Below are 112820 nucleotides of genomic sequence, written 5' to 3' on the forward strand. Positions count from 1 at the left end.
TCGCCACCAACACCTCGTCGCTGAGCGTCACCGAGATCTCGGTGGCCACCAGCCGACCCAACCAGGTGATCGGCATCCACTTCTTCAACCCGGCCCCGGTGATGAAGCTGGTCGAGGTGGTCCGCACGGTCGTCACCGCACCCGAGGTGGTCGCCGACGTGGAGGCGCTCTGCGCGCGGCTCGGCAAGGTCGACGTCACCATCAACGACCGGGCCGGCTTCATCGCCAACGCGCTGCTCTTCGGCTACCTCAACCACGCCGTCGGCATGTTCGAGTCGCACTACGCGACCCGGGAGGACATCGACGCCGCGATGAAGCTCGGCTGCGGCCTGCCGATGGGCCCGCTGGCGCTGATGGACCTGATCGGCCTGGACACCGCGTACGAGATCCTGGACACCATGTACCGGCGCGGCGGACGGGACCGCCGGCACGCCCCGGTGCCGCTGCTCAAGCAGATGGTGACGGCGGGGCTGCTCGGCCGGAAGTCCGGACGGGGCTTCTACACCTACGAGCGACCCGGCTCCCCGAAGGTCGTACCGGACGAGGCGACGCCGCTGGCCACGGACGGCGCGGTCGCCGACGGCGCGCGGGCCATCGCGAAGGTGGGCGTCGTGGGTTCCGGGACGATGGCCACCGGGATCATCGAGGTGTTCGCAAAGGCCGGCTACGAGGTCGTCTCGGTGACCCGCGGCGCGGAGAAGTCCGCGAAGGTCTGCGAGGCGGTGAAGACCTCGCTGAACAAGGGCGTGGTGCGCGGCAAGCTCGCCGAGGCCGACCGGGACGCCGCCCTCGGCCGGATCAGCTGGTCCGCCACGCTCGACCACCTCGCCGACGTCGACCTGGTGGTCGAGGCGGTGGTCGAGGAGTTGAGCGTCAAGAAGGCCCTCTTCGCCAGCCTCGACGAGATCTGCAAGCCGGGCGTCGTTCTGGCCACCACCACCTCGTCGCTGCCGGTGATCGACGTGGCGATGGCCACCCAGCGACCGGCCGACGTGGTCGGGCTTCACTTCTTCAACCCGGCGCCGGTCATGCCGTTGGTCGAGGTCGTCCGCACCATCCGCACCTCCCCGGAGGCCACCGCCACCGCCCGCGCCGTCTGCGCCGCCCTCGGCAAGACCGGTGTGGTCTGCGGCGACCGGTCCGGGTTCATCGTCAACGCGCTGCTCTTCCCGTACCTGAACGACGCGGTGAAGATGCTGGAGGCCAGCTACTCCACGGCCGACGACATCGACCACGCCATGAAGCTGGGCTGCGGCTACCCGATGGGCCCGTTCGAGCTGCTCGACGTGGTCGGGCTGGACGTCTCCCTGGCCATCCAACGCGAGCTGTACCTGGAGCTGCGCGAGCCGGGCTTCGCGCCCGCGCCACTGCTGGAGCACCTGGTCACCGCCGGCTACCTGGGCCGCAAGACCCGCCGCGGCTTCCGCGACCACTCGCACCGCTAACGGTTGTCAACGCCCGTGGGCGCTGACCGCGTCTGCAGAGTGTGACCTTCGAGGAGTACGTCAGCAGTCGCGGGCCGGCGCTCGTCCGACTCGCCCGGCTGCTGACCGGTGACGAGCACCGGGCCGAGGACCTCACCCAGGACGTGCTGTCCCGGGCGTACGTGCAGTGGCGCAGGATCGCCCGCGCCGACCGGCCCGACGTGTACGTGCGCCGGATGCTCGTCAACGCCAACATTTCCTGGTGGCGTCGCCGGTCCAGCCGCGAACTGGTCGTCGACACCTTCGCCGAGCGGGCACACCGGAGCGACCTGGGCGGCGAAGCGGCCGACCGGGACGAGATGTGGCGGCTGATCCTCGGCCTGCCCGACCGTCAGCGGGCGGTCCTGGTGCTGCGCTACTACGAGGACCTCGACGACGCGACGATCGCCCAGATCCTGAACTGCTCGCCGGTCACCGTCCGCACCCACGCGATGCGGGCGCTCGCCAACCTCCGGGAGCGCTGCGGTGCCCCGGCCACCAACGGGAGCCGACCGTGACAGACCTCGACGAGCGGATCATCTTGACCCTGCGGGAGCGCGCCGAGGGTCAGGTCGACATCGGCCAACTGACCAGCGGGGCGGTTGCCCGGGGCCGGGCCCGGCGGGCCCGCCGGCGGGTCGCTGTGGGCGGGACGGCGCTCGGCGTGGCGACGGTCCTCGGCCTCGGGGTGGCGGGCGGTGGGCTGCCCGTGGACGTGCCCTGGACGGGGGCGAAACCGGCAACCCAGGCGGCCACGCCGGCGACGGCGCCGGGGGTACCGGGCGCACTCGCCCGACCTGATCTGGTCGGAAAGGACCCTGGTCTGCTGCACTTCGGCGTCGACCCGGCCCGCGCCCGTTACCTGAGCTGGCGATCGGCCGACGGCCTGGAGAGCGCCCAGCTTGATCTCGGTGGCGCCGCGCCGGTCAGTTTCTCCCTCGCTCGCAGCGACGGCGTGGCCGAGGAGCTTTACCTGGAGGGCGACAGGTACGTCCCGGCAGTGACGGTGCCGCCCTACGACGGTCAGTTGGTTCGGTTCGACCTGGACGTGGACGGCAGTGATCCGGTCTGGGTGCTGCGGTGGCAGCCGCTGCCCGGCCTCTTCGCCCGCCTGCGTACGGAGGCGCCCACCGACGCGGCGCTGCAGGCGGCCAGGAGCGCCCTCCGACTCGATGAGGCGCACCGGTGCACCGCCCCGATGCGGCTCACCGCGATGCCCGCCGGGGCGTGGAATGCCGGATGCGAGGTCACCGTGACCAACTTCCCGGCCGCGTTGGACGTCTCGCTGATCGTCGACGGGCGGGGGGCTCGCTCGATGGAGGTGCGGCTCCAGTACCCGCTCAGCAGCGTCGGTGACCGTCCGGAACCCAACGCGACGGCGGGCGGGCGGGCGGCCTACGTCCACCCGCAGGGCGAGAAGATGGAGCTACTCGACATACCGAAGGCCCACGTCACCGCGGGCTGGGGCCTGCCACACAGGGGTTTCACCGAGGAGGACGCGGCAACGGTGCTGGGTGGGGTGCAGATCGCCGAGCACCTGGACCGGCCCTCGACCTGGTGACCGCCCCGGGCGGTCGCACCAGCCGGACGTACGCTTGGTGACTGTGAGCCCCCGTCGCAATCGCCCTCGCCGGGACGAGAACGCCAACCTGGACGCCGACCGGGTCCGGCAGGGCGTCGCCTCGGTGCAGCAATGGACCGACGGCGCGTGGCAGGTGCGCGGCATCGGCGCGGGCGCGTCGGTCAAGACGTACCGCTGCCCGGGTTGTAACCAGGAGATCCGGCCCGGAGTGGCGCACCTGGTGGCCTGGCCGGCGGACGGCCTGGGCGACCTGACCGACCGGCGGCACTGGCACAGCGGCTGCTGGCGGGCCCGGGACCGGCGCGGCCCAGCGGTGCAGCGCGGCCGGGGCACCCCGCGCTACTGACCGAGCGACCTTTCCGGGGCGCGCGCCCCGGCTTAGCGACCTTTCCGGGGCGCGCGCCCCGGCTTTAGCGACCTGAGTCACCCTGTTCGTGCCTGAACGGGCGGCGGCGGCGACTTCGCGACAGACTTGGGCGGTGAGCACAGCGATCCGCGCGTCGTCAATCCTGCCCGGCCGCCGGGAGGACATCGAGCTGCACACCGCCGACGGTCTGCGGCTGGTCGGTGAGCTGGCCCTGCCGGCCGACCGGCCGCCGGTGGCCACCCTGGTCTGTCTGCACCCGCTGCCCACCCACGGCGGAATGATGGACAGCCACGTGTTCCGCAAGGCGGCCTGGCGGCTGCCCGCGCTCGCCGACCTGGCGGTGCTGCGGTTCAACACCCGGGGCACCAGCAGCGTGCGCGGCACCAGCGAGGGAGCCTTCGACGGCGCGGTGGGCGAGCGGTACGACGTGGCCGCCGCCATCGAGTACGCGGAGTTCGCCGAGCTGCCCAACATCTGGCTCGTCGGCTGGTCGTTCGGCACCGACCTGGCGCTGAAGTACGGCTGCGACCCGGCGATCGCCGGGGCGATCCTGCTCTCCCCGCCGCTGCGCTTCTCCGCCCCGGAAGACCTGGGCACCTGGGCCAACTCGGGCCGGCCACTGGTGGCGCTGGTGCCGGAGTTCGACGACTACCTGCGCCCCACCGAGGCGCGGGAGCGGTTCGCCGCCGTGCCGCAGGTCGAGGTGGTCGGCGTGCCCGGTGCCAAGCACCTCTGGGTGGGCGACGCGGAGACGGTCCTCGACGAGATCGTCCGACGGGTCAACCCGGCCGTCGAGGTGCCGCTGCCGACGACCTGGGACGGCCCGATGGAGGCCGGCGACGTCAGCGCGTACGCCGACCGGACGGTCGCCGCCTTCGCCGACACCCCCGTTCCCGGCCCGGCAGCCACCAAGGCGGACTGACCCGCTCGTTCCGGCCTCGGCCACCGGCCTCGGCCACCGGCCTCGGCCACCGGCCTCGGCCACCGGCCTCGGCCACCGGCCTCGGCCACCGGCCTCGGCCACCGGCCTCGGCCACCGGCCTCGGCCACCGGCCCCGGCCACCGGTCAGGCTGGCCACCGGGCCGGTCGGCTGGCGGTCAGCGGCGTTCCTGGCGGGGCAGCACCACCTCGCGCAGGATCAGTTGCAGCGCGGCCACCGTGGGGATCGCGATCAGCGCGCCCACCACGCCCAGCAGCGCCACCCCGAGCAGCGCGGCCAGCAGGGCGGCCACCTCGTTGACCTCCACCGAGCGCCGCATCACCTTCGGGTAGATGAGGTAGTTCTCCACCTGCTGGTAGATGAGGAAGAAGACCGCGCAGGCGATGCCGGTGGGCAGGTCGGCGGCGAAACCGACCAGGCTCACGATCACCGCGCCCAGGGTGGCGCCGATCTGCGGGATCAGATCGGTCACCGCGACGACCACGGCCAGCGCGAACGGGTACGGCAGGTCGACGATCAGCGCGAAGACGAAGGTGGTCGCGCCGGCCAGCACCGCGATGCTCAGCGCGCCGACCATGTACGAGCCGACCTTGGCCAGGATCTCGTCGCCGATCAGCTGCACCCGCTCCCGCCGGGACCGGGGCACCAACGAGTAGCCCAGCGAGCGCAGCCGGTCGAAGTAGGCCAGGAAGTAGATCGTCAGCACCAGCACGGTCAGCGTCCGGAACACCGTGCCGAAGATCAGTTGGGCGCCACCCAGCACCCCACCGAGCGCCCGCCCGACCGTCTGCGCGTTGGCCGCGCTCTGCACCCGCTCCACCACGTCGTACCGCTCCACCAGGTCATTGACCGTCGGGTTGCGGCGAAGCTCGTCGAGCAGGCTCGGGATCTGGTCGATGAACTGCCCTGACTGGGTGACGATCGGCGGGACCAGCGCCACCACGCCGCCGCAGAGCAGCAACACCACAGTCAACGTCACCGCGGCCACCGCCAGGCCGTGCGGCACACCCCAGCGGCCCAGCCGGACCACCGCCGGGTTGAGACCGACCGCGAGGAAGAGCGCGATCACCACCAGCACGAGGATGCCGCCGGCATTGCGAATCCCCAGATAGAGGGTGTACGCCAGCAGCACGCCCAACGCGCCGGTGAAGCCGACCAGGAAACTGCTGCGGCGCAGTGGCCGCCCCGGCGTACCGAACTTTCCGGACGGGACCGCAGGCGGCTCATCCGGGTCGATCCCCGGGGCGGGAACCGGCACCGGCGGTGGCGTCTCCGCCGCCGTTGGTGTTTCCGCCGGCGTTGGCGTCTCCGCCGGCGTTGGCGTTTCCGCCGGTGGTGGCGTTTCCGCCGCCGTTGGTGTTTCTGTTGGCGTTGGTGTTTCCGCCGGTGGTGATGTCTGCGTCGGTTGTGGTGTCTTCGCCGGCCACCGGTCGGCGGTCACGTCCGGCTCATCACCGGATGGGTCGTGCTGTGGCACCAGGGCCTCCCGGCTCAGGCGGTCTGACGACTGGCGACGGCCCCGAACGCCCACCACGCGGCAGGCGCGAACACCAACGGGCCGCTCCGATCCGTGCTGTCCCGCACCCCCACCACGCCGGGCAGGGTGTCCGCCACCTCGACGCACTCTCCGTTGCCGCTACGGCTGGACGTGCGCCCGAGCGCGCCGGTCAGGTCCATGACGTCACAACTTCCTTCATCAGCTTGATCGACTGGTGGCGGGAAGACACACCGTTTTTGATCATTTCCCAGCGCGCCAGCAGCGTAGCCACCTCATGGTCGCCATCGACCACGAGACCGTCAACCTGGTGCTCCATGTGTCCCACCCAACCACCGTCACCGCCTCGGGCCAGATTGAACGGTCCGGAAGGGCCGACGGCCCACCCCGGATGTCGACGAGACCCGCAGATCTTGGACAGTTTCCGTCACGCCCTGACGGTCACGCCCTGACGGTAAGTGTCCAAGATCTGGTGGTGTGGCGGCTTCCCTGCGGTGAAAGCTGTTCGGATGCTGCCCGCCGATGACGCTGACGCACTCGACTGGCTCGCCTTCGAGCAGGCGGGCGTACTGACCACCGCGCAGGTCGCCGGGCTGCTCAGCGAGGGGGCGGTGCGGGGCCGGATCCGCACCGGCCGGTGGCGGTCGATCTGCCGGGGAATCCTGCTGACCGGCAACGGCCGCCTGACCCGTGACCAGCAGCTCTGGGTCGCGGTGCTGGCAGCCGGAGCGGGGGCGATGCTGGCCGGGGTGACCGCCGCCGCCGAAGCAGGGGTACGAGGGCTGCGCCGCGAGCCGTTGCACGTGCTGGTGCCGGCAGACCGCCGTGCGGCGCGGACCACCCTGCGTCGACTGCCGATCGACATGCCCGCGGTCCTGGTGCACCGTACGACGGTGCTACCCGAATCACACCGCCAACTCGCCCGCCCACCGCGCACCACGACGGCGCGGGCGCTGGTGGACGCGGCGGGCTGGGCGGCCGGCGTGGACGAGGCGCAGGCGTTGCTGGCCGCCGGTTGCCAGCAACGCCGGGTACTGCCCGAGGAGTTGCGGGCGGTGCTCGACGTGCTGCCCCGGGCGCCGCGCCGGCACCTGATCGGGCAGACCATCGGCGACATCGCGGGCGGCGCGCAGGCGCTCTCCGAGATCGACTTTCTGCGGCTGTGCCGCCGGCACCGGCTGCCCGCCCCCGACCTCCAGGAACACCGGGTCGACTCAGCGGGCCGCAGCCGGTGGCTGGACGCGTACTGGCGACAGTGGCGGGTGCAGGTGGAGATCGACGGCGCGCACCACATGGACGTCAAGCAGTGGGCGGCGGACATGCGTCGGCAGAACGACGTTTGGACCAGCGGCGACCGGATTCTGCGGTTTCCGGCCTGGCTGGTGCGCGCCCGCCCGGACGAGGTCGCCGACACCGTCCGCCGCGCCCTCATGGCAGCCGGCTGGACCCCCACCTCACCCCTGCGCCACCCCGCGCAGAAGTGAATCTTGGACACTTTCCGTCAGCGCCTGACGGAAAGTGTCCAAGATCTCGAAGCTTGGGTGGGTGGCGGTCAGTCCTTGTCGAGGGTGACCTTGCTGGGCTTGGCGCTGCGCTCGTCGGTGGTCGGCTTACTGGGTCGCTTGCCGTTCTCACCGGTGCTAGTGATCTTGGTGGGCTTGGCGCCCCGGCCACCCTCGCCCGGAACGGCGGCCACGGTCGGCTCCCCGTCCACCCCGGCGCTCGCCGTCCCACCATCCACGGTGGTCACCGGCTCGGCCACCGGCCGTGTCGAGGACTGCCCGGACTCCTCCGCACCCGCGTTCACCGGCTGCCTGGTGTCGGCGGGCTCGGCCTTCAGCCCGGTGCCCGTGCCGGTGCCCGATTCGCCCGCACCCGAACCGGCGGCCGTGCCGGCGGAAACGCTCACGTCGTCGTCCCCACCACCGGACCCGCTGCTCGCGCCAGACCCATCGCTCGCGCCGGCCCCGCTACCGGACCCGCCGCTTGCGCCGGCCCCGCTACCGGACCCGTTGCTCGCGCCGGCCCCGCTACCGGACCCGTTGCTCGCGCCGGCCGGCGCGGTCGGGCCGTCGATCGGACCGGCGACGCTCTGCAACCGCAGCTCGGACATCTGACGCTGGAGCTCGTCGGACTCCTGTCGGGCCTTCCAGGTCTCCTGCCGCAGATCCGCGAGCTGCTGCTGGGCCTGGGCGATCTCCAGCATCACCTGAGCCAACTGCTGCCGGCCCGCCGCCGACTCCTGCTGAGTCGCGGCCAGGTGCTGCTGGGTGGTGGCCAGGTGCTGCTGGGTGGTGGCCGCGTACTCCTCGAACTGCCGCCGGGACGCCGCAACATGCTCGTCGGCCTTGCGGCGCTTGTCGCCAGCTTCGGTCTCGGCCCGACTCAGCAGCTCGGCGGCCTCCGCCTCGGACCGCTGGCGCAGCGCCGCCGCGTCCTGCTCGGCTGCCTGACGGATGCCGGCCGCGCCCTGCTCGATCTCGTTCTTACGAGCGGCGTACTCGGTCTCCAGCTCGTTCTTCCGGGTGGAGTATTCCGTCTCCAGCTCGTCGCGGCGGGTGGTGAAGCCGGTCTCCAGCTCCTGCTGGCGGCTGGTGAACCCGGTCTCCAGCTCCTGCTGACGCGACGCGTGCTGCTTGTCCAGCTCGTCGCGGCGCTTGGCGAACTCCTGCTCGGCCGTGGACCGTCGCTGCGCCAGCTCCCGGTCGGCGGCCTCCCGACGGGAGTTGACCTCCTGCTCCACCCCGGCCCGCCAGGCGCCCAGCTCCTGCTGGGTCTGCGCCCGGGTGTGCTGCACGTACGCCTCGGTCTCGGTGCGCATCCGCTGCACGTACGCCTCGGTCTCGGCGCGGCTGCGCTTCGCGGACTCGGTGGCCTGCGTCGTCAGCCGCTCGGCCTCCTGCTGCGCCTTGGCGCGGGTGGCCCGGCCCGCCATCGACGCGTCGTCGATGATCTGCTTGGCCTCCTGCTGTGCCTTGGCGTGGGTGGCCCGCCCGGCCTCGGTCGCGGTGTCGGTGAGCCGCTTGGCCTCCTGGAGAGCCTTGGCGTGCACCTCCTTGGCGGCATCGCGCAGGTCGCTGGCCTCCTGCCGGGCGTTGGTCAGCGTCTCGCGGGCCGTCTCGCGCAGCTTGGTGGCCTCCTGCTGGGCCCGGGTGTGGATCTCCTTGGCGGAATCCCGCAGCTGGGTGGCCTCGTGCTGGGCCTTCGCCAGCGCGTCCTGCGCCGCCCTGCGCAACTGCGCCGACTCATCCTTGGCCGACCGCAGGGTCGTCTCCGCCTCGGCCCGGCGGGCGGCGCTGTGCCGCTCCTCCTCCGCGCGTCGGGCGGCGAGGGCGATCTCGAAGTCCTTCAGTGCCCGCGCGGCCTGCTCGCGGGCCTCCTCGATGATGTGCTCGGCCGCGGCGCGACGGGCCTCGATCTCCCCGTTGGCGTCGACGAGGATCTGCTCGGCCTGCTCCTCGGCGAGAGTGAGGATCGACTCGACCCGCGGGCCGAGATGGCGGAACGATGCCCGGTCGACCACGTTCATCTGCTTGCGCACCTGGGTCAGGTCACGCTGGAGAACCTCGACCTGGCCGGCGAGCTTGTGGATCTGTGTGTACGCCTGTTCCCGTTCGGAAGCGAGGGTCGCAATCTCGTGCTCAGCACGTGCGACATAACGGTCGACCTGTTTCTTCTCGTACCCCCGCAGAGCGGACTCGAAGCTGGGCTCCGTCGTCACGTCCCCGCCAAGGGCGAACAGTTCCTCGCCGTGCGACATGCCCCCATCCTCACACGCAACGGGCCCTGCTGGGGCGATACGGACGGCCCTTGTGGGAGCTAGTTCACTCCGTTGCTGCTGGCGGACACCACCGGCGGGGAAACGCACACGGCGCGAGGTGGCACCGGTTACCCAGTGTCACCTCGCGCCGTCGATGCCCCGACCTGACGCCTCGCGTCAGCCGGCGGTCTCCGCGGGCACCCGCTCCTGACCGCCGTCGTTCTTCTTGGCGTCCGGCTTGGCAGCCGGAGCGGCCTGCGCCGGCATCCCCGGGACGATGCCGGCGAGCCCGGAGAGCATCTGACCCAGCTGCGAGGTGACCGCATCCTTCTGCCGGGTGAGGTCCTCGACCTCGCGGCGGGCGGCCTGCGTGGTCAGCTCGGCCTCGGTGCGAGCCTCGGTGAGCAGACGCTGCGACTCGGCCTTCGCCTCGTTGAGGGTCTTCTCCGAGTGGGCCTTGGCCTTGTCGACAGTTTCGGCGGCGTTGCGCTCCGACTCGACCCGCCGCGCCTCGGCGCGCTGCTCGATCTCCTTGGCCCGCTCCTGCGCGGCGCGGGCACGCTGCTCGGCCTCGCTGACCATCTTCTGGGTCTGTGCGACCTGGGCGGCGTGGCGCTCGGACTCCTCGCGCTCGGCCTTCTCCCGCCGCTCGGCAAGCTGGAGCTCCAGGGCCTGCAGGTCCTTGTCGCGCTTGTCGCGCGCATCGGTGAGCAGCTTGGTCGCCTCGGCGCGCTTCTCCTCAGCCTCGCGGGCTGCCTTCGCCCGCTGCTGGGTGATCTCCCGCTCCGCGGTGGCCCGGAGGGTGGCGACCTCCCGCTCGACTGTCGACTTCAGCTCGGCCACCTCGTGCGCGGTGACCGTACGCAGCTGCTTGGTCTCACGGTCGGCGTCGGCGCGCAGCGTGTCGGCCTCGCGGCGGGCCTGCACCCGGACCTCGGCGGCCTCGCGCTCGGCGGCCGTACGCAGGTTGCCCGCCTCGCGCTCGGCGCTCGCCTTCATGGCGGCGGCTTCGGCGCGGGCCTTGTCGGTGATCTCACGGGCCTCGAGGCGGGCGGCGGAGAGGATGCCCTCCGACTCGCGCTTGGCCTCGTTGCGGTGGTCGTTGGCCTGCTCCTCGGCGAGCCGGAGGATCTGCTCGACGCGGGTGCCAAGCCCGGAGAGGGTGGGTCGGCTGTTCTCTTCGAGCTGCTTGTTCGTGTCGGTGAGCTTCTGCTCCAGCGCGCTCATGCGCTGCTCGGCCTGGCGGAGCCGACGCTGGGCGTCGTTCATCCGCTGCTCGGCCTCGGCACGGGCCTGCTCGGACTGGGTCAGCGCGGCGGTCATCCGGCCGAGGAAGTCGTCGACCTGATGGGTGTTGTATCCGCGCAGGCCAACGGTGAAATCTGGCTGCGAGTTCGCGTTATCGAAGAACGCGAGAGGGGAGGACTGCTGCTGGGGCATTGGGACATACTGGCAGACGCCCCAGGGTGCTTCGCAAGAGCGGTGCGAAGCTTTCATGCCCTCTTTACATGGTCAACTCCTACGATCGACGGGGTTGGACCAAGCGGCGATCTTGGCAGGTCCCGGCGGGTTGGGCACCACGCAGCGTGACGCGGAAAAGGGCCCCGGGGTTACCCCGAGGCCCTTTGTTCGATCCGGGCGGGTTATCCGCGAATGGGGGCGGAAGAACAATGAGCGATCATCGCAATGGTCATCCAGCGTTCCACCGTCCGGCCGGGGCCCCGCAACCGGTCGTGCCGGTCAGAGGCCGCGCCGGGCCGGTCGTGCCCCGTCAGTGACCCCGGAACCGGTTGATCGCGTCCTCGTGCTGGGCCCGCAACTCCCCGTCGCGTACGCCCAGCCCGTCGGTGGGCGCCAGGCAGCGCACGCCGACCTTGCCCTGGTGGGCGTTGCGGTGCACCTCGTACGCGGCCTGACCGGTCTGCTCCAACGGGTAGGTGCGGGAGACCGTCGGGTGCACCTTGCCCAGCGCGACCAGGCGGTTGGCCTGCCACGCCTCGTGGTAGTTGGCGAAGTGGCTGCCGACGATCCGTTTGAGGTGCATCCACAGGTAACGGTTGTCGTACTGGTGCTGGAAGCCGCTGGTGGAGGCGCAGGTGACGATGGTCCCGCCGCGCCGGGCCACGTAGACGCTGGCGCCGAACGTCTCCCGGCCCGGGTGCTCGAACACGATGTCCGGGTCCTCGCCGCTGGTCAGTTCGCGGATCCGCTCGCCGAGGCGCCGCCACTCGTCCGGGTCCTGGGTCTCCTCGTCCTTCCAGAAGCGGAAGCCCTCGGCGGCCCGGTCGATGACCAGCTCCGCGCCCATCCTGCGGCACAGCTCGGCCTTCTCCGGTGAGGACACCACGCAGACCGGGATGGCGCCGCCGTTGAGCGCCATCTGGGTGGCGTACCCACCGAGGCCGCCGGAGGCGCCCCAGATCAGCACCACGTCGCCCTGTTTCATGTTGGCGCCGTGGTGCGAGACGAGCTGCCGGTACGCGGTGGAGTTGACCAGCCCGGGGCTGGCCGCCTCCTCCCAGCTCAGGTGCCGTGGCTTGGGCATCAGCTGGTTGGCCTTGACCACGGCCAGCTCGGCCAGCCCGCCGAAGTTGGTCTCGAAGCCCCAGATCCGCTGCTGCGGGTCGAGCATCGTGTCGTCGTGCCCGGCCGCGTCCTCCAACTCGACGGAGAGGCAGTGCGCGACCACCTCGTCGCCGGGCGCCCAGCGGGTCACCCCGGGGCCGGTGCGCAGCACCACGCCCGCCGCGTCCGAGCCGACCACGTGGTACGGCAGGTCGTGTCGGCGGGTCAGCTCGGAGACCCGGCCGTAGCGTTCCAGGAACTTGAAGGTGGACACCGGCTCGAAGAGGCTGGTCCACACCGTGTTGTAGTTGATCGCACTGGCCATCACCGCGACCAGCGCCTCGCCCGGCGCCAGCTCCGGCGTCGGCACTTCCTGCACGTGCAGCGCCTTGCGCGGGTCCTTGTCCCGGGTGGCCATGCCGTCGAACATCCGGGCCTCCTCGGCGCGGACGACCACACCCCGGTAGCTATCCGGTACGGGCAGCCCGGCGACGCCGGCGAGTTCGCGGTCCGGATCGTTCGATTCCTCCGCCGCCATGATCGCTTCGAGGATGTCCTGCACGGTGACCTCCGGTTCATCCGCACCCGCGCGGGCCCGGGTGCTGCCATCGTCGGCGCCGGTGGGGCACGACCGCCATGTCGGCATTCGACACATCCGGCACCGGTCGCGCTCCTGTGGGGCCGGACGTTACTGAACGGTAGCTAGAGCGGGAAGTCCTCTGTGAAAAACTGCATCCGCCGATGCGTGAAGGTGTCCAGCGACCCCGCCAACCGCGCACTGACGTGCGCGCCCACCCCTGCCGCCCCTGTTGATCAAGAGCTTTCGGTCACCTACGAGGCGCAGGATGACGCAAACTTCTTGATCAACAGGGGGAGGGCGGTGGGGCGCAGGGGGCGGTGGGGATCAGTGGGCGGTGGGGGCGGGTTGGACCAGTTCTACGAGGACGCCACCGGCGTCCTTGGGGTGGACGAAGTTGATCCGGCTGTCCGCGGTGCCGCGCCTCGGGGCGTCGTAGAGCAGGCGCATGCCGCGCTCACGCAGCGCCGCGCACGCCGCGTCGATGTCCACCACGGTGTACGCGACCTGCTGCACGCCCGGCCCGTTGCGGTCCAGGAACTTCGCGATCGTCGACTCGGGGGTGAGCGGGGCGAGCAACTGCACGCAGCCGCCCTCGGTCGTCGGCCCGACTGCCAGCATCGCTTCCCGTACGCCCTGCTCGACGTTGGTCTCCACGTGTACGCAGCGCATCCCGAACGTCCGCTGGTAGAAGTCGATCGCGGCGTCGAGGTCGGCCACGGCTATCCCGACGTGGTCAATCTTGCGAAGGCCGATGTCTGTGATGTAGTCCGCACCGGGCTCGACGGGGGAGTTCTCTGCCATGGCGCTAGTCTGGCCGAACAATCGTTAAGGCGTACAGTTCGGCACCCCCTCGGAGGCAGGCATGGCTTCGGTGATCGTCAGCGGCGCGCGGACCCCGATGGGCCGGCTGCTGGGCAACCTCAAGGACCTTCCGGCCACCAAGCTCGGCGGGATCGCCATCAAGGCGGCGCTGGAGCGGGCCGGTGTCAGCCCGGACCAGGTCCAGTACGTGATCATGGGGCAGGTGTTGCAGGCCGGCGCCGGTCAGATCCCGGCTCGGCAGGCGGCGGTCGAGGCCGGTGTGCCGATGTCCGTGCCGGCGCTGACCATCAACAAGGTCTGCCTCTCCGGCCTGGACGCGATCGCCCTGGCCGACCAGCTGATCCGCGCCGGTGAGTTCGACATCGTGGTGGCCGGCGGCATGGAGTCGATGACCAACGCCCCGCACCTGCTGATGGGCCAGCGCACCGGCTACAAGTACGGCGATGTGGTGGTCAAGGACCACATGGCACACGACGGGCTCAGCGACGCCTGGGACTGCTGCTCGATGGGCGAGTCGACCGAGCGGCTCGGTGCCAAGCACGGCATCACGCGTGCGGAGCAGGACGCCTTCGCCGCCGCCAGCCACCAGCGGGCCGCCGCGGCGCAGAAGAACGGTCACTTCGCCGACGAGATCGCTCCCGTGGTCATTCCGCAGCGCAAGGGTGACCCGCTGGTGATCAGCGAGGACGAGGGCATCCGCCCGGACACCACCGTCGAGTCGCTGGCGAAGCTGCGCCCCGCCTTCGCCAAGGACGGCACCATCACCGCCGGCAGTTCGTCGCCGATCTCCGACGGCGCCGCCGCGGTCCTCGTGATGAGCAAGGCCAAGGCGAAGGAGCTGGGGCTGACCTGGCTGGCCGAGGTCGGCGCGCACGGCAACGTGGCGGGCCCGGACAACTCCCTGCACTCGCAGCCGTCCAACGCGATCAACCACGCCCTGAAGAAGGGTGGCCTGAGCGTGGCGGACCTGGACCTCATCGAGATCAACGAGGCGTTCGCTCAGGTGGGTGTCCAGTCCACCCGGGACCTGGGGATCAGCCCGGACAAGGTCAACGTCAACGGCGGCGCGATCGCGCTGGGCCACCCGATCGGTATGTCCGGCGCGCGTCTCGTCCTCACCCTCGCCCTGGAGCTGAAGCGGCGCGGCGGTGGCACCGGCGCGGCGGCGCTCTGTGGCGGCGGTGGCCAGGGCGACGCGCTGATCATCCACGTGCCGGGAGAAGCCGCGGCCGGCAAGTGAGCGCGAGGAGTGAGCCGGTTTTGCGAGCCCCGCAGTCGCGAACAAAGATGATGCAGTGAGCGAAGCTGAGCAGGTTCCGGCGGCGGGCATCACCTCGGTGCGCCGCAGCCGGGACGTACCGCTGCTGGTCGAGCGGGCCCGCGCGGGTGACCCCCGGGCGGTGGCCCGCCTGATCACGTTGGTGGAGAACGGTGACGCGCTGTTGCCGGCGATCGCCGCGGCGCTGGCGCCGTACGCCGGGCAGGCCCAGGTGGTCGGGCTGACCGGTTCGCCCGGGGTGGGCAAGTCGACCACCACGAACGAGCTGGTCCGGGCACTGCGGGCGCAAGGGCACCGGGTCGGTGTGCTGGCGGTCGACCCGTCCAGCCCGTTCACCGGTGGGGCGATCCTCGGTGACCGGGTGCGGATGCAGGACCACGCCACCGATCCGGGCGTCTACATCCGGTCGATGTCCAGCCGGGGGCACCTCGGTGGGTTGGCCGCGGCGACGCCGCAGGCGGTCCGGGTGCTGGAGGGCGCCGGCTGTGACGTGGTGCTGGTGGAGACTGTCGGCGTCGGGCAGGCCGAGGTGGAGGTCGCCTCGCTGGCCGACACGACGCTGGTGCTGCTCGCGCCCGGGATGGGTGACGCGATCCAGGCGGTGAAGGCCGGCATCCTGGAGATCGCCGACGTGTTCGTGGTCAACAAGGCCGACCGGGACGGCGTCGATGCCACCGTCCGGGACATCCAGGGCATGATCGCTCTCGGTGAGCGCGGGCCGGGGCAGTGGCGGCCGCAGGTGGTCCGGTCGGTCGCCGCGCGCGGCGAGGGCATCGACGACATCGCCGCCGCCATCGACAAGCACCGGGGCTGGCTGGTCGAGCACGGCGAGCTGCGCCGCCGCCAGGAGGCTCGGGCCGCCGCCGAGGTCGAGGCGATCGCGCTCGGCATCCTCCGCGCCCGGATCGGCTCCCTTCGCGACGGTACGCAGTTGTCCACTCTCGCCGCACAGGTGGCTGAGGGTGCGACCGACCCGTACACGGCGGCGGACGAGTTGCTCGCCCAGCTCGCCCGCTGACTCGGGACTTCGGCGCGGCCGCCGCCGACGGCCGCGCTTCAGCTGGGTCCACTTGCAGTGGTTCCAGCGGCTGATCCACACGGTGCCCCGGCCGAACCCGCCAAACTGGACACTTCCGGCGGCCTCTCCCGGCACCGGCCGCGCGCCGCGTGCCCGGAAGCGAAGGTCGCTCCGCTTTTAGTAGGCTCGCGGCGCGTGGCCGGGAGCGAGGCTGGCCCGCGGCGGGCTGACGAGACGGTCGGTCCACAATGTGCCGGACCAGGGGAGATGTGATCATGACGGATGCGGTGGAGAACGCCGGTACGGTGCCGCCCGCGACGGCCGACGCTCGGGGTGGCACGTTGGTCTCCGACGAGGTCGTGGAGAAGATCGCCGGTGCCGCCGCTCGTTCGGTGCCCGGCGTCGCCGATCTCGGCGGTGACGTGGCCCGATTCTTCAACAGCATCCTGGACAAGGTCGGTCTGGACGAGGCGGGCGACGCCCGTCGAGGCATCTCGGCCGACGTGAAGGGCACCTCGGCGGTCATCAACGTCGTTCTGGTGATCGACGCCGGTCAGGTCGTGTCCGACGTGACCGAGGCGGTGCGGGTTGCGGTGATCGAGGCCGTGGAGAAGTACGGCCTGACGGTCACCCAGGTCAACATCACGGTGGACGACATCGAACTGAACCAGCCCGGTGCAGCCGGAGCCTGAGGCGTAGGCGCGGTGACGCGAGCAGTAGGGGAGCGGCTGTGGACCACGAGGTGACGCAGGAGCTGGCCGCGGCGTCGGTGCCGGCCGGCGGAACGACGAAGGTCGCCGACGAGGTGGTCGAGAAGATCGCCGTCGCGGCGGCCAAGGCGGTGCCCGGGGTGGTCGAGCTGGGCGGGGACGTCGCCCGGTTCTTCAACGCGGTGCTCGACCGGGTCGGGCTGGACCAGCTGGGCGACGCCCGGCGGGGCTGTTCGGCCTATGTGACCGGGGACGCCGTAGTGATCAACCTGGTGCTGGTGATCGAGGCCGGTCGCCCGGTGCCGGAGATCACCGGCGAGGTGCGCGCCCAGGTGACGGAGGCGGTCGAGGCGTACGGGTTGCGGGTCGACGAGGTCAACATCCGGGTCGACGACGTGACGATCGGTGGGCCCGGCAGCACGACGCCGGCCTGAGAGGTTCATGATCGACCCGGTGTTGATCGTTACCCGCCGGTAGGCAGTGACTTAGCGATCGTTCAGGTGAGGGCTCTACACTCGACGTGCAGTCGAGGACCCGAGGAGGAGCCCTGCTCATGGACGCCGACGAGATCGACGCCGGACGGGCGCGCTGGCAGGCCCGGTACGACGCCGCGCGCAAGCGGGACGCGGACTTCACCACGCTCTCCGGGATGCCGGTGGAGCCGGTGTACGGGCCGCCGGAGGGCGCCACCTATCCGGGCTTCGAACGGATCGGCTGGCCGGGCGAGTACCCGTACACCCGGGGTTTGTATCCGACCGGCTACCGCGGGCGGACCTGGACGATCCGGCAGTTCGCCGGCTTCGGCAACGCCCAGCAGACCAACGAGCGTTACAAGATGATCCTCGGCGCGGGTGGCGGCGGCCTCTCGGTCGCGTTCGACATGCCGACGCTGATGGGCCGCGACTCGGACGACCCGCAGGCGCTCGGCGAGGTCGGCCACTGCGGCGTGGCCATCGACACCGCCACCGACATGCAGACGCTCTTCGACGGCATCGACCTGGCCGGCGTCACCACCTCGATGACCATCTCCGGCCCAGCCGTGCCGGTGTTCTGCATGTACCTGGTCGCCGCCGAGCGGCAGGGCGCCGACCTGTCCAAGCTGGACGGCACCCTGCAGACCGACATCTTCAAGGAGTACATCGCGCAGAAGGAGTGGCTCTTCGACCCGGAGCCGCACCTGCGCCTGATCGGCGACCTGATGGAGTACTGCGCCCGGGAGATCCCGCGTTACAAGCCGCTGTCGGTCTCCGGCTACCACATCCGCGAGGCCGGCTCGACGGCCGCGCAGGAGCTGGCGTACACCCTGGCGGACGGCTTCGGCTACGTCGAGCTGGGCCTCTCGCGTGGGCTGGACGTGAACGTCTTCGCACCGGGGCTGAGCTTCTTCTTCGACTCGCACCTCGACTTCTTCGAGGAGATCGCCAAGTTCCGGGCCGCCCGCCGGATCTGGGCCCGCTGGCTGCGCGACGTCTACGGCGCGACCAGCGAGAAGGCCCTCTGGCTGCGGTTCCACACGCAGACCGCGGGGGTGTCGCTGACCGCGCAGCAGCCGGTCAACAACGTGGTACGCACCGCCGTCGAGGCTCTCGCGGCGGTGCTCGGCGGCACGAACTCGCTGCACACCAACGCGCTTGACGAGACCCTGGCGCTGCCCACCGACGAGTCCGCCGAGATCGCCCTGCGTACCCAGCAGGTGCTGATGGAGGAGACCGGTGTGGTCAACGTGGCCGACCCGCTCGGCGGCTCCTGGTACGTCGAGGCGCTGACCGACAAGATCGAGGCCGAGGCGGAGGAGATCTTCGCCCGGATCCGGCAGCTCGGCGGGGACGGGCCGCACCAGATCGGCCCGATGACCTCGGGCATCCTGCGCGGTATCGAGGACGGCTGGTTCACCGGGCACATCGCCGAGTCGGCCTTCGTCTACCAGCAGGCCCTCGAAAAGGGCGACAAGAAGATCGTCGGGGTCAACTGCCACACCGGCACGGTCGCCAAGGAGCTGGAGATCCTTCGCATCTCGCACGAGGTGGAGCTGGAGCAGCGCCGGGTGCTCGCTGAGCGCAAGAGCGCGCGGAACGAGTCAGCGGTGCGCGCGGCGGTGACCCGGATGATCGAGGCCAGCCGTACCGACGAGAACATGATCCCCGCCATGCTGGATGCGGTCCGCGCCGAGGCGACCCTGGGCGAGATCTGCGACGCCCTGCGTGCCGAATGGGGCACCTACCGAGAACCAGCCCGCTTCTGACCCCCACCCACCCCACCCCCACCCCCCACCCCGTCGATCTTGCAGTTTCTGCGCCGACATAAGGCATAAATGCGGCGTACCGGCGACAGAATGTGCAAGATCGCGGGGGTGGGGGCGGTGGCGTGAGAGTTGCAACGTCGGGGTTGCGGGTGAGCTGAGATCGGGGGCTCACGTGCGAGACTAGGTAACCATGAGCGACCCACGGATCACCTCGTCGATCTTCACCCGCGGCGCGGTCGACCTCAGCACGCTGCGTGGCCCCGCACCAGCAAGTTCCCGCCCCGGCACGCCCCCGCAGGGCGGCCCGTCCAACGGCGCACCCACCGCGTCGACCGCCGGTGGTGACACCGCCATCGTGGACGTCACCGAGGCGACCATCCAGTCCGACGTGCTCGAACGCTCGATGGCCATGCCCGTCGTCGTGTTCTTCGGCGCGGCCGGCTTCCCGGAGAGCGACGAGTTCGCCCCGGTCCTGGAGCGGCTGAACGCCGAGGGGGGCGGCACCTGGGTGTTGGCCCGGGTCGACGTGCAGGAAAATCCCCGCATCGCCCAGATGTTCCGGGTGCAGGGCATTCCCATGGTCTACGCGGTCGTCGGTGGCCAGCCGGTCGACGCCTTCTCCGGAGTGGTGCCCGAGCCGCAGCTGCGGCAGTGGCTCCAAGCAGTCCTCAAGGCCGGCGGCGTGACCGTCGCCGAGCCGGAGGACCCCCGCCTCGACGAGGCCGACGACGCACTGATGAGCGGCGATCTGGATGCCGCCGAGCAGGCGTACCGCAAGATCCTTGCCGACGCCCCGGCGGACGCCGCGGCCACGGCGGGGCTGGCCCAGGTCGGGGTGGCCCGCCGGGTGGCCGGCGCCGACCCGTCCGCCGCGCTGGCCGCCGCCGAGAGCGCCCCCGACGACGTCGCCGCCCAACTGCTGGCCGCTGACATCGAGGTGCTCAGCGGCCTGGCCGAGCAGGCGTACGCACGGCTCGTCGGTCTGGTCCGGCGCACCGCCGGGGAGGATCGTGAGACGGTTCGCCAGCACCTGGTCTCGCTCTTCTCCATCGCCGGCCCGGACGATCCGGCAGTCGCCTCGGCGCGTCGGGCCCTGGCCAGCGCCCTGTTCTGAGTTCGTAGCACGCCAGCGCGGGCCGGCGTTCCGGCCGGCCCGCCCGACCACCGAGGACGGGAGCTCATGATGCGCCGGATCGCCGTCCTCGACGCGCCGACAAATCTCGGTTTACGGCCGCCGACGCCCACGTCGGTCCCGGGCTGCGCCAAGGCGCCCGGGGCGTTGCGCGACCACGACCTGCTGGCCCGGCTCCGTGCCCGCGACGCCGGTTGCGTCACCCCCGCCCGGTACGACCCGGGGGACTGGCGGCCCGGCGACGGGGTGTGTCACGCCCGAGAGATCGCCGACTACTCCCTGGCCCTCGCCGAACGCATCGGCTCGATCATCGACCGGGGCGAGTTCCCGGTGGTGCTGGGCGGCGACTGCTCCGTGCTGCTCGGCTCGGCCCTGGCCATGCACCGCCTCGGCGAGGCCGTCGGCGGGCGGATCGGGCTGGTCTTCGTCGACGGGCACTCCGACTTCCGGCACCCCGGCAACGCGTCCTACGTCGGCGCCGCCGCCGGTGAGGATCTGGCCCTGGTCACCGGGCGAGGGCAGGCGGACCTGGCCGCGCTGGAGGGCCGCCGTCCCTACTTCCGCGACATCGACGTGGTGGTGCTCGGCATCCGCGCTCAGGACGAATACCGCCTCGACCTCCAGGCCGCCGGGATCACCACCCGACCGGTGCCGGCGCTGCGTGCCGAAGGCGCCGCCCGGACGGCCCAGTGGGCGCACGAGCAACTCGCCGACTGCGCGGGCTACTGGGTGCACATCGACGTGGACGTGCTCGACCCGGCGGTGATGCCTGCCGTGGACGCCCCCGACCCGGGTGGCATCGCCTTCGCCGAGTTGGAGATCCTGCTCGCCGGGCTGGTCGACACCCCGCACTGCCTCGGCGTGGAGTTGACCGTCTTCGACCCCGACTACGACCCGGACGGCTCGTACGCGGCCGAGATCGTCAACACCGTCGTCGCCGGTCTGGCACCGGTGACGGCCCCGGAAGCCGTGCCGCCCCGACTGCTGTCGGCCCGGCCGACGCCCTCCCCCCGGCGGGGCAACGGCCGTGCCGCGACCGCCACCGAACGTCCAGAGCGGCTCGCTGGGCTTGACGGGCTGGCCGGGCTCGACCGCGCTGAGCGGGCTGCAGGGCTCGACCGCGCTGAGCGGGTTGCGGGGCTTGACGGCACTGCTGACGTCGACTCCGACGGTGTCGGGCCTGCTGCTCTCGGGTCTGCCGGTGTCGAGCCTGCTGGCGTCGGTTCGCCTGGCGTTGGTACGCCTGGCGTCGGGACGCTTGCCGTCGGTTCGTCGGTAAGCGCGATGCCGCACGACGTCGCGGCCCGACCGGTCCTGCCCGAGCCACCGACCAGCGCCGGGACGGCGGCCGAGGCGGAGTCACCCGGCGCGGGCGGGCGGGCCCACTCCGAGCCATCGGGCGTCGCGCCTCTGGTCGACCGCGAACCGGTCGGCCCGCCGGCGTCGGCCGGTCCAGGTCTGCTCCGACGCACGTCGCCGCCCGCACAGAACCAGCCCGAGAGGCACAAAGCCGACACCGCCTGACGTGGCCCTCGGTCACCCGGCTCCTTGGCGGCCCGTCCCTCGGCCACGGCGCGGCCCCCGGCCCCCGGCCACGGCGCGGACCCCGGACCCCGGACCCCGGACCCCGGACCCCGGCCACCCGGCCCTCGGCACCCGGCCCTCGGCCACCCGGCCCTCGGCCACCCGGCCCCCGCCCTGCCTTGATCGACTCGGTATCAAGGAATCCGGGGCATCCGGGTGGCGTGGATACCGCGTTTTCCGCAAAACCGAGTGGATCAAGGCCGAGCGGCGGCCGAGCGGAGGCCGGGCGGCGGCCGGGGGCGGTGGAGGTCAGGTGGTTGGAAGGGCGCGGAGGAAGCGCTCGGCGATCGGGACGGCCGAGGCGGTGCTGGCCCCGCCCCTCTCCACGAAGACGGCGAACGCCACGTCGCCCCGCCAACCGACGAACCAGGCGTGGGTGTGGGCCGGGTTGTCGTCGTACTCGGCGGTGCCGGTCTTGCCGTACACCTCGCCCGGAACATCCTTGAGCGCGCTGCCGGTGCCGGTGGTGACCACCTCGCGCATCATCGTGCGCAGCGCCTCGACGGACTCCGGCTTGAGTTGTTCGCCCGCCGGGGCCGGCTTTGCCGGTGCCGGGTCGATCAGCAGCTTCGGCTGCTCGAAGCGGCCGCGGGCGACTGCGGCGGTGGCGCCGGCCATGGCGAGCGGGCTGACCAGCGTGGTGCCCTGCCCGAACGACGCCGCAGCCTGCTCGGCCGGGCTGCCACCCGTCGAGACCTTGCCGGTGAAGGCGTCCGTGCCGACGTCCCACTGACCCTCCAGGCCCAGCGAACGGCCGGCGGCGGCCAGCCCGTCGCCGCCGAGCTTCGGTGCCAGCGCGGCGAACGCGGTGTTGCAGGACTTGGCGAAGTCGGTGCGGAACGGCACCGAGCCGAGCTCGAAGTTGTCCGAGTTCTTGAAGGACCGGCCGTCCACGGTGAAGGTCTTCGGGCAGTCCACCGGCCCGTCCAGACTGACCGCGCCCCGGTCCAGCAGGCCCAGCGCGCTGACCATCTTGAACGTGGAACCGGGGGGCACCTGGGCGTTGAAGGCCAGATTTTCCCCGGCCGGGCCGGGGCCGTTCGCCGCGGCGAGCACGGCGCCGTCGCTGATCCGGAGCGCCACCAGGGCGGATCGGCGCGACTCGGCGCGCAGAGCCCCGTCGGCCGCGTTCTGGACGGCGACGTCCAGCGTGGTCTTCAGCGGCTGCCCGGGCTGCGGCTCCCGGCGGAACAGTTCGGTGCCGGTGGGTTCGAGTTTGCCGTCCTCGGCCGGACGCTCGACCACCACGGTCAGCCCGGTGCCGCCGCGCAGTCGTTCGTCGTAGCGGCCCTGCAGCCCGCCGTGCCCCACCAGGTCGCCGACGACGTACCGGTCGGGGTGTGCGGCCAGGTCGTCGGCCTGCGCCGGGTCGACAGTGCCGAGCAGCGCACGGGCGAACTCGCGGGTGGGCGCCAGGTCGATCTTGTCGGAGATGAACTTGGTGCCGGGCAGGTCGTAGATCCGGGGCTTGATCTGCCGGTACGCCTCCTCGCGGAGCGACACCACCTCGACGAAGGCACCCGGCTCTGCCTCGGCCACCCGCTCGGGCAGGTCGGCCAGGTCGACGCCGGGGACCAGCGCCGGGCGGATGGCCTTGAACGCCGCGTCGAGGTCCTTGACGAGCTTCTTGAGGTCGGCGACCCCGTTGGGCTGGACACCCACCCGGACCACCGGGCGCGGGGTCACGAGCGGCTTCCCGGCACTGTCCAGCACTGCGGCGCGGGCACCGGCGTCACGGCGCAGCGCCAACCGGTCACCCTTGGTGAGCTGCTCGTGCACCACCTTCGGCTCCCAGATCACCTGCCACTGGTCGTCGTCGCCGTGGGCGAGGCGCAGCTCCCGGTCGTACGCCCAGCGGGTCTGACCGGGCAGGGTCCACTCCACCCGCACTGTCGTGGTCGCGATGTCCTTCGTGATCTTCGGCTCACCGCGTCGCGTCAGGGTGGGCGGGGTGGCCGCCAACTCACCGGAGAGGTCCTTGATCTCGCGAACCACGTCGGCCGACGGCAGTTTCGAGCCCAGCGGGTCGATCAGACCGACGGGCTGGAGGTCGCCGCTGCGCCAGCCGGCGAGGAAGGCGTCCACGGTGCGCTGCGGCCCGTCGTCGGCCGAGCAACCGACCAGGACGCTCGCCGCGAGCAGCGCCGTGGTGACGGCGGCGGCCAGGCGGCGGGCTTGGTTCGGCCGGTGGGGCTGGGGGTACGACAAGGCCATGAAGCTGGTCCTTCCGATCTCGGACTGCCCTCGCACGGTAGTACGCGAACGGCGTCCCCAACGTCCCCCAGGTGCTCGGCCACGCTCAAAGACGGGCCGCACCCGTGTGATGAACATCGCGTGGCGGGGTATCCCGCAGCCGGCCAACCTCGGACCCGCAACGGGTGAAAGGACAAAGTCCCGATCCGGACGTCTGGCTAGTGGTCCGCCGACGAAGGCGCAGAACGGCAGGGCCTAGGCTGGGCGGCAGAGTGACCCACAACGCGGTGGGTCGAGGGGAGTGGCACCGATGGACCGGCGTCCGGCGATCAAACCGGAACCCGACCTCCGGCCGGAGGACTCCGGCCGGGACGATGACAGCTTCGATTCGGCGACCGACGGGGACGGCTACGGCCGGCTCGACACGGGAGTCACCGGGCTGACCGGGTCGAGCATCGACACCATCTACGATCTGGGCCTGCCGACCGAGGCGTTGGCCGACGACGTGGAGGATGCCGAGCTCGACGAACCGGTTCCCAATGCCGAGCGCCTGGTGGCCCAGGCCGTCGCGCTCGCGGGGGACGACCACGACGCGGCGACACTTGTCGGCCGTTTCTGGCGGTTCGCTCCGGACGAGGAGCTGGTCGGCTTCACGGCAGAGGAAATGCTCGACGCGGCCCGGGCGCACCGGGACCTCGCCCAGCAACGGGTGCCTGGCGAATTGAAGCTGCGGATCCACGAACCGCACGCGGACCAGCACCACACGGTCGTCGAGATCGTCACGGACGACATGCCGTTCCTGGTCGACTCGGTGACGGCGCTGCTCAACTCGTACCACCTCGACGTGCACCTGCTGGTGCACCCGCTGGTGGTGGTACGGCGTGAGCCGCTCGGCCGGCTGACCGAGGTTTCCGCGGATGTGGAGCCGGACGACGCGATCGCCGGCGACATCATCGAGAGCTGGATGCGGATCGAGATCGACCCGGTCCGGGACGCGGCCGAGCGGGACCGGTTGCGTCGCGAGTTGCAGCGGGTGCTCACCGATGTGCGGGAGGCGGTGGAGGACTGGCCGAAGATGCGCCAGCGGGCGCTCGCGCTCGCCGACGAGCTCGCCTCGACCCGCACCTCGGACAACCGCCCACCGGTGCCGGAGAAGGACATCACCGACTCGGTGGAGCTGCTGCGGTGGCTCGCCCAGGACCACTTCACCTTCCTCGGTTACCGCGAGTACCGGTTGGTGGACGCCGACGGCGGCGACGGCGGCGGCCCGGTCGACGGCAAGGCGTTGGAGGCGGTGCTCGGCACCGGTCTGGGCATCCTGCGCTCCGATTCGCCGGAGGCGCGGTCGCTGTCCTCGATGACGCCCGAGGCGCACGAGAAGGTGCTGGAGAAGCGCCTGCTCATCATCACCAAGGCCAACTCCCGCGCCACCGTGCACCGGTCGGCTTACCTGGACTACATCGGCTTCAAGATCTTCAACTCCGCCGGTGAGGTGATCGGTGAGCGGCGCTTCCTGGGCCTGTTCTCGACTGCCGCGTACCGGACCAGCGTCCGCGAGCTGCCGGTGGTCCGCCGCAAGGTGGCCGAGGTGCTGGACCGCTCCGGTCTCAGCCAGCGCAGTCACTCGGGCAAGGATCTGATCCAGATCCTGGAGACGTACCCGCGCGACGAGCTGTTCCAGATCAAGACCGACGATCTGTACCACGCGGTGGTCGGCGTGCTGCGGATGGCCGGCCGCCGGCAGCTGCGGGTGTTCCTGCGTCGAGACGCGTACGGGCGGTTCATCTCCTGCCTGATCTACCTGCCCCGGGACCGGTTCACGACGCAGAACCGCCTGCGTATGCAGGACATCCTGCTGCGCGAGCTGAACGGTGTCGGGGTGGATTACACCACCCGGGTCACCGAGTCGATGCTGGCCCGGGTGCACTTCATCGTCCGTACCGACCCGACCCGGCCGCCCGGCGACATCGACGCCGACCTGCTGGCCGAGGAGTTGGCCGACGCCACCCGGCTCTGGGACGACGACTACCGGTTGGTGCTGGAGCGCAAGCTCGGCGACGAGCAGGCCAAACACCTGTTCACCCGGTACGCCGACGCGTTCCCGGAGGGCTACAAGGACGGGCACACGCCGTACGAGGCGATGAAGGACCTGGCGAAGCTGGAGCTGCTGGAGGAGCCCGGCCAGCTGGAGATGCACCTGTTCCGCAAGCAGTTGGCGCCCCGGCCGGGCACCCGGGTGCCGGGAGCCGACCTGGCCGAGGCGATGGACGTCCGGTTCAAGGTCTACCGGTACGGCGAGCCGATGATGCTCTCCGCCGTGCTGCCGGTGCTGCACTCGCTCGGCGTGCGGGTGGTCGACGAGCACCCGTACGAGGTGGACCGGATCGACGGTCGGGTCTACCTGTACGACTTCGGCCTCATGCTGCCCGAGGGGCATCAGGAACTGGCCGAGGTGCGCCCGCACGTGGAGAACGCCTTCGCGGCGGCCTGGCGTGGCGAAGCCGAGGTGGACCGGTTCAACGAGCTGGTGCTGCGCGGCGGGCTGACCTGGCGGCAGGTGGTGGTGCTGCGGGCGTACGCGAAGTACCTGCGGCAGGCCGGCACGGTCTTCTCGCAGGACTACATGGAGCAGACCTTCATCGCGTACCCGAAGCTCGCCGCGTTGCTGGTGGAGCTCTTCGAGACCCGGTTCGCGCCGGGCGAGTTGAGCACCGAGCAGCGGCAGCAGCGCAGCGGTGAGCTGGTGGAGACGATCCGGGGCGCGCTGGACGACGTGGCGAGCCTCGACCAGGATCGGATCCTGCGCTCGTATCTGACGTTGATCGAGGCGACCCTGCGGACCAGCTTCTACCAGAAGCGCGCCGACGGGCGGCCGAAGGCGTACGTGGCGTTCAAGCTCGACCCGCAGGCCATTCCGGACCTGCCCGCGCCGCGACCGAAGTTCGAGATCTTCGTCTACTCGCCGCGGTTCGAGGGTGTGCACCTGCGGTTCGGGCCGGTGGCCCGGGGCGGGTTGCGGTGGTCCGACCGTCGGGAGGACTTCCGTACCGAGGTGCTGGGCCTGGTCAAGGCGCAGATGGTGAAGAACACCGTGATCGTGCCGGTCGGCGCCAAGGGCGGCTTCGTGTTGAAGCAGAAGCCGGGTGACCGGGACGAGGCGGTCGCCTGCTACCAGGAGTTCGTCGGCGCGATGCTGGACGTCACCGACAACATCGTCAGCGGGCAGATCGTGCCGCCCGAGGACGTGGTCCGGCACGACGGCGACGACCCGTACCTGGTGGTGGCGGCCGACAAGGGCACCGCGACGTTCTCGGACATCGCCAACGAGATCTCCAAGGCCCACAACTTCTGGATGGGCGACGCGTTCGCGTCCGGTGGATCGGCCGGCTACGACCACAAGAAGATGGGCATCACCGCCCGGGGCGCCTGGGAGTCGGTCAAGCGGCACTTCCGGGAGCTGGGCCTGGACACCCAGACCCAGGACTTCACTGTGGTCGGCGTCGGCGACATGTCCGGCGACGTGTTCGGCAACGGGATGCTGCTCTCCGAGCACATCCGGCTGGTGGCCGCCTTCGACCACCGGCACATCTTCCTCGACCCGGAGCCGGACGCCGCCACCTCGTACGCGGAGCGTCGGCGGCTGTTCGACCTGCCCCGTTCCTCCTGGGAGGACTACAATCCGGAGCTGATTTCGGCAGGTGGGGGCATCTTCTCGCGTACCGCGAAGTCCATTCCGATCACGCCGGAGGTCCGGGCGGCGATCGGCCTGGACGACGACGTCACGCAGATGTCGCCGCAGGAGCTGATGAAGGCGATCGTCACCGCCCCGGTGGACCTGTTCTGGAACGGCGGTATCGGCACCTACGTCAAGGCCTCCAGCCAGACCAACGCCGAGGTGGGCGACAAGTCCAACGACGCGATCCGGGTGGACGGGCGCAGCCTGCGCTGCCGGGTGGCGGGCGAGGGCGGCAACCTGGGTTGGACCCAGCTCGGCCGGATCGAGTACGCGTTGACCGGTGGCCGGATCTACACGGACTTCATCGACAACGCGGCCGGGGTGGACACCTCCGACCACGAGGTGAACATCAAGATCCTGCTCAACACGGCGGTGGCCGATGGGGAGCTGACCACGGCCGAGCGCGACGAGCTGCTGGCCGGGATGACCGACGAGGTCGCGGATCTGGTGCTGCGGGACAACTACGACCAGGCCCGGGCGATCAACAACGCCCAGGCCCAGGCCGCTTCGCTGCTCCCGGTGCACCGCCGGATGATCAACGAGCTGGAGCGTTCTGGCGGGTTGGACCGGGCCCTGGAGGCGCTGCCGCCGGACGAGGAGTTGGCGGTCCGCAGCGAGTCCGGGCTGACCGCGCCGGAGTTCGCGGTGCTGCTCGCCTACGTGAAGATCGTCCTGGAGCGGGAGATCCTCACCGAGGGGTTGGCCGACGAGGAGTGGACGACCGACGTCCTGGTCAACTACTTCCCGACACCGATGCGCGAGCGGTTCGCCGACCGGATGGGCCGGCACCGGCTGCGCCGGGACATCGTCACCACCGTGCTGGTCAACGAGGCGATCAACCGGGGTGGCATCTCGTTCATCTTCCGGGTGGTCGAGGAGACGGCGGCCAGCGCGGCAGACGTGATCCGGGCGTACGTGGTGGTCAGCGAGGTGTTCGGCCTGCGCGACCTGTGGGACGCGGTCGAGGCGCTGGACAACAAGGTGGCGCCGGAGTTGCAGACCAGCGTCTACCTGGACACCCGCCGGCTGCTCGACCGGGCGGTGCGGTGGTTGGTCTCCAACCGGCGCTCGCCGATCGACGTGCCGGCCGAGATCGCCCGGCTGCGCGACGGGGTCCACCGGCTGCTGCCGGGGCTTGAGGAGTTGTTCTACGGCAACGAGCGCCAGGGCATCGTCGCGCACATGGACTCGATGACCGAGCGTGGGCTGCCCCGCGAGTTGGCGGAGCGGGCGACCCGGCTGATGTACAGCTTCGGCCTGATGGACGTGGTGGAGACCGCGAACGCCAGCGGGCGGGACGTCAGCGAGGTGGCCTCGGTCTACTTCGTGCTGTCCGACCTGTTCCGGGTGGACTCGCTGCTGTCGAAGATCTCCCTGCTGCCGCGGGAGGATCGCTGGCAGACGCTGGCCCGGATGGCGCTGCGGTACGACCTGTACGCCGCGCTGGCCGCGCTCACCGCGGAGGTGCTCGACTCCACCCCGGGCGACCTGCCACCGCACGAGCGGGTGCAGCAGTGGGAGCAGTCGAACGCCACCTCGATCCACCGCGCCCGGCGGGCGATGGGGGAGTTCGACGAGTCGCGGGCGGATCTCGCCGCGCTGTCGGTGCTGCTGCGCCAGATCCGCACCCTGGTGCGGACCTCCGCAGCCGCCTGAGTCAGGTACGCCGGACGCGGTCCGGCCGGTCGGGGTGCCCCGACCGGCCGGACCGCGTTTCGTTGGTCGCGGCTCACGCCGCCAGGGTGGCGAAGACGACGATGTTGTCCGGGTAGCTCTTCGCGGCCTCGTCGAACTGACCGCCGCAGGTGACCACCCGCAGGCTGGGCCGATCGCTTGGTCCGTAGACGAGTTCCGTGGGGAAGGCCGTCTTCGGGTAGGACTTCACCGAGTCCACAGTGAAGGTGGCCGGCACTCCGTCGGCGCGGCGCACGGTGATGGTGTCGCCGGGGGTGAGCGCGCCGAGGTCGAAGAAGACGGCCGGGCCGAGCGCCGCCGAGTCCACGTGCCCGACGATGACCGCGTTACCCGTCTCGCCCGGGCTCGCACCCGGCTCGTACCACCCGGCCTGGTCGGCCTTGTCCAGCGCAGGGACCTGGACGGTGCCGTCCGGATTGGTGCCCAGCGACATGATCGGCGCGTCGACGCCGATCCGGGGGATCTCGATGCTGGTCGGCGCCGAACGGGCCAGCCCCGCCGGCGCGTCCCCGATCGGCTGCCCGTCGACTGGCGGGGCGTCGTCGGCTGTGGTCGGCGGCCCGCTGACCTCCGGGCCGGCCTGGGCCAACGGCTGCGGGGGTCGGGGAGCGGGTGTGTCCTTCAGACTGGCGCCGATCATTCCGGCGCCGATCATGGCCATGGTGACGACGACAGCCGTGCCGGCGGCACGCCACGGTTTCCCGCGACGGCCGCCGGCCGCTGTCGTCGTCACGTCAGACGAGCGAACCATCGGTCCGCCGACGACGCATCAGCACGATCCCGCCCAGCGCGGCAGCGCCGAGCAGACCCGCCCCGCCGGTGGCCAGACCCCGGTCGGTGCCGGTGCTGACGCCGCCGTCACCACCGTCGACACCGCCGTGCGGCAGCACGACGAGCTCGCCCTCGCCGCAGGAGCCCTTGAGCTCGTAGCGACCCGGCTTGGCGTCCTTGTCGACCTTGGCTTCGCCGTAGTAGACGAACTCGCGCTCCTTGTCCCAGTCGCGCTCGTCCGAGCCGTGCTCGTCCTTGGACTCCCAGCCCTTGTCTGAGCCGTATTCCGAGCCGTGCTCGTCCTTGGACTCCCAGCCCTTGTCCGAGCCGTACTCGGAGCCGTGCTCGTCCTTGGACTCCCAGCCCTTGTCCGAGCCGTACTCGGAGCCGTGCTCGTCCTTGGACTCCCAGCCCTTGTCCGAGCCGTACTCGGAGCCGTGCTCGTCCTTGGACTCCCAGCCCTTGTCCGAGCCGTACTCGGAGCCGTGCTCGTCCTTGGACTCCCAGCCCTTGTCTGAGCCGTATTCCGAGCCGCGCTCGTCCTTGGACTCCCAGCCCTTGTCCGAGCCGTACTCGGAGCCGCGCTCGTCCTTGGACTCCCAGTCCTTGTCCGAGCCGTACTCGGAGCCGCGCTCGTCCTTGGACTCCCAGTCCTTCTTGTCACGGCTGTCTTCGGCGTCCTGGCCGTGCTCCTCGCCCTTCCAGTCCTTGCTGTCCTCGTCGCCGTGGGCGTCGGCGGCAGCGCCGCCACCCTGGCCACCCTTGCCGTTCTCGTCCTTGCTCTTGTCGTCCTTGCCGTGCTCGTCCTTGCCCTTGTCGTCCTTGCCGTTTTCGTCCTTGCCCTCGTGGTCCTTGCCCTTGTCGTCCTTGCCCTTGTCGTCCTTGCCCTTGTCGTCCTTGCCGTGCTCGTCCTTGCCCTTGTCGTGGTCAGAGGAGTCCTCCTCCTCGCGCCAGTCGCGGTCCTCGCCCCGGTCTTCGCGCGCCGGCTTGAGCTCGACCTTGCCGGTGACCTTGGACCACACGTACGCGTGCTCCTGCCGATCCGGGCAGATCTCGAGGAGCTTGACCTCGTCGCCGGCCTTCACGACGTGCGGCTTGGCGTAGACCTTGCCGTCGTCGTGGCCGTCGGCGAACGCGATCCCCGGTGCGAACACCAGGAGCGACGCGCCGCCGAGCGCGGCGCCCGCAACGACCTTCCCGAGCATCTTCTTAGCCATGACCTGCGTCACTCCATCCCTGTTGTCCTGAGCCCGGCGACAACCGAGCTAAGACCGACGTTAGACGGTTTCATGACTTATGAAGTGAAAGATTCGTGTTTTGACCTTTGTTCCGGTAAGAGGCGAAGGAGTGCTACGCGGCTTTCGTGGCGCCGATCGTCGTGTCCGGTAGCCCGGGGCCTTCTGGTGCCGGACGGTGTTCTGAGTTCGTCGTGCCCGGCCGCTCTGGTCATCCGGTCCCGGCGGCTGTGGGCCGGCCGGTGCCGCTCGGGCGGGCTCGGGGGTATCGTCCGAAACGGCTCCGGCGACGCATCGAGCCATTGCCATGGAAGCGCTCCCATGCAAGAATCGGCGGACGCGGTTCAGAGAGCCACACCGTGCAGGCAGGGAGTCGAGGGCACCCGGTTCATCGGGCGACATCCCGCCGCCGATCGACCGGCCGACGCTTCGACCGGGCACCACCACCATCGCCCGTCCGGGTCGGGCGCCCCCGAAGAATCCCGTTGGCGCCGACGGTCGTCCGTGCAGGACGCCCATCGGGCCGTCCCGCCGGGCCGTACGTGGGCCCGGTCTCGCCCAAGGAGATCAGTGGCATGAATGTGTGGAGAAGGCTAACCGGCCCACGCCGGGCCCTCGCGCTCGCCGGCGCGGGTGCCCTGGTCGCCGGTGGGCTCGTAACGATTCCGGTTACCGCGGCGCAGGCCGCGACGCAGTGCGACATCGCGTACACGAGCAATGACTGGCCCGGCGGTTTCACCGCGAACATCACCATCAAGAACGTCGGCGACCCGCTGAACGGCTGGACGCTGGGCTGGACCTTCGCGAACTCCAGCCAGCGGGTGCAGCAGGGCTGGTCAGCCACGTACACCCAGTCCGGCAGCCAGGTCACCGCCCGGAGCATGTCCTACAACGGCACCCTGGCCACCGGCGCGTCGACGAGCATCGGCTTCAACGGAGCGTGGAGCGGCAGCAACCCGAAGCCGACCTCCTTCACCCTGAACGGCGTGGTCTGCAACGGTGGCACCACCCCGCCGACCACCCCGCCGACCACCCCGCCGACCGACCCGCCGACCACCCCGCCGACCGACCCGCCGACCACCCCGCCGACCACCAACCCGCCCGGCACCAAGGTCGACAACCCGTACTCCGGGGCGAGCGGATACGTGAACCCGGAGTGGAAGGCCAAGGCGGACGCCGAGACCGGCGGAAGCCGGATCTCCAACAACCCGACCGCCGTCTGGCTGGACCGGATCGCCGCGATCAACGGCACGCCGGACAGCAGCTCCAACGGTGCCTTCGGGGTGCGTGACCACCTGGACGAGGCGCTGCGCCAGGGCGCCGGTTACATCCAGTTCGTGATCTACAACCTGCCCGGCCGGGACTGCTCCGCGCTCGCCTCCAACGGTGAGCTGGGCCCGGACGAGCTGCCCAAGTACAAGGCCCAGTACATCGACCCGATCGCCGCGATCCAGGGTGAATCGAAGTACAGCAGCCTGCGGATCATCAACATCATCGAGATCGACTCGCTGCCGAACCTGGTCACCAACACGTCCGACCAGGCTGGCGGCACGGTCATGTGCGACACGGTCAAGGCCAACGGCGCGTACGTCAACGGTGTCGGCTACGCCCTCGCCAAGCTGGGCGCGATCGGCAACGTCTACAACTACATCGACGCGGGTCACCACGGCTGGCTCGGCTGGGACTCCAACTTCGTCCCGACCGCCAACATCCTGAAGACCGCCGCGGTCGCCTCCGGCAGCACTGTCAACAACGTGCACGGCTTCATCACCAACACCGCGAACTACTCGTCGCTGCGTGAGCCGTACTTCAAGATCACCGACAACGTCAACGGTCAGTCGGTGCGGCAGTCCAAGTGGGTCGACTGGAACTTCTACGTCGACGAGCTGTCGTTCGCCCAGGCGTTCCGCAACCAGCTGGTCTCGGTCGGCTTCAACTCCAACATCGGCATGCTGATCGACACCTCCCGCAACGGCTGGGGTGGCTCCGCACGGCCCACCGGGCCGGGTGCCACGACCAGCGTCGACACGTACGTCAACGGGGGTCGCATCGACCGCCGGGCCCACCTCGGCAACTGGTGCAACCAGGCTGGCGCCGGCCTCGGCGAGCGGCCCCGGGCCAACCCGGAGACGGGCATCGACGCCTACGTCTGGGTGAAGCCGCCGGGTGAGTCGGACGGCTCCAGCAAGGAGATCCCGAACAACGAGGGCAAGGGCTTCGACCGGATGTGCGACCCGACGTACGGCGGCAACGCCCGCAACGGCAACAACCCGTCCGGGGCGCTGGACAACGCTCCGATCTCCGGTGCGTGGTTCTCCGCCCAGTTCCAGGAGCTCATGCGCAACGCGTACCCGGCGCTCTGATCGGGTAGCTCACGCACCAACCCGCTGCCAGTGGTTGGTGAGGCACTGTTGGCAGCAGGTTCCCCCCGGGTCCCCGGCTCGACCGTCACAGGTCGGGTCGGGGACCCCCCTTGTGCCCCGGTCAGGGCACTGTGCGTTCGATCGCCGCCGAACCCTGCTCGGCCAGGTCACGGCGGGCCTTGTCCAGGTTCTCCGGCGTCAGGTCCTGGCCGCGGGCCATCACCAGGTCCTCCGGCTCCCAGGGCTGCTCGCCGCCGGTGCGGATGTTGTCCCCGCCCGCGCCGGTGCCCGTCCCGGTCGCCCCGGTGCCGGCAGCGTACGGATCGCCGATCAGCTCGTCGGTGTCCGGTGCGAGGTCGCCTGGTCGGTTGCGGGGTTCGGCGAAGCCCGGCGTGTCCCGGTCGGGGCCACCTCCGGTTCGCAGCTGCGGCACGGTGGCGTCATCATCCACCGCCGACGCCACCTCGGGGCTGTCCTCCAACGGCGGCTGGCGATCGCGATCGGTCATGGTGCTGCCTCCTGTGTCCGACACGGTGCCTGATTTCCCCCACGTACCCCTTCGTGCCGCGCTCATGCCGGGCGGCCGACGGGTCAGGCGCCGGGCTGCTGCTCGTTGGAGGCCGGCGGGTCCGCCGGGCGCAGCCACTGCCAGAGCAGCATGAGCAGGCCGAACACGAGCATCGCCAGCCCCGCCCACAGGTTGATCCGTACACCTTCGGCCTTGTCGATCTCGGCCCGGCTGTCGAAGATGCCGATCAGCGTCACGATGATCCCGTACGCGACGAAGAGGCCACCGATCACCCGGCGGATGTCGAACAGCCGGGCCGCGGCGGAGCGCCGCTGCTCCGCCTGCGTCTCGTCGATCAGTGGGTCCTGTGCCGGCTGGCCGTCGTTGCTCATCTGCCGACCCCTTTCCTCAGAAGACCGGAATGTAGAAGAGGGCGGCCAGCGCGACCGCGATCAGACCGAGCAGCACCGGGGAGCGGTACCAGACGGCGTCCCCGGCGAGCACGTCGCCCTTCAGGTCGACGCCGCCCATGCCGTACACCAGCCCGCGCAGCTCCTCGTCGCGCTTGGGTGAGGTGAGCGGGGTGATGATCGCGGCGACCACCACCGCGGTGACGAACGCCAGACCGGCACCCCAGAAGCTCTCCTCCAGGTCGGAGTTGAAATCGACCACGCCGCCCTTGTAGAGCAGGTAGAGGCTCAGCGACACCAGGGTGCCCAGCAGCAGTGACCAGAAGCCGGCCAGGGCGCTCATCCGCTTCCAGAACATGCCGATGATGAAGGTGGCGAACAGCGGCGCGTTGAAGACGGAGAAGAGCGCCTGGATGTAGTTCATGATGTTGCTGAACCCGGCCGCGATGAACGCGGTGCCGATCCCGATCACCACAGCGGCGACCGTCGCCCACCGGCCGACCCGCAGGTAGTACTCGTCCGACCGGTCCCGGCGGATGTACGCCTGCCAGATGTCGTAGGTGAAGACGGTGTTGAAGCCGCTCACGTTGGCCGCCATGCCGGCCATGAACGAGGCGAGCAGGCCGGTGACCGCCACCCCGAGCACACCGTTGGGGAGCAGGTCGCGCATCAGCAGCGGGATGGCGTTGTTGTACTGCAGGTCGCCGCTCTCCGCGCCGAGGCCCTGCACCGTGACCAGGGCCACCAGGCCGGGGATGATCGTGACCAGGGGGATGACCAACTTCGGGTACGCGGCGATGATCGGCGTACGCCGGGCAGCGCTCATGTTCTTGGCCGAGAGGGCACGCTGCACCTCCGCGAAGTTCGTCGTCCAGTAGCCGAACGACAGCACGAAGCCGAGGCCGAAGACGATGCCGATCCAGTGCGCGCCCAGCGGGTTGGCGGTGCTGCCGGTGCCCTGCCACGCGTGCAGGCCGGCCTCGCCGAGTTTGGTGTCGCCGACCGCGTCCATCAGGCCGTTCCACCCACCGACCTTGACCAGGCCGATCACCGTGACCGGAATGAGGCCGGCGAGGATGACGAAGAACTGGAGCACCTCGTTGTAGATCGCCCCGGACAGGCCGCCGATGGTGATGTACGCCAGCACGATCGCCGCGCCGACCACGATCGCCGTCCACAGCGGCCAGCCGAGCAGCGCCTGCATGACGAGGGCCAGCGCGTAGAGGTTCACGCCGGCGATCAGCACCTGGGCGACGGCGAAGCTGAGCGCGTTGAGCAGGTGGGTGGGGCGGTTGAAGCGCAGCCGCAGGTACTCCGGGACGCTGCGGACCTTGGAGCCGTAGTAGAAGGGCATCATCACGATGCCCAGGAAGACCATCGCCGGGACGGCGCCGATCCAGTAGTAGTGGACGGTCATCACGCCGTACTGAGCCCCGTTCGCGGCCATTCCGATGATCTCCAGCGCGCCCAGGTTCGCCGAGACGAAGGCGAGACCGGTCACCCAGGCTGGCAGGGAGCGGCCGGAGAGGAAGAAGTCGACGCTGGTCCGGATCGCCCGGCGGGCGGCGAAGCCGACCCCGAGGACGGTGACGAAGTACAGCGCCAGAATCAGGTAGTCCAGGCCGTTCATGTTGAGCCGAAGACCGTCGCCGTCCATCCCGCCACCCCTCGTCCCGACGCTTGTTGACGCGCGCGCCCTATTACCCCGTCCGAGTGGTTTCACTCCTGGAGGTCGGGACCGCCGTGTTCGGGCCAGCCTGGGTGGTCTGGGAGCTTGGCGCCGATCGGGGCACAAAGAGGGCGCCCCGGCCGTCACGGCCGGGGCGCCGGTTGTCGGTCGGGTGACTCAGCGACCGAGGACGCGGTCCAGGAAGTCCCGGTAGTTGCGGACGGCCATCCGTAGTTGCTCGGTGTCGGCCGAGCCGGCGTCCTGCCACCCACCCAGCGTGTTCTTCTGCGCGGCCAGTGCCGAGGAGAGAGCCTGGATGGCCTCCTCCACCAGCGACTGCGCCTCGCCGGCAGCCGCCTGCGGGTCGTCGACGAAACGCAGCTGCACGTCGCGCCAGCGGTCCCGGAAGCCCTGCGCGGTGTCCGGTTCGAGGAGCGTGGCCGGCTCGGCGGCGACCGTCGAGCCGGCGGGTCGGGATGTTCCGGCGGCCTCCAGCGTCGGGCTGGTGTCGTCGCCGGGGACCGGCTCACCGTCCGCATCCGGGTCGACCATCTCCGGTGTCGCGCTGCCGTAGCCGGCCGCGCCCGCCGCGGCGGCGTCCCGGTCGCCGGTCAGATCGCCACGCCGCTCGGGGTCGCCGTCCGTACTCCCCGGCGTGACGACGGTCCGCGCGGAGGTGTCCGCGTCACCGCGGTCGTCGACGTCCGCGCTGTCGTCGTCGACATCCGTGTCGCGGCGGTGCAGCTCGGCGGTGGGGTCGGCGCGCAGACCTTCCCGCTCGCCGTCCTCGGCGCCGTCGCCCGGTTGGGCGGTCCGCTCGGCCCGGGGGTCCGGCTGATCCTGCGGGCGCGGGCTGGCCAGCGCGGAGGCGGCCACCGCGTCAGCCACCGTGGTGGCCCCGAACGTGGTCGGCAGCGGCCCCGGCTCGTGGAAACCGCTCTCGTCGGTGGACCGGTCGTCGGTCCGCTCGTGGGTGGTGGTCTGGTCGTCGAAGGTGCCCCGATCGTCGAGGGCGTCCTCAGGAACGTCGGAGCGGCCGGCCCGGTCGCCGGCCGGGGCTACCGGCACGGGCGCGGACCGTACGGCCTCCGGGTGGTCGTTGCTCACCTGCTGCTCTTCCTGGCGCATCGGTGGCCTCCTCAGCGGCTCGTGGCGTCGTGGTCCGGGTGGTGGCGCTGTTCGGGTGCGTGGTGGCCGATCGGCTCCTCGCCCAACAGGTCGGCGAAGAGTGCGCGATAGTGCACGACCGCCTGCCGCAGCTCCTCGGTGCTGGCCTCGCCCCGGGAGTTGCGCAGGTGGATCTCGTGCGCCTCCCGGTAGTTGGTGAGGGTGCGGGCGTGCTCGACGGAGAGGTGGGCGATCTGGTCCGAGAAGTCGCCCGTCGGGTAGCCCTGCTCCTCGATGAGCCGGGTGACCAGTTCGTCCGCGTCGCCCACGGTCTCGCCCGGGGAGTCGATGAAGCGGACCTGGAGTTCCTCCCAGGCGGCGGTGTACCGGGCCCGGGACTCCGGGGTGAGTGGGGTGAGCGTGAGCTCGGCGTGCCGGCGTTCCCGGTCGCGCAGTTCGCGCTCGGCGGCGGACCGGCTGTCCTGCTCCGCCACCACCCGGTCGTACTCCGGCCCGAATCGGTTGCGCAGCGCGCGACGGTTGTTGAGCGAGCGGGCGGCCACGGCCAGCACCGCGACGATCACCAGCACGACGAGCACGATGACGACTATCTGCGTGGGCGACATGGGCTCCTCCTTCGTCATCTGGTATTCCCTCCGCGCAGTGATCGCCAATCCCGATCCGAGGCACTTTCCTGACGAGGGTCGCAACCGCCCTACCTGACGAAACTTGACTAATTCCAGAGAAATGCTTGGGTGTGGCTGTCCCCGACCCCCTCGCGCATCCCGGAGCGTCGATGTCGGCGCGACGGGCGGTAGTGCAACCGCCCTCGATTACGTATCCTGCCCAAGGCGCCCGCGCCGGTGCCCGACAAACGGCCGGGCGCAGCCGGCCGGCGCGTTGCCCGGCGGTGCCGGCACCCCTCCTGCCACCCTGTACGGGCGAGGTCTGATGAAAACCCGCGACTGGCCGATCCGCTCGAAGCTGACCGCGTTGGTCGTCGCGCCGGTGACAGCGCTCCTGGCTTTGTGGATCTTCGCGACCACCCTGACCTTCGGGCCAGCCCTGAACCTGCTCTCCGCCCGCACCCTGCTGTACGACCTGGGCCGCCCCGGCGAGACCGTGGTCACCGAGCTGCAACGGGAACGCCGGCTCTCGGTGGTGCAGCTCGCCGGCAACACCGAGTTGCCCGCACTCGCCGAGCAGCGCGGGCGCACCGACCGGGCGGTCGCTGAGCTGCGCCGCCGGGTGGACGGGGAGCCCCTGCGCGACGCTGCCGACGACCTGCTGGAAACCCGGGTCGACCAGCTGATCACCGCCCTGGCGGCGTTACCCAACGGCCGGAAGTTCATCGACGACCGCAAGGTGGACCGGTCCGGCGCGCTCAACCTGTACAGCGGCATGGTCTCCGCGGCCTTCCAGGCCTTCGCCGGCATGGCGACCCTGACCGACCCGGACCTCAACCGGCAGGCACTGGCGCTCACCGCGCTGGGTCGCTCCCGGGAACTGCTCGGCCAGAGCGACGCGCTGCTGGCCGGCGCGCTGACCGCCGGGCGGTTCGCCGAGGGGGAGCACACCCAGCTCGTACAAGCCATCGGCAACCAACGGTGGCTCACCGAGAACGCCGTGGCCGACCTGCCCGAGAGCAGCCGGGTCGCGTACCAGCGGTTGACCGAGGGTGAGGCGTTCACCCGGCTGCGCACGATGCAGGACGCACTGGTCGTACCCAACCGGTCCGGCCGGCCGGCCGTCGACGCGGCGGCCTGGCAGGCCAGCCAGGACGCGGTGCAGCAGCAGTTGCGTGATTTCGAGCTGTCCGAGGCCGACGCTCTCACCGACCGTTCGGTACCGATGGCGGTCGGCATCCTGGTGCGGCTGGCCGCCGCCGGCGTACTCGGGCTCGTCGCCGTCGTCGTCTCGGTGCTGGTGGCGCTACGGGTCGGCCGCACGCTGGTCCGGCGCCTCAGCGGTGTCCGCACCGCCGCACTGGAGCTGGCCGAGCACCGGCTGCCCGACGTGGTGACCCGGCTGCGCCGCGGCGAGCAGGTCGATGTCGCCCGGGAGGCGCCTCCGCTGGAGTACGGCCACGACGAGATCGGCGAGGTCGGGCGCGCCTTCACCGAGGTGCAGCGCACCGCCGTCCAGGCCGCGGTGGACGAGGTCACCCTGCGTCGTGGGCTCAACGAGGTCTTCCTCAACATCGCGCGGCGGAGCCAGAGCCTGGTGCATCGTCAGCTGCACCTGCTGGACCGGATGGAGCGGCGCAGCGAGGACCCGGACGAGCTGGCCGAGCTGTTCCAGGTCGACCACCTGGCCACCCGGCTCCGCCGGCACGCCGAGGACCTGGTCATCCTCGCCGGCTCCGCACCCGGCCGGGGTTGGCGAAACCCGGTCGCGATGGTCGACCTGATCCGCGGGGCGATCTCCGAGGTCGAGGCGTACGAACGGGTGGACGTCACCGACGTGCAGCCGGCCGGCGTGCTGGGACGGGCGGTCGGCGACGTCATCCACCTGCTCGCCGAGCTGGTCGAGAACGCCACCGCCTTCTCTCCGCCGGAAACCCGGGTCACCGTCACCGGGGCGAAGGTGACCAACGGGTACGCCCTGGAGATCACCGATCAGGGGCTGGGCATGTCCGACGCGGCGCTGGAGACCGCCAACACCCGGTTGGCCAGCTCGCCCGAGTTCGACCCGGCGCAGAGCGCCCGACTCGGCCTGTTCGTGGTGGCCCGGCTGGCGGCCCGGCACGGCGTACGGGTGCGGTTGCGTCCCGCCGGGAAGGGCGGCGTGACCGCCATGGTGCTGCTCCCCGGCGACCTGGTCACCACCGAACCGCCAGCCGGCCCCGACCCCGCCACGCTCGGCGCCGCGTCGGGCGACCCGAGCAGGCGGCTGGTTCGGACGGCACGTCGGGGCGCGGTGACCCGCCCCCGTACCCGCCCCCCGACGGCCCCGCCCGGCAGCGCGGCCCCGCCAGCCCCACCCACCGGCGCGCCGACCTCGGCCACCCCGCCCGGCAACGGGCGCGACGAGAGGCCGGTGACCTCCGACGAGCCGGACGACGAGCTGGACGGGCTGCCCCGCCGGGTGCGACGTCGTACCCCCGCCGCCCAACCCCGCTCGACTGTGACCGACACGCCGTCACCCCGCTCGCCGGAGGAGGTCCGCAAGGTGATGGCGGCGCTCCAGGCCGGCACGGCCCGCGGACGTGCCACAGCCGTAACCCCGACGGCACCGCCGGCGTCGAGCGGCCCGGCGGCGTCGAGCGGCCCGGCGGCCCCGGCGGCGCCCACCGACCCGCCGGCGAGCCCCGAACCACCGACCGCGACTGAGAGGGACGCCTAGTGCGGCATTCGACGAAGCAGAGCGCCGGCCTCGACTGGTTGCTCGACGAGCTGGTGCAACGGGTACCGGCCGCCCGGGAGGCGGTGGTGCTCTCCGCCGACGGCCTGCTGCTCGGCTGCTCGGCCGAGTTGGATCGCTCCGACGCCGAGCATCTCTGTGCGCTCGCCGCCGGCTTCTCCAGCCTGGCCCGGGGTGCCAGCCGGCACGTGGACGGCGGCCCGGTGCGGCAGACCGTGGTGGAGATGGAGGCCGCGTACCTCTTCGTCACGACCGCCGGGCAGGGTGCCTGCCTGGCCGTGGTGAGCGACGCCGACGCGGACATCGGGTTGGTGGCGTACGAGATGGCGATGCTGGTGATCCGGGTGGGGGAGAGCCTCGCCGCGCCGGCCCGATCGGCAGCGGGCGCCGGAGATGCGGACTGAGCCGCCGGGGCCGCAGCACCAGTGGCTGGACGGTGACGCCGGCCCGGTGATGCGCCCGTACACGCTCACCGGAGGCCGGGTGCGCCCCGCCGTCGACAATTTCAACCTGGTCGCTTTCGTGCTGGCCGGTTCGGATGTCGACGCGGCGAGCCATCCGCACCTGCTGCCGGAGCATCGACGGCTGGTCGCGTTGGCCCACCGGCCGGTGTCGGTGGCCGAGCTGGCAGCCGAGTTGGACCTCGCGGTCGGCGTGGTCCGGGTACTGCTCGGTGATCTCCTCGCCGAGGGCCTCGTCGCGGTGCACGAGCCGCCGACCGCCGGCCTCCTTCCCGACGACGACATCCTCAAGGCGGTGGTCAGTGGACTCCGTGCGCTATGACCAGGTGGGCACCAGCACCACCATCCCGCTGGCACTGAAGATCCTCATCGCGGGAGGCTTCGGGGCTGGCAAGACGACCTTGGTGAGCGCCCTGAGCGAGGTCCGTCCGTTGCAGACCGAGGAGGTGCTGACCGGCGCCGGGATCGGCACCGACGACATCTCCGGCGTGGAGGGCAAGTCCACCACCACGGTGGCGATGGACTTCGGCCGGATCACCATCAACGACGACCTGCAGGTCTACCTGTTCGGCACGCCGGGTCAGGACCGGTTCTGGTTCCTCTGGGACGAGTTGGCCTTCGGCGCGCTCGGCGCGGTGGTGCTCGCCGACACCCGGCGGCTGGCCGACTGCTTCCCCTCGATCGACTACTTCGAGCAGCGCGGCATCCCGTTCGTGGTGGGTGTGAACTGCTTCGACGGCTCCCGCCGGTTCAACCTGGAGACCGTACGCCGAGCGCTCGACCTGGACCCGGAGGTGCCGATGGTGCTCTGCGACGCCCGGGACCGGCAGTCCGGGAAGCTGGTGTTGATCTCTCTGGTGGAGCACGTCGCCCGACAGCGCGGCGAGCCGGTGCCGACCGCCTGAGAACAGGGCCGGAAAGCTGGTTAACGGGCGGGCAACGCGGGCAGCCTCTGGTTGGATCAACGGAGGATGCCGGCGGAGGAGTGGTACGTGAGCGGTCAGGGTGAGGTCGTCCACATCGGGGGTTACACCGCGCAGAGTGGTGGACGGGGCAGCGGCATCGTCGCCGCCCATCGCGACCCGACCACCGGGGCGTTGACCCCACTCGGCACGGTGGCGGTCACCCCGTCCCCCTCCTTCCTGGCGCGGCACCCCACCCAGCCGGTGCTCTACGCGGTCAACGAGCTGACCGACGGGGAGATCAGCGCCTGGCAGGTCAGTGCGGACGGTGCGCTGGACCCGCTCGGCAGCCGGTCGACCGGCGGCGCCGAGCCCTGTCACCTGGCGGTGCTGCCCGGCGGTGACCACCTGCTGGCGGCCAACTACGGCAGCGGCAGCATCGCGGTCTTCCCGCTCGACCCACGGGGCGTGCCCGGTGACCGCACCGACCTGGTGGTGCACGAGGGGCACGGTCCCGACCCGGAGCGCCAGGATCACGCCCACGCCCACATGGTCTCGCCGGGAGCGGGCCGAGGGCCGACCTTCGCCGTGGATCTCGGCACCGACTCGGTCTACCGGTACGACCTGGACGAGGCGACCGGACGACTGGTGCCACGTGCGCCGCGGATGCGTACGACGCCCGGCACCGGCCCCCGGCACCTGGCCCGGCACCCGGACGGACGGCGCTGCTACCTCGTCGGTGAGCTGGACGCCTCGGTCACCGCGTACGAGCTGACCGACGACGGCGCGTTGCATCAGCGCGGGCGGGTCGAGGCGAGCGAGCGGGCCGGTCACGTCCAGCCGTCCGAGGTCGCGGTCGCCCCGGACGGTCGTTTCCTCTACGTCGCCAACCGCGGGGCGGGGACGCTCGCGGTCTTCACCCTGGCCGGGGAGTTGCCCGAGCTGGTGGCCGAAGTGGACACCGGTGGGGAGTGGCCAAGGCACTTCGCAGTGATCGGTGAGCACCTCTACGTCGCCGACGAGCGGGCGGACATGGTGCGGGTGTTCCGACGCGACGCAAGCACCGGCGTCCCGGAGGCGGTCGGCGAGCCGGTGCCGGTGCCGAGCCCGACCTGCGTTCTGCCCTGAACGATGATTTAGAGACGTGAGCGTGCCACTGGTTTGGCAACGCCACGAGGCTGTCGCGTCACTCTGTGTTGCAAAAAAGGGCTGAACTGTTTCTCCTGCGTAACTTTAGTCCGAACGGATGTGGCAGAGAGGGCACCTAGTACGCAAGATGGTCACCGTGTCAGCAGGCCGCCATCGCATGCGTTCGAAACTCCACCTCGCCGCCGCCGCCGCAACGGTGGGGGTGCTCGTCGTCACGACGGGCGCGTGGTTCGGCTATCGGGAGTTGATCCAGCCCAGCTGCTCGGGCGAGATCCGGCTCGCCGTGGCGGTCGCCTCCGAGCTCGCGCCGGCGGTGGACGCCGCCGCGTCCCAGTGGGTGAAGGATGGCGCTGCGGTAGGCCCGACCTGCATCCGCGTCGACGTCTCCGCGTCCGACCCGGTTGACGTGGCGGCCGTGGTGGCGGCCAAGCACGGCGCCGTGCTTGCCGGCGTGGGGCAGGCCAGTGGCACCGCCGTCAGCCCGGACGTCTGGGTGCCCGACTCCTCGACCTGGCTGCTGCGGTTGAAGAAGGACGCGACGGCGTTCGCTCCGACCAACGGCGCGTCCATCGCGCGTAGCCCGATCGTCGTCGCGATGCCCGAGCCGATCGCCAGCCGGCTTGGCTGGCCGGACAAGAAGTTCAACTGGACCGACCTGCTCAAGCAGGTCAACAGCAGCACGCCGCTGCGGACCGGGATCGTCGAGCCGACCCGCGACGCGGCGGGCCTGTCCGGTCTGCTCTCGCTGACCGCCGCCGCCAGCGCCGCTGGCGGCGACGCCCAGCGCAACACCGTCGGCGCGCTCCGCGCACTGGCCACCGGCCGCTCTTCACTCCGCAACGACCTGCTGGCCCGCTTCCCGACGTCCAACGACTCGACGTCAATCGCCAGTGGCCTCGGCGCGGCGGCTCTGTCCGAAGAAGACGTGATCGCGTACAACAGCAAGAAGCCACCGGTGGCGCTCGCCGCGCTCTATATGGAGCCGGCGCCGATGCCGCTGGACTACCCGTACGCGGTGCTGCCCGGCATCGAGCCGAGCAAGGCGTCGGCGGCCCGGGTGCTGTTCGAGCTGCTCACCAGCCCCACCTTCCGTGACCGGCTCGCCGCGCAGTCGCTGCGCGCGCCGGACGGCAACTGGGGCGAGGGTTTCAAGGCGCCGCAGGGTGCTCCGAGCCCGTCCGGCGGCGCGCCCACCGCACCGGCGAACGGCGGCACTGCGGCGGGCGGCCTCGACCCGGCCGCCATACAGCGGGTCGTCTCCAGCTGGTCGATCGCCACCCAGTCCGGTCGGATGCTCGCCGTCATCGACGTCTCCGGCTCGATGAAGGACCCGGTGCCCAGCGCCAACAACCGCAGCCGGGAGGAGGTCACCGTCGACGCGGCCCGTCGCGGCCTCAGCCTCTTCGACGACTCCTGGTCGATCGGCCTGTGGACCTTCTCCACCAAGCTCGTCGGCAACCGGGACTACCGGGAGCTGGTCCCGATCGGGCCGCTCTCCGGCCAGCGGGCCCAGTTGGAGGGCGCGCTCGCCACCGTCCGGCCCTCCGACGGCGGCACCGGCCTGTACGACACCATGCTGGCGGCCTACAAGGCGGTGCAGGAAGACTGGCAGCCCGGCCGGGTCAACTCGATCGTGCTGTTCACCGACGGCAAGAACGAGGACAACAGCGGTGTCAGCCAGGGGAAACTGCTCGCCGAGTTGAAGCGCATCGCCGACCCGGAGCGACCGGTCCAGGTCATCATGATCGGTATCGGCGAGGGCGTTAGCAAGGCGGAGCTGGAGTCGATCACCAAGGTGACCGGTGGCGACGTCTTCGTCACCAAGGACCCGAGCGAGATCGGCAGCATCTTCCTCAGCGCCATCGCACGGCGTCCACCAGCACCGCGCTGATTCGACGCTCAGACGTCGAGGGGCCTGTTACACCCGTTGATTCGGTGTGACAGGCCCCTTTTCGGCCGCCAAGTTGTTGAAGAAAAAGTGACGGCAATACGTCGGAAGCAATCGGCAGTCATAGTTGTCAAGGCAGGATGTCGACTGATCCGGCATGGTCGGTTCGCCTCCGGTCCGACCCGTTGACCCGGGGCCATCCTGTACAGAGTGGGAGGGGCCGGTGAGCGTGGCGACACTGTTGACCCCCGCCATGTCGGCGGAGACCGACGGTCAACGCGCCGGGCTGGTGGCGCGAGCCGACGAACGGTCGTACGTCCGGGTCCTGGTGGTGATGGACACCACAGTCCTCATCATCGCGCTGCTGATCGGGTACATCACCCGTTTCGGTGAGGGCGAGCCGACCGGCTCGTCGATCCCGTACGTGCTGGTCGCCCCCGGGCTGGTGCTGGCCTGGCTGATCTCGCTCAAGGCGCTCGGCTGCTACAACGACCGGGTGATCGGCTACGGGGCGGACGAGTACCGGCGGGTCAGCTCCGCCAGCCTGCGCCTGGCCGGGACGATCGCCATCATCGGCTACATCGCCGACGTCGGAGTCTCCCGGGGCTTCCTGGGCATCTCCTTCGCGGTGGGCACCGTCGGCCTGGAGGTGGCGCGCTTCGCCGCCCGTAAGCGGCTGCACCGGGCCCGCTCGCTCGGCGCCGGCTGGTCCCGGAAGGTGCTGGTGGTGGGCGACACCGCGCACGTGTTGGAGTTGGTCCACACGTTGCGCCGCGAGCCGTACGCCGGCTATCAGGTGGTGGGTGCCTGCATCCCGGACGCGCTGCTCGCGCCGGTGGCGCAGCGACTGGGTGACGTGCCGGTGGTGGGGTCGTTCCGGGGTATCCCGGAGGCCGCCACCGCGATCGGCGCGGACACCGTCGCGGTGACCGCGTCCGGTGAGCTGACCGCGACCCGGCTGCGCCGCCTCGGCTGGCAGTTGGAGGGGACCGGCGTCGATCTGGTCGTGGCACCCGCGCTGACCGACGTCGCCGGCCCGCGCATCCACACCCGCCCGGTCGCGGGCCTGCCGCTGATCCACGTCGAGGCGCCCGAGTTCCGCGGCGTCCGCAAGCTGGTGAAGGGTCTCGTCGACCGGTCCGTCTCGTCGCTGGCGCTGGCGGTGCTGCTGCCGCTGATCGCGTTCATCGCCCTGGCCATCAAACTGGACAGTCGAGGGCCGGTGCTGTTCCGGCAGGTCCGGGTCGGCCGGGGCGGGCAGGAGTTCGGCGTGTTCAAGTTCCGCACGATGGTGGTGAACGCGGACGCGCTGCTCGCCGAGTTGACCGCGCGCAACGAGACCGACGGTCTGATGTTCAAGATGCGCCACGACCCTCGGGTGACCCGCGTCGGTCGGCTGCTGCGCAAATGGTCACTGGACGAGCTGCCGCAACTGGTCAACGTGCTGCTGGGTCAGATGAGCCTGGTCGGGCCCCGCCCGCCGTTGCCGTCGGAGGTGGCCCGCTACGACGGTGACGTGGCCCGGCGGCTGCTGGTCAAGCCCGGCATGACCGGCCTGTGGCAGGTCAGTGGCCGCTCCGACCTGAGCTGGGAGGACGGCATCCGGCTCGACTTGTACTACGTGGAGAACTGGTCGCTCACCGCCGACCTCACGATCCTCTGGAAGACCTTCGGCGCGGTGGTGAACGGCCGGGGGGCGTACTGACCATCGGTCACGGTTGCGGGCCGGTCCAGTCCAGGCAGACGACCACCGCGTCGTCGACCAGGTCACCGGCCACGAACGCGCGCAGATCACCGATCAGCGATCGGACGGCGTCCAGGGGTGCCATCGGCCCGGTCCGCCGCAGGAACCGGTCCAGTGCCGTCTCGCCGTAGCGCGCGTGCTGCCCGGTGGCCTCCACCACCCCGTCGCTGACCACGAAGAGGCGGTCGCCGCGTTCCAGCGGGAACGTCTGCTCGTGGTAGTCGGTCGCCTCGAACATGCCCAGCGGGAACTGTGCCTCCAGCGGCTGCTCGGTGACCTCGCCGCCGCGTAGCAGGACCAGTCGGGGCGACCCGGCGTCCACCACTGTCATCATCCCGGAGCGCAGGTCCAGCTCCATCAGCAACGCGGAAAGGTGCTGCTCGCCCCGGTACAGGTCGTAGATGGCCTGATCGCCGAGGGCGGCCTGGTCGGCCAGGCTCAGCCCGGCCCGACGCGCGTTGCGCAGCGCGTGGGTGGCCAGCGAGGTGAGCAGGGAGGCGGCCACGCCCTCACCGGTGCCGTTGATCGTGGACAACCAGAGCCGCTCCCCGTCGTCGGACCAGTCGAAGCTGTCGCCGCGCACCGCGTACGCCGGCTCCAACTGCCCGGCCAGGCTGAACGAGGGACGGATCCGGCTGCGGCCGGGGAGGAGGTCCCACTGCATCTCGGCGGCCAGAGTGAGGCGTTGGGTGCGCCGAGCCGCCCGATAGACGTCGGTGCCGGCGGAGACCGCCGCCACCTCGTGCGCGAGCGCGGTGGCGATCTCGGTCAGCGCGGTGACGACCTCCTGGTCGTCCGGCACGGGCGACAGGCGCAGCACCCCTCGGCGCTCACCACGCATGGTGACCGGCATCCAGGCGATGCCGTCGGTCAGTATCGGCGACTGGTGGTCGAAGGAGCGCCAGGCGGGGTGCCCGGGGCTCGTGATCGAGTCACCGTCGGTGAGTGGCAACAGCTCCGCGAGCCGGTAGTCGACCTGGTAGAGCTCGACGTCGGTGATTCCGTACGACCGGGCGACCACGTTCGCGATAGCACCGACGAGCCAGTCACCTGGTGTCTCGTTCAGGGCGCGTCGTGCCCGATCGACCGGTTTGCTCATCGTCACTCCCTCGGTGAAAGCTCGACCACCAGTGGGTTCGGAGTACTCTCGGGCCACCATGGCCGAACTGAACCGTCCGACGGACCCCGAGACGAGTATGGCTGCCGCGCTGGACGCGGCGGCTGCTGCCCTGCTGGGAATCTGGGAGTCTGCCCGGGAGGGGACCGCGAACCGCGTCTCCGGTGCCCAGTTACGGGCGGTGATGGTGGTGGAGCAGGCCGACGGGATCAACCTGCGTCGGCTCGCCACCCGACTCGACATGCTGCTCAGCTCCGCCAGCCGCCTCTGCGACCGGCTGGTCGCCGCCGGCATGCTGGAGCGCGAGCCGGGCCGCTTCGACCGGCGGGAGATTTCGCTGCACCTCACCCCGGAGGCCCGCCGGCTCCTCGCCGAGCTGCGGGCCGACCGCCAGGCCCAACTCGCCGCCGTGCTGACCGGGATGAGCCGGGAGGGCCGCGACGCGCTGCTGCGCGGGTTGCAGGAGTTCGACGAGACCGCCCGCCGCCAGCAGACGCAGAAATCGGCGAGGCCCGGCGAGCCGATGGGCCAGGGAGGCTGGCCGGACGACCCGGACCGGCCCGGTGGGCGGTCGGGGGACTGGCCGGTCGATTCGACTCGGCAGGCCCGCGCGGGGTGGGCGGGCGCTACGGGCAGCCCGGAAGGATCGGTCGGCATCGCCCGAGAGCTGCCGGCCGGCGACCCGCCGGTGGCGCGTACCGCCTGACCAAGCCGGCGTCGGTCAGGCTGGCCCGTCGGTGATGCTGGCCCGTCGGTCATGCCGGCGCAGACGCGCCCACGGCCAGCATCGCGATGTCGTCGTGGGCCTGCCCGTCCACCCAGTCGTCGACCGCCCGGAGCACCCGGTCGATCAGCGCCGACGGCGGTTGCCCGGCCGCCGCCACCAGCGCGGCACGCAGCCGGGCTTCGCCGAACGTCGCCGTGTCGCGCCGGCGTGGCCAGCGCGGCACCCGCGCGGGCGGCGAACGGCGCGGGGTGGCGATCAGCCGGAGCGGGCCAACCAGCCGGCGGGCTGGGCGATGATCCGGCGGGCCACCGATCCGGCGGCACCCACCGCGGCGGCCTCCGCGCCGAGCGTCGACGGTCGGACTGTTACCGGCGACCAGGCCGCGGTGAGCACCCGGGCGTCGATCTCGGCGAGGACCGGGGGGCACAGCCACGGTGCGAGCGCCGCGTAACCGCCACCGAGCACCACGGTGTCCAGGTCGAGCAGGTTGACGACGCCGGCCACCGCGACGCCGAGCGCCGTTCCGGCGTCGTGCAACGCCCGCAGCGCGTCAGCGTCGCCGGCCTCGGCCAACTCGGCCAGCCGGGCCGTCGCGGTGTCCGCGGGAAGCTCCGCCCGGGCCAGTCCGGCGGCGGACACGATCGCCTCCTGGCCGGCGTACTGCTCCAGGCAACCCTGCCCGCCGCAGCGGCACGGACGGCCCTCGGGGTGGACCGGAAGGTGCCCGATCTCGCCACTCCACCCGCGTACGCCGCGAAACAGCGCACCGTCCAGCACGATGCCGGCGCCGATGCCCACCTCCCCGGAGATGTGCAGGAAGCTGGTCGGGCCGGGTGGCTGGGAGTGCAGCTCGCCGAGCGCGGCGAGGTTGGCCTCGTTGTCCACCGTCAACGCGGGGACCCCGGGCACCTGCTCGATCAGCGGAGGGTGTTCGGCGAGCAGCGCGGGCACCGGCACGTCGGACCAGCCGAGGTTCGGCGCGAGCCGGACCAGCCCGGCGTCGTCCACCAGGCCGGGCACCGCGAGCGCGGCCCCGACCAGGGTGAGGCCCTGCACTGCGGCGTCGTCGCGGGCTGCCCCGGCCATCTCGACCAGGTGGGCCAGGGCGTCGGCGGGGGCCACCGGGCGCAGGTCGGCCCGGTGTACGGTGCGGTGCCGGACCTGGCCGGCGAGGTCCACCACGCAGACCGCCAGGTAGTCGACGTTGACCTCCAGGCCGAGCCCGGCCGGCCCCTGTTCGGCAAGGACCAGCCCGCGCGCCGGGCGGCCGGCGCCCGAGCGGGGCGCGGGGTCTGATTCACGGACCAACTGGCCGCCGAGCAGATCCTCGACGACAGCGGAGACGGTGGCTCTGGTCAGGCCGGTGGCGGTCGCCAGGTCGGCCCGGGAGGGAGGCCGGTCGGCCGCGGCGATCCGACCGAGGACCAGGGCGAGGTTGAGCTCGCGCAGACTGCCCTGACGGACTGCGCCGGCCGGGGCGTGGGTGAGGCTCACCCCTTGACAGTGCCATATGGTGGGCAAATAATTCAATCGCTGAACAAATAGCGGACAACACCACCCCGGAGGTCGCTCATGGCACCCCGTCCCACTCCCGCCGACAAGTTCTCCTTCGGGCTCTGGACCGTGGGCTGGCAGGCGCGCGACCCGTTCGGTGACGCCACCCGTCCCGAGCTCGACGCGGTCGAGGCAGTGCACCGGCTCGCCGAGCTGGGCGCGTACGGCATCACCTTCCACGACGACGACCTGATCCCGTTCGGCGCCGACGCGGCCACCCGGGACCAGCACATCGCCCGGTTCCGCAAGGCCCTCGACGAGACCGGCCTCGTGGTGCCGATGGTCACCACCAACCTCTTCACCCACCCGATCTTCAAGGACGGCGGCTTCACCAGCAACGACCGCGACGTCCGTCGCTTCGCCCTGCGCAAGGTGCTGCGCCAGGTCGACCTGGCCGCCGAGCTGGGCGCGAGCACCTTCGTGATGTGGGGTGGCCGCGAGGGCTCCGAGTACGACCTCGCCAAGGACGTCCAGGCCGCCCTGGACCGCTACCGCGAGGCGGTCGACCTGCTCACCCAGTACGTCATCGACAAGGGCTACAACATGCGGTTCGCCCTGGAGCCCAAGCCCAACGAGCCGCGCGGCGACATCCTGCTGCCCACCATCGGGCACGCGCTCGGCTTCATCTCCCAGTTGGCCCACCCGGAGATGGTCGGCCTCAACCCGGAGGTCGGCCACGAGCAGATGGCCGGGCTCAACTACGCCCACGGCATCGCCCAGGCGCTCTGGCAGGGCAAGCTGTTCCACCTGGACCTCAACGGCCAGCGCGGCATCAAGTACGACCAGGACCTGGTCTTCGGCCACGGTGACCTGATGAACGCGTTCGCACTGGTGGACCTCCTCGAGAACGGCGGCCCCAACGGCGGGCCGACCTACGACGGGCCGCGGCACTTCGACTACAAGCCCTCCCGTACCGAGGACATGGACGGGGTGTGGGCCTCCGCGGCGGCCAACATGAGCACCTACCTGCTGCTCAAGGAGCGCGCAGCGGCGTTCCGTGCCGACCCCGAGGTGATCGAGGCGCTCGCCGCCAGCAAGGTCGGTGAGCTGAGCACGCCGACGCTGGGCGACGGCGAGGGCTACGAGGAGTTCCTGGCCGACCGGTCCGCGTTCGAGGATGTCGACGTGGACGCGGTGGCCGCACGGGGCTTCGCCTTCGTCCGGCTCAACCAGCTCGCCGTCGAGCACCTGCTCGGCGCCCGCTGAGGCCCCGCCATGCCGTTGGTCGCAGGCGTTGACTCGTCCACCCAGTCCTGCAAGGTGGTGATCCGGGACGCGGAGACCGGTGCCCTGCTCCGGCAGGGCCGGGCACCGCACCCGGACGGCACGGAGGTCGACCCGGAAGCCTGGTGGCAGGCGCTGCGCAGCGCCGCCGACCAGGCCGGCGGGTTGGCCGACGTGGCGGCGATCTCCGTCGCCGGCCAGCAGCACGGCATGGTGTGTCTCGACGAGGACGGCCGGGTGGTCCGTCCGGCGCTGCTGTGGAACGACACCCGATCCGCCGACGCCGCCGCCGATCTCATCGAGGAGGCCGGCGGCGGCGCGGCCGGGAGCCGGTTCTGGGCCGAGGCCACCGGCAGTGTGCCGGTGGCCAGCTTCACCGCCACCAAGCTGCGCTGGCTGGCCCGGCACGAGCCGGAGAACGCCGACCGGGTGGCCGCGGTCTGCCTTCCGCACGACTGGCTCACCTGGCGGCTGGGCGGGGCGACCGACCTGGCGGGGCTGCGTACCGACCGCAGTGACGCCAGCGGCACCGGCTACTGGTCGCCGAGCACCGGGCAGTACCGGTTCGACCTGCTGGAGCGGGCCTTCGGCCGCCGTCTCCAGGTGCCGACCGTGCTCGGCCCGGCCGACTCGGCCGGGGAGCTGCACGCCGGCACCCTGGCCACCGACAGTGTGCCCGGCGGGTCCGCCGGTGGCATACTGCTCGGCCCAGGCACCGGCGACAACGCCGCTGCCGCGCTCGGCGTCGGTGCCGGCCCCGGTGACGTGGTGATCTCGATCGGCACCTCCGGGACGGTGTTCAGCGTCGCCGAGGGCCCGTCCGCCGACCCCACCGGCACCGTGGCCGGCTTCGCCGACGCCACCGGCCGGTTCCTGCCGTTGGTCGCCACGCTCAACGCGGCTCGGGTACTCAACGCCGCGGCGTCGATGCTCCGGGTCGGTCTGGACGAGCTGGCCGATCTGGCGCTCTCCGCGCCGGCCGGGGCGGGCGGGCTGGTGATGGTCCCCTACCTCGAAGGGGAGCGGACCCCGAACCGGCCGATGGCCAGCGGCGCGGTGCACGGGTTGACCCTGCGGACGTCCACCCCGGCGCATCTCGCCCGGGCGGCCGTGGAGGGCATGCTCTGCGCGCTCGCCGACGGGCTGGAGGCCGTGGTCGCCCAGGGGGTGGAGGCTCGCCGGGTGATCCTGGTCGGCGGCGGTGCCCGGTCGGTCGCGGTGCGCCGGATCGCGCCGCAGGTCTTCGGCTGCCCGGTGGTGGTACCGCCGCCCGGCGAGTACGTCGCCGACGGGGCGGCCCGCCAGGCCGCCTGGGCCGCCCGGGGCGGCGCGGCGGCGCCGGAGTGGAGCCCCGCCGGCACCGAGGAGTACGACGCCGAGCCCGTTCCCGCGATCCGCGAGCGGTACGCGGAGGCCCGGGATCGCGTGATCGACCGCTGAGGCGTCTCGTTATCGATCTGCAACGATAACTGTTGGTTATGAGCCCCCGGTCGTCCCCACCGGGGGCTCACTCGTCGACGCAGCTCGCCGTCCCATGCGTTGGCCGGATCGGGTGGTCGGCATTCAGAAAGGTGACTGGGTGCGACAGTCCCCGCCGTTTGGCCATGATGGACGGTCGGACGGGGCAGCGCCGAGCGGAACCGGCTGACTACCGTTCGATCACCCAACGGGAGGAGTCGATGTGAAGCGTCTACCGGGAAGCAAACTGCGGGCGTCCGTCGCGGCACTTGCGCTGACGGCCGGCGGGATCGTCGCCGTTCAGGCCATCGCCGCGCCGGCCCAGGCCGGCTGCTACGAGAGCAACTACGGCTCGCCGGTCCAGGTCTACGTCGGCGGCGTCAAGCGCGGCGTGGAGCAGCTGCGCTCGCCGGAGACCTGCAACCGCAACGGCGTCTACTACGGCAAGATCAGCGACACCTACACCGACGGTTCCTGCCTCGCCGTCCGCTACTACGACCCCGGCTACGTCGGGACGCAGGGCACCAGCTGCGACTCGGCCGGCTACAACTACACCTTCTGGGACCAGAACGGCAACGTCTGGGCCGACTTCCGCGGTCAGCTCACCGCCACCGGGGCGCTGAGCACCAACTACTACAACGGCGCCTACTGACCTGATTCTCCGGGCCGGCCCTCTGGCGGGTCGGCCCGGGAACCAACGAGTTGACGGGGTGTGCATGAAAGCGTCCAGGCTCGCCTGCGCGGCCCTCGTGGTCGCCTTCGCCGCCGGCTGCTCCTCCGGGCCGGCCGCCGATTCCACACCGGCGAAGCCGGTGGAGAAGGTGATGGCCGAGGCGCTCGACCGGGGCGACGACAACCGGGACGAGACGCTCGCCTACTGGGACCAGGTGAACAGCGCGCTGCTCGAGTGCATGAAGGCGGAGGGCTACGACTACCAGCCCTTCATCGACCAGTGGGCGGTCGACCGCCGGACAGCGCTCGGGCTCACCCGCGAGCAGTTCGTGCGGCAGTACGGGTACGGGCTGACCACGCTGATCGACTACCTGCCGCCCGGCACCCGGCGGGTCGACCCCAACCGCAAGGCGCTGGCCGCGATGACCGCGGAGCAGGTCGGCGGCTGGCGTGGTCGGCTCGAGCGCTGCCGCAAGGAGACGGACGGACGGTTCGGGCCGGCGCCGAACGTCGCCAACCTCCGGCTCAGCCCCGAGCAGTCGGCGCGCAGCGACCGGATCTACGGCGCGGTCGACGCCGATTCCCGGGTCGTCCGGGCCGGCGAGGTGCGGCGCGCCTGCCTGGAGGAGAAGGGCTTCGACAGCGGGGACGCCCGGTCGCTGCGGCTGGCGAAGGCAGCCGAGAAGTTCCGCGACGGCTTCGAGCGGGCCGTCGCCGAGGCCGACGAGGCCGGACGGGACAGCGCCGCGCTACGCCTCGCGGAGGTCTTCACCGCCACGGAACTCGCCGAACTCAAGCGGCTGCAGGAGCGGGAGATCGCCGAGGCACGGCAGACCGAACCCTGCCAGTGGCCGTACGACGACCTCTACAAGCAGGTCTACCGGGAGTACCTGGACAAGGCGCTGGCCGGTGAACTGTGACCGGAACGGCTCGGCACCGGGTGCTGGCCCGGCTGGCGGCGTTGCGTCGCTCCGCGTCCGCGCGTCGCCCGGGTGCACTGTCGACACTCGTCGCGGTGGCGGTGCTGGCGGCGGCGGTCGGCTGGTGGGCCGGCCGATCCATCCAGTCCCCGATGCAGGCCGCCCAGCACGCCGCACCGCCTGAGGCGGGCGCTATCACGGTGCCGGTGGAGCGCCGGGTGATCGCCACCTCGGTCGTGGTCCGTGGCACGCTCGGGTTCGCCGAACCGCAGGCCCTGACCGTGGACGCCGACCTCGGGGACGGCCGGCTCGGCAAGCTCGTGGTCACCGGCCGGGTGCCGAAGCCGGGCAGCAGCCTGGACGAGGGGGACGTGGCCCTCCAGGTATCCGGCCGGCCGGTGATCCTGATGGACGGGGCCATCCCGATGTACCGCGCGCTGGCGCCGGGCAGCACCGGCCCGGACGTCCGCCAGTTGGAGCGGGCCCTGGCCCGGCTCGGCCACTTCACCGGGCTTCCGGACGACACGTACGACGTTCGGACCTCGGCCGCGGTGCAGCGGCTCTACCGGGCCGCCGGCTACGAGCCGGTCGGGCCGTCCGCGGAGCAAGAGCAGCAGTTGGCTGCGGCTCGTGAGCGGATCGCCGCGGCCGACGGTGCCGTCGACACCGCCCGGGCCGCGCTGCGCAACGCCGAGCAGGGGCCGCCGGCGTCGGAGCTAACCGTGGCCCGGGCCCGGGTACGCAGCGCCGAGGCCGACGTCGAGGCCGCGGTGCGGGCGCGGGACGCAGCGATCGCGGACGGCGCTTCGGAGGCCAGCATCGGCCGGCTCACGGCGGACGTGGAAGCGGCCCGGGTGGCGCTGGAGTTGGCCCGAGCCGACCTGGCCGAGCTGACCGGCTCCGCCGACGTGTCCGTCGCGGAGGCGGCGGTGACCGCCGCGGTCCGGCGGCTGGCCGAGGCGCGCACCGCGCTGAGCCGGCTCCAGGCCGCCGTCGGGGTTCGGCTCCCCCGCGGTGAGGTGGCCTTCGTTCCGGCGCTGCCCCGCCGGGTGGACAAGCTGGAGACGGCCCTCGGGCGTGAGGTGAGCGGCACGGTGATGAGCCTGACGGCGGCGGCGCTGGAGGTGACCAGCGGCGTCTCGGCGGAGGAGCGAGGGCTGCTCAAGCTTGGCCAGCGAGCGCAGCTCGACGAGGGTGACGGGGTCGCCACCTTCGCCGGCGAGGTGTCCCACGTCGCGGAGAAGGCGGGCACGGGCGACACCTCCGAGGGGCAGTACGAGCTGCGGATCAAACCGGTCGGCGCCGTTCCGGCCGAACTGCACGGCCGGGACGTGCGGATCCGGGTCCCCATCTCCAGCACCGACGGTGCGGTGCTCGCCGTGCCGCTGGCCGCCCTGATCACCGACGCCTCCGGCGCGGCCCGGGTACGGGTGTCCGATGCATCGGGTGGACGCGACGTGCCGGTCACCGTCGGCCTCTCCGCCGGCGGGTTCGCCGAGGTGCGGGCCACCGGCGGGGAGCTCGCCGAGGGGGATCTGGTCGTCGTCGGCGAGCGGTCGTGACATTCCTGGTCGAGCTGCGCGGCGTCAGCCGGGTCTTTCCGGCCACCCGGCCGGTGACCGCGCTGCACCCCACGGACCTGACGGTCCGAGCCGGCGAGTGGGTGGCCATCACCGGCCGCTCCGGGTCCGGCAAGTCGACGCTGTTGCAGATCCTTGGCCTGCTCGACCGGCCGACGTCGGGGTCGTACCTGCTCGACGGAGCGGACGTGTCGGGCCTCTCCGACCGGGCGCGCACCAAGCTGCGTTCGTCCCGGATCGGTTTCGTGTTTCAGAGCTTCCACCTGATGGCCCACCGGTCGGCGCTGGAGAACGTCACGGTCGCCCTGCTTTACCACGGCTGCCCTCGCCGGCAGCGGGTTGCGCGGGCGGCCGAGGCGTTGGACCGCGTCGGGCTGGCCGACCGGGCCGGCGCCATGCCGACGACGATGTCCGGTGGCGAACGGCAGCGGGTGGCCGTCGCCCGCGCGCTCTCCATCCACCCCCAGCTCCTCCTCGCCGACGAGCCGACCGGAAACCTCGACTCGGCGACGGCGGAGGAGGTGCTGTCGCTCTTCGTCCGTCTGAACGACGAGGGGCAGACGGTGCTCATGGTCACCCACGATGAGCAGGTCGCGGCGCGGGCCCGGCGTCGCGTCGAGATCACCGACGGGACGCTCCGCGAGGTGACGGCCGATGCGTGACCTGGTCGGGGAGGCGCTGGCTGGTATTCGGGCCCGGGTGAACCGCACGCTGCTCACCGCGCTGGGCGTTGTGGTGGGCATCGCCGCCCTGGTCGCCACCATCGGCATCGCCACCACCGCCGGCGCCCGCATCGTGTCGCACTTCGACGAGCTCGCCGCCACCTCGGTGACCGTGGTGCCGGCGAACGACGGCGGTCCGGAGCGGGCGCAGAGCGCCATCCCGTGGGACGCCCCGCAGCGTGTCGAGCGGTTGAAAGGGGTGGTTGCGGCCGCGACGATGAGCACGCTGGACCTGCCGGGAACACCCGTACGGGCGACCGCGGTGGTGGACCCGCTCGCCAGCGATGTCACCCAGCCGCCGCTGGTGGCGGCCTCGCCGGAACTCCTCGACGCGGTACGCGGGTCGCTTCTCGCCGGTCGCTGGTATGACCAGGGGCACAGTGACCGTCGGGACGCGGTCGTGGTGCTCGGCGGCCGGTTGGCGGCCCGGCTGCACCTGGCCGACGTGAGCCAGTCGCCCGCCGTGTTCGTCGGGGACCGCGCGTTCACCGTGATCGGTGTGCTCGACGCCGTGGAACGCGCACCCAGTCTGCTCGATGCGGTGATCCTGCCCGACGGCACGGCCCGCACCCGGTTCGGGCTGACCGCGCCGCTCTCCGTGGTGGTGGAGACCGACGTCGGGGCGGCGGCGCTGGTCGCCGGACAGGCCCCGCTCGCGCTGGCACCGCAGCAACCGGACGCCCTGGTGTCGCAGCGCCCGCCGGAGCCGGCTGCCACCCGGGCGAAGGTCGCCGCCGACACACAGGCCCTGTTTCTGGTGCTCGCGGCGGTCACCCTGGCCATCGGCGCGGTCGGCATCGCCAACACCATGCTGGTCTCGGTGCTCCAGCGGGTCGGGGAGATTGGATTGCGGCGGAGTCTGGGCGCCACCCGTGGATCCGTCGCTCTGCTGTTCATGCTGGAATCGGCGTTGGTCGGGCTCTTCGGCGGCCTCCTGGGCGCGGCGCTGGGCGTCCTCACCGTGGTCGGCGTCGGCTACCTGCGGCAGTGGACGCCCGTCATGGAGCCGTGGCTGACCCCGGGCGGCGCGCTGCTGGGCGCCGCCGTGGGGCTGCTGGCGGGAATCTATCCCGCCTGGCGGGCGTCCCGGGTCGAGCCGGTCGCCGCGCTGCGGGCGGACGGCTGACCGCGATCGGCTCACCCGGTCGCCGAGCCGCAGGACGACGGCCGACCGCTACCCGCGTGAGGACCTCCTCGGCGCGATCTGGTTGGCTGCCGGTCATGACCGTGACCAGTGGCGGGCCCGGACGGGCCCGGGGCGGTGGCCCGGCACACCGGTTGTACAGCGTCGTGGTGTTCGTGCTGCTCGCCTCACTGGACAACGTGGCGATCGGGCTGGTCCCGCCGCTGTACGGCCCGATCTCCGACGCGTTCGACGTGTCCGGGCGGCTGCTCGGCGTGGTCACCGCTGTCAGCTTCCTGGTCAGCTCGGTCGCGGCTGTCGGCTGGGCGTACGTCGGGGACCGGACCAATCGCAAGCCGCTGCTCATGGTGGGCACGCTCCTGTGGGCGGCGGGCACCGGAGGTAGCGCGTTCGCCGGCGGCTACCTGACGTTCCTGACCGCGCAGCTGGTCGCGGCGGTCGGCCTCGGCGCGGTCGGCTCGGTGGGCTTCTCCGTGGTCACCGACCTGATCTCACCGACCCGGCGTGGGCTGGTGATGAGCTTCTGGGGGCTCTCCCAGGGGGTCGGAACCCTCGCGGGCACGCTCGTCGGCGGGCTGCTCGGGGCGGCCGACTGGCGGCGACCGTTCCTGCTGCTGACCGGCGTCGGCCTGGCCGCCACCCTGGCCTACTTCTTCACGTACGACATTCGGCGCGGCCAGAGCGAGCCGGAGCTGGCCGGCAGGCTCGACGCCGGTGCCGATTACGACTACCGGATCAGCCGTGCCGACCTGCCGCGCATCCTGGGCCGGCGGACCAACCGGTGGTTGATCCTGCAGGGTCTGACCGCGCAGGCCGCGTTCGGCTCGCTGGTCTGGCTGCCGGTGCTCTTCGCCGAACGGGCCGAGGCCCAGGGTTACTCGACGTCGACAGCGGTGGTGGTGGGCAGCGTCTTCGCCACCCTGTTCCAGCTCGGTGGGGTGCTGTCCATCGTGGGCGGGCTGATCGGTGACGCGGTGCAACGGCGTACGCCCCGGGGGCGGGCACTTGTCGCCTCGGTCGGCATCCTCGCCGCGCTGCCGTTCTACCTGGTGTTGTTCTTCGTCCCGGTGACCATCGACGTGCCGGACGGCGCGGGCGGCGGCGCGGTGGTCGGTGCGGTGCTGGCCAGTGTGTTCACGGAGCCGTCGGTCGGGCTGAGCCTGCTCACCGCGATCGTGGCGCTCGCGTTGACCTCGGCCAACTCGCCGAACTGGTTCGCGTTGATCGCCGACGTCAACCCGCCGGAGCACCGGGGCACTGTCTACAGCCTGGGCAACCTGGTCAACGGGGTCGGTCGCGCGGCCGGCAACGGGCTGGTCGGGGTGGCCTTCCAGGCACTGCGGACGGCCTTCCCGCCACCGCTGAACTTCGCCGTGGGGCTGGCCGCGTTCCAGCTCTTCTTCATCCCCACCGGTGTCATGTACTGGCTCGCCTCGCGGACCTCACCGGCGGACATCGACAACGTGCACGACCTGCTCCACAGCCGGGCCGACCGTCTCTGACAACGCCCGCGCCCCGCGCTCCCGCCTGCCCGGGAGAGGCGCTCGTATCAAGATCATGTTCGATACTGGCCAACTGCACCGTCGCGCTAGACGGAGTGACTGTTCGTCAACCCCGCACCACCCCGTCGAGCTGCCCTTCTCCGCGATCTTGCACTTTCTGTCCCGACGTAAGCCCGCATTTTGCTCATCTCGGCGACCGAAACTGCAAGATCGGCGCGGGGGCAGCGTTTCTGGAGTGACAGGCCTGTGCTGGGAGTAGCGCCCTCTCGAGGGTGAGTGGCACGCACGGGAGCATCCGACGCGCATTCTCCGTGGGGCGTGCCGGCGTGCCGGCGTGCGGTGCGGGGTGAATCGTTTACGACATCAGCTCCACAGCGGGCCGGTCCACACCGACCAGCCCGCCCGCGAGTACCGCTCGCGGGACGGGCCGGTCGGCGCGAGATCAGGCGCGCAGCCAGACGGTCACGTCGGTCGGGACCGCACCGTCGTCGTCCAGTGCCGCGCTGGCGGCGAGCACCTGGGCGCCGGCCGGCACCGGTACCGGGGTGACACCGAAGTTGGTCAGCACGGTCAGCTCACCGTTGCGGAAGCTCAGCACCTCGTCGCCGGAGGACAACCACTCCAGGGTGCCGCGGCCCAGCCCGTGGGCACGGCGCAACCGCAGCGCCGTGCGGTACAGCTCGTACGTCGAGCCGGGCACGTCGCGCTGGCGGTCCAGCGCGTACTCCGCCCAGAGCGCGGGCTGCGGCAACCAGCTCGCGTCGGTCGGTCCGAAGCCGTACGACGGGGCGTCGGCCTCCCACGGGATCGGCACCCGGCAGCCGTCCCGGCCGCGCTGGGTGTGCCCCGTGCGGACCCAGGTCGGGTCCTGCCGGGCCTCGTCGGGCAGCGTGGTGTGCTCGGGCAGCCCCAGCTCCTCGCCCTGGTAGAGGTATGCCGAGCCGGGCAGCGCGAGCATCAGCAGGGTGGCCGCTCGGGCCCGGCGTAGGCCGAGCGCGGCGTCCGGCTGCGGGTCGCCGATGCCGATGCCGTTGGGGCGTACGGTGCCGACCGGCAGGCCGAGTCGGGAGGCGTGCCGCACCACGTCGTGGTTGGACAGCACCCAGGTGGTCGGCGCGCCCACCGAGTCGGTCGCCTCCAACGAGCGGGTGATCACCGCGTACTGGGCCGGTGCGGTCCACGCGGCGAGCAGGTACTCGAAGTTGAACGCCTGGTGCATCTCGTCCGGGCGGACGTAGCGGGCCAGCCGCTCGGCCGGCTCCACCCAGGCCTCGGCGACCAGCACCCGCTCGCCGGGGTAGCTGTCCAGAACCTGCCGCCACTGCCGGTAGATCTCGTGCACGCCGTCCTGGTCCCACATCGGCGGGCGGGGCTTGTCGATCTCGTTACCGGAGAGGATCTCCTGGGGTTCCTGCCAGTCGGCCAGGTCGGCCTGCTTGATGAGGCCGTGTGCCACGTCGACCCGGAAGCCGTCCACCCCGCGGTCCAGCCAGAACCGCAGCACGTCCAGGAACTCCGCGTGCACCTCCGGGTTGTCCCAGTTGAGGTCGGGCTGCCCGGTGTCGAACAGGTGCAGGTACCACTGGCCGGGCTGCCCGTCGGCGTCGAGCGTCCGGGTCCAGGCTGGACCGCCGAAGACGCTCTGCCAGTCGTTCGGCGGCTGGTCGCCGGCCGGGCCACGGCCGTCGCGGAAGATGTACCGGGACCGTTCCGGGCTGTCGGGCGCGGCCGGCAGCGCGGCCTGGAACCAGCGGTGCGCCGAGGAGGTGTGGTTCGGGACCAGGTCGACGATCACCCGCAGGTTGCGGGACCGGGCCTCGGCGATCAGCTTGTCCGCGTCGGCGAGGGTGCCGAACAGCGGATCGATGTCGCGGTAGTCGGCCACGTCGTAGCCGGCGTCGGCCTGCGGCGAGGGGTAGAAAGGAGAGAGCCACACCGCGTCCACGCCGAGCTCGACCAGGTGGTCGAGGCGGGCGGTGATGCCGGGCAGGTCACCGATTCCGTCCCCGTCCGAGTCGGCGAACGAGCGGGGGTAGATCTGGTAGATGGCGGCCTCGGTCCACCAGCCGGTGGCCGGTTGACCGGAGGAGGTCTGCTGCGTCGGGTCGGTGTTCAGGGTCGTCTCCCGTGTTGCGGTGTTTGGATTTCAGTGTGCCCGGGGCGGCGCGGTTGAATCCCGGACCACCAACCGGGTGGGCAGGACCACCGGAGTGTCGCAACCGGCGCCCCGTTGACTGACCACCGGCCCCGGCGGTCGGGCCCCGAGCGGGTCGAGCAGCATCTGGGCGGCGAGCCGGCCCTGCTCGGCGGCGGGCTGGGCAACGGTACTGAGCCCGAGCACGCTGGCCAGGTCATGGTCGTCGATGCCGACCACGCTGACGTCCTGCGGCACCCGCAGACCGACGTCGCGCAGGGCGGAAAACGCGCCCATCGCCATCTCGTCGCAGGCGGCGACGATAGCGGTCGGCGGCTCGCCGCGGGCCAGCAGCTCGGCGGTGGCCCGGTTGCCGCCGTCGATGGTGAAGCCGGACTCGATGTCCAGGGTCGGGTCGGGTCGCAGGCCGGCGGAGCGTAGCGCCGCCTGGTAACCGCGGCGTCGGTCGAGGTGGGTGGTGTAGGCCAACTCGTCGTCCGGGTCGCCGGAGATGTGGGCGATCCGGTGATGGCCGAGGTCGATCAGGTGCTTGGTTGCGGTCCGCGCGGCCGCCACGTCGTCGATCCGTACGCACGGCCAGTTGGGCACCCTGCTGCCCGAGCTGATGGTGACGCCGGGCAGTTCGAGCGTGGCCAGCGCGGTCAGGTCGGCCGGACGCAGCGGCGTGGCGACCAGGATCATGGCGTCGACCCGCTTGTGCAGGTTGGCCGTACGCAGGACCCGCTGGCGCACCTGCTCCCGGCCACCCAGGTTGTAGAGCAGCAGGTCGTAGCCGGACTCGTGGAGGTATTCCTCGACCGCCTCGACGACCGTGCTGAAGAACCATCGGGTTATCCGGGGAACGACCACCGCGACCGTGCCGGTACGGCCACCGGCGAGCCGGGACGCGCTCGGCGAGACCTCGTAGTCGAGCTGCTCGGCGGCGGCGAGGACCCGGCGTCGGGTGGCGGCGGAGACCGTCGGCAGCCCGCGCAGCGCCCGCGAGACGGTAGCCGTGGACACCCCGGCCAGCCGGGCCACATCATCGATCCTCGTCACGGTTTCCCCCGCTCGGTGCCCGGTGCCCGCCGCCGCCCGAGGGGCCAGGCGACGGCGGGCGCGCGGTCAGCCCTTGACGCTGCCGGCGAGCAGACCTCGCACGAAGTAGCGCTGCAGGGACAGGAACACGATGAGCGGTACGACGATCGACACGAACGCTCCGGCGGTCAGCCGCTGCCACTCGTTGCCCCGCGTGCCGGCCATCTCGGCCAGCTTGACGGTGAGCGGGGCGGTCTCGTCGCCGCCGCCGGCGAAGATCAGCGCCACCAGCAGGTCGTTCCAGACCCAGAGGAACTGGAAGATACCGATCGCGGCCAGCGCCGGGGTGATCAGCGGCAGCACGATGGTGCGGAAGATCTTCGGGTGGGTGGCCCCGTCGACCCGGGCCGCCTCCATCAGGTCACCCGGCAGTTGCGAGATGAAGTTGTGCAGCAGGTAGACGGCGAACGGGAGCGCGAAGCAGGTGTGGGCGAACCACACTTGGGCGAACTTCTGTTCGTCGACCAGATCCCAGGCCGGCATCAGGGTGACGCCGCCGAGGGTGACGCCGGTGGAGAAGAACTTCAGCAGCGGCACCAGGGCCATCTGCAACGGCACGATCTGCAACGCGAAGATCGCGATGTAGGCCCAGTCCCGACCCCGGAAGTTGATCCAGGCCAGCGCGTACGCGGCCAGGCACGCGAAGGCGAGCGGGAAGAGCACCGACGGGATGGTGATCACCAGCGAGTTGATGAAGGAACCGGCGAGCTGCCCGGACGACGACGACCGCCCGAACAGGACCTGCTGGTAGTTCTCCAGAGTGAACTGCGGGTCGGTGAAGGCCGTCCACCAGCCGGTGGTCTTGATCTCGTCCTCCGGCCGGAACGAGGAGACGAGCAGGCCGAAGGTCGGGATGGTCCAGACCACCGCGATGACGATAGACACGAGCGTCGCGGTGCGGCTGGTCAACCGCTTGCGGACCCGGCCGGCGGTGGTGGGCGGGGTGCCACTGGTCTGCTGTGTGCCCGCGGCGACGGTGGGCGTTGCGGTCGTCATCTCAGCCCTCCCGCTGCTGACGGAGGTTGCGGATCTGGTAGATCACGATCGGAATGACCAGGACGAAGAGGAAGACCGCAAGCGCGGAGCCCTGGCCGCTCTGGCCGTACCGGAAGGCCTGGTTGTACATCTCGTTCGCGATCACGCTGGTGTCGTAGTTGCCGTTGGTCGTGGTCCGGACGATGTCGAAGACCTTGAGCGTGGCGATCGAGAGGGTCACCACCACCACGATCACCGCCGGTCGGATGGTCGGCATGGTGATCTGCCAGTACATCTGCCACGGGTTGACGCCGTCGAGTCGGGCGGCCTCCACGATGTCGGCGGGGATCGCCTTGATCGCGGCGGAGAGCACCACCATGGCGAAGCCGGCCTGGATCCAGATCATGATGACGATCAGCAGCAGCGTGTTCATCGGTGATTCCAGCAGCCACTGCTTCGGCTCACCGCCGAGGCTGACCACGATCTGGTTGAGCAGGCCGATCTGGTCGCCTTCGCCACGGTAGGCGTAGACGAACTTCCAGATGATGCTCGCGCCGACGAACGAGATCGCCATCGGCAGGAAGATCAGCGACTTGGCGACGGCCTCGAACCGGACCTTGTCCACCAGGATGGCGTAGATCAGACCGAAGCCGGTCGCCACCAGCGGGACCAGGATCACCCAGATCAGGCTGTTGGTCAGCACCCGGATGATCGAGCTTTCGGAGAACATCCAGCTGTAGTTGGCCAGGCCCACCCACTCGTTGCTGTCCTTGTCCATCAGGGAGAGCAACATGGTGCGGATGGCCGGCACGACCAGCCCGATGGTGAGCAGCAGCACCGTCGGCAGCATGAAGAAGAGCGCGAAGAGCCCTTCCCGTTGCTTCGAGCGCCGGGGGAGCGGGGTGCCGCTGGCGGACGCGGCGACGAGCTGCGCCTCCCGTCGGCGGGCGAACCAGGCCGGCACCACGTCGAGAAGCAGGAGCAGACCGCCCACCACCGCGACGAAAGCGATCAGCCCGTACATCAGCATGAGGAACTTCGGCTGCTCCTCAGCGAAGTCGAACTCCATCGACCCTCCCAGGTCCAGATCCGTCGGTGGGCCGGCCCGCGGGTGCGGACCGGCCCACCGCTCAGATCACTTCCAGCTGCTCTCGATGCCCTGGAGCACCGTCGCGGTGTCCTTGCCGTTGATCCACTCGACCATGCCCTTCCAGAACGTCCCCGCGCCGACCGCGGCCGGCATCAGGTCGGATCCGTCGAAGCGGAAGACGCCCGTCTTGTCCTGCAGGATCTGGACGGAGAGCTTGTCGATCGGGCTGGCGACGTTGGCGATGTCCAGCTTGTTGTTCGCCGTGACCCAGTTGCCGAGCTTCGCGCGGCTGTTGACGTACTCAGCCGAGGCGAGGTAGGTCTGCACCGCCTGCACCTCGGGGCGGTCGGCGAAGCCGACGACGAACTCGCCCGCGCCGAGCACCGGCTTGCCCTTGGCGGTGTCGATGGCCGGGAAGTAGAACGCGAACGCGTCGCCGTCCTCGGCCACCTTGGTGCCCTCGGGGAACTGGTTGGCGTAGAACGACGCCTGCCGGTGCATGGCGCACTTGCCGGTGGTGACCGGCAGGCCGGCCTCACCGAAGGCGGTGGTGCCGATGCTCTTCACCCCGCCGAAGCCGCCGTTCATGTACTTCTCGTTCTTGAGGATCGTGCCGGCCCGGTTGACCGCGTCGACGATCCGCGGGTCGTTGAACGGGATGGCGTGGGTGGTCCACTGGTCGTAGACCTCGGGGCCCTGCGTACGCAGGATCACGTCCTCGATCCAGTCGGTGGCCGGCCAACCGGTGGCGTCACCGGACTCGATGCCGGCGCACCACGGCTTGATGCCGGTCGCCGCGATCGTGTCGCTGAGCTTGATCATGTCGTCCCAACTGGTGGGGACCGTCCAGCCCTTCTCCTTGAAGAGCTTCGGCGAGTACCAGACGAAGGACTTCACGTTGGCGCCGAGCGGCACACCGTAGAGGGTGCCGTTGACGGTGCCGTACTTCAGCCAGTCGGCCGGCATGTTCTGCTCGGCCATCGTCTTGGTGTCGGCGCCGAGGGACTTCAGCTTGCTGGCGTCGGCGAACCGCTTGACCAGGCCCGGCTGGGGCACGAAGGCCAGGTCGGGCGCGTTGCCGCCGTCGACCCGGACCGGGAGCTGCGCCTCGAACTCGGCGTTGCCCTCGTAGTCGATCTCGATGCCGGTGCAGTCCTCGAACGTCTTCCAGGAGTTCCTGAGCAGGTCGGCCTCGGCGTCACGGATGGACGCGTAGATGGAGACCTTCTTGCCGTCGTGGCCCTCGTACTTGTCGTATGCGGCGCACTCCGCGGAGCCTGCTTTGCTGCTCTTCTTGTCGTCGCCGGTACCGCAGGCGGTGGCGCTGAGCGCCAGCCCGAGTACACCGGCGATCACGAAGGCCTGGCGTGGTCTGGTAAAGACCGCCATGCCGTCCTCCTTCCTAGCCGGCGCGGTCGTGCTGGTGACCCGTCGCCGGTCCGATTGGGCGTGCACACATGTAAGCGCTTGCATCCGGCCGGGTCCACCCCCTGTCAGACACGAGCGAGTAACAATCCGGAAACCTGCAGGCTGCCTGGTGGGCGCGCTGGCGGGGCATGCGGCGGGCTCTTTCGAAGATTGACGATATCTGTCAGGCTGAGCGCAACAGATTGAAGGTTTTCAACATAGGAGGAGCTGTATGCGAAAGCGGTGGATCAGCCTGCTGGTGACGGGTCTCTTGGTCGGGGGCGCGCTGGCACCGGCGACACCCGCGCTGGCCGCGCCAACCTTCAGGGTGCCGTTCCCGTGCGGGCAGACCTGGTCCGGGCAGACGCGGTCGGACCACAGCCCGGCATACGCGGTCGACTTCAACCGCACCAACGACTCCGGCGACCCGGTGGTCGCCAGCGCCCCCGGCACCGTCGACCGGGTCACCGACCTCGGCGGCACCAGCTACGGCAAATACGTCCGAATCGACCACGGGGGCGGTTACAGCACCTATTACGCGCACCTCAGCGGCTTCAACGTCTCGGTCGGGCAGACGGTCGGGTACGGCAAGGTGATCGGCTGGGTCGGCAGCACCGGGGGATCGACCGGCCCACACCTGCACTACGAGCAGCGCCTCAACGGCTCAGACATCCAGGTCCGCTTCAACGGCAGCCTCGCGCTCTACTGGGGCACCAAGAGCTACACCAGTGGCAACGGATGCTCCTCGGGCAGCGGCAACGGCACTGTCAACACCAGCGGCACGCCGCTGACCGTCCGCTCCGGCCCCGGCACCGGGTACGCCTCGGTGGGCACCGTCGCCGACGGCACCCGGGTGACCATCGCCTGCCAGACCAGTGGCACGAGCGTCACCGGCACCTACGGCACCAGCACGATCTGGGACCGGATCGGCTCCGGCCGCTTCATCGCCGACGCGTACGTCTACACCGGTTACGACGGCTACATCCCCAACGTCCCCCGCTGCTGACCAGGGAACGACAGCGTCCCCGGCGGGCGCTCGCCCGCCGGGGACCGCCCGGTCAATTGTTCAGCTGCCAGATCGACAGGTTCAACGCGGCGGCGAAGGTGACCCAGGCCCAGTACGGCAGCAGCAGCCCCGCCGCCACCCGGGACACCCGGGAGAACAGCAGCACCGTCAGGCCGATCGCCAGCCACATCAGCACGATCTCGGCGAACGCCAGCCCGTAGCGCCCCGCGCCGAAGAAGAGCGGGGTCCAGATCGCGTTGAGCACCAGTTGGGCGGTCCACGCCCAGAGGGCGGGGGAGAAGCCGACCCGCCGCCACACCAGCCAGCCGGCCACCGCGATCAGCGCGTACAGCAGCGACCAGACCGGGCCGAACAGCCAGGACGGCGGCGCCCAGCCGGGTTGTCGCAGACTCGCGTACTCGTCGGTGGTGCCCTGTACGCCCAGCCCGCCGATCGCGGCCGCGACGACGACCGCCACGGCGAAGCCGGCGAGGGCCCACCAGGCGCGCCGGCCGGACGTCACCCGCGCGCCGTGAGATGTCTCCATGGTCGAGAGGTTTCCTGCCTGGTGCGCTTCAAAACACCAAAAAGCGCCGGGATCGCTGCGGCCAGTGCTCCTGTCGGGAGGACGAAGCTCCGGTCGCGGCGACCCCGGCGGGTCCCGGTGTTACGGCTGACGAGCGCTAATTGAAGATGCTGACGCCACCCGGGCCGACCAACAGCCCGACGACGATGAGGACGATGCCCCACAGGATCTGCCGGCGGAAAAGCGCGAGGATGCCGGCGACCACGAGTACGACTGCGAGAATCCAGAGAATCAGCTCCATGACCTCTGACTACCCGACTGGCCGATCGGGGAAACCTGGTCGGTGTCGAGTTGATCGCCAACGTGAAAGACGCTGTACGCCTGCTTGATCACCGGGTGCGCGACGTTGCGGACGCGTACCCCTCCGGGGGTCGTGCCGCGCTCGGTGCCGGCGTGCGCGTGCCCGTGCACGGCCAGCGCCGTGGGTGCCGAGTCGATCGCCTGCCCCAGCTGGTACGACCCGAGGAACGGGTAGATCTCCAACGGTTCGCCGGCGAGCGTGTCCGGCACCGGCGAGTAGTGGGTGAGCGCGACCAGCATGTCGCAGTCCAGCGAGCGCAGCGCCGCACCGAGTCGGTCCGCGCTGTCGGTGGTGGTGCGCACGAACGCCTTCATCTCCGGCTCGCCGAAGTCACTCGCGCACCGACCGGCGAATCCGCCGCCGAAGCCCTTCACGCCGGCGATGCCGAGCCGACCACCCGCGCAGTCCAGCACGACGCCGTTGCCCTCCAGCACTGTGATGCCCGCGTCCTGGAGCACCTTGACCACCTGTGGCACCTGGTCACACTGGTGGTCGTGGTTGCCCAGCACGGTCACCACCGGTACGGCCAACCCACCGAACTCCTCGGCCACGCAGCGCGCCTCGGCCTCGGTGCCGTGCCGGGTCAGGTCCCCGGCCAGCAGCAGCACATCGGCGCACTCCGGCAGCTCCTCCAACGCCGGTCGGAATCGGCCGACCACGTCCTCGTCCAGATGCACGTCACCCACGGCGGCGATCCGGATCACCATGGAACCTCCCTCAGGGCAGTTGCTCGATCTCCGTGGGCGCCTGGGCGCGGATCACCCCGATGTCGCTGGTGATCGGCACGTCCGGGAAGCGCTCGGACACCAGACGCAGGATCTCCTCCCGCCGGTGCGGGCTCTCCACCTCGCCGTAGAGCACGAGGGCGCGTTCCCGTCGAATCACGGTGATCCCCTGTTCGGCGACGGCGGGATCCTCGACGAGCAACCGCTGGATCTCCGCTTCGACGTACTCGTCCGGTGGCGCGGCGCCGATGTCGCGATTGTGGGTCACGATGTCCCCTCTCCTGGCTGGGTGCCGGCGGCCGACACCACCTCCAGCCGGTCCAGCAGCACCAGGAACGCCTCGGCGTACGGCGAGTGCTGCGTCTCCTTGCGTACCCGTTCCCAGTCGATCTGCTCCCGCAGCGAGCGGGCCAGCGGCAGACCGCGGGCGAAGTCGCAGTAGTGCTGGGAGAAGCTCAGCAGTTTGTGCACCATCAGCTGGGTGGCGGACAGCACCGGCATGTGAATCGCGTCCACCGGCCGGATGACGGTGTCGGCGAACGTCTCCTCGGTCACCGGTGTCTCGATCGGCCGGTGGATGAGGTCCACCATCCGGCCGTCGTCGAAGACCTTCACCAGCCAGTCCTCCGGTGGGCGCTCGGCGACGAAACCGGCGGCCACCAGAGCCTCCAGCGCCTGTTCCACGTCGGCCTCGCGGATCAGGAAGTCGACGTCGTGATCACTGGAGTGCCCACCGTGGGCGTAGACGGCGAAGCTGCCGCCCAGTGCGAACGGAATCTCGGACTGCTTGAGCACGGCGGCGACCTTCTTGAGGGTGTGCACCAGACTCTCGTCCCCGCGCTCAGCCATCTGTTTCCTCCGTCGTCGTGTTGGTGGACCGGCGGTTGGATCTCAGTCCGGTACCCGGCAAACCGGTCGGCCACACCTGCCGGTGTCGCGGTTGGGTGCCAACAGGGATGAAGCATGACAAACCACGCGGACTAGGTGCGCGGGTCGGATAATCTGTGGAGAGTGGCCAGATCATCGGGGACGCGACGACGCCCGGCCCGATTGCGCACCGTCGCCCTGATCGGCATCGACGGTTCGGGCAAGACCACTCAGGCACACCGGCTGGCCGACGCGCTGACCGCCGCCGGGCGACCCGCCACCTACCGCCGCAACGCCAGTGGCCGGCGCTGGCTCGGCCGGCTCGCCCAGCGGCTCGGCCGGCCGGACGCACAGCGGCTCGTCGGGCGCGACGGGGTGCTGGCCGTGGAGTCGGTGCTGCGCTGGCTCGCCATCGCGATGGCCCTGCTCAGCTGTCTGCTCACCGGCCGGACGGCGGTGATGGACCGCTACTCGGCCTGCCAGTACGCGAGCATTCGGGCGCACGGCGGGCAGCGCTGGGAGCGGCTCGCTCGGGCCGGCTACCGACTGTTCCCGACCCCGCAGGTGACCTTCCTGCTCGCCGTCGACCCGGCGGAGGCGTACCGGCGCATCGAGGAACGCGGCACCGACCACGAGACGATGGGGTGGCTGACCGCCGCCGACACCGCCTATCGGGCACTGCCCGAATACCCCAGCTTCGTGCTGGTGGACGCGGGTCGCCCCGCCGCGGAGGTGACCGAGCAGATTCAGGCGCACCTGGAGACCTGGCTGCCGCCGTCCAAGCCGGCCGGGGATGACCTCGGCCCGGTGGTGGCTCAGGCCCGCCCGTAGACCGGAACGGTCGCGCCACTGGTCGGGGCGGACTCGGCCGACGCGAGGAACCGGATCACCGGCGCGATCTCGTCCGGTGTCACCCACCGGGAATGGTCGGCGTCGGGCTGGGCCGCCCGGTTCGCCGGAGTGTCGATGACGCTGGGCAGCACGGTGTTGCAGCGCACGTTGTGCGACCGGTACTCCACCGCGACCGCGTTGGCGAAGGCCAGCACCGCCGCCTTGGCCGTCGAGTAGCCGGCCGCGCCCCGGAACGGGGCAACCGCCGCGCGGGCCGAGACGCAGACCACCGCGCCGCCGCCGGATGCCACCAGGTGCGGCAGCGCGGCCTGGGTGACCAGGTAGGTCGGCCGCAGGTTGACGGTGAGCATCCGCTCGAACTCCTCGACCGGGGTCTCGTGCACCAGCCCGCCGCTGGCGTACCCCCCGACCAGGTTGACCACCGCGCGCAGCGGCGCCGCCGGTTCTCCGACGCTGGCCTCGACCGCCCGCGCCACACCCGCCGGGTCGGCCAGGTCCGCGACGACCCGGAGCAGTCCGGCCGCCGCCGGCGCCGACCCGGGTCGGGCTTTCCGCTCCGGTACGACCACCCGCCAGCCCGCCTCGACGAATGCGGTGACCACCGCCCCGCCAAGCCCCCCGGACCCGCCAGTCACCAAAACGCTGCCCTCAGCCATACCCCTCACGCTAGTCCCCACCCCGTCCCCACCCCGCCCTCTCCGTTGATCATGAAGTTATTGCCGTGACACGCCGATCTGAGTGGCAACAACTTCATGATCGCCGTCTGCCGTGGGGGGCGCTGTCTGCCGTGGGCAGAGTGGTTCGGTGGTTTGGGTGTTGGGGGCGCAGGATCGGCGCATGCGGATCCTGATTCTTGGTGGCACCCGGTTTCTGGGCCGGGCGACGGCCCGGCTCGCCGTCGAGCAGGGTCACGAGGTGACCTGTGTGGCCCGGGGCGTGTCCGGCGCGGTGCCGGCCGGGGCGCGGTTCGTGGCGGCCGACCGCGATGATCCGGAGGCGCTCGTCCCGCTCGCCGACGCCGGCTTCGACGCGGTGATCGACGTGACCCGCCAGGTCAGTCACGCCCGGCACGCGCTCTCCGCCCTTGCCGACCAGGTGGGCCACTGGTCGTTCGTGTCGACGATCTCGGTGTACGCGGACAACACCACCCCCGGCCAGACCGCCGCTGACGCACCGGTGTTGCCGGCCGCCCCGGCGGACGTGGACGCTCCGGTCGGCCCGGAACACCGCTGGTACGGCGAGTGCAAGGTAAGCATCGAGCAGGCGGTCCGGGAGCGGATGGGGGTGGACCGTTCGTTCATCTGCCGGGCCGGGCTGCTCGTCGGCGCCGAGGATCCGAGCGACCGCTTTCCGTACTGGGTGCGGCGGCTGTCGGTCGGTGGAGAGGTGCTCGCGCCCGGACGGCCGACCGACAGGGTGCAGTTCGTGGACGTCGCCGATCTGGCGGGTTGGTTGCTGCACGCCGCCGGCACCCGGCTGGGCGGCACGTACGACGGCGTCGGGCCCGCGATGACACGGGCGGACCTACTGGCCGGGGTCGCTGCCGGGCTGGACGTGCCAGAGCCCGTCCTGACCTGGGTCGATCAGGAGTTCCTGGTGTCGCACGACGTTCGCGAGTGGTCAGGGGAGCGGGCACTGCCGCTCTGGGTGCGACTACCGGAGTTCGGCGGCCTGATGGACCGCGACGCCCGACCGGCTCTCGACGCCGGGCTGGCGGTCCGTCCGTTGCCGGACACCGTTCGGGCGACCGCCTCCTGGATGGCGGCGCATCCGGCCGCCGTACGGCAGGGTGGTCTCGACCCGGCGGATGAGGCGGTGGTCCTTCGGGAGTGGCAGGCTGTCCGGGACCGGTGATCCCGGCCGTCGACAATTTTCCCTACCGGACAGTCATGGTTGACGGTCACGCTTGGTGAAAGTAAGTTTCACCCGTGGCGAAGAGTCCGAAGATTTCTGCGAGTCACGAGCCCGGTGGGCTGATCGTCCACATCAGCGGGTTGTTGCCGTCGCTGTCGCCCGCCGAGCAGCGGGTCGCCCGGCTGGTCGTCTCCGACCCGGCGGCCGCCGCCCGGCGGACAATCACCGACCTCGCCACCGCAGCCGAGACGTCGGAGGCGACCGTCATCCGGTTCTGCCGATCGGTCGGCATGGACGGTTACCCCCAACTGCGCATTCGCCTCGCCGCCGAGGCCGCCCGACGGATCGAGCCGCCGGACGCCCGAGTAGTCGGTGGTGACATCCCGCCCGGTGCCGACCTCGCCCAGATCATCGCCACCATCGCGTTCAACGACGCCCGCGCCGTCGAGGAGACTGCCGAGCAACTCGACCCCGCCGTCTGCGAGCAGGTGGTCGAGGCGATCAGCGGCGCCGGTCGGATCGACATCTACGGTGCCGGCGCCAGCGGGTTCGTCGCCTCGGACTTTCAGCAGAAGCTGCACCGCATCGGCCGGATCGCCTTCTACTTCCCGGACGTGCACACCGCGTTGACCTCGGCCGCTCTCCTCGGTCGGGGAGACGTGGCGATCGGCATCTCGCACACCGGCACCACCTCCGACGTGATCGAGGTGCTGGAGCAGGCCCGTACCCGCGGTGCCGCGACCGTGGCGCTGACGAACTTCCCGCGTTCTCCGATCACCGACGTGGCGGACTTCGTGTTGACCACGGCGGCCCGGGAGACCACCTACCGCTCCGGCGCGACAGCCAGCCGGCTGGCCCAGCTCACCGTGGTCGACTGCCTCTTCGTCGGGGTGGCCGCCCGCAACCGGGCCCGGGCCCGCAAGGCCCTGGAGGCGACCGCCGAGGCGGTCCAGTCGCACCGGGTAGGTGCCAACCGGAGGCGGGCATGACGGCCGGTGCGGAGATGCCCGCACCACCCGCTCGGCCGACGGTCCGAGTGGGTGCTCCCACCGAACGGCGTAACCCGCTCAGCGTCGACCTGGACCTGATGTCGACCCGGGACGTGCTCACCGTGATCAACGAGGCGGACCGGCGGGTGCCGGCGGCGGTCGCCGCGGTGCTCGACGAGATCGCCACCACCGTCGACCTGGCGGTCGAGGCGCTCCGCGGGGGCCACCGGGTGCACTACTTCGGGGCCGGCACCTCCGGCCGACTGGGCGTGCTCGACGCGGCCGAATTGGCCCCGACCTTCAACTCGCCCCGCCACTGGTTCTGCGCGCACCTCGCGGGAGGCCCGGACGCCATGTGGCGGGCCGTGGAGGACGCCGAGGACGATGACCGGGGCGGCGCGGTCGAAGCGGCCAGTTGTGTACGTGCCGGGGACCTGGTGGTTGGTCTGGCAGCCAGCGGACGCACGCCGTACGTCCTCGGGGCGCTTGCCGCAGCCGGCGCCAAGGGCGCATCGACGGTGCTGCTCTGCGCCAATCCGGAGGCCGAGGCCGCCCGGTCGGTCGACGTCTTCATCGGCGTGGACACCGGACCCGAGGTGGTCACCGGGTCGACCCGGATGAAGGCGGGCACCGCACAGAAGTTGGTGCTCAACACGTTCTCAACCGCCGTCATGGTGCGGCTGGGGCGGGTCTACTCAAACCTCATGATCGACATGGTGGCCACCAACGCGAAACTCCGCGGCCGAATGATCTCGATTCTGATCGAGGCCACCGGCTGCTCGGAGGAACTCTCCCGGCAGGCCCTCAGCCAGGCCGACGGCGACCTGAAGACCGCGCTCGTCTCCCTCGTCTCGGGCGCTGAAGTCGACGCCGCCCGGGCCGCGTTGGCCCGCTCGGCCGACCAGGTGCGCGGCGCCCTCGCCCTGCTCGCCTCCTAGCGCCGCCCGCCCCGGGAAGCGAACGGGGCCTCGGATTGTTCATCTGGCCGGGGGGTAATAACACCCCGTGGATGAACCGACCGGTCCACCGGTGCGTGTCTGGCAGTGAGCAGGATCGCATCGTGGTGGTGACCCGGGTCGCTGTCCCCCCACGGCGGGTGGTGTTGCCATGGTGCGGTAACCCCGTACGTGGTGCCCAATGGTGAGCCATCCGATGGGGTGCTGACAGCAAACATGGACCGTGCTCTCAGCTACTACTCAGGCATTCGTGACACTTTCGACTCACGGCGAGGAATCCCCGACACGTCTCATCTGTTGTGTAGGTGTCAGCACCGATGGGCACAGCAGAAGTTACCAGGGGCTGACAGGCGTGGGAAATGGCAAGGAACCGGGCAACCGGCGCGAGCGAGGGGACCGTGGGCAACGTGGACAAGAACATCGGCATGCGAACCGACGAGGTTGCCGAGGAGCGCGACCTGGTCGGCGTCTACCTGCACGAGATCTCCCGGACGCCACTGCTGGACGCCGCCAAGGAGGTCGATCTCTCCAAGGCGATCGAGGCCGGCCTCTACGCCGAGCACCTGCTCGGTGAGGAAGCCGTTCCCGCCGGTGTCGACCGGGCCGACCTGGAGTGGCTGGTCGTCGAGGGGGACCGGGCGAAGGATCTCTTCATCCGTGCCAACCTCCGGCTGGTCGTGTCGATCGCCCGGCGCTACGTGCGCTCGGGGATGCCCATGCTGGACCTGATCCAGGAGGGCAACACCGGCCTCGTCCGGGCGGTCGAGAAGTTCGACTACGAGCGCGGCTACAAGTTCTCCACCTACGCCACCTGGTGGATCCGGCAGGCGATCAGCCGGGCGATCGCCCAGCAGGAGCGCACCGTCCGTCTCCCGGTGCACCTGGTGGAGGACGTCAACCGGATGCGCAACGTGGCCCGGCAGCTCACCCGTGAACTGGGCAGCGACCCGGAGCCGGAGCAGATCGCCACCGCCCTCGGCGTCACCGTCGAGCGGGTGAACGAGCTGCGCCGCTGGTCGCAGGACACCGTTTCGCTGGACACCCCGGTGGGTGACGACGGCGACACGAACCTGGGCGACCTGGTCGCCGACAGCGACGCGCCGTCGCCCGAGGACATCGTGCTCAGCGGTCTGGAGCGGCAGCGCATCGAGGGGCTGCTCAACCACCTCGACGACCGGTCCGCCGGCATCATGCGGGCCCGCTACGGGCTGGAGGACGGCCGGGAGCACTCGCTCACCGAGGTCGCGTCCCGGTTCTCGCTGTCCCGCGAGCGAATCCGCCAGTTGGAGATCCAGGCCCTCGGCCGGCTTCGTGAGCTGGCCCGGGCCGAAGGGCTGCAGGCAGCCTGACCTGGTAGTAATGACGGCGAACGGCCGGCGTCCGATAGGGGGACGCCGCCCGTTCCCCGTTGCCGGGCGTGGTTAGCGAACCCGGCCGTAACCCTGGATGGACATCATGTTCATGCCGCGCTTGAGCACGTTGCGACCGGCGCTGGGCGCGTCGATCACCTGGCCGTCGCCGACGTACAGGGCGACGTGCCCGAGCCCGCTGTAGAAGACCAGGTCGCCGGGGCGTAGGTCGCTTCGCCCGATGTGGGCGACAGCATTCCACTGCATCCGGGTGTTGTGCGGCAGGGACCTTCCGGCCGCCCGCCAGGCCGCCGAGGTCAGCCCGGAACAGTCGTAGCCGTTCGGCCCGTCGGCTGCCCAGACGTACGGCTTGCCGATCGCGCCGAACGCGTAGCGCACCGCCGTGCCGGCAGCACCGGAGACGGCGGGCACGTTCTTGGCCTCGGTTTTCGCCGCCCCGGGCTCGGGTCGCTCAGTGGCGGCCCCGTACGCCTGCCGGCGCAGCTCGTACAGCTTGGCCAGATCCTGCTCGATCTTCTTCTTGCCCGCGGCGAGCTGGCGAGCCTGCGCGGCCTGCCGGGCCAGCGTGGCGTCCAGACCGGCCTTCTCGTCGAGCAGTCGCTGCTGATTGGCCGTGAAGCCGGAAATGCTCTCCTGCCGCTGGCGGGTCAACTGCTCGATCGCGCCGAGCCGGTCCAGCAGGGTTGCCGAGCCGCCGGGACGCAGCAGGGCGTCCGCGGTGCGCAGGCTGCCACTCTTGTACGCGGTGGAGGCCAGCTTGGCAACATCGGCTCGGCTCTGCTCGACCTGCTGCTCGAGCGGGCCGATGCGGGTCTGTAATCGGGCCACGGCGGCCTCGTTGGTCTTGATCTCCTCACGCAGTTTGTTGTACGACTCGACGACCCGCTCCAACTCGGCCGAGGACGTCTCGATCCGGCTGGTCAGCTCGGCGGGGGACGGCTCGGCCTGGGCCACCGCCGTCGGGGCGATCAGCGCGGCCGACATGCCGACCAGCGCCACGGTGCGCAGCAGATTTCTCAGGGATGACAAGAGCGGAAGGCCCCTCTCCCACGGCCGCCGGGGCTGCTGACGCCCTCGACGACACCGGCCGGGGCCATCCGGGCGGACGGCACTGGGCCGGACCGGCTCGCCCAACCTAACCCGGGACGGATGTCGCTCGCAGTTGAAGCAGGGGCGAAAGTTGGGAGAGTTGCCCGTCGTGCCCCTGTGTCCGGTGGCGTCATCGTGGCTGATGACGCCTACGAACGAGGGAACATCGCCCTTTTCGCAGGTTGTTGACGGATATACGACTTTCGTCGTTCCCGGCGTATGCCGCCGGATTCCTGGCTGCCATAACCGATAAAACCTGAAATGGATGCTGTTTCTCGGCGATGTCACCCGGTCGGGGGGACCTGTCGGGAGCCCGTAAATGCCCAGGTCGACTGGCACCAGCGCAACACAATGAAGGCCGGAGCCGGGAATCCCGTCGACAGGTAGCGATGACTGTCAGTGGCGGTCCGCTCGGCCAACCGTCCCCTGCGGGAGGAACCGTGAATCGTGAAGGCGCAAAGACGCGACCGCCGCGAACGGTGCCGGGCGCCCGGTCGACGCTGCTGTACGCGCGACCCGGCATCATCGTGACCGTCGACCGGTTCACCGTCGGTCGGAACACCTACCGGGTCGCCGACCTGACCCATCTACGTACCACCCGGGGTCCGCACGACCGGATCGCCGTCCGGGCCGTCGTCATCACCGCCAGCATGCTCGGCGGTGTGGGGGTCCTCCTCGGCTTCACCGGCGGTCTGCAACGCCTCACCGCCGAGGCGTACCTGATCCTCGGCGCGGTGTTCCTGCTCCCGGCCGCCCTTGCCCTGGTCGGTGATCGCTGGCGGCCACCGCCCCACGAGCTGTGGGGGTGGTACCAGGGAACGGAGGTGCTGCTGTTCAGCGCCGACGACGAACGGCAGTTCGGCCAGGTCACCCGGTCGCTGCTGCGGGCCCGGGAGGTCAACCGCTACGGCGGTTGGGTCGACCCGTTGGCCTCAGCGGACCCGTGGCGACCCAACCGGTGATTCGGTCGGCCTGGGGACCGGTCTGCTGTTCGTGGTACTGAAGGACAAGGACAGCTGGGCCTGAGGGCACGCCGAAATTGGAAACCAATGGCGCGACAGGTCAGGCAGTACGGCTGGCGACGGTCTCCGGAGTGCGCTCCGTCGGTCGGGTCAGCCACCCGCTGACCCGGCGCTCGGCGTAGAACGAGACGAAGGGCACCGTGCCGGCCAGCATCACCAGCAGCATCCGCTTCAGCGGCCAGTCGGCTCGCCGGCTCAGGTCGAACGCGGCCACCAGGTAGATCATGTAGAGGAAGCCGTGCGCCGGCCCGATCGTCTCCACGACGACCGGGTTGTCGAACGCGTACTTCAGCGGCATGCCGACCACGACCAGCAGGATCAGCACCACGCCCACGATCCAGGCGATCACGCGGTACCGGGTAAGGGCAGCGCCCACCTTCGTCCGTCCTTCCGAGCCCGGCTCAGCCGGGATAGTCACCGGGCCGGGCGCCCGGATTGGCGTTCAACCATGACAGGTAGCGGTTGTAGGCGGCCAGGTCGGTGTCCTCGACGGCATCACCGCTCGCCGCCACGCGGGACACCCGCACCGGCCGGCGTACGACCGGTCGGGACCCGGTGGTGACCTCCGGTGCCGGCTCGACGACCGGATCCGCGGGCGGCGCGTCGGCCTCCACCTCCCGGCGGCGGGCCAGCTTCACCTCGCGCCACCACACGTAGACCACGAAGCCGGCGAAGATCGGCCACTCGACCGCGTACCCCCAGCTCAGGCTGTTGCCGGCGGTGGCCCGGCTGATCTGCCACCAGCCCAGCCCGAGGAAGCTCACAACCAGCACGACCATGGCCACGTGGCGCGCGATCCACGCCGGAGTCCAGAGCCGCCTCATGGCATCGAGGGTACCGGGGGCGCTGCCGGTCTCCGACACCGTGTCGTAGTTGACGCCTCGCCGGGTTGGTTTGGCATCACCCCGCCTGGGCAATCGTCTAGACGCCAGCCCAAACGAGATCAAGGGGGGCGATCATGACCGGATCGGTACGTGAAGACGGCTTCGCGTCCAGCGGCGGCGCGGATATGAGCCCGGAGCAGCGGGTGCCCGAGTGGGACGGCGACCAGCTCGCCGACCCGGCCGGCGCTCCCGGTCTCGACGGCGATCTGCTCGGCATCGACCCGACGGAGCTGACCGACGAGGACCTGATCCGCGAGATGCACAGCCTGCACCGCACCCGCCTGGACACCCTGCGGCACGCTGCGGACTCCGCACTCGCCAACCACCTGCGGCGCACCGCGGAGCTGGAAACCGAGTACCTGGCCCGCCACCCGGGTCGCGAGGTCGACCCCAGCCGCCTGCGGGACGCCTGATGCCGGCGCGCGCCGTACGCGGCATGTCCGCGCCGCCCGAGGTGGTCTTCAACACGGCCACCGACCCCGACCGCGCCTCGGCCTGGTTGCCGGAGCCACTGCGTGGCGACGGCAGCCCCGCCGCGGAGATCAGCGGCGAGGAGCTGCGCGCCCGCTGGGGCGACGGCGACGCCGACGACTGGTCCGCCGAGATCCGGGTCGAGCCGGCGGATTCCGGTGGCGCCCGGATCCAGCTGGACCTGGCTGACGGGTCGGGTGGGCCCGGGCCGGACCAGTTGGCCGACGAGGCCCTCACCAACCTGGCCCGCGAGGTCGCCGACAACCTCCAGGCCGGCTGAGCCGGTCACTCGGGACGCCGCTCCCGCCACCACCACGACAAAATGAGGAGATCGGGTGAGCGACACTGGCCTGCGACAGAAGGCGACCCGGCTGCGCCGGGCGTACGCGCCGCATGAACACCGGCCGCTCGGCGGCTACCTGGTGGCGATGGGCGCCTACGCCGGGGTGACCGGGGCTCTCGCCGGCCTGGTCAAGGCGACCGGCCGGCCGGTGCCGGAGCGTCCCGCGCCGTCGGACGTGGTGCTGCTCTCCATCGCCACGCACAAGCTGAGCCGTTTGCTGTCCAAGGACGCGGTGACCAGCCCGCTGCGGGCGCCGTTCACCCGCTACGACCGCCCGATCGGCAGTGGCGAGGTGATGGAGCAGGTCCGCGACTCGGGCAGCCCGACCCGGCACGCCATCGGCGAATTGTTGAGCTGCCCGTTCTGCCTGGCCGTCTGGGTGGCCACCGGGCTGACCGGTGGCCTGGTCCTCGCGCCCCGGCTCACCCGGTTGGTCGCCACCGCGCTGACGGCGGTCGCCGCGTCCGACTTCCTCCAGATGGCGTACGCGACGGCGCAGCAGGCCGCCGAGGGCGGGCACGACGACGACTGACGAGCGGGTACGAAAAAGGGGGCCGGCAGCAACCGGCCCCCTTTTTTCTCGTACGCCTCAGCGCTGCATGCCGGACCAGCCGTGCGGCGACTCCGGCTCCCGTTCGTCCTCGTCGGCCCCGGTGATGATGTCCCGGTCCACCGCCGTCTTGTCGTGCTCGTTGGCGAAGTCCGGCTCGGGTGTGGTGTCCCGCCCCTTCGGGGGTTGACCCAGCGCCGGCACCTTCTCGTCGTGGTCCTCGTGGTGCGTCATGTCGTGTCCCTTCTGCGGTCGCTCACGCGACGGAGCTGGCACCGGCGCTCAGCCGATGGAACCGCCCAGCAGGTCGCTGGCCTCGTCCACCGCGTACTCGCCCTCGGGAAGCGCGTCGATCCGAGCGAGCAGGTCCGGTGGGAGTTCGGCGGCCACCGCCCGGCGGTAGATGTCCGCCTGGGTGACCCGCTCCTGCGCCCGGTAGATGTCGTCGAGGAGGTCGTCGAGGGCCCTGGTGTCCGGCTCGCCGGTCACGGATGCGTCGTCGGTCACGTCGATCAGCTACCCCGGGCGGAATCGGTCAAACGGAGTTGGGGGTTGAGCGGCACAGACAGCGCCGCCCCCGGCCTTGTGGGCCGGGGGCGGCGCTGGTGTCGGTGTGCAGGTCGCCTCTCGGCGAGTGGCACTGCGCGGCTCCAGCCGGACGGTATTCCGCGAAGGCTATTTAGGTGAGGCCCGGGGACACTGGACACACCGACACCCCAGTCAACGAGCCGACCCCCGCTCGTGTTCCGTGCCTCGTGGTGTCGGCGGTCACACCGCCGTCGGCAGAGTGGCCCGCCGGGCCCGCACCGCCGAGGCGAGGTGGTCGAGGACCTCGGCGGTGTCGTCCCAGCCGAGGCAGGCGTCAGTGACCGACCGGCCGTACTCCAGCTCCCGGGTCGGGTCGAGCTCCTGCCGGCCGGGCAGCAGGAACGACTCCAGCATCACACCGGTGATCCCACGCTGGCCGGCGGCCAGCTGCGCGGCCACGTCCGCGGCGACCAGCGGCTGGTTGCGGTGGTCCTTGCCGCTGTTGGCGTGACTGGCGTCGATCACCAGCCGCTCCGGCAGGTCGGCCGCGCGGAGCAGGTCGAGCGCCCCGGCGACCGACGCGGCGTCGTAGTTGGGCCGGCCGCCCCCGCCGCGCAGCACCAGGTGCCCGTCGGTGTTGCCCCGGGTGTGCATGATCGCCGGGGTGCCGGAGAAGTCGATGCCGGGGAAGACGTGCGGCACCCCGGCGGCGCGGATCGCGTCCACGGCCGTGCCGATGCTGCCGTCCGGGCGGTTCTTCATGCCGATCGGCATGGACAGGCCGGAGGCCAGTTGGCGGTGCACCTGGCTCTCCACGGTGCGGGCGCCGATCGCGCCCCAGGCCACCGTGTCGGCGATGTACTGCGGGGTGATCGGGTCGAGGAACTCGCAACCCACCGGCAGGCCGAGGCGGAGCACGTCGAGCAGCAGCGCCCGAGCCAGCCGCAGGCCGGTGTTGACGTCCCCGCTGCCGTCCAGCCCCGGGTCGTTGATCAGGCCCTTCCAGCCGACCGTGGAGCGTGGCTTCTCGAAGTAGACCCGCATCACGATCAGCAGGTCGTCGGCGAGCCGGTCGGCCGCCGTGCGCAACCGCTGCGCGTAGTCGAGGGCGGCGGCCGGATCATGCACCGAGCAGGGGCCGACCACCACCAGCAGGCGGTCGTCCTCGCGGTCCAGTACGCGCCCGACCGCGCGGCGGCCAGTCAGCACGGCCGACGCGAGCGGTTCGTCCAGGGGCAACTCGTGGTGCAGCAGGGCGGGCGTGGTCAGCGGCACGACACGGTCGATCCGCTGATCGCTGACCCGATCGGTCTCCGGGGTCGTCACGGTGGGCATCCTTTCGCCGACAGTGCCCGGGGCCGGTGCCCGGGACGAGCCGGCTGCTCGTACGCAAAAGGGCAGGAACGATAGCTCCTGCCCAGCCGGCTCGGTCCGTGGTGACGTCAATTCATGGTGAAGTCACCGGCGTGCGAGCCGGCTGCCTAAACCATCGATAGGAACGCGTCACCGGGCCAGCGTACCCGACCGGGCGCGGTCACCCGGCCTGTCGTCCCAAGATGCGGAGCGAACATCGCGTGCCGGGGGTGAGGTCGGGGTAACAGGGGTGCCATGACACACGAGCAGAACGATCAGGACCGGGTGGAGTCCCGCGCACACCACCTCCTGCCCGAGGAGACGGTGGTGGGCAGCGACGACCCGGAGGCGCAGGCCGAGGCCATCCTCACCGAGTCGGACATCCGCGCGGCGGACCAGAACGCCGCCCCGGACACGGTGCTGGAACGTCGTACCTCGGATCAGACCGTGGCCGCTGTCGAACCGCCGGACTGAGCGCTCGCCCCGCGTGCCCGGCGCGACCCCCGGTAGGTCTGGTCGCGCAGCCAGGCCAGCGGACCTGCCAGCCGCAGTTCGGCTGGCAGGTTACGCGCCGGGTCGAACGCGAGCGCGGCATCCTTCTCCGCGCTGAGCTGGGCGCCGAAGCTGACCTGACCGACCAGCCGCCAGGGCCCCACCGCCGACGCGACCGCGAGCACCAGGCGTGGGGTGTCCGTCCGGGTCGCGGCGGTCACCGTGGCCAGGCTGCGACCGAGGTCAGCCGACTCGGGATCGGCCAACGCGGCCAACCAGAGGCGGCGTCGACCCGCGCGGTAGCACATGATCGTGCTGTACGTGCCGGTGAAGCGGCGTCGGGGCAGCGGCAGGTTCCGCAGCACCGGGGCCGCTCCGCTGGAACTGACCAACAGGTCGAACGGCCGGCCGCCGTCGCGGTGCAGGCGCAGCGCGAGGCCCAGAACGTCGGGCCAACTGCCGGGCGTGGGCGTTCCCTTGGAGAGCCGGACGGTGGTCCGGTACCGGCCGGGGTCGTCGAGCAGCGCGACCCCGGTGGGTGGTCCGGGCGTACCCCAGATCACCGTCTCGCCGACGAACGAGCGACCGGCCGGATGCAACAACCGGCCGCGGCGCAGCCGGCCGAGCGCGGTGCTGGCGCGTACGACGGCGGTGGCGGCCCGGGACGGAGGCGGGGTGACGGTCATTCCTCTCCGGTACCCCGCGCGGCGGCCCCGATGCCGTCCGGGTCGGCTCGCCGACCGACGGCACGTCACCTTTCCGCCCGCGAGATCGGATAGCGTCGGGGGCATGCCCGACAGCGGTTACCCCTGGCCCATTCAGACGTCCCGACTGGACAACGGCCTGCGCGTGGTGGTGAGTGAGGATCGCACCGCGCCCGCCGTGGCCGTCAACCTCTGGTACGACGTCGGCTCCCGGCACGAGCCGGCCGGGCAGACCGGTTTCGCCCACCTCTTCGAACACCTGATGTTCGAAGGGTCGGTGAACGTGGCGAAGACCGAGCACATGAAGCTGATCCAGGGCTCCGGCGGCTCACTCAACGCCACCACCAACCCGGACCGGACCAACTACTTCGAGACCGTCCCGGCCGAGCACCTGGAGCTGGCGCTGTGGTTGGAGGCCGACCGGATGGGCGGCCTGGTCCCCGCCCTCACCCAGGAGACGCTGGACAACCAGCGGGACGTGGTCAAGAACGAGCGCCGGCAGCGCTACGAGAACGTCCCGTACGGCGACGCCTGGCTGCGGTTGCTGCCGCTGCTCTACCCGCCGGGGCACCCCTACCACCACGCCACGATCGGCTCGATGGCCGACCTGAACGCCGCCGACCTCGCCACCTTCCAGGCGTTCCACCAGACCTACTACGCGCCGAACAACGCGGTGCTCACCGTCGTCGGTGACGCCACCGCCACCGACGTGTTCGCGCTCGCCGACAAGTACTTCGGCGCGCTGCCCGCCCGCGACGACATCCCGCCGGCACCGGACGGCCGCAGCGTCCCCGCCACCGGGCAGACAGCCGTCGAGTCGGTCAGCGCCGACGTGCCGGCGCCGCGGGTGTACATCGCCCACCGCAGCTACCCGTTCGGCAGCCCGGGGTACAACGTGATCACCGTGCTCGCCACCGTCCTCGGCAGCGGCCGGGGCAGCCGGCTCTACCAGCGCCTCGCCGACGGCGAGAGGATCGCGCAGCCGGACCTGGTCGGGGCGTACGGGGTGGACCTCGCGCACGGCCCGGCACCACTGATCGCCACCGCCACCGCCCGCACCGGAGTGAGCGCCGAGCGGCTGGCCGAAGGGCTGGCCGAGGTCGTCGACGAGCTGGCCACCGTGCCGGTCACCGTCGCCGAGCTGGATCGGGCCAAGGCGTTGCTCAGCACCGGGTGGTGGCGTCAGCTGTCCACGGTCGACGGTCGCGCCGACCTGCTCGGCCGGTACACCACGCAGTTCGGTGACCCGGCCCGGATCGCCGACCAGCTGTCGGCCCTGCTCGCGGTCACCGCCGAGCAGATCGCCGAGGCCGCCGCCGACGTCCTCGCCACCGACCGGGTGACCCTGACCTACCTGCCCGAGGAGACCTCATGACGCTGATCGCCGACCGTCCCGGCCCGGGTGCCGCCCGCCCGTACCGGTTCCCGCCGGTGGTCCGCCGCACCGTGGCCGGTGGTCAGGTCGTCGCCGCGCACCTGCCGGGGCAGAACCTCGCCGTGGCCCTGCTGCTGCTCGACGTGGGCGCGGGCCAGGAGCCGGTCGGCAAGGAAGGCCTGTCCGGTGTGCTGGCCAAGGCGTTGGAGGAGGGGACCGCGCAGCGGGACGCGGCCGCGTACGCGCTCGCCGTCGAAGGGCTCGGCACCGCGTTGTCGACCGGTCTGGACTGGGACTCGTTCCAGGCCAGCGTGGTGATCCCGGTGGACCGGCTGAGTGCGGCCGTCGAGTTGCTCGCCGAGGCGGTCCGGACGCCCCGACTCGACCCCGTCGACGTACGCCGGGTCCGCGACGACGAGGCGACAGCGCTCCGGATGGACTGGGCCAACCCCGGCCCGCGTGCCGACGCCGCGCTGCGCGCCGACCTGTTCGGCGCGCAGAACCGCTGGGGACGGCCGTTGCACGGCGACCCGGAGTCGGTCGCCGGGTTGGACGTGGAGGACGTCACTGTCTTCCACTCCGAGTGGTTCCTGCGCCCCGGCACCCTGGTCGTCGCCGGTGACCTGGACCGGATCGACCTGGACGCCCTGGCCGCCGCGGCGTTCGCCGGCACCGGTGGTGGCCCCGCAGAGCGGCGCGGCCCCATCGAGGTGCCGCTGCACAGCGGTCGGCGGATCATCCTGGTGGACCGGCCCGGCGCGGTGCAGTCCACGCTGCGGCTGGGCCACCCGTCGCCGCACCGGGCGCACCCCGACCACGTGCCGATGACGCTCGCCGGCACGGTGCTCGGCGGGGCGTTCACGTCCCGACTCAACCACCTGCTGCGCGAGGTACGCGGCTACACGTACGGCATCCGGGCTGACTTCGCCGCGTCGCGGCGGTTCGGTCGGTTCGCGGTCAGCTCCAACGTGCAGACGGCGGTCACCGCGCCGGCCCTGGTCGAGGCGGTGGGTGAGATCACCCGTACCCAGGCCAGCGGGGTGACGGAGGACGAGCTCGAGGTGGCCCGCTCCTGGCGGGCCGGGCAGCTCTCGGTCGAGTTGCAGAGCCCTCGGGCGATCGCGTCCGCGCTGACCACCCTGGTGGTGCACGGCCTGCCGGACGACTACCACGCGCGGTTGCGCGAGGCGCTGCTCTCCGCCGACGTGGAGCAGGTCTCCGCAGCGGCAGCCACCCACCTGCACCCGGAGGCCCTGACCCTGGTCATCGAGGGCGACGCCGCGGTGATCCGCAACGACCTCCAAGCCGCCGCCCTAGGCGACCTCCTCCCCTAACCCCCCACCCCCCACCCCCTGGCGCCCCGGGCGCCCCGGCCCCCGCGCCGTTGATCATGAAGTTGTTGTCACTCGGCACGGCGTGTCGTGGCAATAACTTCATGATCGACGGGGTGGCGGGGGTGGGAGGAGGGACGGGGGTGGGGGTGGGAGGGACGGGGTGGGGGCGGGAGGGATGGGGCGGGGGTGGGTGTGAGGTGGGACCCGGGGGGTGGGAAAGGGGTCCCGGTTTCGGGGGTGGGGTCGGTAGCCTCGCGGGCATGAGGATCGGCATTGTGGGGGCCACCGGCCAGGTCGGTGGCGTGATGCGGCAGGTGCTGGCGGAGCGGGAGTTCCCGGCGGAGCAGGTGCGGTTGTTCGCCTCGGCGCGGTCCGCCGGGCGTGCGCTGCCGTGGCGCGACGGTGAGGTGATCGTCGAGGACGCGGCCAGCGCCGACTATTCCGGGCTGGACATCGTGCTCTTCTCGGCCGGTAAGGGCACCGCCCGGGAGTTGGCGCCCCGGGTCGCCGAGGCCGGCGCCGTGGTGATCGACAACTCCTCGGCGTTCCGGACGGACCCACAGGTGCCGCTGGTGGTCGCCGAGGTCAACCCGCACGCCGCACTGGACCGGCCGAAGGGCATCATCGCCAACCCCAACTGCACCACGATGGCCGCGATGCCAGTGCTGCGCCCGCTGCACGCCGAAGCCGGCCTGGTCGGCCTGGTCGTGTCGACGTACCAGGCGGTCTCCGGCGCCGGGCTGGCCGGCGTCGCCGAGCTGGACGAGCAGGTCCGCAAGGTCGCCGAGCACGCCGCCGGGCTGGCCTTCGACGGGTCGGCCGTGGAGTTTCCCGCGCCACGCTCGTTCGCCCAGCCGATCGCCTTCAACGTCCTACCGTTGGCCGGTTCGATCGTCGACGACGGCTCGTTCGAGACCGACGAGGAGCAGAAGCTCCGCAACGAGAGCCGCAAGATCCTGGAGATCCCCGACCTGAAGGTCTCCGGCACCTGCGTCCGGGTGCCGGTCTTCACCGGGCACTCGCTCCAGATCAACGCCCGGTTCGCCCGGCCGCTCACCCCGCAGCGCGCCCACGAGCTGCTGGCCGACGCGCCCGGGGTGGCGTTGACCGACGTCCCGACACCGTTGCAGGCTGCCGGCCAGGACCCGACCTACGTCGGCCGGATCCGCGCGGACGAGACCGTGGAGTACGGGCTGGCGCTGTTCTGCTCCAACGACAACCTGCGCAAGGGCGCCGCGCTCAACGCGGTACAGCTCGCCGAGCTGGTCGCCGCCGAGCGCCGCTGACCGGCACGGTCGCCACACAGCGAACTCTCGCCGAGCACCGCGCTTTTCGCCGAGCACCGCGCTTTCGCCGAGCACCGCGCTTTCGCCGAGCACCGCGCTTTCGCTGAGCAGAGCGCTTTCGCTGAGCACCGCGCTTTCGCTGAGCACCGAGCCCTCGCCGTCCGTCGGCGAGGGCTCGGGTGTCGTTCCGGGCGGTCGCCCGCGACGGCCGGCAGGTCGTGCTTGGATGGGTCGCAGACGATCGTCCAACCTGGAGGACAGCATGCCGGATGACCGCGCCCAGCAGGCGTTGACCGATCTGGTGGCCGCCCGCTCGATGGGCGTGCTCGCCACCATCAAGCGGGACGGGCGTCCGCAGCTGTCCACGGTGCTCTACTCCTTCGACCGGCAGGCGGGTCTGATCCGGGTATCGGTCACCGACGACCGCGCGAAGACCGCGAACCTGCGCCGCGACCCGCGCGCCAGCTTCCACGTCAGCAGCGAGGACGGCTGGGCGTACGCGGTGGTCGAGGGTCGCGCCGAGCTGACCCCGCCGTCCGCCGAGCCTGGCGACGAGACGGTCGAGGAGTTGGTCGCCCTCTACCGGGGGCTGAGCGGCGAACACCCCGACTGGAACGAGTACCGCCAGGCCATGGTCGACGAGGGGCGGATCGTGCTGCGGCTGCACGTGGAGCGGCTCTACGGGATGCCGCCCCGAGGCTGACCCCGGCCGATCAGCCCGGCTCGATCACGGTCACGCCGGGCCAGCGCTGCTCCGGCCGGTGCCGGGCCAGTCGCCGCCGGGACATGGCCACATCCACCCGGGCCGGGTTGTGGCGCCACACCCCGCCGAGCAGGTCCGCGAGGCCGTACGGCGCGCAGATTTCCAGCCGGTCGGCCCGGTCCAGGCGGACAGCCACCGCTGTCGCGTACTCCGGCCAGGTGGCGATCGCCTCGGCCACGCTGCGATACGGGGCAATCGGGTCGCCGCCGAACTTCGCCGCGTACCAAATGTGCACCGCTGCCTGGTTGCGCGCCTCCCACGGCGGCTGCGGCCACGCCGCCGTGAGCCGGGCGGTGGCCCGGTCGTCGTCCTCGCGGGTCAGCCGGGTCGGGTCGAAGAAGACCACGTCCACATCCCGGACCGTGTCCGGGTCGAACCCGTCGCCGTACCGCTCACCCCAGACCAGGTCGCGCAGAGCGCCCGCGCCGATCCAGGCGTCCGGCAGACCCGAGTCGCGTACCACGGTCAGTGCCCGGGTCAACCACTGGTTGCCGGCGACCAACTGCCGCAGCTCCCACTCGTCCGCCACCATCGATCCACCGTAGGTGGCGAGATCGGGGCACACCGCCCCGACGGGTGGGTGTCACATGGGCCGGCATGTACGAGCTGCGGCGTGTGCGGCATCCGCGCCGGTAGCCACCGGGGGTCGGGCGTTACCCCGTGCCGGGCGGCGGGTAGACGGGCCGTGCCGACACCGAGAGGGGAGCACCATGACAACGGTCGGAGAGTTCATGACGACCCGGTTGGTGACGATGGACGGCAACGACACGCTCATCTCAGCCGCGCAGGAGATGCGTGACAGCGCGATTGGCGATGTGGTGGTGACCGATGGCGACAGTGTGGTCGGCATCGTGACGGACCGGGACATCACGGTCCGAGGTGTCGCGGAGAACATGGACCCGGGCTCGACCCGGTTGAACCAGATCACCACCCGCGACGTGATCACGGTGAGTCAGTACGACGATGCCGTGGCCGCTGCGGACCTGATGCGGACGTACGCCGTACGCCGATTGCCGGTGATCGACGACGGGCGCCTGGTGGGCCTGGTCTCGATGGGTGACCTCGCGGTCGAGCGCGAACCACAGTCGGTCCTGGCCGACATCAGCGCCGACGACCCGAACAACTGACCGTCCGCCGCGGCAGCGCCGGCTCTCCCTCCCGGGAGAGCCGGCGCTGCGCTGCCCACCCCGTCCCCCTGGTTGATCAAGAAGTTTGCGTCACGACATGCCGGAGGCGGTGACGCAAAGCTCTTGATCACCGGCCGCAGGGCGGGGTGGGGGCGGGGCAGGGTGGGGGCGGGGCAGGGTGGGGTGGGGTGGGGGTGGGGTCACCCGAATTGGGCGAGGTTGGGCGGGGGAGCGGCGGGGACCCGTGCGGGGACGTGCAACGCCGGCCGTCCGCGCGACGCGAGCGCGGTGGGTGGGATCCCCGGCCCGGCAACTGGGAGGAGTGGACCCGATGGTGGACGCGACCACGAGGTTCTTCGAGGACCTGGACCGGCGGGGGTACGAACCCCTGCTGGCCAAGACCTCCGGGACGCTGCGGATCGACCTGCACGAGGGGGCGCAGACCCGGCACTGGCTGCTGAGGATCGATCGCGGCCGGCTGAACGTCAGTCAGGAGGATCAGGAGGCCGACACGGTGGTCGGCGTGGACCCGGTCCTCTTCGACGACATCGCCTCGGGGCGCGAGCACGGCCTGGCCGCCCTGCTGCGGGGCGACATGACGGTGTTGGGCGACCCTCGGCTGGTCGTACAGGTGGAGCGGATCTTCCCGGGTTCCCCGGACGCCCGTGGGCCGCGTCGGCGTTTCGCCGAGGAGGTGCACTGATGGGGCAGAGCAACACGATCCGAATCCTGGACGGCAACACGTTCGTCGTCTGCGAGGACACCGGTGACATTGAGGCGACGCCGAGTGAGCCCACCGGGCTCTTCTCCATCGACACCCGGTTCCTGTCGACCTGGGTGCTGACCATCAACGGTGAGCGACTCAACTCGCTCTCCTTCGACGACCTGCAGTACTTCGAGTCGCGATTCTTTCTGGTGCCGGGGATGGCCACGCACTACGTGGACGCGAAGCTGTCGATCATCCGGGAGCGCGCGGTGGGCGGCAGCTTCTGCGAGCAACTGACCATCCTCAACCACGACGAGAAGCCGGTCGACCTGGAAGTCAGGATGGAGGCGGCGTCGGACTTCGCCGACCTGTTCCAGGTCAAGGACGAGATCCTGAACAAGAAAGGCGAGATCTACACCGAGGTGGAGTCGGACCGGCTGCGGCTCGGGTACCGACGGGGAAACTTCCGCCGGGAGACGGTGATCTCGTCGTCGATGTCGGCCCGGTACGACAGTAAGGGCTTCGCGTACACCGTCCACCTGGAGCCCAACGAGCAGTGGCAAACCTCCATCGGCGTCGAGACCCACGCGGTCGGCCCCGGCGGCCGGGACCTGCGCTTCGGGCTGCGCAAGCACGGCACCGAGCGGCTCGCTCTCCAGCACGACCTGGAGCAGTGGATCGCCGACGCACCCAAGGTCAACAGTGAGCACGGCCGGGTGGCCAGCACCTACCGGCGCAGCCTTATCGACCTGGCTGCGCTGCGCTTCTCGCCGCTGTCGCTGGGCGGCGCCGCCCTGCCGGCCGCCGGTCTGCCCTGGTTCATGACCATGTTCGGCCGGGACAGCATCCTCACCTGCCTGCAGACACTGCCGTTCACCCCGCAGTTGTCGAAGACGACGCTGCGGATCCTGGCGTCCCTACAGGGCAGCCGGTTCGACGACTTCCGGGACGAGGACCCGGGGCGCATCCTGCACGAGATGCGCTACGGCGAAACCGCTGCCTTCGAGGAGCAGCCACACTCGCCGTACTACGGTTCGGTGGACGCGACGCCGCTGTTCATCGTGCTGCTCGACGAGTACGAGCGGTGGAGCGGGGACGTCGAGCTGGTCAAGGAGTTGGAGCAGGAGTCCCGGGCTGCGCTGAGGTGGATCGACAACTACGCCGACCTGGTCGGCAACGGCTACATCTGGTACGAGCGCCGCAACACCGACACCGGCCTGGAGAACCAGTGCTGGAAGGACTCCTGGGACTCGATTTCCTACTCCGACGGCACGTTGCCGCCGTTCCCACGCGCCACCTGCGAGGTGCAGGGGTACGCGTACGACGCGAAGGTCCGCGCGGCCCGGTTGGCTCGCGAATTCTGGGGTGACCCGGAGTTCGCAGACCAGTTGGAGCGGGAGGCGGCAGAGCTGAAGGAGCGGTTCAACCGGGACTGGTGGGTGGCCGACGGCGAGTACTTCGCCCTGGCCCTGGACCCGGACGGTCGCCAGTGCGACATCCTCAGCTCCAACATCGGGCACCTGCTGTGGAGTGGGATCGTCGAACCCGAGCGGGCGGAGAAGTTGGCCGAGCACCTGGTCGGGCCGCGGCTCTTCTCCGGCTGGGGGGTGCGGACGCTCGCCGAGGGGGAGGCGCGGTACAACCCCATCGGCTACCACAACGGCACGATCTGGCCGTTCGACAACTCGTTCATCGCCTGGGGTCTGCGCCGCTACGGCTTCGCCGAGGAGGCCGCGACCATCGCCAACGGCATCATGGACGCGGCCACGTACTTCGATGGCCGGTTGCCGGAGGCGTTCGGTGGCTACCCACGGGAGTTGACCAAGTTCCCGGTGGAGTACCCGACGGCGTGCAGCCCGCAAGCCTGGTCGACGGGTGCGCCGCTGTTGCTGCTGCGCACCATGCTCGGTCTGGAACCGCACGAGGGTCACCTGGCGGTCGAGCCACGGCTGCCGATGGGGATGGGGCGCATCGAGGTGCTGGACATCCCGGGTCGCTGGGGCCGGGTGGACGCGTTCGCCCGGGGTCGAATGGACATGAACGCCCTCACCGACTGACCGACTCGACAGCCGAACCGGCGGTGGCGCGCAGCCCCGTGTCGCCGCCGGTTCGCCACCCAGCCGATCTCCAGCGGGTCAGGGTAGATTCTGCCAATGCCGGAGCTCGTGTACCCGCCCGTTATCGCCACCGCCAAGACGCTGTTCCGGGTCCTCGACCTGAAGATCACCATCGAGGGCGCCCATCACGTACCCCGCACTGGTGGGGCGGTGCTGGCCAGCAACCATGTGAGCTACCTCGACTTCATCTTCGCCGGTCTGGGCGCGAACGCGTCCGGTCGGCTGGTGCGGTTCATGGCCAAGGAATCGGTCTTCACGCACAAGATCTCCGGCCCGCTGATGCGCGGCATGCGGCACATTCCGGTGGACCGGCAGGCCGGCGCGGCCTCGTTCCGCGCCGCCGTGACCGCGCTCAAGAAGGGCGAGGTCGTCGGCGTCTTCCCCGAGGCGACGATCAGCAGGTCGTTCACCGTCAAGGAGCTCAAGAGCGGCACGGTCCGGATGGCCCGCTCGGCGAAGGTGCCCGTGCTGCCGGTCGCGTTGTGGGGCACCCAGCGCCTCTGGACCAAGGGTCGCCCGCGCACCCTGACCCGGCGGCACACGCCGATCACCATCCTGATCGGGGAGCCGATCAACCCGGCGGACTTCCCGGACCCGAACGTGCTGGCCGCCGAGCTGACCACCCGGCTCAGCGCCCTCGTCGACCAGGCGCAGCGGGATTATCCGGACACTCCGGCCGGCCCCGACGACACCTGGTGGCAGCCCGCGCACCTGGGCGGCAGCGCGCCCACACCGGAGGAGGCCGCCGCCCTGGACGCTGCCGCCGAACAGCACACCCCCAGCGCCTGACGTCGAGTTGGCCGGATCGTTCCGCACCCGGTCACAATGGTGTCTGCCGGCGCGAACGCCGTCCGGCCAGGATCGATGTCATGAGCAGAGCAGCACTCGTCGTGATCGACGTGCAAGAGTCCTTCCGCCAGCGCCCGATCTGGGCGTACGGCTCGAACCCCGACATGATCCGCCAGGTCGACCGGCTGGTGGCTGCCGCCCGGCAGCGCGGCGACCTGGTGGTCTGGGTCCTGCACTCGGAGCCCGGCACGGGCGGGTTGTTCGACCCCGCCCTGGGGCACGTGCGGCTGATCGACGGGCTGGTCCCCGCCGCGGGTGAGCCGACCCTGGTCAAGACGGCGCACAACGCGTTCACCACCACGAACCTCCAGCAGCTGCTCACCCAGGCGGGCATCACCGACATCACCGTCTGCGGCATCCGCACCGAGCAGTGCGTGGAGACCACCACCCGGGTCGGCGCGGACCTCGGCTACCGGATGACATTCGTCACCGACGCCACGCTGACCTTCCCCATCCCGCACCGGGATCTGCCAGAGACCGCCACCGTCGCGGAGATCCTCGCCGACCCGCGCACGCTGACCAACGAGGAGATCGTGACCCGCACCGAGTACGCGCTGGCTGGCCGCTTCGCGACCATCCGGACCGTTGACGAGCTGGTCGGCGCGACCCTCGTCGGCAGCCAGGGCTGACGTCGTGACCCGGGTCGTCTTCCTGCTGGTCCCACAGCTGCACCTGCTGGATCTCGCCGGGCCGGCCCAGGTCTTCTCCAGCGCCGCCGATCTCGGGTACGACTACCAGCTGCACTACGTCGCGGAGCGCGAGCAGGTGCCCACCGTGCAGGGCGTACCACTGGTCGCCGACACCCGGTGGCCCGAGCTGACCCCGGATGACCTGCTGATAGTGCCCGGCTGGCGGCCGGCGGCGCACGGGCCGCAGGGGCCGGTATCCCCCGGCGACCTGCGGCGGCTCGCCGAGCACCACGCGGCCGGCGGCACGGTGGCCAGTGTCTGCGCCGGTGCGTACGCGCTCGGGCGGGCCGGGCTGCTCGACGGCCGCCGCTGCACCACCCACCACGAGGTGCAGGACGACCTGGCCCGCCGGCACCCGGCGGCCCAGGTCGTCCGCGACGTGCTGTACGTGGTGGACGACCGGGTGGTCACCTCGGCGGGCATCGCGAGTGGCATCGACGTGGCGCTGCACCTGGTGGCGACCCGGCACGGCCCGGCGACCGCCGCGAAGATAGCCCGCACGCTCGTCGTCTACGCCCGACGCAACGGGCACGAGCCGCAGGCCAGCGCCCTGATGCGGCATCGCTCACACCTGTCGGACTCGGTGCACCGGGTGCAGGATCTGATCGACAGCCGGTACGCCGAGCCCCTGCCACTGGCCGAACTGGCCGCCGCCGGCGGCGTGGCCGAACGCACGCTGACCCGGCTGTTCCGGGCGAGCACCGGCCTCACCCCGCTCGGCTACCAGCAGCTGCTCCGGGTGGAACGGGCCGAGCACCTGATCGGGCACGGAACCACAGTGGAAGCCGCCGCGCGGGCCGTCGGTTTCACCGATGCCCGGATGCTGCGCCGTCTGCGAGCCCGCCCCACGACATCGGCGCCGGTCTTGAGCGGTAGTAGTCGTCCCGGGAGTAGAACTCCACCGGCAACGAGCCGGGCAGCGTGATCCGGGTGTCACCGGCGAGCAGGCCGGGGCCGGCCCGCAGCAGCAGCACGTCGCGCTCCTGGGCCGAGAGGTCGACCAGTTGTGGACGGGTGAGCCGGAACATGGCCACCGCCCGGCGGACCTGCCGGGCCAGCGCCACGACCTCGGCGGCCGCTCCGCTGAGGGCCAACGCCGGCTGTTGAATGGTGCGCAGCGCATCGCAGACGATCAGCAACTGCACCGGTGCGTCCCGCCCCGTCGCCGGCAGCTCCAACCGGGACGGCCACTGCCAGCGGATCTGCCCGCTCATCAGGCCGTTGAGCCGGGCGGGCGGCCGGGCCCGGTGTGTGCCGTCGGCGACCAGCGACAGCTGCGAACCGCTGCCCACCCAGCAGATCCGCTGGTCGGTGACGGTCACCTCGACCGGCTCGGGCAGCTCCCAACGGCGTCGCATCTCGCTCGGCCCGAGCAGGTAACCCGCGACCAGCAGACGGTGTCGCCCGAGCACCCGCTCACCGGGCCTCGGTCGTAGGTTGTAGCGGCGGTCCAGGGTCGGGCCCACGTCTTCGTCGGGGGCGTCGAACCGGTGGGGACCGATGAAGAAGGGGGACGCGTCGGAGTGCATCGTCACGACCTTCCGGTCAGCTGGCTGTGAAATGAAGCCTGGCGGACCAGAGCGCCCCTGTCATGACGCCTGTTAGGGGGTCGGCCGGTCGTGCGTCGCCTGTGACCGGTAGATGCCGATCTCCTCCGGGCGGACGAGACCGTCCTCGATCGCACGGGCAAGCAGTGCCGCCTTTGTGGCGGCTGGCCGCCCCGCCCGGGTGTACTTGATCCGCGCACGGTCGACGTACTGCTTCACGGTGTGCTCGCTGATCTGCATCCGCCGAGCCACCGACGCCTTGGACATCGACTGGAACCACAGCAGCAGCGCCTCGCGCTCCTTGTCGGACAGCATCGGCCGGTCCGGTCGCGGGTCGCCGACCATCGCACCGGCCAGCGCCGGTGGCACGTACGGGCGATCGCTCGCGGCGGCCAGCACCGTCTCCACGCAGTGTTCCCGGCCCTCGTGCTTGGCCAGGAACGCCGCCGCCCCGGCGTCCAGCGCAGCCAGCATCGTCTGCGGGTCGGTGTGTTCCGAATAGACCACCACCCGCCGCCCGGCGGCGCTCAGCTCGGCCAACTTGTCCAACGCCATCCGGCCGTGCAGCCGCAGGTCGAGCAGGACGACGTCGGCGTCGGGGGCCTCCCGCAGCACCTCGTCCGGGTCGTCGCCGGTGGCGAGCACCGTGAGGCGCGGCTCGGTGGCGAGCCAGGCGCGGACCCCCTCGACCACCACCGGGTGGTCGTCGACGATCGCCACCCCGACCGGCCGATCGCCGCTCACCGCCGCCACCGGGTCTGCGCCCATCTGATGTTCCCGTCCCGTTCGTAGAGGTACTGCACCGGCCCGTAGACGTGCTCCCCGGCTGGCGGGCCGGTCGCCTCCGGCCCCTCCCGGTCCGGCGTGACCAGGCTGACCACCACCTCGTCCGGGCCGGAGACCACGGTCAGCCTCGCCCATTCCCGGGCGTCGGCGAGGGTGCCGGTGAGCGGGTCGGCCAGCCGGCGGCGGACCTCCACCGGCAGCGGCGGCGGGGTGCCGATGGTGACCAGGTCGATCGGTAGGCCGCTGCGTTCCGCCAGGTCGGCGGCGGCTCGCAACTCGTGCAGCAACGGGTCGGGCACATCGTCGGACTCGGCGATCAGTCGACGCAGCCGGGCGGCGGCCAGCATGCACCGGCGCTGCACCTCCGGGTCGCCCGGGTCGGCCTGGCCGGCGGCCAGGTCACCGAGGACCCGCCCGGCCGCCGAACTGACCAGGGCGAGCCGGTCCCGGCGTTCCTGGCGGCCACGCTCGGCGGCATCCCGCTCCGCGGCCATCGCGTGACCGGCGGCCGAGACGGCGGCCCGCTCCCGGGCTAGGCCGACGATGACGGTGCTGCCCACGAAGACCGCCACCGGCAGCGAGAACGTGCCGTAGACGTACATCACGTAACGGGCCACATCGGCCGGTTCGGCGCCGTGCCCCAGCACGGCGACCAGTGCGATCAACGCGTGCGTGCTCAGGAGCGCGATCAGCCCGATGACGCGCTGACCCCACACCGCCAGCACGAAGAACCAGCCGAGGGTGCCCCACACCCAGTTGGCGGCGGCGAACAACTGCCGCTCGCCGGCCGCGGCGAAGACGGCCGCGTCGACGACCAGCAGCAGCGCGGCCAACGGCCACGGCGGCAGCGGCGAGCCCTGCAGCAGCCGTACCCCGGCCACCGCGCCGGTCACGGCGACCAGGACCCAGGTGCCGAGCACCACCGCCGGCGCGGCGAACTCCGCGCGGGCGGTCAGCACCGCCGGCAGCGCGATCACGACGTGCCAGGCCAACGCGATGGCGACGGCGGCGATCCGGGCGCCCCGGTCGGACGCGTGCGCGACGGCGGCCGGGGCGGCGAGCGCCTCGGGGGAGACCGGCTCCCGGGGTGTCGGAACGCTGGCCCGGGTCGCTGCCTGCGAAGCGTCGGTGCGCTGCGCCGGGGCGTTGAGGTCAGCCGACACCGGGCCACTCCAGTCGAATCCGGGTGCCCGCCCCGATCGCCGAGCGCACGTCGGCCCGTCCACCGACCGTGGCCATCCGGCCGCAGATCGACTCGCGTAACCCGTACCGGTGCGGTGGGACGGTGGCCAGGTCGAAACCGGGGCCGTCGTCGGCGACCTCGACCACGACGCTGATCGCGTCCCTGGTCAGCCGCAGCGTGGCCGCAGCGCCCGGCGCGTGGCGGACCACGTTGGACAGCGCCGCGTAGGCGCTCTCGCTGATCGCGTCGGCCACCCCGACGGGAACGGCGCAGGACGCCAGGTCCAGCCGTACCGCAAGCTCGGGCAGCCGGCCGACCACCGACCGCAACCGCCCGTCGAGCGGCACCGGGCCGTCGCCGGCCACCGGGCCGGCGTCGGTGAGCGCGACGAGACTTCGCAGGTCGGCGGCGCACCGGTCCCGGAAGATGGTCGAGGGCCCCGCCACCGCGCCCAGCCCCACCATGGTCAGCGTCCCGAGCACGGTGTCGTGCAGGTCGCGGTTCTGTTGGCGTTCGGCCTCGCGGGCGGCGCGCGCGACCAACGCCTCCCGGGTCAGCCGCTGGTGCTCGGCGAAGGCGCGGTCCGCCCGGCCGATGCGTCGGCGCATGACCCCCGCCATCATCGCCGTGCAGGCGGTCTGCGCCAACAGCGTCGCCGCGTGCGCCCGAGCTTCGGTGGGGTTACCGGCCGACTGGGCCCCGGTCACGTAGGTGACGATCACGAGTAGCCCGGCCGGGATCGACCAGCGCGCCGAGGCGGTGGCCTGTGCGTTGATCACCGTGGTGCTGGCCAGCACGGCGATCCAACTGCCCTCGCCGGGCAGCACCTCGGGTGCCACCAGCACGGGAATGAGGAGGCAGGCCAGCGCGGTGACCGCCACGTCGGCGGCGACGAGGGCGGGGCCGATGCCGTGGCGCAACGCGCGGTGTGCGTACCAGAGGGACCAGCCGGTCAGTACGCCCACAGCGGGCAGCAACACCGCCTGCTCGACCGGCGGGGTCTGCACGGACACGGCCACCGCTGCGCCGAACAGCCCGCAGGACAGCCGCAGCAAAGCTGGCAACGTGGTGAAGATGAGGCCCAGGGCTCCGCCGGCCGGATTGTCCAAGGTGGGCGGCGGCACGGAAGGAGTGGCAACGGCCGGCATCGGGAAGTGTCCTTCCGACAACGACCCGGTCCGGGTCCACACGTGTAGATCGACATCGGACGATAGCATGTCGGACGACATCAGATAGACCCTACTGTACGGACTGTCGCTAATGTGTCACTCTGTGCCCGGCAAGCTGGAGGTCCCACCGGAGTGCCGTGACCGGCCGGTGGAACCGGGCACGCCCGCGCTCCGTCTCATCGCCGGGTGGAAGGATGGTGAGCCGGATGCGCTCGTCCCGGACGATACTGGCGGTGGCACTGCTCGGCATGGCGCTGAGTGGCTGCGGTGGCACGGAGAGCGGGCCGGGCGGGGCCGACGAGCCAGCCCCGGCCCAGATCGTCGATGGGTGGACCTCCTGTGCCAAGGATGCCCCCCGAGCCGGCGACATGATGGTGCCGCACCCGCAGACGTCGTCACCGGCCGGGAAAGAGCCGACGGCCGGTCGAATCGACCCCACGTTCACCCCGGTCGCGGCCGTGATCTGCGGGCGGGCGACTCGGCCAGGCCGCCAGGGCGGCCACGAGCAGGTCGCCACCGAGCGGCGCACCGAGGAGATCGGGCCGCTGCTCACCGCGCTGCGCCTACCCAGCGAGCAGGCCGGCGGGAAGAAGGTCGCCTGCACCCTCGACATGGTCGTCCCACCGTGGCTGGCCCTGCTCGACGACCGGGGGCGGTGGCTGCGGCCCCAACTCCCCACGGACGCCTGCGGCAAACCGCGCCCCGAGGTGATCGCCGCGCTGGCCGGTCCGCAGTGGACCACCGTGGACACCCGGGCCGTCCGGCAGGTCGAATCCGCGACGGCCGAGGCTGCCGGATGCGCACAGCAGTGGACCGACATGGTGTCGGTGGAGACCAGGAGCGGCAACCCCGGGCCGGGCGGTTCGGTCGCCCGGCCGGCCGCCGGGCCGCTGCGCCTCTGCGTCTACGAGGTGCCCGCGTCGCTTCAGGACGGCGAAAAGCCGGCGGGCGACTTCGTGTACGGCGGGCCACTGCCGACCGAGCGTCAAGCGGGCGTGCTGCGGGCGCTCTCCAACCGCCGAGCGGTGACCGCCTGCACCACCCCGGCGACCCGCTTCGCGGTGCTGCGCCCACTCGACGGGGCAGGCCCCGACCGGTACGTGGAACTCGACGGCTGTCGACGGTTCCTGGTCACACCGGCGACGGGTGGAGCCCAGCTCGGCCAGGGCGACGAGGCGTTGGCCGCCCTGCTCGGGCCCGTCTAGAAAGTCGGAGGTGTGCGTTAGCGTCCCGGTCATGGCAGCTCGGATCTCCCTGACCCTCGACTCCACCGACGCGCAGGTGCTCGCCGCCTTCTGGAAGACGGCCCTGGGCTACATCGACGAGCCCCCACCACCGCCCTTCGCCACCCGCGAGGAGTGGCACGCGCAGTTCGACCTCCCGGAGGACGACCTGCCCGAGCACGGGGCGTGGCTGTGCGACCCGGACGGCGTCGGCCCCTACCTCTCGATCCTCAACGTGCCCGAGCCCAAGACGGCGAAGAACCGTCTCCACATCGACATCCGGGTGCCCGGCCACGGCAGCCCCGACGAGCGGTGGGCGCGGATCAGGGCGGAAGCCGAACGACTGGTGCAGGCCGGCGGGCGGGTGCTGTCGGAGTTCGGCCAGGAACACGTGGTGATGGCCGACCCGGAGGGCAACGAGTTCTGCGTGGCGGCGGCCTCAGCCTGAGCGCGGCGTCACCAGCTGTCCGGGCGGTTGAGGTCCCGGGCCGACGAGCATGCGGTGGACGTAGGCGTCCGTGCGAGCCGCACCAGCGCTGAGGTGCGAGCGAACGCGTACTCCTCGAACGTCACGCCCTGTTAACGCCGTAGGTCGGCCAACCCGTAGACATCCGCCGGGCGCTTTGTGCCGAGAGCAGGGCCGCCGTGACGCGCCTACCTGTCGCTGACGTAGGTGCCCCGCTGCGGCACGGTCATCACCAGTCCCCGCTCCCGTAGGAGACGCACTGCCGCACGGACCGTGCCGCGAGCGACGCCGTACTCCTGCTGAAGCGTGGATTCACTCGGGATCGGTCGCCTGGGTGACAGCTCCCCGGTCTCAATCCGCTTGGCGATCACGTCTGCGAGTTGAACGTAGATCGGCGTCGGAGACAGTGGATCGATCATGGACGCAACCTAGGGGACGTCTATAGACGTTCAAACCTTCGGTACGTCTATAGACGTACAAGGACGTACAGGTCTACGGTCGTCATCGAGAAGGTGACGCACTGTAGGAGGCTGGATGCGAAGGGTCCGTTTCGACGACTACCTGGTGTCAGTGGCGCTGACCCTCGCCCGGCGTCACCGTCCGACTTGGAGCTGGGTGCATTGGCGGTACGTGTGCCGCTGTGGTGCGGTGCTGCCCTGCCGATCCCGCCATCGCATCCCGATCAATCGGGGGCACTGGCCTGGTGAAGACCAATGACGAAACACGGGCCGGTCCTGCCGCTCTGGCTGTGTGAGACGTGCGACCGGCCTTGGCCCTGCGCGTCACGCCGCGATGAGCTGCTGGGCGAACACGCCGACGCTCAAGTCTTGCTGGCCCTCTACATGGGCGCGTGCCTGCTGTCCGCCAGGAAGGACATGAGCTGGGCTCCGCCGGACGCTCTCCGACGCCGCTTCCTCGGCTGGATGCCGTGACCGCGTTCAACTCCGGCGATGTGGTGCTTATCGGGCTGGCGTGTTCGGTGCAGTTCAGCGGCGAACGGGCGCTCCGGCTCCGGCTCGCCTCAGTCGGTAACGTCGATCCGTACGACGGTTGGGTGTGGCTGACGGGCTACGTCCTCGACCCGAAGGGGATGGCTACCGACAAGCGAGAGGTCTACGTCCGGCGTGCAGGCATCGTGGTCGAGCAAAGGCATGCCAGTTCGCCACTGCTCGACCGCCGCAGTCTGCCCTTCCGTGAGGTCAGAGCCGCTGGACGATCTGGATCGGATTGCCGTCCGGGTCGGCCGTCCAGGCGATCAGCAGGCGATCGAGCCACCGGTGCGGTGCCACCAGGGCCGGGGCACCGTTCGCCGTGAGTTCGGCGTACGCGTGGGCGGTGTCGTCAGTCCAGAGGATCACCGCCGCCCGCTGGCCCTCGGGTATGGGGTCGAGCCCGTGATCGTCGCGGGTGGAGGCCACCGAGGCGACGCCGATCTTGTAACCGTCGAGCACGAGATCAATGTGGATCGGCTCGCCCTCGGTCGGCACCCGGAAGGTCTCCGTGAAGCCCAGACCGGCGTAGAACTCTGCGGCGCGGGTGACGTCCTCGCTGAAGAGGATCACCTGAGGAGTGCGGAACATCGACACCGTCCGACGCTATCAGCGTCGTGAATTCCCGCTGTGCGTGCTGCTGGCGACCATCAGGCTCGCAGCGCTCCGCGGCTAGTGGCTGGGCGGAAGGACTCCGGTGGCGGTGTACCGCCCACCGTCATCACCGTGAATCGTGGCGCCGAAGTTCTCGGCGAGGGATCCGAACTTTCGGTAGGGGTCACTGCTGAAGTAACCCTTGATGTCGATGCCACCTTCGAACCAGGTCAGCGAAACCACGCTGTCGTCCGCGCAGGTGTGCAGGTAGATCGGCTGACGGTCCTCATCCCAACCGAGCCATCCCCCAACGCTCAGGCTGGGACTGGCATCCGCGTAGGACAGCCAATCCTCCAGCTCGATCGGGTTCTCAGCACTGTCGTAGTGCTCCTCAGTTCGGCTGACGTGAATCTCGTACCCCAAATGCTTCCTCCGTTACCGCCGGCCAGCCAACGTGCATGCTGGAGTTTGCGCAGCCGCACGGGGGCTTGGTCGTCTAGAGGCACATCCAGCAGTAGATGCGTTCCCCGCTTGTGCGTGCTCTGCGGGCCAGCCCAACAAACTCCCGCAAGCGCGACAGCATGTCCTCCGGCCCCGTGTCGCTGTAGTGGGACAGTTCCTCGATGTGTGACCACTGGTCGGCCAGCCCCGGCAAGCGGTCATCCGGGATCCCGGCAAGTACATCCCGGGCACGATCGCTCAGTACGACCACCCAGGGTCCTTCGTAATCGAGGTCCTCAGCAGCACCGTCGGGCCAGATAAGTCGCTCCCCGATCAGGTCGGCGTCCCAGGGCACGTCGAGGGCGAACGAGACGAGTTGGCCGAGGACGACGGGCGGATCGATCCCCTTGCCGTCCACGGCGTCCTCGACGGGAGGATCGACCTCTCGCACCACGGGGCCACCATCGGTGGCGGCCATCAGCTTTGCGACAGCCTCGTCGTCGGAGGCGCGAAAGTAGTCGTACAGAACACCCACGGAAGCCTCCTGATCGGCTGCGTGGCCACCACCTGTAGGACGGCCGAGAGAACATACAGCCTGGCCGTCAGGAAAAGGTGGATCTCCTCGTGGTGATCGTTTCGACCGGGAGTGGAACGCCGCCGACCTGCGGTGACGGTGGGTGCGCCCGGCAGGATTCGAAACCTGCGGCCTTGGGATTAGAAGAAGATCAGGGTGGCTGGTCAGGTTTCTGCGTACCTGGTCAGTCCGTCCGTCGTTGTCGGCCAGGGTCGGCCTCAGCTGGACGACCTGGCTGTACGGTCGCTGCGTGGAGCGCGATGAGTTGATCCCGCTGCAGAGCAGGTTCAGTCTTCGTGACCGGCAGCGGGGCGCAGGTGTTCCCACTGCGGGTCGTAGCAAACGAGCCCGTGGTCGGCGGCCATTTGCGCTGCTGCGGCTGATACCTCGTTGGCCCGGTTGAAGGGGATCGTGAAGTAGAGCATGGGGCCGGACGCCTCATCGATGAGCCCGTTCGACAGGGGGTAGAGCTCGGCGTCGTGGCCATAGAGGTCGGGCCATCGTTCCGCGACGGCATCGACGTAGGCGCGGATCCTGGGCGTGGGTGACAGTTCCTCGTACTCGAAGTACTGCTGGTACAGGGCTCCGTACACCTTGCCGGCCGCTTCGTCGCCCGCGGGCATGTCGCCCTCCCACACCGCCAGGTCGTAACTCATGCGGGGAAGTATGCCGGGTGCCGGTGGCTCTCCCCGTCCGCGAGTCGGCAGACCGTCCAGCTCTCCGGCAGAAGGTGGTCGCCAGTCTGTCCCCATCCCCCGGATAGGTGCCAAAGACTGCGGCGCCCGGTCGGCGTCAGATCTACGGTGACGGTGGTGCGCCCGGCAGGATTCGAACCTGCGGCCTTGGGATTAGAAGTCCCCTGCTCTATCCGCTGAGCTACGGGCGCGTGTGGCGTGGATGTCGCGCCCAGAGGGTACCGCCGTCCCACTGCCCGACGGCGAAAAGGGTGCCCGCGTCCACGGTTGCCGAGCAGAGTCTCATGTCCGCCTCGGAGCGGGCATCCGGGTTACCGCGGACCGGGCAGGCCTCGGACCGTACCTTTGGCTGGTGTTGCTGGATTCCGACGCCGAGAGCGACGTCGCCTACGAGCTGTGCCAGGTCGTCGGTCGCGCCATCCTGCCGTACCGGTCATCGGGCGGTTTCGGTACCGCGTTCTTCTTTCAGGACGGCGACGACCCGGTGGGGGAGTCGCTGTTGACGGCGGCCGACCTGGTGGGCGCTTCTGGGGGTGAGCTGGGCCTGCGGTCGAGCGTCACCGAGCCGGCGGGGATGGCACCGGCCGTCCTGTCCGAGGCCGAGATCGTGCCTGGTTGGGCACGCTTCGAGGGCGACGGGGTGGCGGTGTTGCCGACCGCTGGCCTGCACCGGTACGCGGGTGACGGCGGCTGGCGGTGGCGCGTCCAGCCGGTGCCGGCGGGGATCGCCGCCGGGCCTGAGGTGGTCGCCCGCCTCGGCGCCGACGCCGGTTCCGCTTTCGTGCTGGCCCATGGGGTACGCGAAGACGGGTCCCGCCCGCTGGAGGTCGCGATCGAGCGGGTGGTGCGTGACGGGGACGCCGTGCTGATCACCACGGAGTTGCCGCCGGGGTACGTCGGCGCGCCGGTCTTCATCGTTCAGGCTGATGCCGCCGGCGAGGTCGCCCCGTACTGCCTGGGCCTGGTCCTGCCCGGCGTCGGCGCGCACCCGGTGGTGATCTTCGACCGGATCCGTGCCGTCCTCCCGGCGACGCCTGGCGACGTCTGAGCCGCGACGTCTGGTGACGTCTGAGCCGCGACGACTGGCGATTTCTGAGCCGCCGCACATCGCCTGGCGACGTCTGAGCCGTGACGTCGTCCGGCGTGGTCAGCCGCCGGTCGCCGCCCCCGCCGCGTCGGGTGTCTGTGTGTTGGCCGCTTCGGCGCGTGCGGCCGGGGCAGTGTCGGCTGTGTCCGTGTCAGCCGTGTCCGTGTCAGCCGTGTCCGTGTCGGCTGTGTCCGCGTCGGCCGGGGCGGTGGGGCCGGCGGCGAGGAACGCCTCGGCCCAGCGGCCAACCTCGTCGAAGACCTTCTTCCGCACGGCGGGGCCGGAGAGCGTGAGGTCGTGCAGCCCGCCGTCGAAGCGGGCCAGTGTGACGTGGCGACCGAGGCGGGGCGCGTAGCGGACCATGTGCTCGACGTCCAGTACGGCGTCGGCCAGGGTCGCGTTGTCGTGCCACTTGGTGCCCCGGAAGGACCGGGTAGAGCAGGCCAGCAGCACCGGCACCTGGATGTCCAACCCGGCACGGAGTCGGCGCTGCCCGGTGCGGATCGCGTTCAGCCAACCGGCCCGGACCGGGAACCCGGCCAGCGGCTTCCACGCCAGGTCGTACGTCCACTCGCCGCGGTGGTCGGAGTGGATGCTCTCGCCGTACACCGTGCCCAGCCCGAACGGCAGGATGCGGTGCGGCGCCCTGCGGCCCAGCCGGGACGCGGCGGCCGCGAGGGGTCGGCGGACCGCCCAGGGGGCGTTCAGGTCGAAGAAGGGGCTGTTGAGCACCAGGCCGTCGATGGTGCCGGTGTCGCGGCGGGAGTCCGCCCAGAGCGAGAGGATCAGACCGCCGGTGGAGTGGCCCATCGCCAGCAGAGTGTCGTGCCCGTCGTCCTTGCGGATGATTTCAGCGGCGGCGTCCAGCTCGGGGAAGTAGTCGCTGATGTCGTGGCAGAAGTTCGGAGTCTGGCCCGGGAGCAGACTGCGACCGTATTTGCGCAGGTCGAGCGCGTAGAAATCCCAGCCTCGCTCGGCGAAGAAGTCGGCCAGGTGGGTCTGGAAGAAGTAGTCGACGAAGCCGTGCACGTAGAGCACGGCCCGCCCGGTGGGGCGCTCGGCCCGCCGCCGGACCAGTGTCGCGACAACGGGGCCCTCGTCGTCGGCGCCCAGGTCGATCGTCTGCCGCTCGTACGGCGGCCCCAACACGTCCGGTTCCACGAACGCGACGCTACGCCGCCAACCTACCCAGCGGTAGCCCGAGCCCTGGCGATCCTCGCCCTGCTCGCGCCGCTCGCCCCGCTCGCCCTTGACCCCGCGCCGCCTCCTCGCCCTTGCCCGCCCCTTCGCCCCGCGATCTTGCACTTGCTGTGCCGGCATAAGCGGCGAAAGCCGCAGTTCGGGAGCCGAAAGTGCAAGATCGCGGGGTGGGGCGTGGGTCAGGCCGTTTCCGCGTCGGCGCGGGAGCCGAAAGTGCAAGATCGCGGGGTGGGGCGTGGGTCAGGCCGTTTCCGCGTCGGCGCGGGAGCCGAAAGTGCAAGATCGCGGGGTGGGGCGTGGGTCAGGCCGTTTCCGCGTCGGCGCGGGAGCCGAAAGTGCAAGATCGCGGGGTGGGGCGTGGGTCAGGCCGTTTCCGCGTCGGCGCGGGGCGCCTCGTCCTCGGACTCGTCGGCCTCGGTCTGCGGCTGAGGCAGGTCGCGTAGGTGCTTGTTGTGCCGGGGTTCCTGGCGGGTCTTGGCGTCGTTGAGCCGACGGCGCAGGTCATCCCGGACATCGTTGAGGGCGGCGTGCAGGTCTTCCTCGGCGGAAGTGGTGACGATCTTCTGCCGGCCGGCGATCCAGCACTCCAGGGTGACCTTCTGGCCGCGCGCCTCCCGGTCCTTCACCGACACCTCCAGCTCGGTGGCGTCGGCGTGGAAGCTGGCGAGCCGGGCGTCGAGGGTGGCGAACTGCTCGGCGATCCAGTTGCGGTCGCCCTGGGAGAACCCGGCGCCCACCCGCAGGCACTCAGCCACGGTGGCCGGGTTCGCCACGGCGCTCATCGCTGCGCCTCGGAAGCGTTCGCGGAGCCGGTGGTAGTGATCGTCATGGCGCTGACCTCTCGTCGACGTGCAACTGTCGGTGGTGCGTTGATCAAGTCCTTACCCAGTTCGAACGGCCTGGGAAACCGTGGACGGCGGGTCGGCCGGGTCGGGCGTACCACATCCGGGCGTGATCAGGGCGTTGTCCACAGGTGGGTTCGTCATCCACAGGTCGGGCAGGGGCGCTGGTGATGGGCGTCCCCGGTGTCGATGCTCGGTGGCGAGTCGACTCGCGCTGGCAGGCCCCGATCCCCTGGAGGGACGATGTTCGACACTTATGTAACTATTGTCGGTAATGTGCTGACCACGCCGGAGTGGCGGCGTACGACCCAGAGCAACACCCTGGTGGCCAACTTCAAGGTCGCCTCGACCGCCCGCCGACTCGACCGGGACAGTGGCCGGTGGGTGGACGGCAATTCGCTGCGCGTCCGCGTCAACTGCTGGCGCAAGCTCGCCGAGGGGGTGGCGGCCTCCGTCATGGTCGGCGATCCCGTGGTGGTCTGCGGGCGGCTCTACACCCGCGACTGGACCGACGACGCCGGCAACCACCGCACGCTCTACGAGTTGGAGGCGGTCGCCGTCGGCCACGATCTGTCCCGGGGCCGCGCCCGGTTCCTGCGCAACCGGCCGAGTATGACGACCAGCACCGTGGAGGACGCGGAGGCCGAGGCCCGGGTGCACGGCGAGCCCACCGAACCGGTGCCGACCGGGCAGGCCCCCGTGCTGCCCGACGACCGGCCGTTGGACGACGACTTCGAGCTGCCCGACTACGCCGAGCTGCGCACCAGCCCGTTCGGCAACGTCCCGGAGGACGACGACAGCTCCCCGAGCGACGGGCAGGTCGGGCAGGTCGGCATTCTGACGGACCTCGACGACGACTTGGCATCTCCGCCCGAGGCGGACGACGACAACGCCGACGCTGACCTGGACATCGAGTTGGGGCCGATGCCCGACGAAGGGGAGCCGGCGCAGCCCGTCCGAGGGCGGCGTGGTCGGGGCCGGATCCCGCAGCCGGCCTGACCGATCGGCGCGGCCGTCACGGATTGGGCGGCGCGGCCGTCACGGGTTGGGCGGCGTGGGCCGTACGGCACGACGGGGGCGGGGTGGCGGCGCGACCAGCGTCGTCACCCCGCGTGACGGGCATCAGCGGTGGTCGGCAGGTCTGTTCGCTCCAGGGTTTCTCGTCGCCGATGCGGCACCGTGGGCTGGTTCACGGGGTGCTCGTCTAGGCTGGCCGGCCGGAGGTGGTGCGGGTGCGACGGACAGCGCCGATGGCGAACGCGGTGGGGCTGCTGGCCGGTTACGCGCTGGACAGGCTGCTCGGCGACCCCCGCCGGTGGCACCCGGTGGCCGGCTTCGGGCAGGCTGCGGGCGCGCTGGAGCGTCGCCTCTACCGCCCGGACCGAACGGCGGGTACGGCATTCACCGCGCTGGCCGTCGGAGGGCCGGTGCTGCTCGGGGCGGTCGCCGCGGCGGCCACCCGACACCGGCCGGTGACCCGGGCGGTGCTCGTGGCAGCCGGCACGTGGAGCGTGCTGGGCGGACGCACGCTACGGTACGAGGCGACCGTGATGGGGCGGACGCTGCGTGACGGTGACCTGCCCGCTGCCCGGCGACGCCTCGGTCACCTCTGCGGGCGGGACCCGTCGACGCTGGGCGAGTCGGAGCTGGCCCGTGCCACAGTCGAATCGGTCGCCGAGAACACCTCCGACGCAGTCGTCGCTCCGCTGCTCTGGGGTGCGGTCGCCGGCCTACCCGGGCTGCTGGGCTACCGCGCTGCGAACACTCTCGATGCGATGGTCGGGCACCGGTCGGCGCGCTACGCGCGGTTCGGCACCCCGGCCGCTCGGCTGGACGACGCGCTCAACCTCGTGCCGTCCCGGTTGACCGGGCTGCTCACCATCGCCGTCGCGCCGGTCGCGCACGGGGACCGGCAGCGCGCCTGGCAGGTGTGGCGGCGGGACCGCAACGACCACCCGAGCCCCAACGCCGGCCAGTGCGAGGCGGCGATGGCCGGTGCGCTCGGGGTCCGCCTCGGTGGCCGCAATGTGTACTTCGGGCGCTCCGAGGTGCGCCCGTTCCTCGGCGACGGTCCCCGCCCGGAGGCGCGGCACCTGAAGCGGGCCGCCCGGATCTCCGGCGCGGTGGGGCTGGCCGCAGTCGGGCTGGCCGCCGCGTATCCGGTGACCCTCGGCCGGCTGGTGGGCGCGGTCAGCAGGCGCGGGCTGGCTGCCGTGGCTGGCGGACGCGGGCTGGCCGGTGCGGTCGGCGGACGGGGGCTGGCCGGAAGGCGCGGGCTGGCCGGTGCGGTCGGCGGACGGGGGCTGGCCGGAAGGCGCGGGCTGGCCGGTGCGGTCGGCGGACGGGGGCTGGCCGGAAGGCGCGGGCTGGCCGGTGCGGTCGGCGGACGGGGGCTGGCCGGAAGGCGCGGGCTGGCCGGTGCGGTCGGCGGACGCGGGCTGGTCGCCGCTGCCGGCGGGCGCGGGCGGGCTGACGGAGTGGACGGGGGCGCCGGGGTGCGGCGGGGGAACGGGCGGTGAGCGGCGGGCTGTTGGTGGCCGGCACGACGTCCGACGCCGGCAAGAGCGTGCTCACCGCCGGCATCTGTCGTTGGCTGCACCGCCAGGGCGTGAAGGTGGCGCCGTACAAGGCACAGAACATGTCGAACAACTCGGCTGTGGTCGTCGGGCCGGACGGGCGCGGCGGCGAGATCGGGCGCGCCCAGGCCATGCAGGCCGCGGCGTGCGGGCTCGCACCCGACCTGCGGTTCAACCCGGTGCTGCTCAAACCGGGCAGCGACCTGGCCAGTCAGGTGGTGCTGCTGGGCGAGGCGGTCGACACCATCACCGCCGACACCTTCCAGCAGCTACGTCCCCGGCTCGCCGCGACCGCGTACGCCGCGCTCGCCGAGCTGCGTGAGACGTACGACGTGGTGATCTGCGAGGGCGCCGGCAGCCCTGCGGAGATCAACCTGCGGGCCGGTGACTACGTCAACATGGGGCTGGCCCGGCACGCCAACCTGCCCACCATCGTCGTGGGTGACATCGACCGGGGCGGTGTGTTCGCCTCGATGTTCGGCACCGTGGCCCTGCTCGATCCGGCCGACCAGGCGCTGATCGCCGGCTTCGTGATCAACAAGTTCCGGGGCGACCCTGGCCTGCTCCAGCCGGGTCTGGACATGCTGGGTCAGGTCACCGGCCGCCCCACGTACGGTGTGCTGCCCTGGGCACTGGACCTGTGGCTCGACGCGGAGGACTCACTCGCCTACGGGCGGGTGCTCGGCCGCCCCGCCGCCCCGCACGGCAGCGAATGGCTGGACGTGGCCGTCGTCCGCCTACCCCGGATCAGCAATGCCACCGATGTGGAGGCGCTCGCCACCGAGCCGGGTGTCCGGGTACGCCTCACCATCGAACCGGCCGAGCTGGCCGCCGCCGACCTGGTCGTCCTGCCCGGCTCCAAGTCCACCGTCGCCGACCTCGCCTGGCTACGCGACACCGGCCTCGCTGACGCGGTGGCCACCCACGTGGCGGCCGGCAAACCCCTGCTCGGCCTCTGCGGCGGTTTCCAGATGCTCGGCCGCGCCATCCACGACCCGGTGGAGAGCCGGCAGGGCAGCGTGCCGGGGCTCGGTCTGCTGCCCATCGAGATCACCTTCGATCCGCGCAAGACCGTCCGGCAGTCGGTGGGCACCGGTCACGGTGGCCTTCCGGTGCGTGGCTACGAGATCCACCACGGGTACGTGTCACACGCCGACCCCGGCCTGACCTCGCTGCTGACCGGCGAGGACGGTGTCGGAGAGGGGGCCGTGCTCGGCGCGGTGCACGGCACGCACTGGCATGGGGCGTTCGAGTCCGACGGGTTCCGCCGGTGGTTCCTCACCGAAGCGGCTCGCCTCGCCGGCCGCAGCGGGTTCCGGGTCGCACCGGCCACCAGTTTCGCCGCCGCCCGGGAACGCTCACTGGACCTGCTGGGCGACCTGGTCGAGGAACACCTGGACACCGATGCCCTCTGGCGTCTCATCGAGGCCGGCCCACCCGCCGGCCTCCCCTTCATCCCACCCGGCGCGCCACCCTCCTGACTGGCACACCGTCCCCTGGGGACTGTGCAGGTGGGGCCGCCCATGATCGTGCTCGATCGTTGTTCGAGGGGCCTCGTCCGCATGAGGATGGGCCTGTTTCCTGGATCGAGCGCGATCGTGAGCCGGCTGCCCGCCCGAGGTGGGCGCACGGTGGTGGAGTCAGGGGCGGACGTCGGCGGGGCGGTCGGTGGTGGGGAGGCCGGCGGCGAGCCAGGCGTCCACGCCGCCGATCATGTCGGTGGCCCGGCGCAGCCCGAGGGTCTGCAGGCTGGCGGCGGCCAGGCTGGAGCTGTAGCCCTGCCGGCACACCAGCACGATCTCCCGGTCGTACCCGGTGGCTTCCGGGATCCGCCAGGCACTGGCCGGATCGAGGCGCCACTCCAGTACGGTCCGGTCGATGACGACAGCGCCCGGCAGGTCGCCCTGTTCGCGGCGCTGCAGTTCGGTACGGGTGTCGACCAGCAACGCGCCGCCGCGGACCGCCTCGACGGTCTGCTGCGGAGTCAGTCGGTGCAGCCCGGCGCGGGCCTGTTCGAGCAGGGCGTCTATGCCGGGGCTCATCACGTCTCGGAGCACCACCCGATCATCCCGATTCGGTGGCACCCCGGGCGGCGAACGGCCCGCCCGTCACCCGTCGCCGCCCCAATTCCCCCGGACGTGACGGTGGCCGGCCGGGGCGATCAGCCGGACGGGTCAACGTGGCCCACCCTGGCCCCTCAACCCGCATGATCGACCACGCCTCGCTGACACCGCGGTGGCCGCCCGCCAGCAGGGAATGAACCCGAGTCGATCATCCTGGCCGGCGGCCGTGGCGGCATACTTCGGTCATGCACCACGCGAGGTTGCGGTGAACCCGGAGACCGACGGGCCGACCGTGGCGGTCGTCGAGGCGTACGCCGAACTGGCTCGTGGGGTGCTCGCGGGCCCGGCGCGGTTGGGGCGGACCCGGCTGGTCGCTGTCGACGGGCCGAGCGGCGCGGGCAAGAGCCGGTTCGCCGCGCGGCTCGCGGATGCCCTGGCGGGGCCGCTCGGCGGCCGACCGCCGGTGGTGCACACCGACGACCTGCTCGACGGGTGGGACGACCAGGTCACCTTCTGGCCCCGACTCGACGAGGGGGTGCTCGCCCCGCTGCGCGACGGGGAGCAGGGCGCCTACCAGCGGTACAGCTGGGTCCGGCAACGCTTCCTGCCCCGGCCGGTCCCGGTGCCGGTGGCTCCGGTGCTGGTCGTCGAGGGGGTCAGCGCCGCCCGAGCGGTCGTCCGGCCGGAGCTGACGCTGGCCGTGTTCGTCACCGCGCCCGCGGCGTTGCGGCTGACCCGCGCCGTCGCCCGGGACGGACCGGAGATCTTGCCGGAGCTGCGCCGCTGGCATGACGGGGAACGCGCGCACTTCGCCGTCGACGAGACCGCGGCCCACGCCGACCTGTTGGTCGACGGCGCTCCCACCCTGCCGCACGACGCGGACCGGTACTACGTGCGCCTCCGCTGAGCGGGGCATGGACGTCTGCCACCGACTACGGCACGATGCGGGGAGCTACGGCGAACGGGGAGCCACCATGACGGCAGCGGACGCGCCAGCGCGGCGTCGGATCACCCTCACCGGCATCAGCTCGCGGGCCTGGGAGCATCCCGCCGACCGGGGTGCCCTGGTCGCGCTGCGGGAGCTGCGCGGCTTCGACGACGTGGTGCGGTCGTTCTTCGGCATGTGGAACGAGCGCGGTTTCCGGCTGTCCGTGCTGGCCTCCGGCATCCGGGTCGACCACCGGCAGTACCCGGCGGTGTGGCAGCGCTACACCGAGGCCGCGGCGGCGCTCGACGTGGCCGAGCTGCCCGAGCTGTACGTGACCCAGTCGCCCTGGTTGGGCGCCGAGGCGGTCGGGCTGGAGCGACCGTTCATCGTGCTGAACTCCGCTTGCGTGCAGCAACTCGACGAGGACGAGCTGCGCTGTCTGCTCGGCCACGAGTTGGGGCACGTGGGCAGCGGGCACGCGGTCTACAAGACCATGCTCATGATCCTCACCCGCTGGGCGGCCAACCTGAGCTGGCTGCCGGTCGGCGCGATCGCGCTGCGGGCCATCATCGCGGCGATGCTGGAGTGGTGGCGCAAGGCGGAGCTCTCCGCCGACCGGGCCGGCCTGCTCGCCGGGCAGGACCCGGCCGCCGCGCTGCGGCTGTTGATGAAGCTGGCCGGCGGCGGTGACCTGTCCCAGGTCGACACCACCGCGTTCCTGGAGCAGGCCGCCGAGTACGCCGGCGGCGGTGACCTGCGCGACAGCCTGCACAAGATCCGGATGACCGCGTGGAGCACCCACCCGGTGCCGGTGGCGCGGGCGGCGCAGCTGCGCCAGTGGATCGACTCCGGGGCGTACGGGCGGGTGCTGGCCGGGGACTACCCGCGCCGCGAGGACGACAGCTCGACCAGCGTCACGGACGAGATCAAGGCGGCTGCCGAGTCGTACCGGGAGGAGTTCAGCCGGTCCAGCGACCCGCTGGTCGGGTTGCTGCGCCGGCTCGGCGACGGCGCGAGCGACGTCGGCGAGTGGGTGGGCGGCACCGCCGGTCGGGCCCGTTCCTGGATGGACGCGGCCACCGAGGCGGCGGGTCGCGCACACCGCGCCGGCCGGGCCGCCCCCGGCGCGCGGGCCGGTGCCGGCCCCACGGACAGCGGTGACGGTACGGGCTCCGCCAGCACGCCCCGGTAAGGCCGGCATACGATGCCGG

108 protein-coding genes, 1 tRNA gene and 2 pseudogenes (1 of these 111 only partly in view) are annotated in these 112820 nt (G+C 71.2%); 60 read left to right on the forward strand and 51 right to left on the reverse strand.

Translation table 11 applies throughout. The annotated features are described in order from the left end of the window. The 5 genes from V6U86_RS11630 to V6U86_RS11650 all read left to right on the forward strand — a co-directional run. Positions 1-1445: the 3' portion of a 3-hydroxyacyl-CoA dehydrogenase family protein gene (locus V6U86_RS11630; protein ID WP_334501872.1), read on the forward strand. It extends 346 nt beyond the left edge of the window; only the last 1445 of its 1791 coding nucleotides appear in the window; its start codon lies off the left edge, out of view; it ends in the stop codon at positions 1443-1445. 41 nt (positions 1446-1486) lie between these two features. Continuing rightward, the gene (locus V6U86_RS11635; protein ID WP_334501874.1) at positions 1487-1981 is read left to right on the forward strand and encodes a SigE family RNA polymerase sigma factor; all 495 of its coding nucleotides are present in this window, start codon (positions 1487-1489) and stop codon (positions 1979-1981) included. Further along, positions 1978-3024, forward strand: coding sequence for a hypothetical protein (locus V6U86_RS11640; RefSeq protein ID WP_334501876.1), 1047 nt, complete (start codon positions 1978-1980; stop codon positions 3022-3024). Before V6U86_RS11635 ends, V6U86_RS11640 begins: the two co-directional genes overlap by 4 nt. A 43-nt stretch (positions 3025-3067) precedes the next feature. Continuing rightward, positions 3068-3391, forward strand: coding sequence for a hypothetical protein (locus V6U86_RS11645; RefSeq protein ID WP_334501878.1), 324 nt, complete (start codon positions 3068-3070; stop codon positions 3389-3391). A 133-nt stretch (positions 3392-3524) separates the two neighbouring features. After that, on the forward strand, positions 3525-4334 hold the full coding sequence (locus tag V6U86_RS11650) for an alpha/beta hydrolase (RefSeq protein ID WP_334501880.1): 810 nt from the start codon (positions 3525-3527) through the stop codon (positions 4332-4334). Between the two features lie 176 nt (positions 4335-4510). On the opposite strand, the gene V6U86_RS11655 is transcribed toward V6U86_RS11650, so the two are convergent. The 4 genes from V6U86_RS11655 to V6U86_RS11670 form a co-directional block, all read right to left on the reverse strand. Beyond that, complete coding sequence (locus V6U86_RS11655; RefSeq protein WP_334501882.1) at positions 4511-5611, reverse strand: AI-2E family transporter; 1101 nt, start codon at positions 5609-5611, stop codon at positions 4511-4513. Then, positions 5577-5780: a hypothetical protein gene (locus tag V6U86_RS11660; RefSeq protein ID WP_334501884.1), complete on the reverse strand. Its 204-nt coding sequence runs from the start codon at positions 5778-5780 to the stop codon at positions 5577-5579. Before V6U86_RS11660 ends, V6U86_RS11655 begins: the two co-directional genes overlap by 35 nt. Before the next feature lie 64 nt (positions 5781-5844). Further along, on the reverse strand, positions 5845-6030 hold the full coding sequence (locus tag V6U86_RS11665; RefSeq protein ID WP_334501885.1) for a DUF397 domain-containing protein: 186 nt from the start codon (positions 6028-6030) through the stop codon (positions 5845-5847). Next, entirely contained in the window at positions 6021-6167 is a 147-nt protein-coding gene (locus V6U86_RS11670; RefSeq protein WP_334501887.1) for a hypothetical protein, read from the reverse strand. Before V6U86_RS11670 ends, V6U86_RS11665 begins: the two co-directional genes overlap by 10 nt. Positions 6168-6357: 190 nt before the next feature. Here V6U86_RS11670 and V6U86_RS11675 point away from each other — a divergent pair, with 190 nt between their 5' ends. Further along, positions 6358-7332: an endonuclease domain-containing protein gene (locus V6U86_RS11675; RefSeq protein WP_334501889.1), complete on the forward strand. Its 975-nt coding sequence runs from the start codon at positions 6358-6360 to the stop codon at positions 7330-7332. Between the two features lie 68 nt (positions 7333-7400). Here V6U86_RS11675 and V6U86_RS11680 read toward each other — a convergent pair whose 3' ends face one another. From V6U86_RS11680 to mce, 4 genes are all read right to left on the reverse strand, one after another. After that, entirely contained in the window at positions 7401-9608 is a 2208-nt protein-coding gene (locus tag V6U86_RS11680; RefSeq protein ID WP_334501892.1) for a hypothetical protein, read from the reverse strand. Positions 9609-9785: 177 nt separating this feature from the next. Then, positions 9786-11048, reverse strand: coding sequence for a DivIVA domain-containing protein (locus V6U86_RS11685; RefSeq protein WP_124773563.1), 1263 nt, complete (start codon positions 11046-11048; stop codon positions 9786-9788). A gap of 331 nt (positions 11049-11379) precedes the next feature. Further along, positions 11380-12735 (reverse strand): crotonyl-CoA carboxylase/reductase, encoded by a 1356-nt coding sequence (ccrA, locus tag V6U86_RS11690; protein ID WP_334502265.1) that lies wholly within the window; start codon positions 12733-12735, stop codon positions 11380-11382. 342 nt (positions 12736-13077) lie between these two features. Beyond that, a complete protein-coding gene (mce, locus tag V6U86_RS11695) occupies positions 13078-13554 on the reverse strand; it encodes a methylmalonyl-CoA epimerase (protein WP_334501896.1) in 477 nt (158 codons plus the stop codon). A 61-nt stretch (positions 13555-13615) separates the two neighbouring features. Here mce and V6U86_RS11700 point away from each other — a divergent pair, with 61 nt between their 5' ends. The 7 genes and pseudogenes from V6U86_RS11700 to V6U86_RS11730 form a co-directional block, all read left to right on the forward strand. Next, on the forward strand, positions 13616-14815 hold the full coding sequence (locus V6U86_RS11700; RefSeq protein WP_334501897.1) for an acetyl-CoA C-acetyltransferase: 1200 nt from the start codon (positions 13616-13618) through the stop codon (positions 14813-14815). Positions 14816-14870: 55 nt separating this feature from the next. After that, on the forward strand, positions 14871-15872 hold the full coding sequence (gene meaB, locus V6U86_RS11705; protein WP_334501898.1) for a methylmalonyl Co-A mutase-associated GTPase MeaB: 1002 nt from the start codon (positions 14871-14873) through the stop codon (positions 15870-15872). A gap of 275 nt (positions 15873-16147) precedes the next feature. Then, positions 16148-16564, forward strand: coding sequence for an Asp23/Gls24 family envelope stress response protein (locus V6U86_RS11710; protein WP_334501900.1), 417 nt, complete (start codon positions 16148-16150; stop codon positions 16562-16564). 38 nt (positions 16565-16602) lie between these two features. Beyond that, positions 16603-17016: an Asp23/Gls24 family envelope stress response protein gene (locus tag V6U86_RS11715; protein WP_334501902.1), complete on the forward strand. Its 414-nt coding sequence runs from the start codon at positions 16603-16605 to the stop codon at positions 17014-17016. A gap of 119 nt (positions 17017-17135) precedes the next feature. Further along, positions 17136-18824, forward strand: a complete 1689-nt coding sequence (locus V6U86_RS11720) for an acyl-CoA mutase large subunit family protein (protein WP_334501904.1) — start codon at positions 17136-17138, stop codon at positions 18822-18824. A 190-nt stretch (positions 18825-19014) separates the two neighbouring features. After that, positions 19015-19938 carry a tetratricopeptide repeat protein gene (locus V6U86_RS11725; RefSeq protein WP_334501906.1) on the forward strand — a complete coding sequence of 308 codons (924 nt, stop codon included), beginning with the start codon at positions 19015-19017 and terminating at the stop codon, positions 19936-19938. Positions 19939-20004: 66 nt separating this feature from the next. Continuing rightward, positions 20005-20971 (forward strand): annotated as a pseudogene (locus V6U86_RS11730) (arginase family protein); the annotation flags it as partial. A gap of 818 nt (positions 20972-21789) precedes the next feature. Here V6U86_RS11730 and V6U86_RS11735 read toward each other — a convergent pair. Beyond that, positions 21790-23754 carry a penicillin-binding transpeptidase domain-containing protein gene (locus V6U86_RS11735; protein WP_334501909.1) on the reverse strand — a complete coding sequence of 655 codons (1965 nt, stop codon included), beginning with the start codon at positions 23752-23754 and terminating at the stop codon, positions 21790-21792. A 289-nt stretch (positions 23755-24043) separates the two neighbouring features. On the opposite strand from V6U86_RS11735, the gene V6U86_RS11740 reads away from it, so the two are divergent. Next, positions 24044-29125 carry an NAD-glutamate dehydrogenase gene (locus tag V6U86_RS11740; RefSeq protein WP_334501911.1) on the forward strand — a complete coding sequence of 1694 codons (5082 nt, stop codon included), beginning with the start codon at positions 24044-24046 and terminating at the stop codon, positions 29123-29125. 73 nt (positions 29126-29198) lie between these two features. Here V6U86_RS11740 and V6U86_RS11745 read toward each other — a convergent pair whose 3' ends face one another. Both V6U86_RS11745 and V6U86_RS11750 read right to left on the reverse strand, forming a co-directional pair. Next, positions 29199-29897: a class F sortase gene (locus tag V6U86_RS11745; protein WP_334501913.1), complete on the reverse strand. Its 699-nt coding sequence runs from the start codon at positions 29895-29897 to the stop codon at positions 29199-29201. Position 29898: 1 nt separating this feature from the next. Beyond that, entirely contained in the window at positions 29899-31152 is a 1254-nt protein-coding gene (locus tag V6U86_RS11750) for a hypothetical protein (protein WP_334501916.1), read from the reverse strand. A gap of 593 nt (positions 31153-31745) precedes the next feature. Between V6U86_RS11750 and V6U86_RS11755 the strand changes: the two genes are divergently transcribed. Further along, a complete protein-coding gene (locus tag V6U86_RS11755) occupies positions 31746-33533 on the forward strand; it encodes a glycoside hydrolase family 6 protein (protein WP_334501918.1) in 1788 nt (595 codons plus the stop codon). 121 nt (positions 33534-33654) lie between these two features. On the opposite strand, the gene V6U86_RS11760 is transcribed toward V6U86_RS11755, so the two are convergent. From V6U86_RS11760 to V6U86_RS11780, 5 genes are all read right to left on the reverse strand, one after another. Then, positions 33655-34041, reverse strand: coding sequence for a hypothetical protein (locus V6U86_RS11760; RefSeq protein WP_334501921.1), 387 nt, complete (start codon positions 34039-34041; stop codon positions 33655-33657). Positions 34042-34124: 83 nt separating this feature from the next. Further along, positions 34125-34433, reverse strand: coding sequence for a hypothetical protein (locus tag V6U86_RS11765; RefSeq protein WP_334501923.1), 309 nt, complete (start codon positions 34431-34433; stop codon positions 34125-34127). Between the two features lie 16 nt (positions 34434-34449). After that, a complete protein-coding gene (locus tag V6U86_RS11770) occupies positions 34450-36108 on the reverse strand; it encodes a sodium:solute symporter family protein (RefSeq protein ID WP_334501925.1) in 1659 nt (552 codons plus the stop codon). A gap of 189 nt (positions 36109-36297) precedes the next feature. Beyond that, entirely contained in the window at positions 36298-37248 is a 951-nt protein-coding gene (locus V6U86_RS11775) for a hypothetical protein (protein ID WP_334501927.1), read from the reverse strand. 11 nt (positions 37249-37259) lie between these two features. Beyond that, complete coding sequence (locus V6U86_RS11780; protein WP_334502267.1) at positions 37260-37853, reverse strand: hypothetical protein; 594 nt, start codon at positions 37851-37853, stop codon at positions 37260-37262. A gap of 325 nt (positions 37854-38178) precedes the next feature. Between V6U86_RS11780 and V6U86_RS11785 the strand changes: the two genes are divergently transcribed. The 7 genes from V6U86_RS11785 (at position 38179) to V6U86_RS11815 (ending at position 46695) form a co-directional block, all read left to right on the forward strand. Next, entirely contained in the window at positions 38179-40572 is a 2394-nt protein-coding gene (locus tag V6U86_RS11785; protein ID WP_334501930.1) for a sensor histidine kinase, read from the forward strand. Then, a complete protein-coding gene (locus tag V6U86_RS11790) occupies positions 40572-40994 on the forward strand; it encodes a roadblock/LC7 domain-containing protein (RefSeq protein ID WP_334501932.1) in 423 nt (140 codons plus the stop codon). Before V6U86_RS11785 ends, V6U86_RS11790 begins: the two co-directional genes overlap by 1 nt. Further along, positions 40984-41373, forward strand: a complete 390-nt coding sequence (locus tag V6U86_RS11795) for a DUF742 domain-containing protein (protein WP_334501934.1) — start codon at positions 40984-40986, stop codon at positions 41371-41373. The genes V6U86_RS11790 and V6U86_RS11795 overlap by 11 nt, the downstream gene beginning before the upstream one ends. Next, complete coding sequence (locus V6U86_RS11800) at positions 41354-41956, forward strand: GTP-binding protein (protein WP_334501936.1); 603 nt, start codon at positions 41354-41356, stop codon at positions 41954-41956. The genes V6U86_RS11795 and V6U86_RS11800 overlap by 20 nt, the downstream gene beginning before the upstream one ends. A gap of 87 nt (positions 41957-42043) precedes the next feature. Next, positions 42044-43081: a lactonase family protein gene (locus tag V6U86_RS11805; protein ID WP_334501938.1), complete on the forward strand. Its 1038-nt coding sequence runs from the start codon at positions 42044-42046 to the stop codon at positions 43079-43081. 157 nt (positions 43082-43238) lie between these two features. Further along, entirely contained in the window at positions 43239-44993 is a 1755-nt protein-coding gene (locus V6U86_RS11810; protein ID WP_334501940.1) for a substrate-binding domain-containing protein, read from the forward strand. Positions 44994-45213: 220 nt separating this feature from the next. After that, positions 45214-46695, forward strand: coding sequence for a sugar transferase (locus V6U86_RS11815; protein ID WP_442934926.1), 1482 nt, complete (start codon positions 45214-45216; stop codon positions 46693-46695). Between the two features lie 7 nt (positions 46696-46702). On the opposite strand, the gene V6U86_RS11820 is transcribed toward V6U86_RS11815, so the two are convergent. Next, entirely contained in the window at positions 46703-47833 is a 1131-nt protein-coding gene (locus tag V6U86_RS11820; protein ID WP_334501942.1) for a PP2C family protein-serine/threonine phosphatase, read from the reverse strand. Positions 47834-47891: 58 nt separating this feature from the next. Here V6U86_RS11820 and V6U86_RS11825 point away from each other — a divergent pair, with 58 nt between their 5' ends. Further along, on the forward strand, positions 47892-48557 hold the full coding sequence (locus V6U86_RS11825) for a MarR family winged helix-turn-helix transcriptional regulator (protein WP_334501944.1): 666 nt from the start codon (positions 47892-47894) through the stop codon (positions 48555-48557). Between the two features lie 49 nt (positions 48558-48606). Here V6U86_RS11825 and V6U86_RS11830 read toward each other — a convergent pair whose 3' ends face one another. Continuing rightward, positions 48607-48801, reverse strand: a complete 195-nt coding sequence (locus V6U86_RS11830) for a SpoIIE family protein phosphatase (RefSeq protein ID WP_334501946.1) — start codon at positions 48799-48801, stop codon at positions 48607-48609. A 32-nt stretch (positions 48802-48833) separates the two neighbouring features. Next, the gene (locus V6U86_RS11835) at positions 48834-50072 is read right to left on the reverse strand and encodes an ROK family transcriptional regulator (RefSeq protein ID WP_334501947.1); all 1239 of its coding nucleotides are present in this window, start codon (positions 50070-50072) and stop codon (positions 48834-48836) included. 78 nt (positions 50073-50150) lie between these two features. Here V6U86_RS11835 and xylA point away from each other — a divergent pair, with 78 nt between their 5' ends. The 8 genes from xylA to V6U86_RS11875 all read left to right on the forward strand — a co-directional run bounded on the left by xylA (position 50151) and on the right by V6U86_RS11875 (position 59354). Further along, a complete protein-coding gene (gene xylA, locus V6U86_RS11840; RefSeq protein WP_334501950.1) occupies positions 50151-51338 on the forward strand; it encodes a xylose isomerase in 1188 nt (395 codons plus the stop codon). Between the two features lie 9 nt (positions 51339-51347). After that, positions 51348-52796 (forward strand): xylulokinase, encoded by a 1449-nt coding sequence (gene xylB, locus V6U86_RS11845; protein WP_334501952.1) that lies wholly within the window; start codon positions 51348-51350, stop codon positions 52794-52796. 241 nt (positions 52797-53037) lie between these two features. Next, the gene (locus V6U86_RS11850) at positions 53038-53466 is read left to right on the forward strand and encodes a hypothetical protein (protein ID WP_334501955.1); all 429 of its coding nucleotides are present in this window, start codon (positions 53038-53040) and stop codon (positions 53464-53466) included. 64 nt (positions 53467-53530) lie between these two features. Beyond that, a complete protein-coding gene (locus V6U86_RS11855; protein ID WP_334501957.1) occupies positions 53531-54406 on the forward strand; it encodes a hypothetical protein in 876 nt (291 codons plus the stop codon). Next, entirely contained in the window at positions 54403-55968 is a 1566-nt protein-coding gene (locus V6U86_RS11860) for a peptidoglycan-binding domain-containing protein (RefSeq protein ID WP_334501959.1), read from the forward strand. Before V6U86_RS11855 ends, V6U86_RS11860 begins: the two co-directional genes overlap by 4 nt. Further along, a complete protein-coding gene (locus V6U86_RS11865; protein WP_334501961.1) occupies positions 55965-56648 on the forward strand; it encodes an ABC transporter ATP-binding protein in 684 nt (227 codons plus the stop codon). The genes V6U86_RS11860 and V6U86_RS11865 overlap by 4 nt, the downstream gene beginning before the upstream one ends. After that, on the forward strand, positions 56641-57834 hold the full coding sequence (locus tag V6U86_RS11870) for an ABC transporter permease (RefSeq protein ID WP_334501963.1): 1194 nt from the start codon (positions 56641-56643) through the stop codon (positions 57832-57834). Before V6U86_RS11865 ends, V6U86_RS11870 begins: the two co-directional genes overlap by 8 nt. Before the next feature lie 95 nt (positions 57835-57929). Continuing rightward, positions 57930-59354 (forward strand): MFS transporter, encoded by a 1425-nt coding sequence (locus V6U86_RS11875; RefSeq protein ID WP_334501965.1) that lies wholly within the window; start codon positions 57930-57932, stop codon positions 59352-59354. A gap of 442 nt (positions 59355-59796) precedes the next feature. Here V6U86_RS11875 and V6U86_RS11880 read toward each other — a convergent pair whose 3' ends face one another. The 5 genes from V6U86_RS11880 to V6U86_RS11900 all read right to left on the reverse strand — a co-directional run bounded on the left by V6U86_RS11880 (position 59797) and on the right by V6U86_RS11900 (position 66040). Further along, on the reverse strand, positions 59797-61470 hold the full coding sequence (locus V6U86_RS11880; protein WP_334502271.1) for a glycoside hydrolase family 13 protein: 1674 nt from the start codon (positions 61468-61470) through the stop codon (positions 59797-59799). Between the two features lie 30 nt (positions 61471-61500). After that, positions 61501-62547, reverse strand: coding sequence for a LacI family DNA-binding transcriptional regulator (locus V6U86_RS11885; RefSeq protein ID WP_334501968.1), 1047 nt, complete (start codon positions 62545-62547; stop codon positions 61501-61503). Between the two features lie 66 nt (positions 62548-62613). Further along, a complete protein-coding gene (locus tag V6U86_RS11890; protein ID WP_334501970.1) occupies positions 62614-63582 on the reverse strand; it encodes a carbohydrate ABC transporter permease in 969 nt (322 codons plus the stop codon). A gap of 1 nt (position 63583) precedes the next feature. Beyond that, a complete protein-coding gene (locus tag V6U86_RS11895) occupies positions 63584-64630 on the reverse strand; it encodes a carbohydrate ABC transporter permease (protein WP_334501972.1) in 1047 nt (348 codons plus the stop codon). Between the two features lie 66 nt (positions 64631-64696). Further along, positions 64697-66040, reverse strand: coding sequence for an ABC transporter substrate-binding protein (locus tag V6U86_RS11900; protein ID WP_334501974.1), 1344 nt, complete (start codon positions 66038-66040; stop codon positions 64697-64699). Between the two features lie 250 nt (positions 66041-66290). Between V6U86_RS11900 and V6U86_RS11905 the strand changes: the two genes are divergently transcribed. Then, the gene (locus V6U86_RS11905) at positions 66291-67064 is read left to right on the forward strand and encodes a peptidoglycan DD-metalloendopeptidase family protein (protein WP_334501976.1); all 774 of its coding nucleotides are present in this window, start codon (positions 66291-66293) and stop codon (positions 67062-67064) included. Positions 67065-67116: 52 nt separating this feature from the next. On the opposite strand, the gene V6U86_RS11910 is transcribed toward V6U86_RS11905, so the two are convergent. The 5 genes from V6U86_RS11910 to V6U86_RS11930 all read right to left on the reverse strand — a co-directional run bounded on the left by V6U86_RS11910 (position 67117) and on the right by V6U86_RS11930 (position 69525). Further along, positions 67117-67611: a TspO/MBR family protein gene (locus tag V6U86_RS11910; protein ID WP_334501977.1), complete on the reverse strand. Its 495-nt coding sequence runs from the start codon at positions 67609-67611 to the stop codon at positions 67117-67119. Between the two features lie 136 nt (positions 67612-67747). Further along, positions 67748-67891: a GPGG-motif small membrane protein gene (locus V6U86_RS11915; protein ID WP_007464364.1), complete on the reverse strand. Its 144-nt coding sequence runs from the start codon at positions 67889-67891 to the stop codon at positions 67748-67750. Continuing rightward, a complete protein-coding gene (locus tag V6U86_RS11920) occupies positions 67882-68658 on the reverse strand; it encodes a metallophosphoesterase family protein (RefSeq protein WP_334502008.1) in 777 nt (258 codons plus the stop codon). The genes V6U86_RS11915 and V6U86_RS11920 overlap by 10 nt, the downstream gene beginning before the upstream one ends. Before the next feature lie 10 nt (positions 68659-68668). Then, on the reverse strand, positions 68669-68944 hold the full coding sequence (locus tag V6U86_RS11925) for a hypothetical protein (protein WP_334502010.1): 276 nt from the start codon (positions 68942-68944) through the stop codon (positions 68669-68671). Continuing rightward, positions 68941-69525 (reverse strand): nucleotidyltransferase family protein, encoded by a 585-nt coding sequence (locus V6U86_RS11930; RefSeq protein WP_334502013.1) that lies wholly within the window; start codon positions 69523-69525, stop codon positions 68941-68943. Before V6U86_RS11930 ends, V6U86_RS11925 begins: the two co-directional genes overlap by 4 nt. A 162-nt stretch (positions 69526-69687) precedes the next feature. Between V6U86_RS11930 and V6U86_RS11935 the strand changes: the two genes are divergently transcribed. Then, the gene (locus V6U86_RS11935) at positions 69688-70374 is read left to right on the forward strand and encodes a dTMP kinase (RefSeq protein ID WP_334502016.1); all 687 of its coding nucleotides are present in this window, start codon (positions 69688-69690) and stop codon (positions 70372-70374) included. On the opposite strand, the gene V6U86_RS11940 is transcribed toward V6U86_RS11935, so the two are convergent. Next, positions 70359-71051 carry an SDR family NAD(P)-dependent oxidoreductase gene (locus V6U86_RS11940; protein ID WP_334502019.1) on the reverse strand — a complete coding sequence of 231 codons (693 nt, stop codon included), beginning with the start codon at positions 71049-71051 and terminating at the stop codon, positions 70359-70361. The two genes, V6U86_RS11935 and V6U86_RS11940, sit on opposite strands and share 16 nt — an antisense overlap. A 181-nt stretch (positions 71052-71232) precedes the next feature. On the opposite strand from V6U86_RS11940, the gene V6U86_RS11945 reads away from it, so the two are divergent. The 4 genes from V6U86_RS11945 to V6U86_RS11960 all read left to right on the forward strand — a co-directional run bounded on the left by V6U86_RS11945 (position 71233) and on the right by V6U86_RS11960 (position 75543). Then, positions 71233-72249 carry an NAD-dependent epimerase/dehydratase family protein gene (locus tag V6U86_RS11945; protein ID WP_334502021.1) on the forward strand — a complete coding sequence of 339 codons (1017 nt, stop codon included), beginning with the start codon at positions 71233-71235 and terminating at the stop codon, positions 72247-72249. Between the two features lie 74 nt (positions 72250-72323). Further along, positions 72324-73238 carry a MurR/RpiR family transcriptional regulator gene (locus V6U86_RS11950; RefSeq protein WP_030488123.1) on the forward strand — a complete coding sequence of 305 codons (915 nt, stop codon included), beginning with the start codon at positions 72324-72326 and terminating at the stop codon, positions 73236-73238. Next, the gene (gene murQ / locus V6U86_RS11955; protein ID WP_334502025.1) at positions 73235-74176 is read left to right on the forward strand and encodes an N-acetylmuramic acid 6-phosphate etherase; all 942 of its coding nucleotides are present in this window, start codon (positions 73235-73237) and stop codon (positions 74174-74176) included. Before V6U86_RS11950 ends, murQ begins: the two co-directional genes overlap by 4 nt. Positions 74177-74553: 377 nt before the next feature. Continuing rightward, complete coding sequence (locus tag V6U86_RS11960) at positions 74554-75543, forward strand: sigma-70 family RNA polymerase sigma factor (RefSeq protein WP_334502028.1); 990 nt, start codon at positions 74554-74556, stop codon at positions 75541-75543. Positions 75544-75615: 72 nt separating this feature from the next. On the opposite strand, the gene V6U86_RS11965 is transcribed toward V6U86_RS11960, so the two are convergent. Continuing rightward, positions 75616-76593, reverse strand: a complete 978-nt coding sequence (locus tag V6U86_RS11965; protein ID WP_334502031.1) for a C40 family peptidase — start codon at positions 76591-76593, stop codon at positions 75616-75618. A gap of 500 nt (positions 76594-77093) precedes the next feature. Between V6U86_RS11965 and V6U86_RS11970 the strand changes: the two genes are divergently transcribed. Next, positions 77094-77615, forward strand: coding sequence for a DUF6232 family protein (locus V6U86_RS11970; protein WP_334502033.1), 522 nt, complete (start codon positions 77094-77096; stop codon positions 77613-77615). A 100-nt stretch (positions 77616-77715) separates the two neighbouring features. On the opposite strand, the gene V6U86_RS11975 is transcribed toward V6U86_RS11970, so the two are convergent. Both V6U86_RS11975 and V6U86_RS11980 read right to left on the reverse strand, forming a co-directional pair. Continuing rightward, on the reverse strand, positions 77716-78051 hold the full coding sequence (locus tag V6U86_RS11975; protein ID WP_334502035.1) for a DUF3817 domain-containing protein: 336 nt from the start codon (positions 78049-78051) through the stop codon (positions 77716-77718). A gap of 25 nt (positions 78052-78076) precedes the next feature. Further along, positions 78077-78499, reverse strand: coding sequence for a hypothetical protein (locus V6U86_RS11980; RefSeq protein ID WP_334502038.1), 423 nt, complete (start codon positions 78497-78499; stop codon positions 78077-78079). Positions 78500-78630: 131 nt separating this feature from the next. On the opposite strand from V6U86_RS11980, the gene V6U86_RS11985 reads away from it, so the two are divergent. The 3 genes from V6U86_RS11985 to V6U86_RS11995 are packed head-to-tail and all read left to right on the forward strand — an operon-like array spanning position 78631 to position 79905. After that, complete coding sequence (locus V6U86_RS11985; protein WP_425271473.1) at positions 78631-78972, forward strand: DUF6158 family protein; 342 nt, start codon at positions 78631-78633, stop codon at positions 78970-78972. After that, the gene (locus V6U86_RS11990) at positions 78972-79310 is read left to right on the forward strand and encodes an SRPBCC family protein (RefSeq protein WP_210784555.1); all 339 of its coding nucleotides are present in this window, start codon (positions 78972-78974) and stop codon (positions 79308-79310) included. The genes V6U86_RS11985 and V6U86_RS11990 overlap by 1 nt, the downstream gene beginning before the upstream one ends. Positions 79311-79365: 55 nt before the next feature. Beyond that, complete coding sequence (locus tag V6U86_RS11995) at positions 79366-79905, forward strand: DUF1360 domain-containing protein (protein WP_184177957.1); 540 nt, start codon at positions 79366-79368, stop codon at positions 79903-79905. 57 nt (positions 79906-79962) lie between these two features. Here the strand turns inward: V6U86_RS11995 and V6U86_RS12000 are convergent, their stop codons facing one another. From V6U86_RS12000 to V6U86_RS12010, 3 genes are all read right to left on the reverse strand, one after another. Then, positions 79963-80157: a hypothetical protein gene (locus tag V6U86_RS12000; protein WP_053653058.1), complete on the reverse strand. Its 195-nt coding sequence runs from the start codon at positions 80155-80157 to the stop codon at positions 79963-79965. A gap of 48 nt (positions 80158-80205) precedes the next feature. Continuing rightward, complete coding sequence (locus V6U86_RS12005; protein WP_442934928.1) at positions 80206-80439, reverse strand: hypothetical protein; 234 nt, start codon at positions 80437-80439, stop codon at positions 80206-80208. 252 nt (positions 80440-80691) lie between these two features. Then, a complete protein-coding gene (locus tag V6U86_RS12010; RefSeq protein WP_334502059.1) occupies positions 80692-81786 on the reverse strand; it encodes a 3-deoxy-7-phosphoheptulonate synthase in 1095 nt (364 codons plus the stop codon). Between the two features lie 273 nt (positions 81787-82059). On the opposite strand from V6U86_RS12010, the gene V6U86_RS12015 reads away from it, so the two are divergent. After that, positions 82060-82278, forward strand: coding sequence for a hypothetical protein (locus V6U86_RS12015; RefSeq protein WP_334502061.1), 219 nt, complete (start codon positions 82060-82062; stop codon positions 82276-82278). Here V6U86_RS12015 and V6U86_RS12020 read toward each other — a convergent pair. Then, on the reverse strand, positions 82245-82982 hold the full coding sequence (locus V6U86_RS12020; RefSeq protein ID WP_334502064.1) for a phosphodiesterase: 738 nt from the start codon (positions 82980-82982) through the stop codon (positions 82245-82247). The genes V6U86_RS12015 and V6U86_RS12020 overlap by 34 nt on opposite strands. A gap of 103 nt (positions 82983-83085) precedes the next feature. On the opposite strand from V6U86_RS12020, the gene V6U86_RS12025 reads away from it, so the two are divergent. The 4 genes from V6U86_RS12025 (at position 83086) to V6U86_RS12040 (ending at position 87698) form a co-directional block, all read left to right on the forward strand. Then, positions 83086-84375: a M16 family metallopeptidase gene (locus V6U86_RS12025; protein WP_334502066.1), complete on the forward strand. Its 1290-nt coding sequence runs from the start codon at positions 83086-83088 to the stop codon at positions 84373-84375. After that, positions 84372-85709, forward strand: a complete 1338-nt coding sequence (locus tag V6U86_RS12030; protein ID WP_334502068.1) for a M16 family metallopeptidase — start codon at positions 84372-84374, stop codon at positions 85707-85709. Before V6U86_RS12025 ends, V6U86_RS12030 begins: the two co-directional genes overlap by 4 nt. A gap of 260 nt (positions 85710-85969) precedes the next feature. Then, entirely contained in the window at positions 85970-86995 is a 1026-nt protein-coding gene (locus V6U86_RS12035) for an aspartate-semialdehyde dehydrogenase (RefSeq protein WP_334502070.1), read from the forward strand. Positions 86996-87257: 262 nt separating this feature from the next. Then, on the forward strand, positions 87258-87698 hold the full coding sequence (locus V6U86_RS12040; RefSeq protein WP_334502072.1) for a PPOX class F420-dependent oxidoreductase: 441 nt from the start codon (positions 87258-87260) through the stop codon (positions 87696-87698). Between the two features lie 10 nt (positions 87699-87708). Here V6U86_RS12040 and V6U86_RS12045 read toward each other — a convergent pair whose 3' ends face one another. After that, on the reverse strand, positions 87709-88290 hold the full coding sequence (locus V6U86_RS12045) for a nucleotidyltransferase family protein (RefSeq protein WP_334502074.1): 582 nt from the start codon (positions 88288-88290) through the stop codon (positions 87709-87711). A 178-nt stretch (positions 88291-88468) separates the two neighbouring features. Here V6U86_RS12045 and V6U86_RS12050 point away from each other — a divergent pair, with 178 nt between their 5' ends. The 6 genes from V6U86_RS12050 to V6U86_RS12075 all read left to right on the forward strand — a co-directional run bounded on the left by V6U86_RS12050 (position 88469) and on the right by V6U86_RS12075 (position 94171). Next, positions 88469-88885, forward strand: a complete 417-nt coding sequence (locus V6U86_RS12050) for a CBS domain-containing protein (protein WP_334502076.1) — start codon at positions 88469-88471, stop codon at positions 88883-88885. 331 nt (positions 88886-89216) lie between these two features. Next, a complete protein-coding gene (locus V6U86_RS12055; RefSeq protein ID WP_334502078.1) occupies positions 89217-89588 on the forward strand; it encodes an SCP2 sterol-binding domain-containing protein in 372 nt (123 codons plus the stop codon). After that, positions 89588-91648, forward strand: a complete 2061-nt coding sequence (locus tag V6U86_RS12060; protein WP_334502080.1) for an amylo-alpha-1,6-glucosidase — start codon at positions 89588-89590, stop codon at positions 91646-91648. The genes V6U86_RS12055 and V6U86_RS12060 overlap by 1 nt, the downstream gene beginning before the upstream one ends. Positions 91649-91744: 96 nt before the next feature. After that, a complete protein-coding gene (locus V6U86_RS12065; protein ID WP_334502082.1) occupies positions 91745-92497 on the forward strand; it encodes a lysophospholipid acyltransferase family protein in 753 nt (250 codons plus the stop codon). An 80-nt stretch (positions 92498-92577) separates the two neighbouring features. Beyond that, complete coding sequence (locus V6U86_RS12070) at positions 92578-93186, forward strand: isochorismatase family protein (RefSeq protein ID WP_334502085.1); 609 nt, start codon at positions 92578-92580, stop codon at positions 93184-93186. A gap of 4 nt (positions 93187-93190) precedes the next feature. After that, positions 93191-94171, forward strand: coding sequence for a GlxA family transcriptional regulator (locus V6U86_RS12075; protein WP_334502088.1), 981 nt, complete (start codon positions 93191-93193; stop codon positions 94169-94171). Here V6U86_RS12075 and V6U86_RS12080 read toward each other — a convergent pair. The 4 genes from V6U86_RS12080 to V6U86_RS12095 all read right to left on the reverse strand — a co-directional run bounded on the left by V6U86_RS12080 (position 94053) and on the right by V6U86_RS12095 (position 97910). Then, entirely contained in the window at positions 94053-94775 is a 723-nt protein-coding gene (locus tag V6U86_RS12080; RefSeq protein ID WP_334502090.1) for a hypothetical protein, read from the reverse strand. The two genes, V6U86_RS12075 and V6U86_RS12080, sit on opposite strands and share 119 nt — an antisense overlap. Before the next feature lie 72 nt (positions 94776-94847). Continuing rightward, on the reverse strand, positions 94848-95561 hold the full coding sequence (locus V6U86_RS12085; protein WP_334502092.1) for a response regulator transcription factor: 714 nt from the start codon (positions 95559-95561) through the stop codon (positions 94848-94850). Then, positions 95534-96742 (reverse strand): hypothetical protein, encoded by a 1209-nt coding sequence (locus V6U86_RS12090; protein ID WP_334502094.1) that lies wholly within the window; start codon positions 96740-96742, stop codon positions 95534-95536. Before V6U86_RS12090 ends, V6U86_RS12085 begins: the two co-directional genes overlap by 28 nt. Beyond that, positions 96732-97910 (reverse strand): sensor histidine kinase, encoded by a 1179-nt coding sequence (locus tag V6U86_RS12095; protein ID WP_334502095.1) that lies wholly within the window; start codon positions 97908-97910, stop codon positions 96732-96734. The genes V6U86_RS12090 and V6U86_RS12095 overlap by 11 nt, the downstream gene beginning before the upstream one ends. 227 nt (positions 97911-98137) lie before the next feature. On the opposite strand from V6U86_RS12095, the gene V6U86_RS12100 reads away from it, so the two are divergent. Beyond that, positions 98138-99136 (forward strand): hypothetical protein, encoded by a 999-nt coding sequence (locus tag V6U86_RS12100; protein ID WP_334502097.1) that lies wholly within the window; start codon positions 98138-98140, stop codon positions 99134-99136. 31 nt (positions 99137-99167) lie between these two features. Continuing rightward, positions 99168-99602, forward strand: a complete 435-nt coding sequence (locus tag V6U86_RS12105; protein WP_334502099.1) for a VOC family protein — start codon at positions 99168-99170, stop codon at positions 99600-99602. Positions 99603-99808: 206 nt separating this feature from the next. On the opposite strand, the gene V6U86_RS12110 is transcribed toward V6U86_RS12105, so the two are convergent. From V6U86_RS12110 to V6U86_RS12135, 6 genes are all read right to left on the reverse strand, one after another. Beyond that, positions 99809-100039, reverse strand: coding sequence for a winged helix-turn-helix domain-containing protein (locus tag V6U86_RS12110; protein WP_334502101.1), 231 nt, complete (start codon positions 100037-100039; stop codon positions 99809-99811). A 780-nt stretch (positions 100040-100819) separates the two neighbouring features. Next, entirely contained in the window at positions 100820-101200 is a 381-nt protein-coding gene (locus V6U86_RS12115) for a VOC family protein (protein ID WP_334502273.1), read from the reverse strand. An 81-nt stretch (positions 101201-101281) separates the two neighbouring features. Continuing rightward, positions 101282-101626 carry a hypothetical protein gene (locus tag V6U86_RS12120; protein ID WP_334502103.1) on the reverse strand — a complete coding sequence of 115 codons (345 nt, stop codon included), beginning with the start codon at positions 101624-101626 and terminating at the stop codon, positions 101282-101284. Positions 101627-101699: 73 nt separating this feature from the next. Continuing rightward, positions 101700-102179, reverse strand: a complete 480-nt coding sequence (locus V6U86_RS12125) for a hypothetical protein (RefSeq protein WP_334502105.1) — start codon at positions 102177-102179, stop codon at positions 101700-101702. A gap of 326 nt (positions 102180-102505) precedes the next feature. Then, positions 102506-102874, reverse strand: a complete 369-nt coding sequence (locus V6U86_RS12130) for a hypothetical protein (protein ID WP_334502108.1) — start codon at positions 102872-102874, stop codon at positions 102506-102508. 154 nt (positions 102875-103028) lie between these two features. Further along, positions 103029-103104: transfer RNA gene (locus V6U86_RS12135), tRNA-Arg, on the reverse strand. A 161-nt stretch (positions 103105-103265) separates the two neighbouring features. Between V6U86_RS12135 and V6U86_RS12140 the strand changes: the two genes are divergently transcribed. Beyond that, the gene (locus V6U86_RS12140) at positions 103266-103961 is read left to right on the forward strand and encodes a hypothetical protein (protein ID WP_334502110.1); all 696 of its coding nucleotides are present in this window, start codon (positions 103266-103268) and stop codon (positions 103959-103961) included. Positions 103962-104060: 99 nt separating this feature from the next. Here the strand turns inward: V6U86_RS12140 and V6U86_RS12145 are convergent, their stop codons facing one another. Further along, a complete protein-coding gene (locus V6U86_RS12145; RefSeq protein WP_334502112.1) occupies positions 104061-105161 on the reverse strand; it encodes an alpha/beta hydrolase in 1101 nt (366 codons plus the stop codon). 401 nt (positions 105162-105562) lie between these two features. Then, positions 105563-105982 carry an HPF/RaiA family ribosome-associated protein gene (locus V6U86_RS12150; protein ID WP_124770532.1) on the reverse strand — a complete coding sequence of 140 codons (420 nt, stop codon included), beginning with the start codon at positions 105980-105982 and terminating at the stop codon, positions 105563-105565. Positions 105983-106285: 303 nt separating this feature from the next. Between V6U86_RS12150 and V6U86_RS12155 the strand changes: the two genes are divergently transcribed. The 3 genes and pseudogenes from V6U86_RS12155 (at position 106286) to V6U86_RS12165 (ending at position 110099) form a co-directional block, all read left to right on the forward strand. After that, positions 106286-107041, forward strand: coding sequence for a single-stranded DNA-binding protein (locus V6U86_RS12155; RefSeq protein ID WP_334502118.1), 756 nt, complete (start codon positions 106286-106288; stop codon positions 107039-107041). 251 nt (positions 107042-107292) lie between these two features. Further along, positions 107293-108270, forward strand: a pseudogene (locus tag V6U86_RS12160) (cobalamin biosynthesis protein); the annotation flags it as partial. 287 nt (positions 108271-108557) lie between these two features. Then, positions 108558-110099 carry a cobyric acid synthase gene (locus V6U86_RS12165; protein ID WP_334502120.1) on the forward strand — a complete coding sequence of 514 codons (1542 nt, stop codon included), beginning with the start codon at positions 108558-108560 and terminating at the stop codon, positions 110097-110099. 159 nt (positions 110100-110258) lie between these two features. Here V6U86_RS12165 and V6U86_RS12170 read toward each other — a convergent pair whose 3' ends face one another. Then, positions 110259-110660 (reverse strand): rhodanese-like domain-containing protein, encoded by a 402-nt coding sequence (locus V6U86_RS12170; RefSeq protein WP_334502275.1) that lies wholly within the window; start codon positions 110658-110660, stop codon positions 110259-110261. A 286-nt stretch (positions 110661-110946) separates the two neighbouring features. On the opposite strand from V6U86_RS12170, the gene V6U86_RS12175 reads away from it, so the two are divergent. Further along, on the forward strand, positions 110947-111588 hold the full coding sequence (locus tag V6U86_RS12175) for a uridine kinase family protein (protein ID WP_334502125.1): 642 nt from the start codon (positions 110947-110949) through the stop codon (positions 111586-111588). A gap of 67 nt (positions 111589-111655) precedes the next feature. Next, on the forward strand, positions 111656-112801 hold the full coding sequence (locus V6U86_RS12180) for a M48 family metallopeptidase (RefSeq protein WP_334502127.1): 1146 nt from the start codon (positions 111656-111658) through the stop codon (positions 112799-112801). The last annotated feature ends 19 nt before the right edge of the window (positions 112802-112820 follow it).

The sequence above is a fragment of the Micromonospora sp. CPCC 205558 genome (assembly GCF_036902955.1).
In the GTDB taxonomy this organism is placed as follows: Bacteria; Actinomycetota; Actinomycetes; order Mycobacteriales; family Micromonosporaceae; genus Micromonospora.

Coding starts and splice junctions, on each gene's coding strand:
- V6U86_RS11665 (WP_334501885.1), bottom strand. CDS start 6,030: ATGGACCTGACCGGCGCGCTCGGGCGCACGTCCAGCCGTAGCGGCAAC.
- V6U86_RS11670 (WP_334501887.1), bottom strand. CDS start 6,167: ATGGAGCACCAGGTTGACGGTCTCGTGGTCGATGGCGACCATGAGGTG.
- V6U86_RS11675 (WP_334501889.1), top strand. CDS start 6,358: ATGCTGCCCGCCGATGACGCTGACGCACTCGACTGGCTCGCCTTCGAG.
- V6U86_RS11680 (WP_334501892.1), bottom strand. CDS start 9,608: ATGTCGCACGGCGAGGAACTGTTCGCCCTTGGCGGGGACGTGACGACG.
- V6U86_RS11685 (WP_124773563.1), bottom strand. CDS start 11,048: ATGCCCCAGCAGCAGTCCTCCCCTCTCGCGTTCTTCGATAACGCGAAC.
- mce (WP_334501896.1), bottom strand. CDS start 13,554: ATGGCAGAGAACTCCCCCGTCGAGCCCGGTGCGGACTACATCACAGAC.
- V6U86_RS11700 (WP_334501897.1), top strand. CDS start 13,616: ATGGCTTCGGTGATCGTCAGCGGCGCGCGGACCCCGATGGGCCGGCTG.
- V6U86_RS11710 (WP_334501900.1), top strand. CDS start 16,148: ATGACGGATGCGGTGGAGAACGCCGGTACGGTGCCGCCCGCGACGGCC.
- V6U86_RS11720 (WP_334501904.1), top strand. CDS start 17,136: ATGGACGCCGACGAGATCGACGCCGGACGGGCGCGCTGGCAGGCCCGG.
- V6U86_RS11725 (WP_334501906.1), top strand. CDS start 19,015: ATGAGCGACCCACGGATCACCTCGTCGATCTTCACCCGCGGCGCGGTC.
- V6U86_RS11735 (WP_334501909.1), bottom strand. CDS start 23,754: ATGGCCTTGTCGTACCCCCAGCCCCACCGGCCGAACCAAGCCCGCCGC.
- V6U86_RS11740 (WP_334501911.1), top strand. CDS start 24,044: ATGGACCGGCGTCCGGCGATCAAACCGGAACCCGACCTCCGGCCGGAG.
- V6U86_RS11750 (WP_334501916.1), bottom strand. CDS start 31,152: ATGGCTAAGAAGATGCTCGGGAAGGTCGTTGCGGGCGCCGCGCTCGGC.
- V6U86_RS11755 (WP_334501918.1), top strand. CDS start 31,746: ATGAATGTGTGGAGAAGGCTAACCGGCCCACGCCGGGCCCTCGCGCTC.
- V6U86_RS11760 (WP_334501921.1), bottom strand. CDS start 34,041: ATGACCGATCGCGATCGCCAGCCGCCGTTGGAGGACAGCCCCGAGGTG.
- V6U86_RS11765 (WP_334501923.1), bottom strand. CDS start 34,433: ATGAGCAACGACGGCCAGCCGGCACAGGACCCACTGATCGACGAGACG.
- V6U86_RS11770 (WP_334501925.1), bottom strand. CDS start 36,108: ATGGACGGCGACGGTCTTCGGCTCAACATGAACGGCCTGGACTACCTG.
- V6U86_RS11775 (WP_334501927.1), bottom strand. CDS start 37,248: ATGCGCCAGGAAGAGCAGCAGGTGAGCAACGACCACCCGGAGGCCGTA.
- V6U86_RS11780 (WP_334502267.1), bottom strand. CDS start 37,853: ATGTCGCCCACGCAGATAGTCGTCATCGTGCTCGTCGTGCTGGTGATC.
- V6U86_RS11785 (WP_334501930.1), top strand. CDS start 38,179: ATGAAAACCCGCGACTGGCCGATCCGCTCGAAGCTGACCGCGTTGGTC.
- V6U86_RS11795 (WP_334501934.1), top strand. CDS start 40,984: ATGCGGACTGAGCCGCCGGGGCCGCAGCACCAGTGGCTGGACGGTGAC.
- V6U86_RS11820 (WP_334501942.1), bottom strand. CDS start 47,833: ATGAGCAAACCGGTCGATCGGGCACGACGCGCCCTGAACGAGACACCA.
- V6U86_RS11825 (WP_334501944.1), top strand. CDS start 47,892: ATGGCCGAACTGAACCGTCCGACGGACCCCGAGACGAGTATGGCTGCC.
- xylA (WP_334501950.1), top strand. CDS start 50,151: ATGGCACCCCGTCCCACTCCCGCCGACAAGTTCTCCTTCGGGCTCTGG.
- xylB (WP_334501952.1), top strand. CDS start 51,348: ATGCCGTTGGTCGCAGGCGTTGACTCGTCCACCCAGTCCTGCAAGGTG.
- V6U86_RS11855 (WP_334501957.1), top strand. CDS start 53,531: ATGAAAGCGTCCAGGCTCGCCTGCGCGGCCCTCGTGGTCGCCTTCGCC.
- V6U86_RS11870 (WP_334501963.1), top strand. CDS start 56,641: ATGCGTGACCTGGTCGGGGAGGCGCTGGCTGGTATTCGGGCCCGGGTG.
- V6U86_RS11875 (WP_334501965.1), top strand. CDS start 57,930: ATGACCGTGACCAGTGGCGGGCCCGGACGGGCCCGGGGCGGTGGCCCG.
- V6U86_RS11890 (WP_334501970.1), bottom strand. CDS start 63,582: ATGACGACCGCAACGCCCACCGTCGCCGCGGGCACACAGCAGACCAGT.
- V6U86_RS11895 (WP_334501972.1), bottom strand. CDS start 64,630: ATGGAGTTCGACTTCGCTGAGGAGCAGCCGAAGTTCCTCATGCTGATG.
- V6U86_RS11900 (WP_334501974.1), bottom strand. CDS start 66,040: ATGGCGGTCTTTACCAGACCACGCCAGGCCTTCGTGATCGCCGGTGTA.
- V6U86_RS11905 (WP_334501976.1), top strand. CDS start 66,291: ATGCGAAAGCGGTGGATCAGCCTGCTGGTGACGGGTCTCTTGGTCGGG.
- V6U86_RS11910 (WP_334501977.1), bottom strand. CDS start 67,611: ATGGAGACATCTCACGGCGCGCGGGTGACGTCCGGCCGGCGCGCCTGG.
- V6U86_RS11915 (WP_007464364.1), bottom strand. CDS start 67,891: ATGGAGCTGATTCTCTGGATTCTCGCAGTCGTACTCGTGGTCGCCGGC.
- V6U86_RS11920 (WP_334502008.1), bottom strand. CDS start 68,658: ATGGTGATCCGGATCGCCGCCGTGGGTGACGTGCATCTGGACGAGGAC.
- V6U86_RS11930 (WP_334502013.1), bottom strand. CDS start 69,525: ATGGCTGAGCGCGGGGACGAGAGTCTGGTGCACACCCTCAAGAAGGTC.
- V6U86_RS11940 (WP_334502019.1), bottom strand. CDS start 71,051: ATGGCTGAGGGCAGCGTTTTGGTGACTGGCGGGTCCGGGGGGCTTGGC.
- V6U86_RS11945 (WP_334502021.1), top strand. CDS start 71,233: ATGCGGATCCTGATTCTTGGTGGCACCCGGTTTCTGGGCCGGGCGACG.
- murQ (WP_334502025.1), top strand. CDS start 73,235: ATGACGGCCGGTGCGGAGATGCCCGCACCACCCGCTCGGCCGACGGTC.
- V6U86_RS11960 (WP_334502028.1), top strand. CDS start 74,554: ATGGCAAGGAACCGGGCAACCGGCGCGAGCGAGGGGACCGTGGGCAAC.
- V6U86_RS11980 (WP_334502038.1), bottom strand. CDS start 78,499: ATGAGGCGGCTCTGGACTCCGGCGTGGATCGCGCGCCACGTGGCCATG.
- V6U86_RS11990 (WP_210784555.1), top strand. CDS start 78,972: ATGCCGGCGCGCGCCGTACGCGGCATGTCCGCGCCGCCCGAGGTGGTC.
- V6U86_RS12000 (WP_053653058.1), bottom strand. CDS start 80,157: ATGACGCACCACGAGGACCACGACGAGAAGGTGCCGGCGCTGGGTCAA.
- V6U86_RS12010 (WP_334502059.1), bottom strand. CDS start 81,786: ATGCCCACCGTGACGACCCCGGAGACCGATCGGGTCAGCGATCAGCGG.
- V6U86_RS12015 (WP_334502061.1), top strand. CDS start 82,060: ATGACACACGAGCAGAACGATCAGGACCGGGTGGAGTCCCGCGCACAC.
- V6U86_RS12020 (WP_334502064.1), bottom strand. CDS start 82,982: ATGACCGTCACCCCGCCTCCGTCCCGGGCCGCCACCGCCGTCGTACGC.
- V6U86_RS12025 (WP_334502066.1), top strand. CDS start 83,086: ATGCCCGACAGCGGTTACCCCTGGCCCATTCAGACGTCCCGACTGGAC.
- V6U86_RS12030 (WP_334502068.1), top strand. CDS start 84,372: ATGACGCTGATCGCCGACCGTCCCGGCCCGGGTGCCGCCCGCCCGTAC.
- V6U86_RS12035 (WP_334502070.1), top strand. CDS start 85,970: ATGAGGATCGGCATTGTGGGGGCCACCGGCCAGGTCGGTGGCGTGATG.
- V6U86_RS12040 (WP_334502072.1), top strand. CDS start 87,258: ATGCCGGATGACCGCGCCCAGCAGGCGTTGACCGATCTGGTGGCCGCC.
- V6U86_RS12045 (WP_334502074.1), bottom strand. CDS start 88,290: ATGGTGGCGGACGAGTGGGAGCTGCGGCAGTTGGTCGCCGGCAACCAG.
- V6U86_RS12050 (WP_334502076.1), top strand. CDS start 88,469: ATGACAACGGTCGGAGAGTTCATGACGACCCGGTTGGTGACGATGGAC.
- V6U86_RS12055 (WP_334502078.1), top strand. CDS start 89,217: ATGGTGGACGCGACCACGAGGTTCTTCGAGGACCTGGACCGGCGGGGG.
- V6U86_RS12060 (WP_334502080.1), top strand. CDS start 89,588: ATGGGGCAGAGCAACACGATCCGAATCCTGGACGGCAACACGTTCGTC.
- V6U86_RS12065 (WP_334502082.1), top strand. CDS start 91,745: ATGCCGGAGCTCGTGTACCCGCCCGTTATCGCCACCGCCAAGACGCTG.
- V6U86_RS12070 (WP_334502085.1), top strand. CDS start 92,578: ATGAGCAGAGCAGCACTCGTCGTGATCGACGTGCAAGAGTCCTTCCGC.
- V6U86_RS12080 (WP_334502090.1), bottom strand. CDS start 94,775: ATGCACTCCGACGCGTCCCCCTTCTTCATCGGTCCCCACCGGTTCGAC.
- V6U86_RS12085 (WP_334502092.1), bottom strand. CDS start 95,561: ATGGGCGCAGACCCGGTGGCGGCGGTGAGCGGCGATCGGCCGGTCGGG.
- V6U86_RS12095 (WP_334502095.1), bottom strand. CDS start 97,910: ATGCCGGCCGTTGCCACTCCTTCCGTGCCGCCGCCCACCTTGGACAAT.
- V6U86_RS12100 (WP_334502097.1), top strand. CDS start 98,138: ATGCGCTCGTCCCGGACGATACTGGCGGTGGCACTGCTCGGCATGGCG.
- V6U86_RS12105 (WP_334502099.1), top strand. CDS start 99,168: ATGGCAGCTCGGATCTCCCTGACCCTCGACTCCACCGACGCGCAGGTG.
- V6U86_RS12110 (WP_334502101.1), bottom strand. CDS start 100,039: ATGATCGATCCACTGTCTCCGACGCCGATCTACGTTCAACTCGCAGAC.
- V6U86_RS12115 (WP_334502273.1), bottom strand. CDS start 101,200: ATGTTCCGCACTCCTCAGGTGATCCTCTTCAGCGAGGACGTCACCCGC.
- V6U86_RS12130 (WP_334502108.1), bottom strand. CDS start 102,874: ATGAGTTACGACCTGGCGGTGTGGGAGGGCGACATGCCCGCGGGCGAC.
- V6U86_RS12150 (WP_124770532.1), bottom strand. CDS start 105,982: ATGAGCGCCGTGGCGAACCCGGCCACCGTGGCTGAGTGCCTGCGGGTG.
- V6U86_RS12155 (WP_334502118.1), top strand. CDS start 106,286: ATGTTCGACACTTATGTAACTATTGTCGGTAATGTGCTGACCACGCCG.
- V6U86_RS12170 (WP_334502275.1), bottom strand. CDS start 110,660: ATGAGCCCCGGCATAGACGCCCTGCTCGAACAGGCCCGCGCCGGGCTG.
- V6U86_RS12180 (WP_334502127.1), top strand. CDS start 111,656: ATGACGGCAGCGGACGCGCCAGCGCGGCGTCGGATCACCCTCACCGGC.